Raw genomic sequence first — 103,384 nt, 5'->3', positions numbered from 1 at the left:
AGAGTGCTTGGTGAGACCCCGGAGAGCGTTAGCTCGAGGAGGCTCACTGCGCTCCCACGGAAAGCGAGTGATTTCCCGGAGCTCTAAACGCTGTCAATCATAACGGAAACAGCCCGAATATCTCGAATCTGAGTCTTCAACTAAAGGGAGCGTTAGTTTATCGAATTCAATTTTACATTTTAAAAGGCTCGGTCGATAGACGACCGAGCCTTTTGTGATTGTCATGCAAAAGCTTTTACACATTATAAAGAAATTCACTATACAAATTGTTAGTTTTGCGGAACCTGTGTAGTATAAGAGGAGCCTTTCTTAACGCATTTGGAACACAAAAAACGTGGTGACAAAATAACCCACTATAATCAAAATCGAAGGCAGCGAATAACTCCAGGTCGGCTTCCCTCTCTTTCGAGAAATACTAAAAATGATCAGCATAATAAACACAATGGAAACGCCGCCGGTAATCAAGTTGGATGGTCCCGATTCACTTAACAATCCCCCTCGCAAGTAAATGATATCTGTGATTGCTAAAACCATTAGGTTAAAGGCATTACTTCCAAGAAGAGAGCTGACGCCCAGGTTGAATTGACGGAGCTTTAAAGCCGTCCCTACACTGACAGCATCAGGCAATGAGGTACTTATCGCCACGAGAAACGCTCCGACAAATGACGTACCAAGACCGGTAATGGTAGCGATTCTTTCAGCAGTAATAGTCAACACACTACCGATGATCATAATACCTACCGCTGCAGCAGCAAAGTAGGTTACGACTTGCTTGTACGTATACTCTTTATACCGTTTAATCTCGCGTTTGATTTTTCTTCCTTTATATTCTGTTCGATCATTAATCCATTTAGAACCGATAAAATATAATAAAACGACTGCAATCGTTGAATAACTTATATGAAAAATATGAGTTGGCAGACTTAAGCTCAACCCTAAAAGTACGATAAGCGTTAATAGAATAACGAGCCACCCATATAACTTACTTTCAACCGTCGCATGGGTCATCACTTGATGACGTCGATAAACTAAATCGAAAATTGCCAGCCCCATGATATTGAAAAGATTACTTCCTATCAAATTCCCTACTGCCAGATCGGGAGCGTCAATAGCAATAGCGGTAACACTGGACGTTAATTCCGGTAAAGAAATAGCAACTCCAATTAGAATCCCCATAAATGAGGAAGATGCCTTTGTCTTCTCTTTCACCGCATCTCCGAACATGGTCAGCCTTGAAGCTACAAAAAAAGTAGCCACTGCGGCTAATATAAACAATCCAAATACTAAAACATTACTCATAAATTGATCTCCTTAAAATTATCTCTTATCGCATACCGATACGTTTCCCCAATTAGTAACACACAAAACTGCAAAAAAAGACGCTGACTTTGAGAGTAGGAGGTAGTTTCAGCACTGTAAAGAAAATATTAATAAACAGCTTAGTTATCACACTAAAACAAATTATAGAATGTAACTAAAGCTCCCTTTAGTGGCAGACTCAATTTCGAGACATAACGAGAATCTAGGGGCTCCGGGAAACGGATCGCTTTCTGGGGGTCGGGCGCTGAGCCTCCAGGAGTCTCACCGTTTCCCTCCGCCCCTTTACATATAAGGATCTCGAAACCGCTTCAAGAAAAAGCAAACATTTGCTGATTATTATAACAAGTATCCTATGTTAAAAACCTTCATTTAAAGCGCTATCTTCTCACGCGACAGGCATATAGAAGACCCTCTTTCTTGATAGAAGGGTTCGTTTCTAACTTTCATCGAATGGGTTGGTTGAAAATCTGCTAGACTCCCTTTGTTAAATCGGAAGCGCTTTGGTCAGCGGCGTATGGACTGGACGGAGCTGGCGGAGATAAAGGAAACACGAAGAACGAAGGGACTCGATGTTGACTTATCGTACAGAAGTGAAGGAAGTCCCAGTAGCCGCTAAGCGCTGGAGCTGGAGATATGGCCTGATTCACGCTCTATACTATTCAAGTGTAAGAGGTGGGAGAAGGATGTAGGCGAGATCCCTCAGGGCGGCAAGCCCGAGGAAGCTCGCCACTTCCCCCACAGGAAAGCGAGTAGCTTCCCAACCACCCCTGACCCTCATTACGGCAACGAACCCCGGGTTGTCTCGAAATACAGTCTTCAAGTATCCTGCCAGTTTGTTTAAGACTTATCCTTTAGAACCTTTATGATTGTGTGTTAAAAAAGCAGACCAAGTCCTAAACGGATTGGTCTGCTCTTTATTAGCCTATTTAATATACGTCTCAGAAGGACCAAAGCTGCTAACTCTACGAGGGCGGCTTCATGACGTTATGTTACTTTTTCAGTAGAATTTTCTTTGATTAAATCTGCCGTTAATTGACCTGAAAGAGTCACCATCGGCACCCCGCCACCTGGATGTGTTGAACCTCCTACAAAGTACAGGTTCTCATACACCTGGCTCTTCGAAGGCACCTTGAATCCGCCATTCGTTTTCTTGTCAGAGGCTATGCCGTAAATCGATCCTCCATTTGGCCCATATAAACTTTCCAAGTCTTCTGGAGTAAAACGGTACTCATACTCAACCGACTCTCTTACGCCTTCCATTCCCATACGTTCCAGCTTATCAAGAACTGTTTCTCGGTAAGCATCCCAATCAATTGGTTTGCGTTTGCCATTCTTCAAAGGAGGAACGTGGGTGAGTACGAAAAGATTATCTTTACCGGCAGGAGCTTGAGTCTCATCGGATCGAGCGGAAATGCCGATATAAATGGTTGGATCGTCAGCCGGTACACCTTTGTCAAAAATCTGCTTGAATTCTTTTTCCGGATCTTCTGAGAAGAAGAAGTTGTGATGCTTAAGGTTTTCAAACTTTTTATCCGTTCCCAAAAGCAGCACTAGACCAGAAACTGTCGGCTGGAATTTTTTCTCGAGCGCTTTTGTTTCTTTTTTCACTTTTGAAGAATTCGGAGCCAGTCTACGATAGGATGGGATTGCCTCCAGGTTCGAGACGACGACGTCTGCCGTGTGAACCGTTCCATCTTCCGTTTCCACCCCTACGACTTTCTCCCCTTCAACGACGAGCTGTTGAACAGGCGTGTTCAACTGGACATCTACACGCAGTTCATCCATCAATTTACCCATTCCTTCAGCGATTTGATACATACCGCCCTTCACATAATGAATGCCTAAACCAAGCTGAACATAGACGAGCTGATTCAGAATCGCTGGAGCCGAGTAAGGGTTGGATCCGACATACATGACAAAATAGTTGAATATCTGCTCTAAATATTTGTTGTCGAATTGCTTGTGAGTGGATTTAGCGATAGTAGTCATCGGATCCATTTTTAACAGATCACTTAATTTATGATGGCTTTTTAAATCCTTCAAATCCTGAATACTATATTTATAGAAGCTCTTCATACATAGCTCGTACATATCCTGACTATAGGAAAGAAAATCGGTCAGCTTACGATTGGGACGTTCCGTGACTTTTGCCATTTCTTCAAGCATAGTAGGCAGGTCACTTGTCACATCCAATTGTGTCCCATCTTCAAAGAATGTACGCCACTGCGGCTCGACTCTTTCTACCGTTATGTAATCCTCTAAACGGCGATGAACACTACTGAACAGCTGCTCTAATACCCACGGCATCGTTAAAATGGACGGACCGGTATCAAATGTGAAACCTTTGCCTTCCCTTCGATTCAACTTTCCACCCAGGTTGCTGTTTTTCTCAATCACTTTCACATCATAACCGTCTCCACTCAACCTTATAGCTGCCGACATTCCGCCTAATCCTGCCCCTACTACAATCGCTTTTCTTTGTTCCACTCCATCCACCTCCAAAGTTAATAAACAAACGGAATCAACCGGTATCGTGATTTACACCACTCCCGATAAAGGTCTCCGTGCGCTTCTATCAGCATAGCTTCTTCGAGTCGAATTCTGTTTATTAAAGAGAGCCCCACAAGCCCTCCACCTATCACTGCTGTCCAAACATTTCCTACTCCCAGACAAAATCCTACGATTATCAATAACAATCCGGTATATAGGGGGTGCCTTAATTTCCTGTATGGACCAGTACTAACTAAACGATCACCCTTCTTCACGGAAACGTCTCTAGTAAATTGTTCTCTCAGGTGAAGAATTCCATAGTATCTTAGAAATACTCCCACCCCGTACATTAAAAGTCCGATCCACCAAATCAAAGGCAGGTCGATCACTCCGATATGTAACTCCCTCATCCATAAAGTCAAAGGAATTGTCAACCCGACTGCAAGAAGAATCAGGGGAAATGACTTCTTCTCTAATCGACCCTCGTCAGATGAAGACAGCCGGTTGCGGAAAATTAGAAATTCCGCCAGCCAAATTAATGTAATCCCTATAAAGATGTAATCAAACATAGTCATGTATATGACCCCATCTTAGAGCCGATAGATGCATGTCACTCCCCCATTCTTCTAATCAAAGCTGCCACACTTGTCAATTCCCCGAGACGCACAATCATAAACGAAAGAAAACACATTAAACGCTTGTATGCTATTCTTACGTTACGTATGATTTTTAGTAGGAGGTATCGCTATGCACATTCCATCGATTACGAAAGAAAACCTCAAGTAATGGAGATCATCTATTGGAGTTTTATATTAACTGTTGTAGCTCTGACTTTTTTGATCATTTTTAAAAAGCTGGACAGGACTAGCTACATTCTCATTACAATTATAACTCTAGGTTACGCTATACTGTTAGCATTTTCCTTTCTTTATCCATAATAAAAAAGGCAGGTTCACTGCCTTTTTTTATTTTATATTAGATTTTTGCTCCTGCCGCTGCTTATTAACGGCCTCACGAATATGATAAAGTTCGGCGTACATAGCGGCAGCAAATACTGTCAGCACGCTTAGAAACATGGACAGCACAAACACAGAGCCATCTAAACCGAAACCTAACACAGAACTAAATCCGATGACTGCCCCGATTGTAACTCCTATTCCTAAAAAGATCAGTATTTTTTGTAACGTAACTGAATAAAACAATCCAAATCACCTCTCTGCAATTAACATCTACTACAGCTATACCCAAATATCCCAGGAAGCACACATAGGTTATACTCAAACACGTAAACAAGTTATTTATTTCTAATATAAAGTCATCCTAAGAAAATGATATCGACAAAAGAAATTTTCTCTATACCTTTATAATTCAGCCGCTTGTTTTTGTGAGTTTAATTTGTGCTTAAATACGGTAAGCACACTTTCTTAAGCTCAGAGTTCATTAAATATTTCCACAAAAAAATGGACAAAATCACTTAAGATTTCGTCCATAAAATAGTGTGGCATATTAAATTTTTCTGCCTGGTAACTAATATATCTATTATTGGTTTGACCTTTTCTTGAATACTAACAGTCCGCTAGCTCCAACTAAGGCAAGAATAGAAGCATAGATCCATAGATCCATATTTACATTCGCTGTTCCACCCATACCTGTTTGAGGCATTTCTTCCGGCATTTCACTTGCAGCGAATTGATCAGGGAATTGATCGACAAACCCTGCAGACAAGGCTTTAGAAGCCATGAACATATGTCCATAAGAATCTCTTAAAGTTTCGTAAGCCATATCATAATCTTCCGCTGTATATTGATCAAAAGTGTTGATGAGCAGATCCACGTGTTCTCCGAGGCTTTCAGATAAGACATCTGCGTCCAGACGTCCTTCAGATGCTGTCTCCAGGAAAGAAGAAAAGTCTGCGCGATAGGCATCAAGAGCTTCGACCGCTTCTTCTTGCTTAGCTTCTTCACCTTCAGCTGTTCCTTCCACATACGTTACAAAATCGCCAATGTGACCTTCCCACATTTCTTTGAATTCCATTCCGGCTTCTTCTCCATATACAGAAGCAATAGCATTAGAGAGATCTTCGGTATTATTCGATAAAGCTTCAACAGACGCTTCATAATCTTCTGTTCCTTCTACCCCATTTTGCATGGCCATTGTAGCAAGACCTGCATGTTCACTTAATAAATGGTTCAAGTTAGAACGAAGATCAGCTGCTGGTGTATCAGCCATTGTATCGTTGAATTGATCCGGGAATTGATCAACGATTGCACCGGTCAGTCCTTTACTTACGCCATACATATGATGAATGGCTTCACGTTCCTTCGAATAAGCTTCTTCGTAGTTTCCTTCTACATAACTATCGAAAGCACCAATCAATTGATTGACATGCATTTGAAGTCCTTCTGCCAGCTCATCTGCGTTCAAACGTTCCTCTGTTGCTGATTCCAGAAAAGCAGAAAAGTCTGCACGATAGTCATCCAGTTCTTCTTTTGCCATTTCTTTTGCTTCTTCATCTTCTTCAGCCGTTCCGTTAACGTAATCTACAAAATAACCGATATGCTCAGACCACATTGTTTTAAACTGCATGCCCGCTTCTTCACCATAAACAGATCCGATTGCTGCGGATAGGTCATCTGTGTTTGCTGATAAAGCATTTGCTGAAGCTTCAAAATCCGGTGCGCCTTCTGCACCTTTCCTCATCGTTTCAGCTGCTAGAAAAGCGTGTTCACTTAACAACTTGTCCAGTTCGGCACGAAGTTCTACAGCCTCCGTTTCTACCGTAGGCATACTATGGTCATCTGCGTTGACCACATCCACTGACGTCGGAAGTAACAACGCCGCACTCAGAGGTACTACTAAACATGCTTTTTTGAAATCCATTTTCACATCGCTCCCTTTCGATAATTAATCATTCATATAGCTATCGAAGCAGAAGACAAAATGGATCATTATTTTTCAAAATTCTTTTTAAATATCTTTATTTATTATTTATAAGAGAGATATTCAACAATATGGCAGGATAGTTTAAGAGTTGATTTCGAAATTTTAAATCTGGGTTCTTTGCCAGGTTGACAGGCAGGGGTGGTGGGGAAGCTACTCGCTTTCCTGTGGGGGAAGTGGCGAGCTTCCTCGGGCTTGCAGCCCTGTGGGATCTCGCCTACATCCTTCTCCCACGGGAGTCTCGCAGCTTCCCCACCACCCCAGTCGAAATGGAATGAACGAACCCTTTCTCCAGAAAGAGCGACTTCCACTTATCCTGACACATAGAGATGTTGTCTTCTATAGAAAATTTTTCAGCATGGGACACTTGTTACGAAGCCACAATAGTAAGCTTTTATGGGGGCGTTCCTCAATTTGCAACATAATGCAACGGAAGTTTTCGTTTCGCATATTCATTGCAAAGAGCTCCGAGAAATGGCGAAACTCCTGTGGGAAAAGAGTGCTTGGTGAGACCCCGGAGAGCGTTAGCTCGAGGAGGCTCACCGCGCTCCCACGGAAAGCGAGTCATTTCCCGGAGCTCTACATACTGTCAAACATAACGGAAACAGCTCGTACCTCTCGAAACTGATTCTTCAGGAATAGGAACTTATATAAAACGGCGACGTAGGCTTTATCCGAATCATTTATTTAAAAAAGACAGGCAGCTGTCGAAAGCTGCCTGTCATCTCTTATAATTCTGCACTTAACAATATATTTCCTTGAGGTGTTTCGCTATTAGCATCTGGTTCTTTTGTGATGGCCACAGCGTCCCAGTCTATTCCTTCAGGTAAACCATCCATAGAATAAGCGACAGCCCCGTCCCCGTTTTCATTGGATATAAAGGACCCAGCACGGTGCGGAGTTTCTCCTTCAAGCAGCCAAACCTGGTACACTTCTTCTCCATCAAGTTGTTCCAATTGTTCAGCTTGAAGCGTCAGGATTCCTCCATTGTCTCTATTGATCATAGCCGCTGTTGCAGACGCCGAAGATTCCCCCTGCAACTGAACTCTTTCAGCCACTTGATCGGTTCCTTCGTCTTCTTCAGGAGGCGTCACTTCTTCAGGATCTTCCGGTTGTTCAGCGATATCCTGCTCATTGACTAAAGCATATATATTTCCTGCTAACGACAATAATAGTGCCGCTGCTAATCCGCGCATGACCCATGAACTCCTTTTCGACTTCGAAGCCGTTTGTTTAGACATAGGCACTACTGGAGTTTCTGCAGGTTTTGTCACAGGTGCTTCATCATCGCTTTCCTCTGTACTTTCCGAAAAAACAGATGTCAGCACTCTTTCTTTCATACCTTCAGGCGGGTCTACGGGCTCCGCAGCGAATGGCAAGTCTCCAGTCAACAAACGAAGCTCTTTCAGTTCTTCCTGACAATCTTTACAGTTCTCTAAATGAGCTTCAAAAGCTTTCTTTTCATCTTCGTTTAATTGATCATTAAAATAATCGATGACTACATCACATTCGTTACGCATCGTAAACGCCCCCTTTCCCTGTTGATAAATTCTTCTTAAGGTGTTTTAAAGCCAATCGTATTCGTCCTTTTACAGTGCCCAGCGGTATATCACATTGTTCAGCAATCTCCCGCTGACTTAATCCTTTAAAATAAAATAAGTCCACCATTTCTTTTTGCTCTATTGATAATTGGTTCATTGCTGTACGTATCGTTTCCCCCTGCTCTTTCCACTCAACAAGATCTTCAGTCGTTTGATCCGATTGTTCGGGCAGATCTGTTTCTTCTTCTATAGAAACTGCCAATTTTTTATTTTTCCGGATGAGATCAATGGCCGTATACCTTGTAATCGTAACGATCCATGAAGAAAACTTGCCTTTTGATTCGTCATAGACCGCCTTCTTTGTCCATAGTTTAATAAATACTTCTTGCAGTACTTCTTCTGCTAATGTCTGATCACCAGATAACTTGATAACAAAAGAATAAAGCAATTTTTCATACTTGTCGTATATTGCTTCAAGCGATTGTTTATTACCATCTGCCATCTGGAGATAGAGCTCTAAGTCACGATTTCTCATAGCACTCTCCTTCAGTATTGGATGTAGTTATCATAGCATAATTCAAGTGACATTCTCTTGTTTGAAGGTATGCTGTATAGCTATCGTAATTGGAAGTGAATTGGATCACTTTATTAATCAAAACACGTGATGCAACCCCTTTCACATAAGAGTTATGACCACCTTTGCACCTCTTTTATGGAAGGATCGTTCATAAAAAAACAGAGTAACTTTGTAAGTTACCCTGCCTTATCTCTTTTCTTCAATTCTCTTCGTAAAACTTTACCGCTAATTTGAGTTTTCGGAAGCTCGTCTACTACTTCGATCTCTTTTGGCGCAGCATGAGCAGCGAGTCCGCTGCGGACGAATAATCGAATCTCTTCTAATAACTCGGCACTTTCTTCATACCCCTCGTTCAAAGCGATGAAAGCTTTGACGATTTCTCCTCGAACGGGATCAGGTTTTCCGATGACCCCTACCTCTTTAACAGCTTCATGTTCAATCAACTTACTTTCAACTTCAAAAGGTCCGATTCTTTCTCCAGACGAGTTGATCATATCATCACTGCGTCCCTGGAAGAATACGTAGCCTTCTTCATCAAGGTAGGCGAGATCACCTGCAATATACCACTTTTCGCCGTAAGGGAAATAAGATTTGAACTTCTCTTCATTTTTCCAAACTTCTTTCATTAAAGAAGGCCAGGAGGATTTGATAGCTAAATGGCCGGTTTCTCCTGCCGGTAACTCGTCTCCTTCTTCGTCCAGGACAGTTACCTCAATTCCAGGAATCGGTCTTCCCATGGACCCTGGTTTGATCGTCCTGGTAGGCAGGTTGGCTACGAGCTGAGCACCTGTTTCTGTCATCCACCACGTATCGTGAATGCGCAAATCAAGGGCTTTTTCACCCCAATAAATAACCTCAGGATTAAGCGGCTCTCCTACACTTAAAACGTGGCGAAGAGAAGATAAATCGTATTTTTCCAATGTTTTATCTCCATTTGCCATCAGCATTCGAAAAGCTGTCGGGGCACTGTACCACACAGATACTTGAGCCTGTTCAAGAACCTGATACCATGAGTCTGCTGAAAAACGACTGCCGTGAATAACCGTAGTGACACCATTCAACAGCGGGGCAAATACGCCGTATACTGTACCTGTCACCCATCCAGGGTGAGCCGTACACCAATAGACGTCGTCCTCTTTCAAGTCAAGCACCCACCGGCCCGTCTGATATTGCTGAATCATATTTCGGTGAGCATGAATGATTCCTTTCGGTTTGCCTGTGGATCCGCTTGTATAATGAATATTCAAACCATCGTCCAAATCCACCCAAACGGTTTCTGCTTGATCATCAGCTTCTTTTGCTTCCTTAGTAATCGAAATATCGGAGCCGGAAGCTTCAAGATCTGTCGTAAACACTGTTTTCAGGCTGGGAATCTCAGGTCTATTCACACGATCAAGGAACTTGGAATTCGTTATGAGGAATTCCCCTTCACAATCATTGATTCTATCTTTGACAGCCTCTTCCATAAACGCTTCAAAAAGCGGGCCGACAACGGCTCCGATTTTTATCGCAGCTAACATAGCGATATGACAATGAGGATGTTTAGGTAAGAATACAAAAACGAAATCTCCTTTAGTTACACCATGATCTTTGAGCACGTTGCTCCACCGGTTCACTTCCCGTTGGAGCTCTTCATACGTATACGTCTCTTCTTCATTTTCAGAAAAATAATGGAGGGCGATTTTATCTCCCTTACCTTCATCAACATGTCTGTCTACACATTCATACGACATATTGACCTTACCTGATTCATACCAGGTGAATACTGGATGGACGCGTTCCCAATTAAAGGTTTCCCCCTCCATCCATTCCTCAGCTACATTGTATGATCCCAGCCGGGGCGGAAGAATTTTTGTTGTCATACGATGAGCCTCCTTACTCTTTAGTAAAGTCCAGTTCTTTTAATACGTCTTGCTTCAGCTCTGCCAAGTAAGAGTCCCCGCGCTTCCGCGGCCTCTTTGCTTCCACGGTGATTTGAGATTCAATCCGTCCTGGCTGGCCGCGCATGATGATGACACGATCACAAAGGTATAAAGCTTCATCTATATCGTGGGTCACAAGCAAGGTTGTCGTTTGGTGTTTTTCAAAAATATCCAGCAGCAAATCTTGCAGCTGCATTTTCGTAAACGCATCAAGGGCGCTGAATGGCTCATCGAGAAGCAGAATTTCTGGACGGATAAGAAGAGAACGGGCAATGGCGGCTCGCTGGGCCATTCCTCCTGAGAGATCTTTAGGATAATGATTTTCAAATCCTTCTAACCCTACCGTCTTCATCAGCTCAAAAGCCTCTTGCTTTTTATCTTTTTTCCCTGTGCCGAACACTATGTTTTCCCATACGTTAAGCCAGGGCATCAAGCGTGGTTCCTGGAACATCATGCCAAACGCTTGATTTGGATCATTCGCTTCTGTCTTGATCTCTCCTTCGAAATTTTCATCAAGACCTGAAAGCACTCGAAGCAGGGTGCTTTTTCCACACCCACTTGTGCCTAGAACACCGACAACTTCTCCTTTTTCCAAACTCAAGTTCACATTTTTAAAACCGGCTTTGCCGCCCTGGAATATTCTTGATACTTTCTCGACTGCTAACATGCCACGTCCTCCTCTCTATGAAGCATTTTCCATATTGTCCTGCCATTTCAACGTCCTCGTCTGAATTCGTTTTAGTATCTCATCAGTGATTTTCCCAAAAATAGCGAACAGCAAAATACTGGCAATCACTAATTCTGGAGCAGAAGTGTTTTGGCCGAAGACCATCAAATATCCAAGCCCTTCACTAGCTCCTAATAATTCGGCAGCAACAACGAACATCCAGCCTAAACTCAAACCGCTTCTTAATCCCACAAGAAATGAAGGGAGAGATGCCGGCAAAATAATTCGCTTGATTTGTTGCAGAGCTGTAAAGTGGTACATCCGTCCTACTTCAATTAATTTACGGTCGACTCCTTGAATCCCAGAAGTTAAATTCAAATACACTGGGAAAAATACTCCGACAGCCACAAGAGTGATCTTCGACGTTTCGCCTATTCCTAGCCACAGGATGAATAAGGGAACCCATGCTAGAGAAGGAATAGCGCGCAGAGCCTGAAGCATCGGATCCAATACTCGTTCAACAATTTTAATATAGCCTGTTGCTGCGCCAAGGAGAATCGCCGCTCCTGTTCCTAATAGGAATCCTGCGAATACTCGATACAACGTAATCCAAATATGACCCCAAAGTTCACCTTCCTGAGCCATCGTAATCACTTCTTCGAGTACAGTTGTAGGCGCTGGAAGTAAGTGAGGTTCTACAAATCCTCCCCTGGAAGCCATCTCCCATATGATAATTAAAGTAACGGGAAGGAGACTTCCTACAACGACATTAGATTTCAGTGGATTGATAGTTGTTTTTTCCTTCTTTGTTGTTGGTCTTACCGCAGCTTCTGTTTGACTTGCCATGTAATCGACTCCTTCCCGTAGTTTTTTTATTCAATAACGTTCTCAGCAAAGCTCGGATTAATAAGTTCGTCAGTCAACGCTTCTACGTCACTATCAGCATCGATGACTTCCTCTTCTTGAAGTACTTTACCTGCACCATTAATGGATTCTTTCACATCATCGCCAGGGATAGGCTGGCTGAAGTCATTTCGCTCCATTTGGATTTCAGCTACTTCCCGATCGATATTAGCTTCTTCTGCTAAAATCTGTGCTGCTTCCTCTGGATTTTCTTCTGTCCACTTGCGAGCTTTTTCATAAGCTTCGATTACTTTTTCAACGGCTTCTGGATGCTCTTCTGCAAAATCGCTGCGGACATTCAGTGTTCCGTAAGTGTTGAAGGAGGGCTCACGATAGAACAAATTAGCATCTGAACCTAACTCTTCACGCGCCATATGAGGGTCTAATCCAGCCCAGGCATCCACACTTCCGGAGTTCAAGGCTGAAGCTCCATCAGCGTGCTGAAGATTCACAAGCTCAATATCATCAATAGACATCCCATGTTCTTTCAATGCCCTGACTAGGAAGATATAAGGGTCAGTACCAGTAGTGGCCGCGACTTTTTTACCTTCCAGATCTTCCACAGATTTAATGCCAGAGTCTTTACTTGAGACGAGTGCTGTCCATTCCGGCTGAGAGTACAAATAGACCGATTCGACCGGCGAACCATTGTCTTTCGCCATCAACGCCGCCGCTCCAGCTGTAGATCCGAAATCCACACTGCTTGAGTTCAAGAATTCTAAAGCTTTGTTACTCCCTTGACTCAGTACATACTCAATTTCTGTTCCTTCTTCTTCAAATGCTTCTTCAGCAAAACCTTTTTCTTTTAAAACAAGACTTGTCGGACTGTAGTGTGCATAATCAAGAGTGATCTTATCAGGACCGCTGCCATCTCCGTTCTCTTCAGCGCTGCTTGAGCAGCCGATTAACCCGACGCTTAATAGTAACCCAATGGTTAGAAAAGTAGATTTTAAGTTCATGTCATCCTCCTGGTGTTTAAATTTCACATGCGTACGTGTCGATTGTGCCTCTTAAACGCTGCGCCTCTTTATAAGTACAGCGGTTGTGAACGACTTGAAGGCCGGCATCACTTGCGATTTTAGCTGCTTCTGGGGCAATGACACCTTCCTGGAGCCAGAATACTTCCGGTTTTACTTCTGCAGCTTCTTTAGCAATTTCAACTGCTGCTTCTGGACTGCGGAAAATTTGGGCGACATCAATTTTGAATGGAATCGAGCTTAAATCCGGATAAGCTTTCTCGCCAAGCACTTCATCTTCCCGAGGGTTTACTGGCACGATTTGATAACCTAAGCGCTGCATTTTACGAGCCAGTCGATGACTTGGACGTGACGGTTTACCGCTCAGACCTACGACGGCTAGACGTTTCGGGCGGGTTACCTCTTCGCCGTTCTCTTCTTCCTTCACTTGAGGGGAGCTCAGCGCCCACTTAATGACCCCTTCGTCGTTTTCCGTAATGGTTGAGGTCACTTCACGCCCCGTCGCTTTTCCAATCGCACGATTCAAATCATTGATTAAATCTTTAACTGATTCAATGCCGACAGATAAACGAATCAGTTCTTCTGTAACACCGCTTGCGGCAAGGTCTTCAACAGATAGCTGCTGGTGTGTCGTAGACGCCGGATGGATAATAAGCGACTTAGCGTCCCCGACATTGGCTACGTGAGACCAGAGCGCAATATTGTTAATGACTTGACGTCCTGCTTCACGTCCTCCCTTTATCCCAAAGTTCACGATTGATCCAAAGCCAACATCAAGATATTTTTTGGCTAGTTCATGAGCCGGATGCTCCTGCAAACCAGGGTATGAAACCCATTCCACATCCGGATGTGCTTTTAAATACTCAGCAAGCTCCTGCGCGTTATCATTATGACGTTCGACGCGAAGATGCAGTGTCTCAAGTCCTTGAATCAGCTGAAAAGCATTTTGCGGGCTTAAGCATGCACCCAAATCTCTTAGCAGTTGGACACGAAGCTTAGTGATAAAGGCTAAGGTGCCAAAGTCAGCGGCATAGCGAATGCCGTTATAGCTCGGGTCAGGTTCAGTGAAAACAGGGAATTTCCCGTTACCCCAGTTGAAACGGCCGCCATCAACAACAACGCCTCCGATGGTCGTACCGTGACCGCCAATCCACTTTGTTGCAGAATGAACGACGATATCCGCTCCCCACTCGATAGGTTTGCAGGAATATGGTGTTGCAAATGTATTGTCAACAATTAGCGGAACTCCATTTTCATGAGCAATGGCAGAAACTTTTTCAAAATCCAGAACGTGCAAGCTAGGATTTCCGATGGTTTCAGCGAACACCGCTTTCGTTTTATCTGTAATCGCTTTGCGGAAGTTTTCCGGGTCTTCCGGATCAACGAACACTACTTTAATGCCATATCGCGGCAAAGTATTAGCAAACAAATTATAAGTACCACCGTAAAGATTTGCCGCTGCAACGATCTCATCCCCGGCGCCTGCCAAGTTCAGGATAGAAAGTGAGATGGCTGACATTCCTGAAGCGGTAGCTACGGAAGCCACACCATTTTCAAGTAATGCCATCCTCTTTTCGAAAACATCCACCGTCGGGTTCCCAATACGAGAATAGATATTGCCCGGTTCATCTAAAGCAAATAAGCTTTGCGCATGATCTGTGTCGTGGAAAACGTAGGAAGTCGTCTGGTAAATCGGTACCGCTCGAGAACCTGTCGTCGGGTCAGGTGACTGCCCGCCATGCAGGGATAATGTGTCTAAATCGTAGCTTTCGAATGAGTTTGTCATAAGTGAATCCTCCTTGAGATTATTTGAAAATGGAAAATATTTTAGATATGGAGACGCAAAAAGCCCCTCTTCGATAAGAAGAGGGGCTGTTAATAACATTTTCCTCCTCTTATCTCTCAGATCACATGGATCTGTAGGATTTGGCACCTTTTCAAACCGATGTTTGAAGGTTGCCGGGCATCACAGGGCCTATTCCCTCTGCCGCTCTTGATAAGAGTTTATATTTAGTTGTTTAGGCTATGCTTATGAATTATAAGGATTATTTATTCTAAAGTCAATAATATTTTGAATATTTATTTAATGGAATCGGTTATCGCTTTTTTGAATTGAGCAATAATGTCCTCTGCTTCTTCGATACCGATGGAAAGACGGACTACATAATCATCAATCCCGACTTTATCACGTTCCTCATCCGTTAAAGAACGATGAGATGTACGGATTGGATAAGATACCGTCGTCTCTACCCCAGCCAAAGTCGGTGCTATTTTAATCCAGCCTAACGATTTAAAGAAGCTTTCCAAGTTTACACTCTGATTTAATTTGATCGTTACAATCGCACCCTTGCCGCGATCTGACACTTGTTCAGGGTAATAAACCCGCTCTACCCCCTCGTCTTCTTTTAACGCAGAAGCCAGTTGTTCTGCGTTCGAAGATTGCTGCTTCATACGCAAAGCGAGCGTTTTTGACCCTCTTTGGGTAAGCCAGGCTTCGAATGGACTCAAGTTTGTACCTAGGCCGATCACTTTCTTTTTGGCATTATCAATCAAATCCTCATGACCTACTACTACGCCGGAAGTCACATCACTATGACCGCCGATATATTTTGTAGCACTGTGGGCGACGAGATCCACACCCATAGTGTAGGGCTGGAGAAGGTAAGGCGTGGCAAATGTGTTATCGACCATCGTTTTCAAACCACGTTCCTTCGCCAGTTTAACAAGCCCCTCTATGTCCTCTACTCTTAGAAAAGGATTGGAAATCGACTCGGTATAAATAAGCTTAGTATTCGGCTTAATCGCCTGTTCCACTGCTTCTAAGTCTGAAAAAGATACCATAGTGTACTCGATTCCAAAGCTTGCCAGCTGTTTCGTAATAAGATGATGAGTCCCACCGTATAAATCCTCCGCCGCTACGATATGATCTCCTGACTCCGCTATGGAAAGGATTCCAGCCATGATGGCAGAAATACCGGATGAAGCCGCCACCCCTGCAGGTGCAGCTTCTAAATTCGCCACAGTCCTTCCCAGCTCATCCGTGTTCGGATTGTTTTCTCTCGTGTAAAGATAAGGTGTGTCTCCTGAATAATAACTTTCCAGATGATCCAAGTCTTTGAAAGTAAATGCAGAGGTCTGGTAAATCGGGGTCGCTTTACTGTTCAAGGCTTGATCTTGATTTATTTTATTATGTACGACACGTGTATTAAACGATTTCTCACTCATCAATCTTCTCCCCTTCAGTTACAATTTTAAATAGTATATAACAACAGGTCTGTAAACTGTCAAAAATTACACTTCCCTAGTATTCCATATCGCTTGCACAACGTGCTGATAATAATTGAAATCATGCGGGCAAAAGTGGTGAAGCTCCAAGTCGATCTCATGTTTATTTAAGATTGAATAAGCTGATAGATATTTGCGTTTCTTAGAAATCATGCTTACAAAATCCTCGATATCAATTCTAACCACATCGGTAACTTCATCATTAATAGCAAGCTGCATCGCTTCATCATAAGGGAAAATATAAATATGACAGATTTCTCTGTCGTTCAGTGCCTTCATCTGCAGTTGTTCTTTGTAAAATCCGGAATAACTGATGTTTTCTTCAGACAGTGTAAGGCCTAATTCTTCACGGACCTCTCTTAATCCGCCTTCAATTCGGCTTTCATTAATCTGTATATGACCGGCTGCTGTAATATCATACAAATCAGGAAAATCCTTTTTAATATCCGATCGCCTTTGAAAGTAAATAGAGGTCCGGTTATTTTCATGTCGATAAAACCAGCAGTGGAAGCTTTCGTGCCAGTCTCCGTCCCTATGCACTTCGTCTCTGTCTTTTTCTCCTATAGGAGTAAGCCAGTCACTGAAAATTTTTAAAATTTCTCCCATATGCCCACTCATTTCTCCTAAATAGTCTGTACATTCATCATATCATACTACGACAAAATACGACGATATTCGTTTAGATGCTTCCAAATTGTCTTTGTTCAATTCCATGTTGATATTCATATAAGCTCCCAATTCTTGAAGGCTTGGTTTCGAGACATAGTTAGAGTTTTGGGGCTACAGGAAACGATTCGCTTTCCGTGGGGCGGGCGCTGAGCCTCCTCGAGCTTCGCTCTGTGGGGTCTCACCTGTCCCGCTCATCCCACAGGAGTCTCACCGTTTCCTTCCGCCCTCTGCCTCATAAGTATCTCGAAACCGCTTCAAGAAAAAGCAAGCATGTATGTTAGAGCGCCCCATGTTGAAATGCTTGCTATAGAGCTCTATATTCTCATGGGCCAGAAATGTGAAAACGCTACTTCTTATAAAGGGTGCGTTTCTGACTAACTTTGTATGGGGGTGGGAAGCTTCGAGACTCCCGTGGGAGAAGGAGGTAGGCGAGATCCCACAGGGCTTTAGCCCGAGGAAGCTTGCCCGTTCCCCCACAGGAAAGCGAGTAGCTCCCCTCCTGACTGGCAACCTGGCAATGAATCCCGGTGATCTCGAATCCAAGTCTTCCGCATCCTGCCATATTGCAGAGTAACTGTTTATAAAAAAACAGCAACGACGTTTAATATAAAGCTTTCAGAATAGAAATACTAAGCAGACGAAGGGGGTGATTTTTTGAATGATGACAAAAACAAAAAACATACTATTACTAATGAAGCAGCTGAATTATTATCCCATCCCGTAAAATTCAACCAGGCTTTTATAGATAACAAAGAAGAGGAAAACATTGAAAAAGAGGGAGAAGCGATGTTCAACCACTATGCTGATTAGCCATATAAATATGTGCACGCACGATTACTAAATTCCGATCGTGCGTTTTTTACTTTTTAAAAATCTGCTATGCTTCTATAAAGGGATACCCATTATTTTCAAGAGAGGAAGCGGATAGATGAAAAAGAAAGGAAAATGGATCGGACTAGTATTTCTCCTCGTTATATTCGCTGCAGCCGTCCAGTGGAGTATGAGCGATGAGGACAATGCGACGGAAAAATTAGAAGTTTTTCAAAACCCAACAGCTGAAGAACTCGAACTTCCCCATAATTTGACTAGAGCTGAAAGCAGGGAAACAATTGATAACTTTTATAATATGAAAAGCCCAGGCTATAAAAAAGCCAAGGAGTTGGAAATCACCCAATCCCCGGGACAATCCTTTGACATCCCTGGTCATGAAGGAGAATTGACCATTGATGAGATATGGCACTCTCAATACCAGGTGTTCATGTATTACTCCGTGGACTTGAAAGTTTTCGAGGATAAAGAAAACCTTCAGCACTCCCCTCTATTTGATATTTCAAGCGTCAACGTCCACCCTGAAAAAGGAGATGTGATCAAACAATCGCATTCCACATTCCAATACAGTGACTCCAATGAAGGACTAATGAGTTACGACGGGAAGTTATATGGAATGCTGGTCATGCCGCCGCTTGAACAAAAAGAACCGATGGATATGGAAGGTATGGAAGTTAACGAAACGATTCCCACTTCTTTCCGTATCAGCATGGACAATACGAGCGAAATTACCGATGAAGAACCATTGACCTATACATATGAAAAAGATCAAGAAATCAGACAAACTGCAGATTTTAATGGTGTATATGAAGAAAGCGGCTTAACAATCAAACCAATAGACGTGGATTTAGGGATTACTTCGAATAAAATCACGTTAGAAATCACCCATGATGAGCATGAAGTAAGCAATCTGACAGGCAGCGTGAGAGATGAAAGTACAAGCACTGAAATTTCCTATCTTCATCCTGTCGAAGGACGTCCTGATGTATATGAAGCTCAATTTACTCCGTATGATGAAGACCCAGAATCTTTGGATATTCACCTGGAATCCGTCTCGTTTTTAACAGATGAAGATTTATCTTTTGATGTGGACGTCAGTGATTATGAAGAAGAAGTCGGGGAGGAATGGGAACGAGTAATTGTGGATGTAAACGAAAAAACTGCAGAAAAATTAAATACAGACATTTATTTAGAGCAAAAAGTGTATGATCCTTCCATGGGGATGGAAATCCACCTGGGATTTGAGCCGAAACCAGGTGACCACACTTTCACATTAAGTCCAAATCTTATGCGTACTCCCGCATCTCCCATGCAATACGAACCGTTTACAGCGGTTAATGAGGACGGAGAAGAAATCATGGGGGCGGGAGGCGGTATAAATAATGGCAATACGGTCCTTAACCTGTCCACTTCTTCCCTTAAGGACAGTAATATGATTACTATAGAGGTGCCTCAACTCCAGGCGTCTCAAAAGGTGGATTTCCAAGAAACTGTCGATTTAAAGGAATAAAGGAGTTGTCCAAATGGGGTTCGTAACCTTTTAAAACATTGGGTGGGGAACAACTGAACAACTCGCTTTACTGCGGGAGTCCCGGCGTTTCCGTTATCCTCACAGTCGCAAGAGGCCAGGGGGTTAACCTAGCCTTTCTAAAAAACAGGGCAGGCCATAAAAGTTAAGAAATAAACTTTAGGGTCTGCTCCTTTATTTTTTCATAAACGTCCTATTAAAAAACTCCCTGACTGCCTGGTTGACGACAGGAGCATGAGTGGCAGGGATTTGATGAGAAGCATGGTCCACTACGACAAGAGAGGCTTTGGGCAGCACTCGGTAATACTTTAAATGTTTGTTGATCCATGATGGACGCGTACCATATAAAAGCAGCACAGGCATGACTAATTCATCCAATCGGCTCGCACAATCATAATGATAGGCATTCTTATAAAATTGATGCCATACCATTCGATCTGATTTCATCATATGCTCCTCGACCTCCAGCCTGATCTCCGGCTCTTTAAAATGGGAGGCCGCAATAATTTTTGCGAGGGAGCGCGCTTCTTGTTTTAAACGGCTCATCCCAGCTTTGAATTCAAACTTAAGTATCATAGTGTCGACTTTAGGAAAAGCCCCTGCCAGAATCAGCCCTTTCACCTTCTCTGGATAGCTTAGCGCAAATTGCTGAGCTACAGAACCTCCGGCTGAGTAACCAAACACAAATACTTGGTCTACTTTCAAATAATCCACCAAGTGTCTTATTTCTTCTGCATAATGCTCGATCGTTGGTGAAAGGTTTACGGTGTCTGAGTCCCCATGCCCGCTTAAATCAGGCACTATGATACGAAATTGTTCCGCTAACTCATGCTGCTGTAAAAATGCCTTCCTCCCCATCCCAGGGGGGTGGATAAATAGGATGATGCTCCCTTTACCACAGTCTTCAAAAAATAATCGCTGACCATCTTCATTCATGTAAAAAGGCATAGACATCCCCCTAATTTCTTATCTGGATCCCTAGTGTTTCCTTATCTATCCTCTACATTCGTATATAATGCGAACTTCTAACATAATTTTTGTTGGACCTGGCAAATTGACACCTTACTCAAGACAGTCGTAAACTATATAAAGATATACAGAAATGGAAGGAGCTCATCATGCGTCATAAAAGATTATACATATTTTTCTCACTAATCATAATTACCCTTATTCTGGCAGCCTGCGGTCAAAAAGAATTAGAGGATCCGTTAGAATGGGAAATTGACAACTTGTCCGGTACTACGCAAGCTGGCGAAGACTTTTCTGTCGATGAAATGGAAGGAGAAGTATGGCTCGCCAACTTCATTTTCACTTCTTGCGATACGGTCTGCCCTCCAATTACAAGGAATATGGCGAACTTGCAGGAACAATTGAAAGAAGAGGACATTGAAGTTGAGATCGTTTCCTTCAGCGTAGACCCGGAAGTTGATACTCCGGAAAAACTGGAAGAATTTGCTTCGGCACAGGACGCCGATTTTGATAATTGGTCCTTCATCACTGGATATTCGCAAAAGGAAATCGAAAACTACGGACAGGAAAGCTTCAGAACCATCGTCCAAAAACCCGAAGGAGCTGAGCAAGTTACACACGGATCTTCTTTCTTCCTTATGAATAAAAATAATCAGGTCATGAAAAGTTATAAAGGCGATACCAATGTACCTTTTGAAAAAATTATAGAAGACGCTGAAATTCTGGCTAATCAATAAAAGCGGGCACATGCTGCTCGCTTTTTCCTTATTTTTCCCATTAAAAAAGCAGTACCCTTTTAGTCAGTCAGGTACTACTTCACTATCCTTGAGCCGCTGCCACTTCTCTGATTTCTCCTCCGAGATGGTCGCGGGCCCGTTTCATTCGTGTTTTTAATGTATTCTCGTTCATGTGTAATACGTTAGACATTTGTTTGACCGATAAATCATCGAAATAATAAAGGTGCACAGCCTCATGATAATCAGGCTTCAGATGATCGATGGCTTCATGAATATCAGCAAACTCTTCCTTTTCTAACATAATTTCAAGGGGGTCACGTGCAGCGGATTCTGTCCGCTCCAGCCAATGGTCTTCCCAGGGCGTTACGTTACGATTAGAATAACTGCGCAAATGATCCTTGCAGTGGTTGATCATAATACGATACACCCAAGCTTTTAAATTGCTGCCTCTTTTAAAAGAATCAAACCTTTCATACGCTTTCACTAAAGCTTCCTGCACCATATCCTCTGCGGTCATACTTTCTTTTACGTAACAGCGTGCGGTTCTCAACATCGCACCATAATGTTCCTCTGCGATTTGGCTGAGACCTTCATCCCTATTTATATCTTTCATATTCGGTCCACTCCATTATGAGAAATCATCTTTTCATTTTAATCGTACAATATTCCCACAAAATGCAAATCTTGTTTTTGTACTATTATCGAAGAGGAATTAAGCAATTTTTTTGAAAATTAACGCAATCTGTAACATCATTCATTATTTTTTTACATAATAGCCAATTACGTAATTCTTTAGACCTATTCAAAACAAGACAAATTATGTATGATGGACATATATGGGATAGAAGAGGTGATTGCTTGTGAACATCGGAAAAAGAATTAACATCTACCGTAAAATATATAATATGACGTTGAACGACCTTGCAGGTGATTCGATATCCACTGCTCACCTCAGTAAAATTGAAAATGGGTACCGTAATCCTGGGTCACCGACTCTTCGGAAGATTGCGCAGGTTCTGGATTTACCATTTACTTTCTTTGAACACTATGCAGAAGAAGACCCTGAGGTTCATCATATACTGGTCCAGCTTGAACAGCTGATCATAACAGACATTAAAAAGGCCCAACCTCTTATAGAGACACTGGACGAAAATTATTATGGCTATTTATCGAACGTGAATCAGGAATTATATTATTTGTTGTTAAAGTGCGCTTACTACTGTAAGTGCAAAAACCATAACGAAGCTCAGAGTGTTTATGAGGCTTACATACATCCATTTATCGATGAAGATCAAATGAACGAAGCACCTCTATACGTTAAAAACGCCTACCACTATTGTTTAGGCATCCGATACTACCAGATGGCGGAATACTCAAAGAGCCTTGAGCACTACAAACTTTTCTCTTTCGATAATCAATCGCTTTCTGTCAAAGCTGCTTTAACTTACAATATCGCGGTACTATCGAATGCAGTGGGTGACTACCGTACAGCTGTTACATACAGTCATGAGGCTTTAAGCTATTATGAAAGTCTGCATCAGCCTAATGAACTATCTATGGTGTACAATTTAGTAGGCGTCATTTATTTAAATCAAGAAAAATTCGAGGAAGCTATGGATTACCTGACAGAAGCTGAAAAACGCGCAGAAGATTGGGATGACCGGCGATTACTCACTCAAATCTTCCATAATAAAGGTGTGGTCATGCGTAAAGCTGGATGCAATGAGACAGCTTGCGACTTTCTTGAACGTGCCCTTCAACTCAAAGAAGAACAAAGCCTGACCGCAAGTAAACAAATCACCTATCATTCTTTGTGTAAAGCGTACGTAAGTTTAGGACGGTTACGAGAAGCTGAAGCTTTATACAATCAAGCAAAACAAAAGGTCTGTCATCCTTCCGACCATTATTATCTACTCGAAGCTTTTCTCGATTATTATCTTCAAACCGGTAATGAAGAAATGTACCAGCAAAGTTTAGAAACTTGCATCGGTTTTTTCGAACAAGATGCTGATAAAGAACCTCTAGATCACCTGTATCTAAAGCTTGCGAATCATTTATACGAAACCGGGAAGTACAAACGTGCCGCCGAATCCTACCTTTCTCATATTAAGATAACTGAAAACGCCTCAGGTTCTGCTTAAGCAGAACCTGAGGCGAGTTTATTAATTGAATATAGACCTGAAGAAATCAGCCAGTGCCTTAAAGAAATCCTGTATCGCAGTAGATACTTTATTCCAAAAGCCTTCATCGTTTATGACATCTTGAATTCCGCCAGTCAGTTCGTCCAATTGATCTTTAACGTTATCAAAGTTAATATTCAAATCTCTCATCTGTTCAAACAAATCAATCAGCCTCTGCCGGTCTTCTTCACTCAGCTCGATATTCAAATTATTCATTTGTTCTTCGACGATTTGTTCAATTTCTTCTTTAGTAGCCGGGTTTTGCTCAGCGATCGCTTTCTTGATTTCTGTCAATAGCTCGCTGACCTCTGCCTCGTCTACCCCCTCATCAGCAATCGAAGTGGCGACATCTAATTCCTCACTCGCCACTTCCATACGATCTTCATCTAATTTGACACCTTTGGCATCATAGGCTTTATATATGCCTGTCAAAGCAGAATGACCACTCACTTGCACAGAAGAAGCGACAAAAACTTCGGCATTTTCGACTCCTGCCGTGAGAAGCGCATTGCTGTACATTTCTTTTGTGACTTCCGTAATGTTGTCCGGGGAGACGATATCAATATTCAGTCCTTCCCCGTTATCCTTATGAAGGATTTTTACAGAAGAATACATATTTGAATTGGGATTTCCCCCGATGTAGTTAGCGATGTCCTGGCCTGTTACAGTAAACTCATCCACTTCATCATGCTGTCCAACTTCCAATAGCTCAGTGACTTTTGACTTTTGCTCCTCTGATAATGCATCTCCATATACAACAATAGGCAGCCCCAGCTTTTCATTGATGCTTTCATTACCAGTAGAAGCTTGGACATTATTAGGAATAAGGGCAGCGGACACCAATAAAATCCCTATCAGCGCAACTATAAAACGGTTTTTCATTATATTCGACCCCTTAAAATAGTTTAAAAATTCTTTGAAAATTATGCTAGACTTAAATTTAATTATACTTGTTTATCAGCTTTTAGCATCAACTCTTTGGCTTATTTTTCACACATCCTATATACGCATGGCGACCAAAAAACGTTTCACAAGGGAGTTCTTTTTATGAAGACTTTTAAAATCATGGCTTTGTACCTATTTGCCGCTGGCTTTTTTCTCGCCGGCGTGGCTCATTTTATATACGATACAGGCTTTGCTGCAATGCTTCCTGATTTTGTACCGTTCAAACTGGAAGTTGTTTATGTGACCGCGATTATTGAGTGGATGCTTTCGTTATTCCTCATCTTCCCGCAAACTAGACGTCTTGCGGGAATCGCTACAGCCATATTTCTCTTAGCTGTTCTTCCCGCTAATATTTATGCGGCGATTCATGGGATACCGGCGCCATGGTCTGAGGAAACCAACCTCACCGCTCTCTGGATACGTCCTCTCTTCCAGCCGCTGCTCATCTGGTGGGTACTCGCTGTATCGAAATAGTGTTGTGCATCCATTCTATTTGATACACTGAAGACAGGATAGATAAAGGAGGCAGCTCAATGAGATTACAAAATAAAAAAGTCATTGCTCTCGTCAGTAAAGATTTCGAAGATTTAGAATTATGGTATCCCCTCCTTCGTTTACAAGAAGAAGGTGCAACCGTGGATCTTGTAGGTGAACAAGCTGGAGAAGAATACCCAGGAAAATACGGTGTTCCAGCTACAGCTGATTATTCTTTTGAAGACATTGATCCTGCAGACTATGATGGGATTCTTGTGCCAGGCGGGTGGTCCCCGGATAAACTTCGCCGTTATGACAGCGTCATTCACATGGTTCGTCATATGGACGAAAACAAAAAGCCTATCGGGCAGATCTGTCATGCTGGCTGGGTGCTCATCTCAGCTGATATTCTAAAAGGCCGCCAAGTGACGAGCACACCGGGCATCAAGGATGATATGGTCAATGCTGGAGCGATCTGGCATGATGAGGCAGTCGTTCAGGATGAACATATCGTATCGGCAAGACGCCCGCCTGATCTCCCACCGTACGCCAAAGCTTTTGCTGATTTGCTAGCTGAAAGCTAAATAGTTACTCATAAAAAAATCGCTCTTTTACGTTTTTTGTTAGGTTTATTCACTAACATCATAACGAATGGAGCGATTTTTTTCGTATAAGGCTAAGTTTGTTTCATTAGATAGTTATTTAATTATATGGCAGTTATCTGGAAAACTCGTTATCGAGACATTTTGTTAATGGATCAGGGCGGCAAGGAATAGCTCGCTTTCCGTGGGAGCATTCGAAAAAGCTGAAATACTGTTGTAGTTTCTTTTTCATATATCTTTCCTTGGGTTTCGTTTCTCCCTCCATGGTAATGGGGTCTTGGAAATGGTGAGACTCCTGCGGGAATGGATGGACTGGCTAGATCCCGCAGAGCTTTAGCTCGAGGAGGCTGGCCGTCATCCCCGCGGAAAGCGAGCTATTTCCAAGACCCCATTTCTCCAAGCTCCAAGCAAAAAAACGAAACCATTTCTCAAGATCAGGAAGTTTTAACAAGTTGGTAGTGTCATCCTTTAATGTTTCTTTTTCAGACTTCAATCTTATCATGGCAGATATCTTCATATAAAAAAGCTTAGACATAACACGTCTAAGCTCTCATGCTTGCAGGGCTTTCCCTGCAAGCATTCTTATCACAGCATCGTCCATCGGCGGATTATGGAGACCTGCCCGCACGTCACGATAATATTTCTCGAAAGGCTGGTCCTTAGATAAACCACGTCCTCCAGCAATACGCATAGCCAAATCGACGACTTCGGCAGCAGTATTCGTAACAGCGAGCTTGACGGCGGCGAGCTCAGGTCCCATATTTTCCCGTTGCTCCGGTTCCTCATCCCAGCGTCTTGCCGTGCTGTACATAAAACTGTGCGCCTGCATCAATTTCCATTCCATTTCCCCGATTTTATCCTGTATATGACCCACTTCAGAAATTGTAGTATCTAAACTGTTGGGCTGAAAAGACTTGGCAAATTTAACGGCATCATTACGAGCCGCAAGTGCAATACCAAGGTAGCAAGCTGGAATATGCAGGAGCCAACCTTTTGGCGAAGGTCTTCCTTTGGTTTTCACTTCTACTAAATCATCTGTACTAAGCTCCACGTGATCAAGTACTAAGTCATCACTCTCTGTACCGCGCATGCCGAGGGTGTCCCACGTCTTTTCAACTCGAATCCCTGGTTGGTGGCGATCGATCAAAAACCAGCCGATGTCATCTAAATCCTCTACATAAGCAGATACGATATAATAATCCAAATGATCAGCCATGGAAGTGAAGGTTTTTCGACCATTCACAATATAGGTATCCTCTTGCCGCACAGCTGTTGTTTCAGGAATACCTCCTCTAGTAGGACTTCCTGTGGCAGGCTCTGTAGCTGCCCTGTTTACGACGGCTTGATTCTCCGCCACTTCTTTGGCCAGGCGTTCGAAGTGATGTTTCTTCCAGCTTTTTTCATCGCTCAACTCCATCATAATTCCTAAATGCCAGCCAATGGATAAAGCAGCTGCTCCATCTCCTTCAGCAATTTTCTCTTGTAATAACAAAAACTCATATAAGGAAAGACTTTCTCCCCCGAATTGAACCGGTAAACTTAAGGATGGATATTTTTCTAGTTTCATGACCTTTAAGGTTTCGTTCGAAAACTCCGCATTTTGATCAGTCTTAATTACATGGGAACGAGCTTCCTCAGCTATCACAGACGCTTTAGTATATAAGCGCTCCTGCCTGTCATTTCTTATCCACGAACGAATAAAATCACTCATTTCACTCACTCCATTAAAACAATTTAATTAAATCATACAAAACCTGTATGTATTGTGCGAATCATCCGCTTGCCATTTATTGATCATCTATAGTACTTAGAGTTTTACGCTCTGCAACTTTTCATACTTAAAGATCTTTTTGAGGAGTGTAGAAATGTTTAATTATCATTACTTTCGTACGAGGTGAGCATAGAAATTAGATGTCCGATTAATAATTACAGGAATACGGCAACTCGTCAGAAGTATTTCAGGTCAGTGCCGCCGCTGCGATTCACCGTATTTCCTGCAGCGCCTGCTTCACGGATATATAACTCTTCAGTGACAGCTCTCCTAAATTTACATAAGGAGCACTTTGGAGTGCGAAGTTCGGTTTGACTCCGGTCAGTACGAGGGTTGTACCCATGAGGTCAAGCAGCTGGTTCAGCTGGTAGATTCCGATATGAAGATCTTTATTGAACGTATGCACTGCGGATAAATCAAGGATGAGATAATCTTCCTTCGATTCCTGGACATGATGGCTCACGACATCCAATATTTGCTGCAAGCGATCTTCATCTACCGTTCCGATCAATGGAAGAACTGAAATATTTTCCTCAATAGGGACAATAGGGGTTGAAAGACGTCTCACTTCAGAGGAATAATGGCCCACAAGGTTTTCTGCATCTTTTCTTTTAGTTATATCTTTTTGCACACCAACAAAAAAGTTTTGATCCATATTTTCTATATAGACTGGGAAGATTTGGAGTTCATTCCAAAACGGCGTCCCATCTTTCCTATAATTCAAAAGCTCGACTTGCACGGATTTAGAGTTGGCGAGAGCCTCTCGTATTTTTTCGAGAGAATCTTCTTCTGTATCCTCTCCTTGTAAGAACCGGCAATTATATCCCAGAATTTCATCAGCTTCGTAACCTGACAAGTCCACAAATCCCTTATTCACATAGATAATCGGATTATCCTCCTGCTCAGGATCTGAAATGACTACCCCTGCTCCTACATGGTCAATGGCTGCTTTAATAAATTCATTTTGCTGTATTTCTTCAAGTTTATCTAACGAGTTATAGTTCATTATGTATGATCCTCTCTAGAGAAATGGTTACTATCATAATAAAATGAACACAAAAAAATTACCAACTATACGTGAAAGGTAATCACCACTTCTGTATCTTAAGCTCCGGCCAAAGTCTTTTCCACTTGCTTACCTTTTTTTCGTACACATGCTGTGGAATCATCTTCTTGTTCGGGCGTACAATCAGTTGAAATAGATCATCCAGACCATAAGGGGCATATATTTGGTAGATACCGTTGGTCTTTTTCACTCCGATGGCTGAAGCTGTGGCGGGCCATGTATCAATCGCTTCTTCGACGGATTGATAGGGCGGAATTTTCTTCCCGAATTTCTTCTCGTACCATACGTGCACTCGCGCTTCATTCGTAACATCTATAGGATAACCAGCATGCTCCAGCTTCTTATTACAAACAGCTTCTATCCAGTCTTCTCTTTCACCTGTGTGATCGTGCGCATCGTAGTAAACGATATCAATATCCCCAATACCGTAACCAGCTTCCCTTCCGCACAAATAGTTCCAGACACTTTGAGTAATGCAGCCTGCCCCAATGTAGTAATGATCGAATTCACTTTCCGCCACGTCTAGAACTTCCTGAACAAAATCAGTTTGTTCTACTATTTCAGTCAGCTGATCTTCCAGCATAGTTTCATCCTTTCCACACTTTATATTCTAACAAATTGATAAAGGCTTCAACTTGAGGAAGGGCGCGGACTTCCTTTTTAACACAAGCCCACGTTTTTCTTTGAATCGGAACTCCTTCGTCTAATAAAGGGATATGCGGGAGCTTCTCCAACTCCTTTGTTATAAGGCTTTTTGGTAAGACAGTCATTCCTAATCCTGTGACCATCAATTGTTTTGCCGTCTCAAAATGGTCTACTTTCATCGTCCGGCGGACCTTCCAATCCATTTGTTGATACATCCATTCTTCAACCAGCCTCTGATAATCGGCATCAGTTTTGAATTCTATGAATGTACGGTACTTACCTTTTGCAAAATCTTCAGTATCAAATAAATACAAAGGATCATCAAACAGATGGAAACGTTCATAACCCTGCAGTGCCTCTCCTCGTAAAATTGCCAGGTGATATGCAGAGGCCGTTTGTTTAATTTCTGCACTTACTCCTGTCACTAAATCTATGGTTACTTCAGGGTAGAGCTTCGTGTATTCCTGTAAAAGACCAGGCAGATAATGCTGGCTGACTAACGAAGAGACACCTAGTGATAATGTACCCGACACTTCGTTCTTACTGCTCCTTATTCGGTCATGTAATTTCTCTTCTTTAGCTATCATCTCTTTAGCATGTTGCAAAACTGCTTCCCCTAAAGGTGTCAGAACAAGCTGCCTTGAAGTACGAACGAAAATCTCCACTCCGAAATAATCTTCTATAAATCTCAAACGCTGGGTAATGGCAGGTTGTGAAATCAGCACATGCCTAGCCGTAGACCGTATGGTTTTATAATATTCAAGCTGAATAAGAAGCCTATAATCTTCTACTTTCATAAACTCCCCCCCTGATAACTAATACCTATCAATTACTATTGTAAATCAATATTATTCTTATCGCATGAAGTGACCTATGATAAATGTATCGACACATGGATGAGGTGAAATTGATGGATCAATTAAATACACGAAAATTACTTTCCGGATATTTTTTATATGAATGCGGAAGATCAATGTATTTTGTAATTATAACGTGGTATTTATTTCAGTGGACACAAGATGCTATGTACACAGGACTATTTGTAAGCTTCGGCTTTTTACCAGGACTATTCTCTAACGTCATCTTCGGGGTCCTCGTCGACCGTTACAACCGAAAAAAATTAGCTGTCATAGCAGGAGCGGTCAGTGTGGCCGCCCTCACCATTTTAGGCGTAGCCTTTTTTCTGGAAAGGATCAGCCCGTGGTGGCTGATCCTAACACACATGGTTTTACAAACGACAGGATCGCTTTTCCGTCCCTCCTTACAGGCGCTTGTGGCCGAAGTGTTCCTTCCAGAAGACCTGCCTGGAATCTTCTCGCTATCAAGTTCAGCCACCATTTCAGGAAGTATAGCAGGAGCAGCAATGGGCGGGATTTTTTCAAGTCTATTTGCTGCCCCTGTTTCTATAACTATAGTCGTGATTTTTTATGCTGCTGCTTTTACGGCGGTAGCCAAACTACATTACACTTCTACGATAGAATCACGTAAAACCTGCAGAGAACCCTTTATATCTGAACTGCGATCTGGATTTCGATATTTGAATAACCACAGCTTCCTTTATGGATTATTCATGATGATGATGCTTGGTCAGTTGACGTTCCATACGACACTCGGATTTTTATCGGTCTATACGAGTGACTATTTAGAAAAAAACGCCTTCGTTTACGGAACGCTTGATGTAACCTTTTCTGTTGGAGGTATCGCTGCAGGGGTCTTAGGAGCATGGTGGTGGAATCGAATGAAAAACAATTTAGCTGTGTTTTCTCTTGCGGTCATGGCTTGCGGTTTATTATTGGCGGGGATCACTCAGCATATTGTGCTGGCTTTTCTAGGCATTTGTCTCATCGGTATAGGTACTTCCTTCGTCCGATCCCTGCTCCAATCCGTGCAGCAAATCGCAACGGCAAAGGAATTCCATGGACGGATGGCAAGCTTCCGGATGCTTTGCAACCAGAGTGCGGTTGTCATCACGGGGCCTCTATTCGGATTAACAGCTTCTTCTATCGGAGCTAATTACGTATTCCTGTTCTTATTGATTCCAGTGTCTTTAGGTATCATATGGTCTGCTTATCAAGCGAAGCATCCGCTGTTCGTAGAAATCACCACTTCTAAAACCGCATAAAAACAAGGTATGCTCCGGGCCGGCATACCTTGTTTTTTCATGTATAGAGGATCGTATGTTATCTCGTTTCTTCTTTCGGTGCCTTATATACCTTTTCTACCTCAACTCCCAGTGTCTTTAAGTAATCGACGATCTGGTCTAGGCTTTTCATAATTTCACCTCAGTTTATACAAGATTATGTTATTAATGACTGGTCTACCATCTTTACGATTGACGAATCGGTATAGTTTCATTTTTCTCTAATCTAACCATACCCCAGATTCCATCTCAATATTCCGTTTCCAGCATATTTTACACAGATTTTTCACATTTATTCTTTAAATGGATGCAAGTCTTCCACTAAATCAATAAATACAGATGCATTCTTGGATATTTCCTTCTCATCATTCGGGGTGACGTAGGAAAAGAAACGAGTCGGCACCTTAATGAATGGAAGTGGGAAAATTAAATCCAAAGCATTCGAATGCTCTGCGACCGTCTTAGATATCAGGGATAGTCCGAGGTTCTGTTTCACTCCTTGTATCACTCCATGATTACTTCCGATTGTAATCATTTTTCGGGGTCTGACGTTATAGCTTTCTAATAATGATTCCAGCACGGCCCGTGTACCGGATCCACTTTCTCTAAAAATCCACGTCTGATCCTGGATTTGCTTGAACGTAATCTCATCTTTAGAGCGCAGGGGATGATCGATTGGCACGACAACAACCATTTCGTCTTCCATGAAGGGATGGGAAGATAAATCTTTCTTATTGACCTGCCCTTCCACTAGCCCAATATCCAACTCATGAAGTTGTACACCAGTGTTAATCTCTTCTGTATTTTTAATGGTTACGTTCAAATCCACTTCAGGATATAACTGATCGAAGGCTTTTAGAATACCCGGCAAAATATATTCACCTACCGTGTAACTGGCCCCGATGCGTATTTCCCCGCGGAGCTGATGATGGTATTCGGACACTTCGTTTTGAGCTTTTTCTAAAATTCCGAGTATCTGTTTCGCTCTTTGATAAACGATCTCTCCCGTACTGGTCACCTGGAACCTTTTCGGAGAACGATCGATTAGCGTTGTTTCATAGTGTTCTTCCAATGTCTTGATATGAAAGCTGACTGTTGGCTGAGATAAATTCAATCTCTGCGAAGCTTTTGTAAAACTCTCCAACTCAATAACGGCTATATAAGTTTGTAATGCGTCTATATCCATGGGCACTCCCCCATCATTTAAATTATTGATCGTTAAGATTATAAACTTTTATTTTACTAATGATATGGTCACTCGTATAGTGTTTCATATACAAAATCAGAAGGTAGGATCACTATAATGAACAAAACGCACCGATCGCTACTGCTGGGAATCGCTTTTACTTTCTCAGTAGCCGGGGTTGGATTCTTAATTGCCTTGCTGCCTGGGTTCCGACACATCGGTCCGCTTTCAGCTGCGATTATACTAGCCGTAATCTACCGGCATTTCTTCGGGTTTCCAGAACCATTAAGAAAAGGTATACAATTTTCCGCTAAAAACTTACTGCGTATCGCTATTGTATTATTTGGATTAAAGCTGAATATAAACTTAATTTTACAAGAGGGGGTTCCCTTGATTCTCCGCGACTTGCTCGTCGTTGTTTTCAGTATCGGAGTGATGATGTTATTAGCCAGGTCATTAAAGGCGGATCGATCACTTTCTTTACTATTAGGCATCGGGACAGGGGTATGCGGGGCGTCAGCAATTGCGGCCGTCTCCCCTATTTTAAAATCAAAGGAAGAAGATACAGCATTAAGCGCCGGCATCATCTCTCTTGTAGGCACAGTGTTCGCCATCGTCTATGTCCTACTGCGACCTTTCCTTCCCATGGAAATGGAGGTATATGGCATGTGGGCCGGGTTAAGTTTACATGAAGTTGCCCATGCTGTGCTTGCAGGCGATCCTGCAGGCGAGGAAGGTTTGGCTATGGCTTTACTCGCGAAGCTTGGTCGTGTAGCACTTCTCGTACCTCTATGCATTCTGTTAATCTGGATGATGAAGAAAAAGAATAAAAACACATCGAACCAATCCATTCCCTTTCCATGGTTTTTAGCAGGTTTTTTAATAATGAGTTTACTCGGGAGTTTCGTCCTCGGCGTCTACATCCCGGTTTCAGAAGGGGTAATGGATGGAATCTCCAGCCTTACTTCATTCATTTTGACGATGGCTATGGCTGGTCTCGGACTGAATGTAAGTCTGCGTGATGCGCGCGCTCGGGCGTTCAAGCCTATCATTGCTGTCGTTTTGACTTCTATTTTATTATCGATCGTCACCTCATTTATCGTATAATCTATTAACATAGAGGGGGGATTGCTTCATGATCGTGCCATTGAATCACTATGAAACAAGGATTGCAGAAAAAATCATCAGTATTCAGTGTCCTGCTTACCAAATCGAAGCCGATATGATCGGGAGTGACCGAATTCCTGGACTTTACGATACTGTCGAGGATATCAAAGCATGCTCTGAGTCTTTTATCGGGTGGTACGTTGACGATCAATTGGCCGGCTTTATTTCTTACGTCTGGAATGATGCAACCGTGGATATTCATCGATTAGTCGTCTCCCCTTCACATTTTAGAAAGGGGATAGCGAAAAATTTACTATCCTATATCCTTCAATTCAAAGCTGAACGTATTATCGTCAGCACAGGAGCCAAGAACGTGCCTGCCAGGAAACTGTATGCATCTCTAGGTTTTCGTGAAAGGGAGTACCAGGAGGTCGATGATGGATTGGCGATCATCCATTATGAATATTAATAGAACAATCTAATTCAATATAAGTTCAGCACTTAAATAACAGTGTATTTAACAGACAAAAGCGCTTGGATTTTATTATCCAAGCGCTTTTGTCTGTTTTTTCATAAAAAGTTATTAAGCTATATGGCAGGATAGCGAAAGACTTGATTTCGATATATTTGGTGAGGGGGTCAGGGGTGGTTGGGAAGCTATTCGCTTTCTTGTGGGGAACTGGCGAGCTTCCTCGGGCTGAAACCCAGTAGTATCTCTGCGGTTCCGTCATCGGGATGAGTGGAAGGTGGTTTTAGGAATGGGCTCGCTTTCCGTGGGAGTGCAGTGAGCTTCCTCAGGCTGCCGCCTTCCGGGATCTCACCAATCACTCTCATCCCACCTCTTACACCTTAATAGTCTAGGGCGTGAATCCGTTCATATATCTCAGGGGGGGCTATCCAGCTCCAGCGCTTAGCGGCTACTGAGACTTCCTTCACTTCTGTACGATAAGTCAACATCGAATCACTCCGTTCTTCGTGTTTCCTTTATCTCCGACAGCTCAGTCCAGTCCATACGCCGCTGAACGAAGCGCTTCCGCTTTTACAAAGGGCGTCTCGCAGCTTCCCAACAACCCCATTCGATAGATATGAGAAACGCCCCACATAAGGAGCGACTTCCTTCATTGCTGTTCTGTAGGCAGAAAACGCTATACAGCAAGTCTTTCGATCACTTGCTTAGATTTAGATTGCTGCTTTTCCTTGCAGCGGTTTCGAGACACTTATATGGTAAGGGGCGGAAGGAAACGGTGAGACTCCTGTGGGATGAGCGGGACAGGTGAGACCCCACAGAGCGAAGCTCGAGGAGGCTCAGCGCCCGTCCCACGGAAAGCGAACCGTTTCCTTCCGCCCCTAAAGTCACACTATGTCTCGAAACTAAGTCTTCAAGAAGAGGGAGTTTATATGAATATAAACATTAAAACTTACCAGAGGCTTTAACTTAGAAATTTCCGTTACTAAAAGTAGAGCTTGAACCGGTAATGGATCACTTTCCATGGTCTGACGCCCTGCGAGATCTCACCATGTTCTGCATCCCAAAGGAGCCCGCTGTAACAGACGCTTTTATTTCGTAGTTCCGTACTGATTCTCAGGTTCCGCATATTTATTGAACCTGCGTTGAAACCAGTAAAACAAATGAGTGACGACAACTTTGATGATAGCGTAGGCCGGGATAGCTACAATGATACCAAGCACCCCGAATAAATGGCCCGCCGTTAATAAGACGAATATGATAGTAACGGGATGGACATGCAGTCGTTTCCCCATAATTTGCGGGGATATGAACTTTCCTTCTAACAACTGGACGACTGTCCATACTAAAGTAAGCTTCAAGAGCATGAATGGAGACGTGACAATAGCAATGATCAACGCTGGAATAATCGCAATCATAGGTCCAAGATACGGCACGACACTTGTGACACTTGCTATAGCCGCAAGCAATAACGCATAGTCAAGGCCGATGATGAGAAAACCGATATACATCATCACACCTATACAGAAGCTGACGATGATCTGCCCTTGTATATAAGCACTGAGCTGGTGATCGATCCCTTTAAATACACTGGAAAGCTCCGGACGAACCTTTGGCGGGAAAATTTTTAAAATCATATTCGGGAATTTTTCCCCATCTTTTAAAAGGTAAAATAAAATGAACGGCAGCGTAATTAAGGCAATAATCACGTTTGTCACAGTGGATATAAATGTCGTCAAACCTTCTACTGTATTTCCAGCATAAGTTGAAAAATTCTCAGAAACCTGCCCAAGGGTCCCCTCAAGGTCCCGGAACAAATCGTTGTAGTAGCCTGCAAAAATTGAATTCTTCATCCAACTATGGATGGAATCTGCCAATTCCATTAAATATTGAGGCAATTCCTGAGCCAGACTCAAGAACTGTCTTTCCAGAAAAGGAATGATCAAAAATACAATCAATGTGATCACACCAGCCACAATAGCTAAAGTAATCAGTATCCCCCAAATCCGCTTAAGACCGAAACGCTCTAACAGTCTTATGAAAGGACTCAATAAATAATAGACAACCACTGTAAATATGACGGGCAAAGCGGCTGTTTCAATGAAAATGACGATTGGATGGAAAATGAAAGAAACTTGTGTATATACTAAAACATTGATTCCGACGAACAGGATAACTGCCAGTATGTAAAGTAGATTCCTGCCCCCGAAAAAACGTATCATAGGTGTAGATTCCCATCTATCCATATAAATCTCCTCCTTCCCGCATATGGCTTAATGATAATACATTCCGCCTTAAATTTCTTTTATATTATCCTATAAAAAAAACGTGCCTCGTCCGGCACGTTTTCCTTCCTTACTTTTTTACCTGCGTTTCCGCATGAACTTTCTAATTAATGGATATATCATTGGACCATATTTAATCGCACGTTTAAGCAATCTCCCCATGTTGATAACCTCCTACCCGATTTGGTTTCTTATTGGTTATGTTTCCCTGTTATTGCTAAACTAAAACACGCTTTCTGTTCACCCTACGACCTTATGGTACAGACGACGGGCTTCGGTCACATCTTTTGTACCATGAATCAGAACTCGTCCATCTTTGAAAAAAACCATGCGGTAATCATTCGTTTGAAAAGATAGCAAAAATGGATTCTCCTCTACGTTCCCTGCTGGAATTGCCGCTTTCAATTCTTCAAAATTCCTCTCCACTTTTTGTCCAGGACGTATTTGAACCGTATCACGGCCGCAGAGCACTGCCGTTTTCGTTTGATGTTCTAAAGACAAGAAGGGGTAGGACGGGTTTTCACCGCAGGAAGGACAATCTTTATTTTTTGCGCGGCCGACTTTCACTCCAGAATATTGATGGTTCCATAGATCAAAAGTGATCAGTTTATGAAACAGGGCGTCATAGTCACCTACTAACAGCTTTAAAGCTTCTGCCACCTGGTGTGCTGTTACCATATGTACAGCGGGACTGATGATACCCGCCGTGTCACATGTAGCCCCTCCTAAGGGTACAGATTCCAGCAGACAATGCAGGCATGGGGTTTCCCCGGGAACTATTGTGAAACTCATCCCATGACTTCCTACACATCCGCCATAAATCCAGGGTGTAGCATACTTTTGGCAGCAGTCATTAAGCAACATCCGCGTGTCAAAATTATCTGTAGCATCTAACACGATATCCACAGTCGGAATAAGAAATTCCATCTCTTCTCGCTGAACATCCATAATATAGGCTTCGATCGTCACTTCTGAATTGTAAAGCTGCAGCTTTTCTTTGGCGGCAACCGCTTTGGGAGTACGGCTGCGCGCATCTTCCTCTTCAAATAGCTGCTGTCTTTGCAGGTTACTCCATTCCACATAGTCCCGATCCACTATCGTCAGCTTACCGATACCTGATCTGACGAGTTGCTCTGCACTGCTTGTCCCAAGAGCACCAGCTCCAAGAATCAACACATGTTTCGACTTTATTTTGTTTTGTCCTTTTTCACCAATAGGTGTAAAGAGGTGCTGACGTGAATAGCGATCTTGAGCCATACTTGCTCCTCCGTTCATTCATGATAGACTTTGAATTATTTTATCATGAAGTTACCTCATGACGCTTCCTCCAGAAATTTTCATAGACTCTCCTATGATATTTGAAGAAGCGTCTGACAATAAAAAGATAATGGCACGGGACACTTCTCCTGGAGTGCTCAACTGACCGGACGGAATCCCAGCTTCAGCCATCTTTAACTGTTCCTCGTAGCTGCGTCCCTCACGCTCGCCCTTACTTTTGATCGCTTGCTGGCCCATTGCCGTATCAACATAGCCGGGACATACGGCGTTGACCCGGATGTTGTGTTCTATCGCTTCTACAGCAAGAGATTGAGTGAAGCCTGTGACCGCAAATTTTGAGGCACTGTAGGCGATGTTACTATGTGTTCCTCTCAAACCAGACAATGAGGATAAATTCACGATGGCTCCTCTCGGGTTCGATTGTTGTTTCATATGTTTATAAACTTCCTGAGTCAGTAAAACTGTCGAAAAGTAGTTTAATTCCATGACCGATCGAAGATCTTCTTCTGATATCTCGTCTAAAGGACCGCCGCCGATTACTCCAGCAGAATTGACTAGCCCTGTTATTGGTCCCTGTTGTTCAGCCGCTTCAGAAACCAGCCCTTTACGAGCTTCCTGATCATTCATATCAGCAGGGGCAGAGAACACTTTGGCATCGCTGTCCACATTCATGCATGCTTCCTCTAAAGCTTTAAGTTTCTCTTCGTCTCTTCCTGTAATCGTGACAGCAGCTCCGGCTTTTACCGCTTCGACTGCTGTTTCGTAACCGATACCTCCGGTCGCCCCGGTAATAAGTATATGGTGCCCTGATAATGCTTCGTTTGAGAATACGTTCATGATGAAGCCTCCTTTTATGATAAAGATTACACTTTTTTAGAGACTTCAAACTTTTATCCACAAAAAAAATCAACGCCCTAACTTATTTTCTGTTAAGACGTTGATTCCAGGGAACAGCTTTCGGCCAATCCCTCGTTATTTGTTTGTTATATTTTCTCATAGCTACCGTCACCACTTCTTAGTCATTATTTCCGCTTGTTTTTACGGAATGGCATTAGAAGCTTGCCGCTTTTTGTGCGCTCCACTTTTGTGGAAGCTGTCTTTTGAGATTCCTTAGCTTCTTCACTATTCTTATAATCTTGATCGAATAGTTCACGAGCTTTGGAATAAAGCATGGTCATTTTGATTACCTCCCTTACGTTAGTATATTAATATAATTCCCAGATTCATTCACACTAAAACTAAAGAATTTAAGAAAATTCTACTCCCTATAAGGGGGGTAACGCAATAGTTTTTTTTACAAATTTTTTGACATATTACGGTGATTTTTTTACCATGGCATAATAAAGAGGATGCAGATGATTAGAAAGTTGCCATGACGGCCTTTATAATAGGATTATGCAATGTATATCTAGGAGGATTTATTATGATAAAAGTAGCGGCTCTTGTCGGAAGTCTTCGTAAAGATTCTTATAACATGAAATTGACTAATTTTATGAAAGAAAGATACAAAGGTCGTTTAGATATCCATGTTGTCCCTATTCGCGATTTAGCTTTTTATGATCAGGATGTCGAGAATGAAACTCCCCCTTCTGTGCAGCGCTTTAAAGCAGAAGTCGCTGATGCCGATGCTTTTCTAATCGTAACGCCTGAATTCAATCATTCAATCCCCGGTGTGCTTAAAAATGCACTGGACTGGCTGTCCCGCGGGGAACGTGAAATGGCGAATAAAGCCACCTTCATAGCAGGTGCCACGATGGGTGTTCTTGGAACCGTACGAGCTCAAATGCAGCTCCGTCAAATCTTGAACTCTCCTGGAATGGGCGCGAATGTGCTGCCTGGTAATGAGATTCTAATCGGAAAGATCCAAGATAAGATGGACACCGATGGACATCTGCACGACAAACAGACGGTCGACTTTCTTGATAACGTTATCGAACAATTTATTCCTTTTGCAGAAGCACAAAAAGAAGAAGCTTATCACTAAATAATGGAAACATTGAGACTAGCCTTTAATCGTTAGCCGATTGAGGGCTTTATTTATGTTTACCCTCTTTAGTATAGGGAATTTATTCAGCATTAGCATAGCAGCTTACTAAAGAGATTTACAAAAAGGATGATGAAGACATGCAGAAGAAACTACAGCATTGGAATGAAGTCGTTGAAGGCACGGTCCTTGGCCCCCTTGCTCAATATGCTTCTACAGTAGAGTACGATTCGAGAGAGACGACTGAAGACTCCATATTTGTATGTATACCTGGAGAAAACTACGATGGACATCAGTTCATTGAGCAAGCCATTAAGAATGGAGCAAAAACCGTAGCGGGTACGGACGCACATCTACTTTCTACATATTCTTCCACTTTTCCTTCTATTACTTTCATCCATGTAGCCGATGCCCGAATAGCACTTTCACACCTATCTTCTCACGTATTCGGAAATCCTTCTGAATCATTATCTACGATCGGTGTCACAGGTACGAATGGTAAAACTACGGTTACTTCTTTCATTTACTCCATTTTGAATGCCCTTTCGCTTCGCACAGGATCTATCGGTACGGCGGGAATTTGGGACGACGCACAGAAAACAAGTTTCAGGCAGACTGTTCCTACTACTCCGGAAGCCCCTGATATTCATAGGGTGCTCGACCATTTTAACCAAAAAGGGATGAAAGCAGCTGTCATAGAATCTACTTCTATCGCCATTGAACAAAAGAGGCTGGCAACTATTGATTTTAATGTAGCTGTCCATACAAATTTAACACCGGAGCATTTAGAGTTTCATGGCAGTATGGAAAATTATAAACAAGCTAAATTAAAGTTGTTTGAACAGGCTGAACGAGCCGTGGTCAACATTGATGATACAGTCATGGCAGGAGATATCCTGGAATTTTTCAACGGACCTCTCTTAACTTACGGAAAAAATGAGCGAGCCGACCTTCGAATGCGGGACATCCGTACTACGTTAGATGGCACATCCTTTACACTCCAAACACACGAAGGTCTATTTGAAGTTCATGCACCAGTTTACGGAGAATATAACGTCAGTAATCTATTGGCAGCCATTGGAGCCTGCAAACAGTCCGGATACTCTATGCCAGAAATCCTCTCTGTTATATCTATGGTGAAATGCCCGGAAGGACGCTATCAGATTGTAAAGAATGATGCCCCTTACCAAATTGTATTGGATTATGCTCATACACCTGATGCTTTATCAAACATTTTACAAGCGGTTCGATCCATTCCTTACCACAAACTAATCGTCATGATTACAGGGGTTGGATTAAGAGACCCAAACAAACGCCCATTAATGGCGAAAACGGTGGAAGGAATGGCTGATGAAATCATAGTGAGTGTCGACCAGCCTGGGTTTGCGGATCGTCAGGAAGTGGTGAATGATGTCCTTAAAGGATTCAGAAACCCGTTAGAACATAACATCCATACTAAATTATACAGAGAAGAAGCCATTCACCATGCTTTTGATTTAGCAGCCTCGGGAGACCTTGTTCTTTTAACAGGCATCGGTTTTGGAGGTTACCAGGTCATAGGCAATGAAAAAGTTCCTTACTCCGAGCTCGAAGTAATAGATGATTATTTCAATAAGTGTCCTTCTTATAAAGATTGCGTAATGTTTTAGAGAAAACCTTTCTATATTAAAACACCGAAGCGGACGAAGCTATATGAAGTTTCGTCCACCAAAGGTTGTGGAATGACAACTTTCTGCAGTCAGCCTTTTATCATTTGGCTATGTTAACACGGGACTTTAACAAAGCCTATCATTTAGGCACAGGTCCTGCCTCCATCAACAAATCTACTAAATGCATCGCCTCCATTTTCTTTTCAAGTCCAGTTCGTTCAATTCCTACTCTCATTTGAATCAGGCAGCCGGGATTAGTTGTGATGACAGCATCTGGCCGCTTTTCTTTGACATCATCCATCTTCACATCGAGGATTTTCATAGATTCATCATAATTCACTAAATTATAGATCCCTGCCGACCCGCAGCAGAAATCAGGACGTTTTAATGGTCTGAGCTTCAACCCCCTTACTTGATTCAATAGAAGGAGAGGCGGCTCGCTTACGCGTTGCACATGGGTCATGTGGCAGGAAGGCTGATAAGTTATCGTCAGCTCTACAGGCTCAGTGAATTCTAATCCATCCAATTCCACAAGAACTTCAGAAATGTCACGAACCTTCTCGGAAAAATCCTTTGCCTGCTCATGCCAATATGTTCCTCGCTCGAACAAGTGAGGATACTCAGTCATTTTTGCTCCACACCCACCCGCATTGTTGACGATATAATCTATTTCTTCGAGATCAAAAGCCTCCATGTTTCTGATGGCCAGCTCTTCTGCCGAAGACGACTTACCTGCGTGTGAATGCAAGGCTCCACAACAGGTCTGATTCCTTGGCACTACCACCTCTGCTCCAGAAAGCCGCAAGAGTTCCATAGTGTTTTGGTTGGTATCAAAAAACACACCATCCATGACGCATCCGGTAAAAAAAGCTACTGTCATTCTTAATTTATAATCAGGGCGTACACGATGTTTACGGAGGGATCTTTCTAATGGACCTGGCTGATCAGGTACAGCTTTCTCGAAACGGCTCACATTTAATGGGCTGGCCGAAGTCAAATACGTTACTTGCGCAAGCTTACGCATTCCTGATTTTTGATAAAGCCATGCCGCATTTCCCAATGTCCCCATCCAACGAGAAGAGGGAAAGACTCTATCAAACAAGAATTGTTCTGTCTTTCTTTGAAAGCCTGACTTAACTTCATGCTGCTCAATCGCTTCCTTCGCACCTTCTAAAATCCGACCATACTGGACGTTGGTAGGACAAATCGTTGTACAAGCCATGCATCCCAAACATTTCTCAATCGGCTCCTTCAAATCAGCTATCTTAATTTTCCCTTCGCCAGCCATTTTCACTAAATTAATCCGCCCTCTCGGAGAATGGGTTTCGCGTTTCATTGTTTCATATGTAGGACAGACAGGTAAGCAATAGCCACATTGGACGCAATCAAAGGTTTGATCGTAGTTTACTTGTTTCCTCAATGCTTCCAGATCACTCATTACGCAGCACTAACCTTTGACCCTGTTCAGTGAAAATTTTACCAGGATTTAAAATATTGTTCGGGTCCCAGCTTTCTTTCATACGTTTCATCATGTCGAGCCCCACCTTCCCAAGTTCAACTTCCATAAATGGCGCTTTCATTGTGCCAATTCCGTGTTCCCCGCTCAGCGTCCCGCCTAATTTAATAGCAGCCAGAAAAATTTCCTCTACCGCTGATTCGACTCTCGCCATTTCCTCCTGGTCTCGTTTATCACATAAAATATTAGGATGAAGGTTTCCGTCTCCGGCATGACCGAACACGACAATTTCGACTTTGTATTTTTCCTTAATCGCTTGCAGACGTTCCATCATTTCAGGAATTTTACTGCGGGGAACGGTAGCGTCCTCCGACACTTTCGTAGGTTTAATTTGAGCTATGGCAGGGGATACTTGCTTTCTTGCATGCCAGATCCGCGCAGCTTCTTCAGGATTACCTGGAACAATCGTTTCAGAAGCACCTAGTTCCATCATTATTTTTTCAACTACCTCTAGTTCAGCGGCTATCGCGTCAGGGTGTCCGTCCAGCTCTATGATGAGAATCGCTTCTGCATCAATCGGCAAACCTGATGGTTGAAAATTTTCTACGGCTCGGATGCATGCCTGATCCATAAACTCCATCTTAGAAGGAAGTATGCCTGAAGTGAGCGTTTTCGAAACGGCCTGTCCAGCCGACCTTATGTCTTTAAAAGAAACCATCAGGGTTTGGACTGCTGGAGGCTTTGGGAGAAGTTTCAGCGTGGCTTCCGTAATTACCGCAAGCGTTCCTTCAGACCCGACAATCAGTTTTGTCAGGTCAAATCCTGTAACGTTTTTGATGGTTTGTCCGCCTGTCCGGGTAATTTCTCCTTCAGGGGTGACAATTTCCAGTCCTAAAACAAAATCTTTTGTCACCCCGTACTTTAATCCTCTTGGTCCTCCAGAATTCTCTGCAAGGTTTCCGCCGATTGTTGCGACATGAGCACTACTCGGGTCAGGAGCATACATCAGCCCATATTCCTCAGCAGCTTGATTGATATTCGCTGGTAATGCACTCGGAGAGACTACCACCGTCAAATCCTCCGGGCGCACATCGATTTGTTCCGGCCACTGGGAAAGGTCCAGCACAGCTCCTCCATGAACCGGCAAAGGACCTCCACTTAAACATGTCCCCTTCCCCCTTGGATAGACAGGAAAATGAAATTCATTCGCAGCTTTCAGGACCGACGCCACTTCATACTTATTCTTCACCTGGACGACTGCCTCTGGTAAGTACTCCCCGAAAGAAGCGTCAAAACTATAACTGTGACGATCCGCTAACTCAGTTAATACCTGCTTTGGAGTAAGCACTCGCTTTAATTCATCGATCCAGTTTTTCATAGAATGGCCCCTTTCAAACATGATCTTTATAACTACTTCTGGTATAACACTTAAAATCCTTCAAGCAATTATTGTAAGCGCTATCATGGAAGTGTATAATAAATAGAAAATTAAGGAAGTGATGAACCTGTTAACAGAAAGCACACTAACTTCGGCTCACACTCGTCCATACTCAAGTTCTCATATCGGCAGAACTAAAAAGCTGCCATCTTACCGGATGGATTTACGAAGCTTTTCTGAAAAAGAATACAATAAATTCGTGACGTTACACACAGTAAAAGATTGGTCACAGTTGAAGTGGAAAGATATCGGACGTCCTTATGAAGTGAAAGCTGACTCTAAAGAGAAAACCGATTGGGAAAGCAGACATCAAAAGGCAATGGACCCGCACACTTCTTGGACTTACTTTAATAAAGCTTTTCACGAATGGTTCGTAAAAGACGTGCCTGGCGAATTGGCATCCTCCAAGCACGATTTTTTTAAGGAATTGAAATCCTTCAGACCAGGAGAAGTCAAACACACAATCGGCAGCATGGTGCAATTACATTTATGGAATTATGTTCACAGAATTCAGGATGGCATTTGGGATCCGAGAGGTAAACGAGCTCTCTTTGAAGGAATCGACATTAAAAAGCCAAGGATATTATTTCTCGGGGCTGCAGAAGGGTACGAAGCCATGCAGCTCGGCGCCATGTACCCTGGAGCAGAAATAGTGATGGTAGACTATGATGAATACTGCAAGACGACAAGGTTCGCTGAATTCCCGGAAGCCTACCCCTTCTTAGGTGAAAATCCGCAAACTGGACAGTCAAAAGTTTATTATAAAGATGATTTATCTATTGAATATATCGTAAATGATATTAGGAGCCTCGACTATGGACAAGAATTTGATATCGTCCTATCCGTCGGTTTATTGGAGCATTTTCCTGACGAATATAAGCACGAGGTTGCCGATTGGCACCGCCGCTTCCTTAAACCGGGCGGGTATGCGATCCTCACGACTCCAAGGAACCAAGTTCGCTCTAAAGTGTATTACCGCATTATGGCTGATGTCATGAACCATACGTACCGGGAGCTGATGACTGTGGAACAGATGGGCTTGTATATGTATGAAAGCGGGTTTAATATTTTGCGGCATGGCTATATCAAAGTACACAATGGGCTCGTATGCCAGCCCAGATAAAAAAACAGCCTTTCCCTTGTCAGGAAAGGCTGAGTCAGTTTAAGTTCTTTGATCACAGTACACGTGCATCGCTTTACTTACAAACGCTGCATACCCTTGTTTAACTTTATCGATATTCTTAGTAAACCTCGGATCGTTTACATACATATCAGCCAGTCCTCTGAAGATCTCGATAGAGCATGGATAGAAATATTTTGTGATATGCTGTCGTTTAGCATCTATACACTTTTGCACTTCTTCATCTGCAGGGTCCCGGTCCATCAACTGCACCAGACGTTTGTCTATTTCCTCGTTTTCCTCGTGGATTTTTTTCCAGTCATCCTTTGAGTAAGCCGAAGTTCTCTCAGCTGACTCTTTATAGGCATCCGTGTCCCCCCATCGTTGTTCCGCTTCTTTTGCATACTTCTTACGGTGCTCTTCAACCTTTTGCATATCAAACGGTTCAAACCTTTCTTTCGGTGTCATTGTTTCTCCCCCTCTAAAAGACGCTATCGATTGATCGACAGATTTGATCACCCTCTCCAATCTCGCCTTCTTCTCTAACAGAATTTTCTTGTGTTGCTGTAAAGCGCTCTGCTCGTCAAAATCGGGACTTTGTAAAATTTCTTTGATTTTTTGTAATGAAAAATCCAATTCCTTAAAAAATAGAATTTGTTGCAGTATAATGAAATCATTATCATCATAGTATCGGTACCCATTTCCCCCTTTTTTTGGAGTCAAGAGACCCATTCGATCATAATGGTGCAGTGTGCGCACACTAACACCCGCTAATTCAGCAGCTTCTTTCACTTTGTACACGGTGATCACCTCCTCTTGATCATAATTTATGACGTTACGTCATAGTCAATAGTATTTCCCGGGGAATATTGTCGTTTTTATAGAGATTTTCACATGTCGAAAGGTATTTCCCAAGTTATGAAGAATATATCATTAACAATTTTTATAAATGAGGGTATATCAAATGAATAAATACTGCGACAGCGCGTTCCATCAATTAGAAATAGTGATAGCATCTCTTTCAGAAATTCTTGGCCAGTTAAAAGATGAAGATTTAGATTTCAGGCCTACCAAAGGTAAGTTCTCTATCGGGGAACTTCTTGAGCATTTAGCTACAATTCCTGCGGCAGATGGAAGAGTTGCCGAAGGGGCTACTGAATCTGATATACAGGCATTTTACGAATCGATTTCCTTAAAAACTACGGAAGAAATATCTGCAACTCTATATGAACATTTTGCTCAACTGAAGTTTCAATATGAAAGCTATACGGAAGAACACTTATTTACTGAGATCACTTCATGGTGGGATGTTACATATACGCGTTTTGAATGGCTTTTAGAAATCATCGCCCATATGTACCACCACAGAGGCCAGCTTCATGCGATGCTCGTTCACACGTACGAGAAAGACCCTGAAATTATGCTGTTTGAATAATTGTTTAAACCACGACTTTTGAAGTCGTGGTTTATTTAGTTCTTATCATTTTGAAAAGTCATATGAAAGAATCGATTCCCAGTCGTCCTACTGTTCCGTCATCACAATAAGTGGATGGTGGTTTTAGGAAAGGCTCGATTCCTAAAGCCACCATCTTCTCATACAAAAGTCTCGAAACGTAAGGTTCAAGATAAGGAAACTTTAACGAAAGAAAAAAGCCTCCTTTAGAGGAGGCTTTTACTTGCGATTTTTCTTTTTACCTAAGCTTGTATTAAGGTCTTCTTTATAAGCGTAAGAGAAAAGTAACGAAACTAGAATTCCTCCGCCGATCAAGTTACCGATACTGGCAGGAATCAAGTTAAACCAAATATATTCATACCAAGCGTATTTGTCAGAGGCTAAAACTCCCATACTGAAATACCCCATATTGGCAGCACTGTGCTGGAAGTTACCAGCAACAAATAAAATAACCGGCAAAGTCGTACCTAATATTTTCCCTGTAATATCTCGCGCGGCCGTTGTCAGGAAAGCGGCCATGCCGATCAGCCAGTTAGCCAATATACCTGAAACAAGTACTTCAAACCACCCTTTTACTCCATGATCCATAAACTTCATTTTTTTATCTAAATAAGAAGATAGCTCTGAATAAAATTCTGGTGAGAGCGACCCGGATAATTCGATCAGGACGGCGACCATGACGGCACCGAGAATGTTACCGATATAAGTGGCTCCCCAGAATTTATATATATTGACCTTCATTAAATTTGATTTATTGAATAGGTAAGATGGCAGCAGTACATTGATTTCTGTAAACAGGATAGCGCCTGAAATGAAAACCATTGCGTAACCAGCTGCAAATCCAAAACCCGAAAGTAAATGGAAAAGACCCTGGGTTTCTACCCCTTCAGCAATAAGGATGGAAAATATTGCACCGAAAGTCATAAATGAGCCTGCAGTCAGAGCTAGAAGCATCATTCCGCCGAAAGGCTGCCCTAAGTGATCACGGCCTTTCTCTCCAAATTCATCAACGATTTGTGATGGAATATAAAATTGTCTGCGCGGACGCTCTGTTTTTTCTTGAATATTATTTTCAGTTTCTTTTTCTTGATATTCTTTCTGATTGTCATTCTCGCTCATTTCATCCCCTCCAATTTTCAACATATTCCCCTTTTTCCGAAACATTAATCCAATCCAAGCCTTTCATGCATATTCGGTGTAATTCTGGAAAAATTACTAAGTACTCAGGGTGAGAAGGAGGGATCATATGGGAAGCAGAGACCAAGTGTGTCTTGCTTGTGACGGCCGCGGCCTTTTAATGGATGATGAAGAGTGGCGTTACACGTGTAAAATTTGTGACGGAGACGGCTTTATGCCCCAGCAAACGAGTGTGGCGAATCGACAGCTAGCAGATGTGGATGAAATGAATCGGATTTTGGATTAAAAAAAGTGCTGGCACTATGTCCAGCACTTTTCTATCATCTCTGTATGGAAGGCTGAGGGACTCGGGCATGCTCTTTCCCTAACTTCCGAGTAAGCTCTGCTGTCGAAGCACCTAGTCCATTCAATCGGAACTCAATGTCTTCATCAGTGATTATACCGTTAGTGAAATGCCCATTATGTACGTATACTCCGCCAGGAACGACATGCGCTCTAAAATAATTTGCCAATGGATTAAGTTGATGATCGATGACTAAATAATGATGGTACGTCCCGCCGGTAGCTACAAATCCAACTGCTTTGCCACGAAGAGCGTCATTTGGAATCAAATCAAAAACGTTTTTCAAGGCACCCGTCAACGACGCACGATAAACAGGAGTCCCAATAATTAACGCATCAGCTTCTTCAATTAAATCAATGATTTTTTTCGTTTCTCCTTCGTAATCTGCAGGATTTCTGCCGTCACATAGAACTGTATCGAAATCTCCTAGATGGACGACCTCGGTTTCTAGTTCAGGATCAGCTTGTGCAGCTGCCTCTACGGCTTTATTCACTGCCGCCCATGTTTTAGAGCTTAGTGTCACACTGCCTGATATACCTAATAATTTCATGTCAAAACACCTTCCGTTTTTAATTTTTCTTCTTTTTCTTTTACTAATGGAATAACTTCTTTTCCAAACCGCTCCAAATCTTCTTCATAATGAAAATGGGCCGTTAAAACAATCGAAACCCCTATTCTCTTTAGTTCAATGATCCGGTCAGCTACTTGTTCAGGGGTTCCAATCAAGCCTGTTTTAAATCCGTCATTATATTGAACTAAGTCTTCATAAGAGGAATCTGCCCACATTCCTTCCTTATTTTCAGTCGATTGCCCCGCTTCTTTTACAGCTTCCTGAAATCCTTCTACTGCATCATCGTCAGCTGCATGTACAATATCCTGCAGTTGTTGGCGGGCTTCTTCTTCTGTATTGCGGACAATCGCAAATCCATGGGCAGCGAACTTCACTTCTCGGCCTTCTTTGGCAGCCAGCTCACTTACTTGATCGATTTGCTTTTTGAACCCCTCCAGTGTATTTCCGTTCATAAAGTAATAATCAGAAACTCGAGAAGCCATCTCTTTTGCATCATTTGAGTTTCCACCCTGGAAAATCGGTAAATTTCCACCTTGAACTGGTTTAGGCTTATGGGGTGCTTCATTTATTTCGTAATAGTCTCCTTTAAAAGAAGCCTGCTCTTTAGTCCAAAGCTCACGAAGTACTCGTATGAACTCTTCGGAGCGCTTGTAACGTTCTGCATGATCGAGCCATGGCTCTCCAAATCCGGTAAATTCCTGCTTGAACCACCCGCTGACAATGTTAACAGCTGCCCTCCCATTACTTATCTGATCCAATGTCGATAGCATTTTCGCATAAACAGCAGGGTGCCATAATCCGGGGTGGACCGCTGAAATCAATTTCAATTTTTTGGTGCTTGCCGCTAAGGCAGAGGCAAGTGTAATAGCCTCCAGTTGGTTTTCTGCTCCATAACTTGCAAAAAAACGAGTTTGCAAAAGGGCAAAATCATAGTTGGATTCCTCGGCGGTTTTGGCATAACGCTGATTAGATTCGAAATCCCACCCTGTTTTTTGTGGAAGCTTGGACACGACCAGTCCTCCGCTTACATTTGGAACCCAGTACGCAAATTGCAAATCACTCATTGTTCATCGTCTCCTTCTATTTTGTTTTATGGATACAAATCTCCCAATTCTCCTCGCGGTCTGCAGCACATCCGGTTAATCAAATCTGGACTTAAAACGAAAAAAGCCCTTTCTCACTTCACGAAGTAAGAAAGGGCGTTCTTTACGAATTTAAAATCCGAGCACGTCCTTCTCATCTTCGGAAGCTTACAGCATCCTCTGAATTTGGCACCGGGCTTTCGCTGGTTGCCGAGATTTCGCAGGGTCAGTCCCTCCATCTCTCTTGATAAGAAGTTAAAAAGTATTTAATTAAATGTTAAAGCTTATCTTAAGGGGTAATCCCTACCTTGTCAATCGGCATTCGCAATTTTCTCATAATTCATTCGTTTTTTTTAAAAAGTTATGCTAAATTTCGTTGTTGATTTTCATAAAAAGTTATTCAGCAATATGGCAGGATAGCGGAAGACTGGACTTCGAGGTGATCGGGGTTCGTTGCCTTTTTAAGAGTCAGGGGTGGTTGGGAAGCTACTCGCTTTCCTGTGGGGGAAGTGGCGAGCTTCCTCGGGCTTGCAGCCCTGTGGGATCTCGCCTACATCCTTCTCCCACCTTTTACACTTAAATTAGTGTAGGGCGTGAATCAGCCCATAAACCATATGGGGCCTATCCAGCTCCAGCGCTTAGCGGCTACTGAGACTTCCTTCACTTCTGTACGATAAGTCAACATCGAATCACTCCGTTCTTCGTGTTTCCTTTATCTCCGCCAGCTCAGTCCAGTCCATACGCCGCTGACCAAAGCGCTTCCGCTTTTACAAAAGGAGTCTCGCAGCTTCCCAACAACCCCATTCGATGAAGGTGAGAGACGAACCCTCAAATAAAGAAGCGCGCCCATGGGTGGAGGCCCCCACCACTAGCCATGTTCTGATCAAATACTTCATAATTAAATCATTCAGTGTTATTAGGTGCTGAAGTCCTGTCATAAGAGTTTCCGTGCTATTAATCATCATAAAGAGCTTCGGGAAATCGCGAGACTCCTGTGGGAAGAGAGTGCTCACCGCGCTCCCACGGAAAGGGAGTGATCTCCCGGAGCTCTTCCCGCTGTTAAACATAACGGAAACAGCCCACACATCTCAAACTGAGTCGAGTCCTCCACTAAAGTGAGTTTGTATTAATTAGCCTTTTTCTAAAGAAAAAAGCACGAGCCAAAACGGCTCGTACTTCCTGTTCTAATAACTCTCATTCGTTTCTTGTTCAACGACCGGCTGCTTCGGCTTTCTAACCAGGGCTACAATACCAGCAACAAGATAAGCCACCCCTCCGAACAAGCCTAAACCAAAAGTACCGAAAGTCAAAAGCACACCCGATACAATGAGGATAATCCCTGCAGCTTTCGGTTTCTTATTACCTTTAAGGAAAACAATCGATAGAATTCCTAAGACAATAGCCAGTATAGCTGCGGCTATAACGATCCAGGCTCCCGTAGCCACTCCATTGATCAACTGATCCACAGAGATCTGGTTAGGGTCTACGTTAGGATCCTGAGCCAGTATACTTTCTAATTCTGCTCTCGTTTGGGGATTGGAATCCAGATTCACGAATAATGCTCCAATTCCTATGGCTAATCCATAAAAGACAGCACCAATGATTGTAAATATTATTTCAACTGTTCGTTTCACACGTCCCACTTCCTTTCTACTAAGAATTTGTTACGTCACGTTTTGTAAAAAACAGCCATGATAATCCAAGAAATAAAATCAAGTATACAGCTAGAACACTAACTGAAAAACCGAGGGTAAGGTCAGGGATCATAGGTGTCCCAGTAAAGAACTGATTTAAATTCGTATTTGCAAATAAAATATATTTTGCCCATTCCTTATCCATAAAGAAAGCTACAATTGAATTTCCTGACAGCATGAGAAAGATAGCTACACCGATTGCTAAAGCACTATTTCTGAATACTGCCGAAATCATGAAAGCAAAAGTCGCCATCATGAATAGATTAACAGAACTCAATAAATATTGAGAGGCAGTATGTTGAAAAATAGGGGCTTCCTGCACTTCTCCATCCTTCATGAACAGGAAAGGCTCGTTAAAGTTATTTGTTCCAAATAAAGCCGCCCCAGTCAGGATGGATAAGACATATAGCAGCAACAGCATAGTTGCAGCATAGACTAACACCGACGTATATTTCGCCGCTAGTATTTTCGAACGTGAAATAGGTCGGATCAACAATAACTTTATTGTACCCCATTTAAATTCGTTTGCAATAATACTGGCAGCCACTATGATCGTCAGTAAGCTGATGATGGACACGTTCGTTCGATTTTCCTGCACGAAGTTCCATACGTTATACCCGCTCGGAGCAATGTCATTGTCTAGACGATATTGGTTCTTTGCTAATGTTTCCTCATTCATTGGAGCAAATCCAGAACCTTCTTCCATTTCACTCTCGATTTGCTCATTTTCTGCTTGTAATGCTTCTCGCCACTCATTACCAGCAGGCGCTTCTTGCTGCGTCATTCCTCCATCGACTTTTAGAATAATTCCAAATCCTATCACGAGCACAGCTAATATGATCAGCATCACCCATGTGGAAATTTGCGCATACATTTTCATCTGCTCATTTTTTACTAATTGGATAAAATTACTCAATAGCTCCCTCTCCAATCAAATCCAGGAATTTATCTTCTAAAGTAGATCGTGTGACGGTGACACTATAGACATCGATTTCCCGAGACACTAAACGAGCAATAATGCCTGGTATCTCTTCTCGTGTCACCGTAAAGGTCAATGCATCTTTGTTTTGCTGCACATCCCCTTCAATGACTTCATTCAATATTGTTTGCGCCTCTGCCATCGGCTCGGCTTCAAGGCTGACTTCTTTTTTCTCAGACTGCTGCAGCGCGTCATTGACAGACTGTATGGAGATAAGCTCTCCATTTTTAATGATTCCGATGCGATCACACATCATTTCCATTTCAGATAATATGTGACTGGAAACGATGACTGCCACGCCTTCTTCTGCTGCCAGCCGTCTTATATACGCACGGATTTCCCTGATACCGGAAGGATCAAGGCCGTTTGTCGGTTCATCCAGTATTAAGATAGATGGTTTATGTAGTAACGCCTGAGCAATTCCTAACCTCTGCCTCATGCCAAGGGAATACTTCGATACCTTATCGTTCACCCTTTTTTCTAACCCGACGAGTTTGATGACTTCTTCAATCCGTTCTTTTGTCACTCCAGGGACCATCCGTGAATAATGTATCAGGTTTTTTCTCCCGCTCATAAACGGATACATTTCAGGGTTTTCAACAATCCCTCCTACGTGCTGGACAGCTTTCTTATAATCATTCTTAACACTATGTCCTTTAATGATCACATCACCGTCTGTCATACTCATCAGACCAACCATCATACGGATCGTAGTGGTCTTTCCAGCTCCGTTCGGACCAAGGAAACCGAATACTTCTCCACTATTGATTTCGAAGTCCAGTCCCTTGATGATCGGTTTATTTTTAATAGTTTTCTTTAAGTTTTTCAACTGCATTACAGCTTTCGACATTTTCTAAAGTCCCTCCTTTTTTATCAATTCACCTTACTATCTACGAATCAGCTGCGGATGAGTTTCATTTTCTTTATTAATTCCAATCTTTTAGAGTCCTCCACAGCTGTTTCATCTTTCTTCCCACCGGATTGTGCTTCTGCTGCTTCTGCCATTCGTTGTAGCTGGCCACACCAATCAGCAGGAATCCAGCAACAAGCAAGTACGCCCACCACGGCATATTTCCCCAGTAAGGCCTCGTCTGATAAATGACATTAAAGATAAGGACTCCCATTCCCACAAAAAAGTATGCTTTTATCCTCAGCTGCATCCCGATAATCATCGATACTAAAGATAATCCACCAATCATCCATGCATCCCAAATCGTATGACTGCGTATGGCATCAACTACTAGATAGGCAGCAATAAAAAGCAAAAGAGCAAGCTGGATTTGGTTCATAATCCTGTTATGGTGCTTCCATGTATACTTACGTATGATAGCTAAAACTCCGATCAACGGCAGCACCTGCAGCTCCGCATAAACGAGGTCTGGTATCTGTTGTCTGTAATCGTTCACGATCAACAGGTATGCAGCATAGAAACTAAGTATGCCAAGTGTCTCAAACACACGTGTCATGTAATTTTCCTGCACCCTGTTCCGGTTCAGGAGGAACCATAGACCAAGCAGGACAGGAGGAACAATTTTCAACCAGATGATACTTTCCCACTGTAAGAAGGTCGTCAGATAAGGAATGTAGATAAAAGCCGTCCAAGAATAGCTATCCATCACTAATGATTGGTTATTTACGGGTATTAATCGTTTGAACCTGCGATGACCTATAGCCAGCAGCAGCGAAAAAGACATCACAAGAATCAACATCATCCAACCAGCACTTAATATTCCTCTGTACTGTTCCCAAAGAGCCAAAGAAAGAGCGAGAGGAACGAGGCTGAATACCGACCACTCCCTGCGTTCTATAAATAAACAAATAAGAACAATGTAAAAAAGAATAGGAACCATTTCATAAAGCAGAAGATTTCCATGATGAATCAGACTGAGTAAACCTATGATTGAAAAAGGGATAATAAACCAATCAGCCCTCCGCTTCCATCCCCACGGAATGAACACCCAGGCAGCCGTAAACATAATGCTTGCCGACAGCCATGCGTAAGCAGCAGGAACACCGGGCAGCCAATTGTAGAAACCAGGTACAGTCGCTGTCAAAGCGAACACGACCCCCATTGCAGCATATAAAAATGTCTTCACCTGCCACTCTTTATGCCGACTGAGAGTGCTGAACGCATATAACATCAACGGTATAATAAGAAGCATGGGGTGCAGACTTTTTTGTAAAGTTTGGTCTAATAGGACGACAGCGGTCAAAGGTATAAGTACAGCATGAGCCAACCAGAAAAAGTAAGGTTTCAACTCAGTCCACCTTTTTGATGCATACTCGCTGATCATCATAAGCCATAAGGGTGCAAACATCAGGAAATTGACCGCGCTTGAGAATTCTTCGAACGGAAAAATAAGAAGGAGAGAACTATACCATGACAGTACGAGCAAAGCGGGTAAAATCCACAGATGATTTATACCTGTGTAAAGGACGAGCCATGTTAGTACTCCTATGCCTATAAATAAAATCAGAGTAAGACCGATATCGGACCCGGCACCTCCATAGAGGATAAGAATCAGCGCAAGGATAAAGCTTGATTGTCCTACATAAAAAGAAGAACGTGAAAACTCGATTCGCTTCAACTTTCTATAGATTTCGCTGATCCCAAGCAGCGCAGCCCCGCTCAAAGCAAAATGGGGAGACTCCTTATAGAAGTCCGGTAAGTTTGCTACATATTCGTTCATATACAAAAAAAGCATTAGGGAGGACAATAACCAGCTTACAGGGTGGACCCATATAGCCGTTTCCCGTATTTCCTTCGTCCGTGTTTGTCTTGCGATCACAAAGGAAAGAAGGCCTACGACGAACAAAATAACAGCCGCTTCCCCGAATCTATTATTCAATACACTAAAATATAGACTTACCCCGATCACGGCTGCAGCAGTATTAAAGCTGCTGTCTTTTACCGGTTGAAGCAGCCTATGAACGGCAAACAGCCCAGGATATATGAGTATAAGCACCCCTATAATAAACATGAACATCTCCAGATGCAGAGAGAGCGGATCTCCCAGCAGCCAGATTTGCCAGGCAGCAGCAAATACAAAAACAGGGGCTAAATATTGAAAAACCAGCTGCTTTACAAGATACGCAAGTGCACCGTAATTGATGGCCATAATGAGATAAGCAAGAAACAACAGAACGCTGCCATCCTCTGCATGTAACGTGATACCTTCGTAACTAATGTAAAGAAAAGCTAAAAAGGACACTACACCACTCGTATAGAGAAAAGCGGTTCTCATGAAATGGTGCTTTCGACTTGCATACGCGAACCCTACATAGAATAATCCTGCGCAGGCGTACACAATGGTGTCGACGGCAGCCATTCCAGTGTTCTCCACAAGCTGATAAAGACCATAGGCGAGTAAAGCAGAAAATACAAATTGATATTCTTTCGTCTGATATACAAAAACCATAGCCAAATATAACCCTGCCGTCAGGAATAGATTAAAGCTGTAAAAGACTTCACTCTCGAATAAAACGAGCATGAGTAAAGTGGATAAGATAATATTCGCCTGAACATAGATAGGCAGCTCTTTTGTAAACAGTACGAAACGATCAATATGTTTAACCTTCTGATACAAAAAGATCAGACCAGCATTAAACAACATAACAAGTAAATAAAAAGCATCTACACGAACCTGTAAAGCTCCAAAACCAAATCCCGCGGATAACGATAGAAAAATTAAAGCGATCCAAACGAAGAGTCTGGATTGGTGCTGAAAAGCATTTCTAACATAAAGAGGCAGGGGGATGAGAGCACCAAGCAGCCCAAGTATGTACCTGCCTTCCCCATCGAATGATAGATAGCTTCCCCATAACTCAAAATATCCGATCGCTAATACGGCGATAGGAATCAGTAAACTGCCTAACGTTAAAAAAGCAAAAGCCGTCTGTTCAATTTTCAAATATTTTCTGCATAGAAAGCTTAACCCTAAAAAGAATAAGGAGACAAAGAAAATGGAAAAGACTTTTAAACCAGAGCCCATCTGTTCCCATTGGCTTGTGGCAACTACGAGCCCGCTGATCAGCAGCAGGATGACCCCTAAAATAAGAGACCACGTGATGTTACGCTCTCTCAGTTGTTCTTTGCTCAGCTTTTTCTTCGGTTTCTTCTCCGGTTTTTCCGGCTCTGCCGACGTATCCTTTTTAAAGATTCGATCCTCTTTTTCCACGAAATCACTGCCTGCCTCATACTCTGCGGCTGAAGCCTGAGCTTCCAAATAGTTATCGTGAGCGTTTATTATGTTTTTATATTCATTCTCCGTTATGTAATAGCCATCTCTAAGGTGACGTAATTCCTCATGAAACACATCTTTTTTCTCATGATTAGATTGACCACTCATATAGTACCCCCGCCCCTCATGACCTACTACCTACTTTAAATGTAACACTACATATAATTTAGTTTGAATTCAACCTATATTTTACCAATTACCGGCATAATGGAAGTCAGAAGATTATTTTGATAAAATTATAATTAAAACCAGAAGTCAGGGAGGAACTACACATGAAAATTACGTCGATAGAACCGACACCGAGTCCTCACTCTATGAAAATAAATGTGAACGAAGAACTCCCAAGTGGAGAAAGCAGAAATTATAAACAAGGAGACAAGCTGGACGAAGCACCTGAGTTTGTCACCGACCTTTTTAAAATAGAAGGGGTGAAAGGCCTTTACCATGTAGCCGATTTTATTGCTTTAGAACGGAAAGCTAAGGTACCATGGGAAGAGATCCTTCCTGCAGTACGTGAAGTGTTTGGATCAGAAGAAGCTGAGGCCCAACCCGGATCTGAAGGAAAATCCGAGGAAAACGAAGCATTTGGTGAAGTGAAAGTGTTTATTCAAATGTTCAAAAACATACCGATGCAGGTGAAGCTTGAAGAAGGTGAGGAAGAGAAGCGTGTCGGCTTGCCTGAACGTTTCACGGAAGCCGCTATGAAAGCTGCTCCTGCTTCCCCTAATATGATTATGGAACGAAAATGGGTGGAGCAGAGTCCGCGGTATGGAGATGTCAATGACATCGGTGAACAGGTAAAAGAAGAACTTTCCGCTAGTTATGAGCCTTCAAGATTAGATCAGCTTGTTGAACAAGCGTTTGATCAAGAGAATAAAGCACAGGAAGAACCCAGCGCTCCCAAGGTTTCTCTAGAAACCTTGGATGATCCGGATTGGAAAGTGAGATATGCTGCGCTTGATCGTATGGACCCAACCCCTGAGGATTTACCGGTCCTTGATAAAGCGCTAAGTGACGATAAAGCATCGATCCGCCGATTAGCTACGGCGTACCTGGGCATGATTGAAGAGCCGGAGGTTTTGCCATACTTGTACAAAGCCCTCGATGATAAAACGGTCACTGTCCGCAGAACAGCGGGTGATTGTTTGTCCGATCTTGGATTCAAAGAGGCGATGCCTCACGTAATTGAGACGTTAAAAGATCCGAACCGTCTCGTTCGCTGGAGAGCAGCTATGTTTCTTTATGAACTAGGAGATGAAACAGCACTCTCCGCTTTAAAAGAGGCCAGCAATGATCCCGAATTTGAAGTACGCCTGCAAATCAATATGGCAATTGAACGAATTGAAGGCGGCGAAGAAGCGAAAGGTTCCGTCTGGCATCAGATGACCCAGGCAGCCAAACAAAAATAACAGGAGGTTTTATCCATGAACCCATATGAAGCCTATATGAAAGAAGTTTCACAGCCCATGCGTGAAGAATTGACAAAGGCAGGATTCAACGAATTGACGACACCAGAGGAAGTCGATGAATTTATCGGCTCAACAGAAGGTACGGCTTTAGTCGTAGTGAACTCTGTGTGCGGATGTGCAGCAGGTTTAGCCCGTCCTTCCGCAAGAGAATCACTGGCTTTCGAGAAAAAACCTGATCAGCTCGTTACCGTATTCGCCGGCCAGGATCGTGAAGCGACAAGCCGCATGAGAGATTATTTTGAAGGCTATGAACCTTCTTCTCCATCTATGGCTTTACTAAAGAATGGGCAAGTTGTCCATTTCATACCTCGTGAAGAAATTGAAGATCATGACGTAGAAGAAATCGTAGAAAACTTGACCAATGCTTATCAGCAATACTGCTGATTCACTCACTAATCCGTTCTCTTAATTAAAGAGAGCGGATTTTTTAGTGCCCAAGCACTCTATTTCCCTGCTTACTTTTTTAGAGCCACCCCTTCACCCTTTTTACCAAAAGTGAAATCGAAAGTACTTCCCCGGCGGAAGAAGTCTTGCGGTACTCTCACCCAATTTCTCCTTATTTAAATTTGATTTTTAATCTTGAATTCATTGGAACCATTACTTTTTAATCATTTTTTAAAAATTCAGAACTTTACCCTTTATATGATTGCGCTTACATTTATTTGATGTATACTTGTAATCGAAACGTTTCACTAATTCAAAAGCTATATTAAATCTATGTGTTGATTTTTCAAAATCCTATTCTGAAATACCGTCTTCATTGCTGGCGCTAAGAGTGGATGGGTGCTTCTCTCTACCCAATTAGACATAGTGAGTTGTTCATCTTCGCCCTTTCCTTCTCTTAAATTAGGGGGATGAAAAATCAACAACAGCATTTAACTTAGCTCATTTAAAAAAGGAGTGTTATTTTGAAGAAAGCTTTTTACTTTATACTTGTCTTTGCTTTTCTGCTCAGCTCTGCATTTCCATCCACTTCCCTGGCCCACCCTTCTGATAAAGGCAAAAAGGTGGCACTTTCCAAACAGTTAGAAGCCATCTCCAAGAAAACCTATACTTATTTTGAAGATTTCACCGATCAAGATACAGGATTGACATATGATGCGGTAAGAACAGATGGTGGAGATATTGACCCGCAGAAACATACGTCCCCGACTAATATTGGGATGTACTTCATGAGTACAATCGCAGCTGAAGAATCAGGTACCCTTTCTGAAGATGAGGCGATATCTAAAATACAAACAACCTTACATACATTAGAAGATATGGAAAAATGGAATGGCCTTTACTATAACTGGTATTACACAGATGACGGCTCTCTTATGACTGATTGGGGCCAATTCATATCCACAGTCGATAACGGATGGTTATCCGCCGGCCTTATAGTTGCTGGACAAGCGTACCCGCAACTTAACGAGCAAACGAGTGAACTGGTCGATGCTATGGACTACTCTACCCTGTACGATCCAGAAGTCGGACAGATGTACGGAGGATATGATGTCGAAGTGGAGAGTGTGACCGACCACCACTACGGTGCTCTTTACACGGAACCACGTGTCGCGAGCTACTTGTCCATCGGTAAAGGTGATGTTCCGAAAACTCACTGGTGGGAAATGGAACGTACTATGCCGCCTGAATGGGACTGGCAATCTCAAATACCTGAGGGCTACACAGAAACTTATGATGGCATCGAAGTGTTTGAAGGTCATTATACGTACAATGACCAGAAATTCGTTCCAAGCTGGGGCGGCAGTATGTTTGAAGCCCTCATGCCCCAGCTCGTTATGAAAGAAAAAGAACTCGGGCAAGATGCGCTTGGTTTAAACAACCAGCGCCATGTTGATATACAAATTGAATATGCAGAAGAACAGGGGTACGAGGCGTGGGGGATGTCTCCAGCTGCTACACCGGATGACTACAAAGAATTTGGTGCAACTCCACTTGGACATGAAGGTTACGAGTCAGACGGGACCGTGACCCCGCACGCTACTTTCTTAGCATTGGAATATGCACCGATGGAAGTGTTTGAAAACATTCAAACATTAAAAAGCTATGATGCCTATGGAAAATACGGTTTTCTGGACTCTGTGAACGTGGAAACCGGTGAGGTGACAGAAGCCTATCTCGCTTTGGATCAAGGGATGTCTATAGTAGCCATTGCGAACTATCTCCATGATGGAGTGATCAGAGATTATTTCCACCAGGATAAAATTGGAGAAATCCCTGAAGATTTATTAGAACGCGAAGAATTTTCCATCAAATAAGGTTTAGCTTGCAGAGAACTTCACTTCTCTGCAGGCTTTTTTTACTAACGTTACTTTAGTCCTATTTTATTTCTAATCCACTGGATTATAATAATAACATTCTATAGGACAGCCGGTGATGTTGTTGAAGAAACGTTTCGTCCATTTGAGTCCACCTCAATCTTTAATTCTCGTGTTTGCTGTAGCTATCTTTTTTGGAACGCTCTTTTTATTACTGCCAGTGGCAACCGAAGAAGATATCTCTTTTATCGATGCATTATTCACGGCTACATCCGCCATGACTGTAACAGGACTGGTAGTGGTAGATACCGGATCCGTTTACACCACCTTTGGAGAAAGTATCATCATGGTATTGATTCAAGTGGGCGGCTTAGGGATTATGACTTTTGCCGTTCTCATTTATATGGTATTAGGTAAGAAGATTGGTATTAAAGAGCGGTTACTTATTAAACAAGCTATGAATCAGACCTCGATCGGCGGGTTGATTTTCTTAATAAAAAGATTGCTGATTTTCTCTCTTTCTGTTGAACTCATTGCTATCGTTTTTCTTTCCCTCAGGTGGGTGCCGGAAATGGGTTGGAGGGATGGCATCTACACCAGTGTCTTTCATGCTGTCTCTGCTTTCAACAATGCGGGATTCTCTATATGGTCTGACAGCTTATCTGGTTACGTAACTGACCCTGTAGTAAATATTGTCATTTCTTTTTTGTTTATCATCGGAGGAATTGGTTTCACTGTAGTATTCGACCTTTGGAATAAAAAACAATTCCAACACCTTTCGTTGCACACTAAGATCATGCTTGTCGGCACATTTTCTATAAATGTGTTCAGCTTGATTATAATTTTCGTACTTGAATACAATAATCCTGACACGCTGGCTGACATGTCTTCAAGTGGAAAATGGCTGGCATCCTATTTCCAGGCCGTAACTCCCCGTACCGCTGGTTTCAACTCGATCGATATCGGCCAAATGGAGGAGTCTTCCCTCTTTTATATCATCACGCTCATGTTCATAGGAGGAGGGAGTGCTTCGACCGCAGGAGGAGTAAAACTGTCCACTGCCCTTATTATCCTGTTAGCGACGTTCGCCGTCTTTAAGGAAAAAGACAATGTCGTGCTTTACCATAGGAGCATCAGGCCTTTCCTCGTCATGCGCGCACTAGCTCTTACGATCGGAAGTATAGGCGTTATTATCGTATCCGTTTTTGTACTGAATCTGACCGAAGATGCTTCTTTTCTAACTATTCTTTTTGAGTGTGTATCCGCATTCGGGACGGTAGGGTTATCGATGGGGTTGACGGGAGACTTAACGTTAATTGGGAAAGTTGTGCTCATTATGACGATGCTTATCGGAAAATTAGGGCCGCTCACTTTTGCTTTTGCTTTCGCGAAAAGTACGCCGGATCCTGTTAAATACCCGCACGAAGATGTAATGACCGGATGACTTTCAGCCGTCAGTTGACCACTGGCGGTTTTTCTTTTTATATGGCTTTGTTAAAGTTCCGTGTTGATATTCTTATAAGCTCCCTTTAGTGGAAGACTCAGTTTCGAGATATCAGGGCTGTTTCCGTTATGTTTGATAGTGTGTAGAGCTCCGGGAAATCACTCGCTTTCCGTGGGAGCGCGGTGAGCCTCCTCGAGCTGACGCTCTGTGGGGTCTCACCAAGCACTCTTTTCCCACAGGAGTCTCGCAATTTCCCGGAGCTCTTTGCGATGATTAAGTGTAACGAAAACTTCCGTTGCAGCATGTCAGCTCATGAGGTTATAAGGCACATTAAGAAAAAAGCAATCGCGTTTTTTATGTTGCTGATTCTCGTAACAAGTGTCCCGCTGAAAGGTCTTCTATAGAACGCAACATTTCCATGTGTCAGAATATGGGGCAGTCGCTCCTTCTGGAAAAGGGGTTCGTTCATTCCATTTTGACTGGGGTGGTTGGGAAGCTGCGAGACTCCCTTGGTAAAAGCGGAAGCGCTTTGGTCAACGGCGTATGGACTGGACTGAGCTGTCGGAGATATAGGAAACACGAAGAACGGCGTGATTAGATGTTGACTTATCGTACAGAAATAATGGAAGTATCGTTAACCCGCTAAGCGTCGAAGCTCGAACACGCGGGTGAGATGAGATCGGGGCAGTCGCTTCATAATGAAAGGGTGGGTAGGGAACGTTGGTACCAGAGAGTTTTTGCTTCTCATGTCTTAGTTCCGTCAAGAATATACGTTAGGTGGTTTTAGGAATGGGCGAGACTCCTGTGGGAAGAGAGTGATTGGTGAGATCCCGGAAGGCGGCAGCCTGAGGAAGCTCACCGCACTCCCACGGAAAGCGAGTCCATTCCTAAAACCACCTTCCACTCATCATGATGACGGAACAGCAAAGATCCCACAGTGCTGCAACCCCGAGGAACCTCGCCACTTCCCCCACAGGAAAGCGAGTAGCTTCACAACAACCCCTGACTCTCAATACGGCAACGAACCCAGACTATCTTGAAAACGAGTCTTCCACTATCCTGCCATATTGTTGAATAACTCACTTATCAATTCAACATCCACCTTTAACATAGCCATTTATATAAATTCAACTTATCATTTGTGATCATTATTCGGTATTCTTCTTATCACACCACCTCACGTATAATAAAAGTACCTCATCAAAATGAAAGCAGGTGCGTATAATGTCTGACTCTATTAAACGTAAGGTTCAGGAAACCTTCTCAAAAAATAAAGAGTCTTATTTTACGAGCGCTACACATAATAACCAAACTGATCTGGATTTGATTACTGAGTGGCTGAAACCGAAATCCGAATGGAATGTCCTTGATATCGCTACCGGGGGCGGGCACGTTGCCAGGCAGCTCAGTCCTGCTGTGCAAACCGTCTTCGCTACAGACCTTACAAAAGAAATGCTTGCAAACACAGCCAGTCACTTAAAGGGATTTCCAAATATTCATTATGTCGCAGCGGACGCAGAAGAATTGCCTTTTATTGAAGAAACTTTCGATGCCGTAACATGTCGCATCGCCCCTCACCACTTCCCCGAACCTGCTCTATTTATTAAGGAAGTCTAAAGAGTTCTAAAGACGGGCGGCCAGTTCTTAATGATTGATAATGTAGCTGCGGAAGATAGAGAACTTGACCGCTTTTACAATACATTTGAAAAAATGCGTGACCCAAGTCACTGTCGAGCTTTACAAATCTCTGAATGGAAGACGTTATTGAACAAGCATAAACTTTCCTTAATCAATGATCTTTCAAGGAAGAAAAAGCTGCCTTTTCCTGAGTGGGCCCGCCGCACCACGGACGAGAAAGGCGTACGGGCTGTACAAGATTATTTTCTGAAAGCCTCTGAATCCCATAGAGAACATTTTAATATACAAAGAGATGGAGATCAGATTACTGAATTCACCATTGATGAATGGATGGTTCTTTGCCAAAAATAATCATCACCTGCAGCTTCGTAGACTGCAGGTTTTTTTATGTTTATTTTCATTTCATTTAGGACAGGATGATTCTAGATATATTTGTGAAACAGAAACTATGAGGTGACGTAATGGATATTGTAGTCATGTCTCGAGTCTTGTTCGGGTCGTCAATGGGTTTTCACATCATCTATGCAACAATTGGTGTCGGCCTCCCCATTATGATCATACTCGCTGAGATCATGTATTGGATCAAGAAGGATAAAGATTATGCTTTAATGGCCAGACGATGGACGAAAGGTTTTGCCATACTGTTAGCTGTGTCGATTGCATCAGGTACCATTGTAGCCGTGCTGCTATCCTTGCTTTTTCCGAATTTCATGGAAATTGTCGGGCAGGTCATATCCCTTCCCTTTCAGTTAGAAATATTCGCTTTCTTGATTGAAGCCGTTTTTATGTCGATTTATTTGTATGCTGCTGATCGTCTCCCTCAAGGTCTTCGTGTATTAAGTATCTTCTTTGTTGCGATGGGGGCAACCGCTTCTGCGATCTTAATTACCGATGTCCATGCCTGGATGAACACCCCGGCTGGCTTTGAAATGACTGAATCGGGAGCCATTATAAATGTGAATGTAATGGAAGCTTTTTTCAACCCAAGCTTCGTCGTGACAGCTATACACGTCACACTGTCAGCTTACATGACCGTGGCGTTTCTTGTGGCTTCTATTGCAGCCATACGATTAATGAAACGTCATATATCAAATGAAGAACGGGCCTACCATAAGAAAGCTCTTATGATTTCCTTATATTTAGGAGCCGCCATGTCATTAGGCACAGCGATCAACGGACACGAAACCGCACAAATGCTGCACGAACAAAACCCTAGAAAGTTAGCAGCCGCGGAAGGATTGTTTGAAACGACGACATACGCACCACTATCTGTCGGAGGTTACACCTCTTTGGAAGATGGAAGAGTGAAATATGCCATTGAAATACCGTACGCTCTAAGTTTTCTTGCAGGAGACAGATTCGATACGGAAGTAATCGGTTTGAATGAATTCCCTGAAGAACTATGGCCGCCGCTATATGTCCACATTTTGTTCAATGTGATGGTCGGCATAGGTACATTATTAATCGCCCTATCTTTTCTAGCTCTTTTTTGGAAGGTTGTATTAAAAAAAGATTTTCCTGGCTGGATGCTTGGCCTTCTCGTTGTGGGCGGGCCGTTATCCGTCATTGCCATAGAAGCTGGGTGGTGCTTCAGCTGCATTGGGCGTCAGCCTTGGACGATTACGGACGTCCTGCCTACAGCCGATGCTGCTACTAAATCAAGCAGTGTCAGCATATTGCTTTTCACTTTTTTGACTTTATATGTCGTTTTATTATTCGTCACCGGGTTTGTAATGAGGTACTACTTCAAAAGAAACCCTGTCGAGAAGGACCTGGCTGCACAATGACATCTGCCCAATACTTATCACTCTCACCTATAAGTAAGATGCAGTTTCAGGGATAACAATCTCATCAGAAAGGAGGAGGCTGAATTTGGAAGCATCTACGCTCGCTATTACAATTTTATGGAGCCTTTTATTCATTTATGCCATGCTTGGCTCTTTAGATTTCGGCGCAGGATTCTGGGGGATGATCTACGGAAAAGATGACCGTACCAACGCAGGACAGATTGCGAACCGTTTCCTATCACCTACGTGGGAAGTGACAAACGTGTTTTTTGTTATTTTCGTCGTAGCACTTGTCAGTTTTTTCCCATTCGCTACGACGATGCTAAGCAGTTTGCTGCTCGTTCCTGTAGGGCTGGGTCTGTTGCTATTGACCATTCGTACGACGTTTATGGTCTTCGCCAATCACGCCAATAGATATCAAAATATCCTAAGAATAACTTCAGGTATCACAGGCCTGATCATTCCCGCTCTTTTAGTCAGTATGCTTCCCATTACGCTCGGGGGGTTTGTCGAATTCGTCGATGATTACCCTCAGCTGCTTTACGGAAAATTGCTGGCGCACCCTACCTTGTACATGCACATCGCGTTCGGATTGACTACAGAACTGTTCATCTCCGCTGTCTTTCTTATGGATTATTCTAAGGAAGCAGAGGATTGGTCTGCTTATCATACGTACCGCAAGCATGCTTTATGGCTGGGTCCCATTTCAATAGCTATTGCGATGCTGACAATTGGAACGATGCCTGAAGAAGCTTCCTGGATCGTAGACAATATAGAAGCCAATCCTGTCTGGTTCGGTTTGTCTGTTGCATTCTTCATTCTGGGCTACGCTTCGCTGTATATTAAATCAAAGCATGGCCGTAAGGGACTTGCCCGTCTTGCCATGACTTTCATCATTATTCAATATGGAATCGCCATATATGCTTACGGGTTGGCTCATCTCCCTTATTTGATCTATCCTGATTTAACAATAGCAGACAGTTTTACAGACCCATCGATTTTTTATAAATTGTTGGTCGTATATGCGGCTGGTTTTGCAATCCTGGTGCCTGCCTTCATTTTGTTCTGGAGGTTATTTTTAAAAGACCAAAGGTACTTAAAACAACAATAGGAAAGGATGAGGCGAAAAAGCCTTATCCTTTTTTTACTATCTACTTTAAGCTTGTTCTGTGTCCAAGCGGACATCAGCAAGTTTACGTGTCTCCAGATTCAGGGTACATAAAACTACTACATTTCGAAGGAGAACTTTTATGACTAAGCTAAGTACACAATATCTTGAAGAAGCTATAGAGGATAGCAGACCATTTGCTGCAAACGGATCAGTCAACGCGGCCTTGCCCACATTTGATGATACGATGAAAGAATTGCTTGGGGTCACGATTATTACCCCTGATTTCAAAATATACCGCGCGGGTGATTACAATCAATATGTACCTATGCAAAGCACGTCGAAAATCATCGGGCTCATGCTGGCTCTCGAGGACTTTGGAAAAGAACGAGTGTTTCAAACGGTTGGGATGGAACCTATGGGGGATTTTTTCAACTCGATTTCCACTTTGGAAGCTCCAGGTTCCGATAAGCCGTTCAATCCGATGATCAATGCAGGTGCCATTTCCATTGCTTCGCTCATTAAAGGTCAAAACGTTGAAAATAGATTTGATCGGTATTTAACGTTTTTAAGAGATATCACAGAAAATGACGAGCTTCAAATGGACGAAACGGTGTACAAGTCGGAAATCGCTAATGGAGCGAGAAACCGGTCATTAGCTTACTTTATGCAAAGCACCGGCACCATCGTAACCGATGTGGAAGAAGCTCTCGACCTTTATTTCCGTATGAATTCCGTCATGATGTGTGCAGAAGATCTAGCCAGAGTCGGTTTGTTTTTAGCGCGCGGCGGGATCGACCCAGATGGCAACACCCTTATTCCAGCGCATCACCTTCGCACAGTGAAAGCGATCATGCTGACGTCCGGAATGTATAATGCTTCAGGACATTACGCTGTTGAAGTTGGCTTTCCATGTAAAAGTGGAGTGTCCGGCACAATCATAGGCTCTGTCCCTGGTGTGATGGGCATAGGCGTTGTAGCTCCAGCGATTGATGATAAAGGAAATAGTACGGCTGGCGGAGCATTAATCAAGAAGCTTTCGAAGGACTTGAACTTAAATATGTTTGGCATAGAAAACACGAGGTAAAAGGAGGGCAGACGAATGGCTTTTGATTACTCGATGGACTTTAAAAACATTGATTTCAGAAAAAACCCTGAGAAATACCGTGTCGGCCGCGGCGAACAAGGGGTACTTATGGTGGAACCGTATAAAAGTGAAATCCTGGAACATTGGAGATTCAAAACCCCAAAGATCGCTGAACAATCTTCACAAAAAATTTATGACATGTTTCTTGAATATAAAAAAGCTGATGATTTTGTTGGAATGGATATGGCCAGGAAATTTCTTCAGATGGGGTATACCCGCTCTCGCCGTTATGCCAATTATAAAGGTGGGAAAAAATATAATAAGCACGGCGAGGTTAACGAAAGGGACATCGATGAAGAAAAAGCCGAATCCGCTAAAATTTTCGAAGAGAAATGGATAAAGGCTCGAGAAGATGAAGAGTACCTCAATAGAAAAAAGGAACATCAAAAAAATTATAGATAACAAAAAAACCGCCTGCCTGGGCGGTTTTTAATTTTACTTTACGAATGTTTATAGATCACGGTACTATACACCTGTGATTTAGCTTTAGGATCGATATGTTTTTTTGCCCCGTTGACTGCCGTCATAGCCTCAGAAAAGCCCGAGCCGATAAGCATCGTTTTGTGAGGATAAACGACAGCGTCACCAGCGGCATATATCCCCTTAATATTTGTACTCATATCACTCTCTACAGGGATACGTCCTTTATCTGTAGAAAGCCCCCATTGGTCATATAAACTCTTATCAATTTTCAACCCTTCATATACGAGAATATCATCCACTTCAATTTCTTGACCGTCGTTCAAAATCAAGCCCTTTAATTCAGTTGAGGACCCTGTGAGTTCTGTTACTTTCGAGTTTCTGTGGATATATACCGAGGATTGTTCCAGCTTCTCAACATCCTGTTCATAAACTGATTTGAAATCACTGCCATGATTAATGATGTGAACTTCTGAAGCCACTTTCTCTAGAGCTAACGCCCAATCAATTCCTACCCTGCTGTCGGATACGACGGCTGTTTTTTTCCCAGCGTACTGATTCAATTGCTGAATCGTATAATGAATATGCTTGCCTTCATAGGCATCACTGCCTTTCACTTGCAAAGGCTGCATATCAAAGGAACCTAAACCTGAAGCCACTATAATTGATTTCGAATAATGTTTTTCACCGTTCGTGGAGGTTAGGGCAAAGGTCTCGTCCTCAAGCTTCTCAATCGATTCAATCTTCTCCCCTGTTACAATAGCAGGCTGCACACTCAGCGCTTGTTCCTCTACATTCCCCACCAAATCTTCTCCTGTCACACCAGGAAAGCCACCTACGTCATAAAGCTTTTTTTCTGGATAAAAGAAAGAAACTTTACCGCCTAGGTGCGGCTGGTACTCAATCACTTTTGTTTTCATATCACGCATCCCACAATAAAATGCGGTATAAAGCCCTGTCGTTCCTCCGCCAATGACAATTACATCAAATGTTTCACTCATACAAACCTCTCCTTAAGCTGTTTTCATTAATAAATAGATGAAATAAGGTGTGCTAACTATGGTTACGACAACCCCCACCGGAATCTCTGCAGGTGCAATGATATTACTTCCAATAGTATCTGCTGCCAGTAAAATAGCAGCTCCAAGCAATGTGGATACAGGCAGCATCACCTGATGTTTAGGTCCGACAATACGGCGCGCAATATGAGGAGCGACCAGCCCGAGAAATGCGATCCCTCCTGCTGCTGCAACTGACAAGCCGGCAAGTCCGACAGCAATCACTAGTAAAATCAATCTTTCTTTTTCTACAGGAGCTCCGAGCCCCATGGCTAAGTCATCACCCAAATTCAAAACATTAAGAGCCGAGGATTTAAATAAAGCGTAAATGATCAATAAAATGATGCCCGGTACTACAGCAGAAACGAAGTGCCAGTTGGTGCTCCATATATCTCCAGAAAGCCACACCATAGCCTGCATGAAATCTTGAGGATTCATTTGTACTTGGAATAAAATCAACCCAGCTCCAAACCCTGCATTAACGCCAATACCAACCAAAATAAGCCGTATCGGCTCCACACCTTTTTTCCAAGCCAGCGCATAGATGATAGCAGCCGCTATAAATGCCCCTAATAACGCAGATACTGGCAGGAGATAAATCCCCCATCCGCTCAAAGAACTCATCGATGATTGAAAAAAGAAAATATACAGCACGACGACCAGTCCTGCTCCCGAGTTTATACCTAGAATACCTGGGTCAGCCAAACCATTTTTTGTGACACCTTGTAAAATAGCTCCCGAAAGACTGAGCGCCATCCCAACGAATATGGCAATTACAATCCCAGGCAGTCTAAAATTGAACAAAACCAGTTCTTCTCTAGCACTGCCTTCGCCAATAAATGTTTGAAAAACGTCACCTGGGCTGATTTGGACGGGACCCATATTCAAGCTAATCAATAAAATCCCTATAATAAGTAACAGCAAACCTGTCATCCAGGCTGTAAAACGATAACGATCTTGCCCCATCACATATTCCCCCTATTCCCACGCGCTAAATAAAGGAAGAAAGGTACTCCAATAAATGCTGTAATTGCACCCACCGGTGTTTCGTATGGAGCGTTAACGAGACGAGCACCAGTATCAGCCGCTACTAGGAGCCACCCTCCCAGAACTGCAGAGACCGGGATAATCAGGCGATAATCCGCCCCTACCAAAAAACGTGAAATATGAGGAATGACGAGCCCGATAAACCCCACAGTTCCCGCAACCGACACTGCGGCTCCAGATAATAAAAAGACAACAACGACACCAAGAGATTTAACGAGAATCGTATTCTGTCCTAACCCCTTGGAAACATCTTCTCCGAGACTGAGTACGGTCATCGCCTTGGAAATAGCGACGGCGATCACCAAACCAATACCGCCCGCCACGAGAAGAATCTGAACCGAAGTCCAGCCTGTATTTGCTAATCCGCCAGCATACCAGAAGCTCATCTGCTTAGCCACTTGGAAATGCAAAGAGATTGCCGTCGACAAAGAACTGAGCATTCCACCAATAGCCACCCCCGCTAAAGCAAGTTTGACAGGCGTAAGTCCTCCACTTGAAAAAGAACCGACCGCAAAAACTAATAGAACAGCCAGCCCAGCTCCTATAAATGAGGCAAACGTCAGCCCTATATTGGATAAAGACGGGAAAAATACCAGAGACACAATCAAAGCAAAAGCCGCCCCATGGGTTACCCCCATGACTGAAGGTGAAGCTAAAGGATTTCTCGTTAACCCTTGCATGACTGCCCCGGAAACAGCAAGAAAGCTTCCTACTAAAGCAGCCCCCACCGCTCGGGGCAGACGTAATTCCTGAATCACTTGATGATTCGTTTGTGCTGGGTCGAAGGCAACAACCGCCTGCCACACCGTAGACAATTCAATATCTGAAACACCGAAAGCCACTGACGCTCCCAGCGAGAAAACTAGGCCTATACAAGAAATAATAAATATAAAAGTAGCTCTCCCTATTCGCTTAGGCAGCTGTTCTGTTTTTAATTCATCTGACTGAGCCACTTTTATTCAACCCTCTCTGAAAGCTTATCAACCATTGTATACATTATATATTGAGAATCATTATCATTAATCAAGTATATGGCAGATGCTTGAATTGTTCAAGCAAACGGGGTAGATATATTATTATATAATATATCGTGGAAGACTTGATTTTGAGATTACTGGGTTCGTTGCCTTATTAACAGTCAGGGGCGGTTGGGAAGCTACTCGCTTTCCTGTGGGGGACCTGGCGAGCTTCCTCGGGCTTGCAGCCCTGTGGGATCTCGCCTACATCCTTCTCCCACGGGAGTCTTGCAGCCTCTCCACCACACCAATCGATATAAGATGAACGCCCCCCCTTATACCGTTCATTATCTTTATTTCCGCCAGCTCAGTCCAGTTCATACGCCGCTAAACGAAGCGCTTCCGCTTTCAAAGGTAGGAGTCTCGCACATTCCTAAAACCACCTAACTTATATTACGGGACGGGGCGGGACGGAACTAAGAAATGAGAAGCAGAAACTCTCTTGTACCAACGTTTGCAGAATAATTAAACCGGTTGTTTTAGAAAAACTAACTATCCAATAGGCTTTTCATTTCCGTGAAAATAAGCTAGAAATGAACCCGTTTTGCAAGAAGGAGCGTCTTCTTTATCCCTGTCCAGTGAGAATATTGCGCTCCACATCAAGGTGTTGGGCCGCATGGTTATAACAATCAGCATCCGACATCCGAAATATACCATCTAATTATGGCAAAGAGCTCCGGGAAATCGCGAGACTCCTGTGGGAAAAGAGTGCTTGGTGAGACCCCGGAGAGCGTTAGCTCGAGGAGGCTCACTGCGCTCCCACGGAAAGCGAGTGATTTCCCGGAGCTCTATACGCTGTCAATCATAACGGAAACAGGCAGAATGTCTCGAAACTATGAACATCACAAGGAAATTTAACAGTGTAATTTATAAGTAAATCTTGACTCTTTCAGTGAAAATGATTATCATTATCGTCAGAAGGTCCTACTACGAATTAAACAGGAGGAGCGTCACGATGAAAAAAAGTATTTTATCCATAATCAGTGTTTTGTTTATCCTTGCACTGTTCGCTTGCAGCAGTAACGAGGAAGAGGCAGAGGAATCCAATGAATCAGAGGATACCAACGCTTCGGAAGAAAACACGGAAGAAGAACGTACCCTGGAACATGCATCTGGAGAAGTAACAATTCCAGCCAACCCTGAACGCATCCTTGCCCCTTACTTAGAAGATTCTTTAGTAGCTCTAGGGGAAGAGCCTGTTGCTCAATGGGCTATCGGCGAAAGTAAACTCGACTACTTGCAGGACGATTTAGAAGACGTCCCTACTATTGAGTGGGACTTGCCTTTAGAAGAGACTCTTAACCAGGAACCTGATCTGATCATTTTCAACTCTCCTTCTTCTTTGCAAAATGGAACGTATGAAGAATATGAACAGATTGCACCTACCTATGTATATGAAGACGAAGTCAACTCTAACTGGCGTGATCAGCTCACTCAAATGGGTGAAATCTTAAATAAGCAGGACGAAGCGGAAGAGGTTTTATCAAGCTTTGATGATAAAGTGGAAGAAGTAAAAGCGAATACGGCGGAAGCGATCGGTGATGAGTCCGTTGCTTTTGTCTGGACACTCGGAGAAGAATTCTATTTATTTGAATCAACTCGCTATGGAGCAGAAGTGCTATATGATGAGGTAGGGTTGACGCAGCCTGAGCTCGTCGAAGGATTGGAACAGGAAGAACAATGGAACCCTATCTCTCTAGAGAAACTCGGGGAGCTTGATGCAGAACACGTATTTCTCATAGGGGAAGAAACAGAAGCTGGTTTTGAAATCCTTGATGACAGTTCAGTCTGGCAGAGTATTCCTGCCGTTGAAAATGATCAAGTATATGAGATGAATCAGCCCAGCCACTGGACAATCGATGGCGCTATCGCCCATGAAATGACATTAGATGCAGTAAATGAAGCTTTAACAGAATAAAGAAATGTTAAGAATACGTAAACTTTCTATAAGTTTACGTATTTTTTATTGTACTTTAATAAACATTATCGTATCATGATATCGGATTTCGAAATAAGGAGGCAGATGTGATGCTCAGGGACTTTTTTCTCGGCTCGATTAAAATCCATATATTGTACCATGCAAACGAGGAACCTATTTACGGAGCTTTTCTTATAGAAGAACTGGCTTCCCACGGGTATGATATCAGTCCGGGTACACTATACCCTGCCTTAAAGTCACTTCACGATAACAAACTGCTTGATAAGTATGAACAAAACGTCAACGGTAAGATTCGCAAGTATTACACCATTACAGAGAAAGGCAGACGTGTACTTGAAGAAGGAAAACAACAAGTTCGCGAGCTTGCTGAAGAAGTATTAGATGACGACTGGAAGAGGAGGAATGAATGTTGAAGAAACATAAAGGATCATTAAAAGAGATCTTATTTGCATCTACTAAACTGGGACTCACTTCGTTTGGCGGGCCTGTCGCTCACCTTGCGTACTTTAAGGACGAATATGTCGATCGTAAAAAATGGCTGGATGATAAGACTTACGCTGACATCATAGCTTTATGTCAGTTCCTGCCTGGCCCTGCCAGCAGTCAGGTGGGCATCGCCATCGGCATGCTGCGGGGAGGACTTTTAGGCGGGATCGTTTCTTTTCTTGGATTTACGGTCCCCTCCATTCTTGTACTGGTTTTCTTTGCACTTCTGTACCAGTCCTACGACCTTGGCGACGCGGGCTTCATTCAGAGCCTTAAAGTCGTTGCGGCAGCTGTAGTATTGCATGCATTAATCGGTTTAGGTAAAAAATTAACTCCTGATACGAGCAGAATAGCTATAGCTATTGCTGCTGCCTCTATCATGCTGCTTTTCCCTTCGGCCTGGATGCAAATCGCCATTATATTAGGAGCAGGAATAATAGGCTTGAAATTGTTTGCCCGAATAGCGAACACGAAAGCAGAACCTTTTCCTGTCACGTTTTCCAAAAAAGCTGGAGCGATTTCGCTTACTATTCTTGCAGGACTTTTAGCTATCCTGCCTATCTTGTCGCGCGCTACCGACAATATGCTGCTCCAACTTTTTGATACGTTCTTTCGGGTTGGATCACTTGTATTTGGCGGAGGACACGTAGTTCTGCCGATGATTGAACGCGAAGTAGTGCCTACTGGATGGATCAATTCAGGAGATTTCCTTGCGGGGTATGGCATGGCTCAAGCTGTACCAGGACCCTTGTTCACGTTCGCAAGTTATTTAGGAACAATGATCGAAGGAATATCAGGAGCTGTTGTAGCAACGATCGCTATCTTTCTTCCTTCATTTTTATTTTTGATTGCTGCCCTGCCTTTCTTGAATGAACTGAGAAAGCGTGCCAAATTCCAAGGTTTACTCATGGGTGTGAATGCAAGTGTGGTGGGAATTCTTTTGGCTGCTTTTTATGATCCGGTTTTCACAAGTGCCATCACTTCAAATTCTGATTTTGCGCTGGCCGCTGTTTTGTTTGTAAGTCTTCACTTCTTTAAAGTTCCTGCCTGGGCTGTAGTATTATTAGGAATAGGTGCAGGGTTTGTCATTAATTTGATATAATTGTAATAGATTGTGAGTATAGAAGATCAAATGAATTCTTTCTATACTCACATTTTGTTTATTCTTGCCGATACAATAGATACATACTTCACTTAAAAAGTGAAAGGGGTTCGTTATTTTTCAAGCATTATGGTTATGGAGGAATAAATATGTCCAATGAACAGACGAGATACTCCCGACTAGCTCAAATCACAAAATTAATCAATACGAACTTAGAATTAAGAGAAGTTTTGGAGCATGTAGTCACAGCCATATCGGAAGAAATCGTCCGCTGTGATTCAGTCGGCATATACCTGCCTCAAGAAGATGGCACATACCGTGGATTTGTCGGTAAACCTGAGCTGATCAATGGCATGACATTAGATATGCACGTTGTCGATACAGCACATGACCATCTTGCAAAAGAAGTAATAGAAACAAAGCAAGCCATTTATATTCCGGACACATCAAAAGATTCCAGGCCAGATCCACGAGCTGTTAAAGGATTCGGAATCAAATCTCTGCTCGTTCTTCCTATGGATTACGAAGAGGAATTATTCGGTCTTGTATTCTTATTTGATTATGGCATTCCCATGAATCTGACAGATTCCGAGATTGAGTCTATTAAAGCTTACGTTAATATGGCTGCTGTAGCTGTGCGAAACTCTAATGACTTAACTAAAAAAGAATCGCTTATCGCAGATAAACAACTGTTATTGAACGTGACCCGGGATCTATCATTATGCTCTTCCCTTAAGGAAGTCATGGATAAGAGTTTTAAATATCTCGGCGAAGTCCTTAAAAACCCTAATATCGGAGCCCACCTCCTGGATCCTGTCGCCCATCGCCACATCAATCCTACAAGCCTGAGTAAGGATAGTGAATGGTCAGAAGAAGCATGGAAAAGAACTCACCGCCACCTTGCAGTCGATTTCAAGAAGGATTTAGTCTTTCAAGAAGTTCTTCGAACTAAAAAACCTATATTCATAGGTGACACCCTGAACGACCCACGTCCCAATCACGAAGCCTGCCGGCGATTCGGTATCAAAGGAATGTACATGATCCCTATGATTGCTGCCGGCAATGTTCTTGGCACAATCGCCATCGTGAATCTAAAAGAAAAAGGTCACGTTTATCCTAAATCCGCTATGCAATTGGCTGAATCCATTGTAGACGCGACCGCACCCGTCCTATCCTACCTTTTATATATTGAGAAGCAAGAACTGATTATCTCAGAAAGAACATCGGAATTAACAGAAAAGAATAGAGAACTTCAGCAGGTAATTAGTGAAGTGAAGCAGATCGGCAGAGAAAAGGAACTGATCCTTAATTCCGCAGGAGAAGGTATATTTGGCCTTGATTTGACGGGCAAGATCACTTTCTGTAACCCATCCGCAACTAAAAATCTGGGATACGAAGAAGAAAGTGAGCTGATTGGCCAGCCTTGCCATAATATATTGGAAGGATGTAGAGACGAGCAGACTGGTATGTTCTCTCCCAAACTTCAAAAGGAAGCTGATCAAGACAGAGCAGAGGAATATTTCTTTAAAAAAGATCGCAGCCGCTTCCCTGTGGAATTTGTCATCACTCCTCAAATTGAAAAAAATGAAACGGTCGGGTATGTGGTGACTTTCAAAGACATAACGAGCCGCAAGCAAATGGAAGAGAAAATTAAATATCATGCCTACTATGACAGTGTCACGAACCTGCCTAACCGTGTATTATTCCAGGACAGACTCCATCAGGCTTTGAATTACGCTGAATCGTCCGGCAGATCATTAGGTGTTCTATTTTTAGACGTAGACCGCTTTAAAAAAATCAACGATACATTCGGCCACACCTTCGGAGATCGTGTTTTAAAGAAAATAGCTGATCGGCTGCTCCACCGTCTTCCTAAAGAAGCTACGGTGTCCAGACAAGGAGGAGACGAGTTTATCATTCTCGTCCCTAACTTGGAAAATAAAACAGGGGTGAAGGACTACGCTCGTGAAGTGCTGTGTGTTTTCTCCGATCCTTTTCACATCAATGGACAAGAAGTTTCCGTGAAAACGAGTATCGGAATCAGCATGTTCCCCGAAAATGGAACCAGCTCTGAACAGCTGATCAAATATGCTGATGTCGCCATGTATAAGGCGAAGAAGCTGTCAGGAAATCAATTCCAACTGTATGATCCTAACCTAGAAGACCGCAGCTTGGGAAGTGTAGAGCTTGAAAATGACTTGTACAAAGCTTTACAAAATGATGAGCTGACCGTTGTTTATCAACCAAAGTATGATGCTATGAAAAGTCGAATGTTTGGTGTGGAAGCTCTCCTTCGCTGGCATCGCCCTCAGAAAGGAATAATGAAGCCAAAGGATTTCATCCCGCTGGCTGAGGAAACAGGATTAATTATTCCTATGGGAGAATGGATTTTAAAGAAAGCTTGTGAACAAGGGAAAGAATGGCATAATCAAGGGCTAGATCACCTTTCCGTTTCCGTGAACTTGTCACCTCAACAATTCAACCAGGAAGACTTAGTGGCCAATGTTAAAACAATACTAGAAGAAACCGACTTGCCAGCTCCTTGTCTAGAGCTTGAGCTGACCGAAAACTTAATTATCCACAACACAGAAAAGACTTTAAGAATCATCCACGACCTCAAGGACTTAGGTGTAAAAATATCCATCGATGATTTTGGAACAGGCTATTCATCCTTAGGATATTTGAAAGACTTCCCAGTCGATACGTTAAAAATCGATAAAACATTCATTGATGAACTTCCTGATAATCCAAATAACGCTGCAATAACCAACACGATCATCACACTCGGGAACAGTCTAAAGCTCAATGTGCTAGCCGAAGGTGTTGAAAAGAAAGAACAGCTCGATTATTTGACGGACAATGGGTGTTACCTTATACAAGGCTATTATTTTAGTCGCCCCTTAAAAGCCGAAGATGTTATTCATCAGATTTACATTCGATAACTATCCAATTTAAAGCGAGGAGATCCGTAATGAAATCAGCTAAAGCGGTAGTGGATTACTTGAAGAGTGGAGATGTTTCTTATATTTTCGGGATTCCTGCTGGTTCAGTCAACGCATTTTTTGATGAATTGTACGAAACCCCTGAAATTACACCGATCGTGACAAAACATGAAGGTGCAGCTTCTTATATGGCAGCAGCCTACGCCAAATATTCCAAAGAGCTAGCCGTATGCATCGGCAGCAGCGGTCCTGGTGGCACAAACCTGGTGACTGGTGCAGCTAATGCGATGCGAGAGCATTTACCGATCCTTTTTATAACTGGATCTGTACCTGTAAGTACTGTGGGATTAAACGCTTCTCAAGAGCTTGATGCCCATCCGATCTTTGAACCGGTGACAAAGTATAGTAAACGAGTAGACAATGCCGACGAATTACTTGAAGAAGTCCATAAAGCTGTAGAAATCGCTTTATCCGGAGTCCCCGGCCCTGTCCATATCGCTATGCCGATTGACGTGCAGCTACAAACCATGGAGCCTGTTCCTTTGCCTCCATTTCCGAAAAGAACGCCGATTCTACCAGATCACAAAACTATAGAAAAAGCTGTCCAACAATTAGCTTCCAGTAGAAAAGGCTATATCTTTGCCGGCCAGGGCATTCGCAGTGCAGTGCCCCAGCTCATTGAATTAGCAGAAATACTGAATTGGCCGATCGTCACCTCACCTCAAGCAAAGGGACTTATTCCTGACGATCATCCTTTACGAAAAGGGATCTTCGGTTTTGCAGGTCATGAACAAGCTTCCGACCTTATCAATCAAGGCGATTTCGATACTGTGCTCATTGCAGGGTCCAGCCTTGGAGAAACAGCCACAAATAATTACAATCCAAATATCACAAAAGATAAAACGTTGATCCAAATAGATTTTGACCAAGAAGTATTCAATAGAAAATATCCCGTCGATCTACCTGTGCTCGGGGATATTGACATCGCTCTTTCGGCTATTAATGAAGAACTTCACCTTTTAGGATATGAGCGTACCACTCCTTCCCACGTCCGGAGGGATTTTGAGACGATAACAGACGAGTTCAGTACGAAGAATGCTCTGCTGAGATTGCAAGATTTACTGCCTGTAGATACGCGGTATACGATAGATATCGGAGAATTCATGGCATATGTCATCCACCACATGAACGTTTTGGAAAAGGATTGCTTTGATATCAATGTTCATTTTGGAGCTATGGGGAGCGGAATTGGCAGTGGAATCGGAGCCAAACTAGCAGACCCTGGGCGGCCGACTGTCAGTATAACCGGGGATGGATGCTTTTTCATGCATGGAATGGAACTACTCACAGCCAAGGAGTATAATATTCCTGTCTTATTTGTTGTGATGAACAACGCCCGATTAGGAATGGTGCATCATGGGCACTCTCTCCAGTATCAAAGAGCCCACGAACGCTTCGCACAAGAGCCTGTGGATATTTCTGCTTTAGCGCGCACTATGGGAATTCCGAGTATCCGCGTAGATAAGATGGAAGATTTGGAACAGGAATCTATCGAAAAGTTACTCTATCAAAATGGACCCGCCATATTGGAAATCGCACTAGTGGATGATCGTGTCCCGCCAATGGGGGACCGGGTGAAGTTTTTATCTTCGTTTGGCAAATAAGCCCGTGAATTCACTTCTCGTTTCATAGGTCCAAACTACCTTGTACTTTCTCCTCGTTCCAACTATGATAGAGGAGATTTATATAATAGGAGGAAGATCTTATTGAAAATAAAGTTTTTTATCGTTGTTAGTTTGTTACTGTCCACCTTTTTAGCGGGATGTGCTGAAGGTAAGGATGAGTCCGCGGCTGACCATGAGGGTCATACCTATGAAACTACTGAAAATGGAGATATACGTGAAGAAACTTCAAGTCTAGACGTCCAGCCAGCTTTCTTAGGAGAAAAACCCGAGGAAGTCCAGGACATTTACTTTGCTGCTTCTAAAAACAAAGATTTACTGGAACAAATGCCATGCTATTGCGGCTGTGGAGAAACGGCAGGACATCGTGATAATTATGATTGCTTCATTTCTGAAAATCATGAGGATGGATCGCTTGTATGGGATGATCATGGAACAAAATGCGGAGTATGTTTAGAGATTGCAGCTCAAGCTATCGTGGATCACCAGGACGGCAAATCTGTGGAAGACATTCGTGAAGATATAGATGAGAAGTATGAAAAAGGGTATGCAGACCCTACACCTACTCCAGAAGTATAATGGTAAGTGACCAACCCTCCAGTCTCAACTCGAGACTGGAGGGTTTTTTATGTTAAACGCAGCTGATTTTTTATAAAAGAGTTATCCAATGATATTCCAGTTATAAGGAAGACTCGACTATTAGACTTTCTACTGTTCCGTCATTGTGATGAGTAAAAGGTGGTTTTAGGAAGGGCTCGCTTTCCGTGGGAGTGCAGTGAGCTTCCTAAGGCTTCTCCTTCCGGGATCTCACCATTCATTCTCTTCCCGCAGGAGTCTCCCCCCTTCCTAAAACCACCTAACTATAATGTTGAGGGACGGAATTAGAAATGAAAGAATAAAGCTCTCATGTGACAAATTTTTTCTAGCATGGTTAAAATGGCTGTTTAGAAGAAAATAACCGAAGGACTAAACAGTGTTCCGAGCAGCAGGTACTGAACCTTTTCTAAAAAAGCTCAAAACCCTGTTGCGACTCTTTAGTAGCTTCGTACGCCCATGGAAAGCGAGTGATTTCCCGGTCTTTCAACCTCCATTCTTAGGAACGGAAACCGTCTCAAACCTGTTATTTAGGTAAGTTACTGTTAGGCAGGCGATAAAATTCACGAATAAAGCTGTAATTTCCAGCCATTCTTCCCACAGGCGACAGTTTATAAGGGTCGACTTTTTCCCCTGGAATGAGTAAGTCATCTTTAATATGATAACAAACGACTTTTCCTAAGATGAGGTCACTGGAACCCACTTCGATGATTTTATCCAACTTACACTCAAAACTTATGGGAGCGTTGGCAGCTCGAGGGGCAGTCACTTTCACACTTTCTTCACCCCTGGTCCCCGCTTTAAAAAATTCGTCTTCTTCCCGCCCGTAGGATTTGCTGCTTATATGCATTTGGTTAGCCAACGATTCTGAGACAATGTTGATGACAAAATCACCGGTATCACGAATGTTCACGAGTGTATCTTTTTCTCTTTCCACTCTGCCGATAGAAATACATAGTGTAATAGGATCCATAGAAGCGACAGTGAAAAAGCTGAAAGGGGCAAGATTGCGAATGCCATCCCTACTCACTGTAGAGACCCAGGCAATCGGCCTCGGCACTACAGCTCCTTTGACCAGTTTACTCATATCATGATCCTTGAACCATTCCTCTTCGATTATCATAGAAACTCTCCTTCTGCTCAACTCTATAGTGAAATCATACCCTAAAACCAGTTTTGTAGACACGATCCACCTCCATATTTGTTTAAATTATGAAAATTAGGGAATATTCTGCATAATTAACAAAGGAGAGGTGATTACACTTTGGAAGCACTTGAGAGTTTCATAGCGGATATATCTAATTTTTTGTGGACTTATCCCCTTGCTATCATTTTAATTTTGGGTGGTATTTTTCTAACAATCCGTATTAAATTTTTCCAATTTCGCTTTTTTGGGCATGTGCTGCACCAAACCGTAGGTCAAATCTTTAAAAAGACAGAAAAAACCGGTACGATTACCCCTTTTCAAGCTTTCACTTCAGCTTTAGCTTCCACCGCAGGTGCTACTAACATAGTCGGCGTACCTGTAGCGATCTCCCTTGGAGGACCTGGTGCATTATTTTGGATGTGGATGGTAGCTCTTATCGGAATGGCCACTAAATACTCTGAAATCTTATTAGGTTTGAAATATCGTGAGAAAAACGAAAAAAATGAATGGGTCGGAGGGCCGCAATATTACATAAGAAAAGCCCTGGGATGGAAATGGGTTGCCTCTGCGTTCGCTTTCTTCCTCATGATTGAATTGATTCCAAGTACTATGGTCCAATCCAATTCGATAGCGACGCAGACGGAAGGAGCTTTCGGATGGCCTGTTGAAATCACTGGACTGGTCATGTGTGCAGTGATTGCTGTCGTAGTGTTCGGTGGAATTAAACGAATTGGTAAGGTAACGGACAAAATGGTGCCAGCTATGGTACTTACTTATGTAGGTGTGTGTCTGTATATCATCTTCGTCAACATCGATCAAATCCCGAGTGTATTCGGTCTGATTTTCACTCATGCTTTCACTCCTATTTCCGCCGCAGGAGGTTTTGCAGGGGCTGGAATTGCACAAGCACTCCGCTGGGGGATCGCTCGAGGGCTTTATTCTAACGAAGCCGGGCTGGGGACAGCCCCTATCGCTCACTCTGCTGCAAAGACCGATCACCCTTCCCGCCAGGCCTTATGGGGAATATTTTCCGTTTTTGTAGACACGATTGTCATTTGTTCTATGTCTGGTCTTGTTGTACTCGTAACTGGAGCCTGGACGGAAGTCGGAACGGCTGATGCTTCGAATATGATCAATGTAGCCATCGCCACTGAATTTGGTGATGTATTTGGAGGAGCCTTTATTACGGTCTTCCTAATTTTCTTTGTCATTACAACCCTTGGTATATTAATATTTTATGGAGAAAAACAGGCTGAATTTTTATTCAATTTAAAAGCCGCACGTTTGATGAGGATCGTTTATATAGCTGCTGTATTTTTTGGAGCTGTAGGCGGGTTACAATTCGTCTGGCAATTCCTTGATTTACTCCTGGCTTTTGTATTGCTGGCTAATATTATCCCTCTTCTCTTCCTGCACAAGGAAATTGCAGCACTGACAGACGATTACGTCATTCGAGTGTATAAGAAGAAAACTAAAAAGAGAACGGTCACGCTTTTCGTTGAAGATGAAATGGATGACGACGAAAAGCGTCGCGCCGCTCGCTAAATTCATTCTTTTCTTAATGAACCTCTGCTTATTCCTACCAGATAAGCAGGGGTTTTATATTTCCCCTTTTCTTCATGGTATACTTCTGGTTGGATGACACCTTAGACAAAGTTGGTGAACAAATGTTAGATACACACGCTAGAAAATTTGTACAGCCCCCGATTAACCATACAGCTCATTGGCTGTTAAAAAAGGGGTTCACGGCTGATCAAATAACGATCACTGCTTTATTTATCGGTCTTGGAACCAGCATTCTATATGTCATGGGATTCCCCGTTTTAGCAGTAGTTTTTTTATGGTTATCAGGGTTTCTTGATGCGGTGGACGGAACGATGGCTCGCCATACAAAAACCTCGCCGTTTGGAACGGTTATGGACATTACGTTCGATCGTATCGTAGAAGTCTCTATGATTATTGCAATTGCTTACGTACATCCTGAAGTGATGTGGCCGCTGCTATTACTGAGTGTTTCTATAGTTATCTCAATGACTATTTTTTTAGTAGTCGGTTCGGTATCGGAGAAGTCAGGAGTTAAATCATTCTATTATCAAGCCGGGCTGGCTGAACGTACGGAAGGTTTTGTGCTGTTCAGTATTATGCTGCTTTTTCCAAGCTTATTGTATTGGTCTACCCTTCTCTTTTTTGCTGTAGAATTATTTACAGGTGTCCAGCGCTTTATGGAAGCACGCAGAATACTGAAGTAGGTAAACCTGTTGAATTATTTTTTATTGCAGAAGATACGCTAATAAAAGTAAAATGATGGTACATTATTTTGAAAGGGGAATATCATGGAACGTTCTGTCGGTTTTTGGAAAAGATTAGGCGCAAGTGTACTGGACGGCCTTATTATCTTTTTCCCTTTATTTATACTATTTGATTTGACCCTGGGCTGGGGTGACAACCATCCTGTCCCAAACATCATTCAATATCTCGTTATGCTGATTCTTCCAGTATTATGGTATGGCTACACCGTTGGAAAGAAATTAATGGGCATCCGGATCGTTAAGGTAGATGGTCAGGATGTAGGTATTGGAACTATGCTTATGAGGTTTTTGCTGGCTAATATACTTTACGGTTTGACACTGGGTATCGGTGTGCTCGTCAGTGCTTTTATGGTGGGTATAAGAGATGATCACAGATCCATACATGATTTTATTGCCGGTACATATGTTACAGAAGCAAAACCTGGAGAACTGTCATGATTTATAAAGACTTGAGCTTTTAAGAGCTCAAGTCTTTTTTAGTTTCCTTGTTTAATATGTGCCTAATTATGTGAAGACTATTAAGTGCGGGGAATATTAATCTTTTGTGGTCGAAAGAATATAAATAAAAACACTTATTATCTTGACTTCAAAATAAATTCATTGTATAGTTACTTACATAAAGTAACTCGTTTTTATTTTATAACTTATTTACAGGAGGAATTATTAATGACAACTCTAACTCTAGACAAGGTGCACAGTGCTATTGACTTTCAAATCAAGCACATGATGGTTTCCAAAGCTAAAGGAGAATTCGAAGATTTTGAAGTAGAATTCAACGGGGATCTATCAAATGTTGAAAATGCAAGTGTGAAAGTGACCATCCCAGTCGCTTCTATCAATACAGGTAATGAGGATCGTGACAACCACCTGCGCACGGGAGATTTTTTCGAAGCAGAAAAGTATCCGAATATGGTGTTTGAAAGCAAGTCGATTAAAAAAATTTCTGACGAAGAATACGAAGTAACAGGCGACTTTACGATTAAAGGAGTTACGAACGAAGAAACATTTACTGTCGAATACAATGGTACTTCTAAGAGTCCAATGGACGGCAGTACAGTTGCAGGATTTGATGTATCCGGTAAAGTGAACCGCGAAGCTTACGGTATGACGTATAACGCCGCACTGGAAACCGGCGGAATGCTGCTAGGAAAAGACGTGAAATTCGAAGGTAACTTCGAGTTTATCGCAGCAGAATAATGACGTTAAAAACGCCGCGGGATTCCGCGGCGTTTTTTATAGCTGTACACTTCCCCCACTTACACGCTTCACTCCTCGAATTGATGAAATATCCTCTACCAGCTTCAATAAAGCTCGATCTTTCTCTTTGGCTTCTATCATACAATCGACATCCTGATTTAAAGATTTCAGCTCGTTAAGAAGCGGTTTAATGAACTCTACATCTACAAAATCGGAATGACTGCGATAAGCTGATTCGGACTTTGGAGATGAAAGGTGAATTTTTGGAGGCATCCTCTGCCAGGTTTCAAAGAATCTTGGAAGCAAATTGCTCACCGTTTCGTGCGAATCATGGTTAGCCATATAATGGTGATAATCGAACATCATGGGAATACCCTCTTTTTCGCAAACCGTGAGTGTTTCTTCTGTAGTATAAGTTTTATCATCATTTTCTAGTGTCATCTGCTTTTTGACAGACTCGGGAAGCTGTTTTAAATTTTCATGGAAGCGGGAAATTGACTTTTCTTTATCACCGTACGCTCCTCCCACATGAATGTTGATAAGCCCTTCTTTCTCCAGTCCCATAGCTTGAAGCAATTTGTAATGGTACTCCATGTCCTTTACAGCGTTTTCTGTAACATGAGGCTTATCACTTGTGAAAAGCGTGAACTGATTAGGATGGAAGCTCGTACGCAAGCCATGCTCTTTAACCAGTCGTCCAATTTTTTTGTATTCTTCCTTAAAAGGCGTAATGTAATCAAAATCCACTTCATCGTGTGTAGCTAACGGCACTATAGATGAGGAAAACCGGTAGAGGGGAATTTGATGAGCAATGTTATAATACAGAGCTCTTTGTGTATTCTTTATATTCGTTCTTATAATTCTCTCCAATTGTTCGTCACGCTCGTTTTTTGAAAGCTTTTGGTATCTTGAAAATGTCATTGTTTTTGCGGGTGTAGATTCATATAAACTCAAAGCATTTGCCACATAACCAAACCGTATTATCATTAGGCAATCTCCTTTTCAAACAGTTCATTGGTTTGTATGTTTCCCTTTCCCCATTCGTTTTAAAAGCTCATAAGCACGTTGAAGAGGTTGTTTGTAAAATAACTGCTAGAAAACAAGGCAGGCTCTTGCTCTTCGTCCTGTAAAATACTACTAATCTTAAGTCCACGGCATTAAATAAGGGCGCACAAGGCGCCCTGCCATTTATCTATTTACAGTCAAAGCTTCTCTATCCGTTTTTCCTGGTCACTGGAGTACCTTCTCAGCTAACAACTTCCAAGTTGTCATATGATGCCACCTCAGGCGATTTTTTGATTTCGACGAAATGAGCTGTTGCGAAGTACACTTTTCTCCAGACGGTTCGCCAGCACTCCTGCTAAAATTGCTAAAACGATATCTTTCGGAAGTGGTACAGCCATCCATGCCCATACGAGTGAATAAGTCAGTCCTTCAGGTGCCTCGAACCAAAATACATAGGCAGCGTACATCCAATTGGTCCCAACGATATAATTGATCGCCATCGCCACTAATGCAGCAATAATGTATGTAGGCAGGGTGCGTTTACGCTCGACCATTTTACCAGCTATGTAAGCAATGAGAATATAGGATAGTATAAAGCCGAACGTAGGCATGATCGCTATCCCAAGCCCTCCTTTAAATTGAGCGAAAACTGGTGCTCCTGCCAAACCTAACAATAAGTAAGTAAACATCGATAAAGCGCCTATCCGGCTGCCAAGAATAAGACCGGCTAATATAGCAAAAAATGTTTGCAGCGTAATCGGGACGCCTCCTACTACCATGAAGGGTGCAATAGTCGTAATATTGGCACCGACGGCCATCATCGCTACAAATAGGCTCCCCATCGTTAATTCAAATGCACTGTATCTCGTTTTTTGTCCCATAATCAACCTCTTCTCCTCTACATTTTATAAAACTAGCATAGAAGAAAATGCTTCCATATGTCAACTTAATTTTTAAAAGGTTAACGAACAAATATAAAGAAAAGGACGACCTTTAGCGTCCCTCTCAAAATTTCTTATAAGCTCTCTTCAATTTCAGCAACCATTGCTGCTACAGACTGGAGTCCTCCACCTGATAAATACCAATACTCTGGATCAAGATAGATGATTTGGTCTTCCTTATAAGCAGTTGTATTTTGAACGATTTCATTTTCTACGACTTGTTCCGCAGAAGATTCTCCTCCAACGACAGCTCCACGATCCACTACGAACAAGTAATCTGGATTTTGTTCTGAAATATATTCAAAAGATATACTCTGTCCGTGAGTGGAAGATTCAATAGATTCATCTGCAGCTGGAACTCCGAATACATCATGAATCAATCCAAAACGAGATCCTTCTCCATATGCACTCACCTTACCATCGTTTGCTAATGTGATTAATCCTTCACCTTCCATTGATTCTGATTTTTCATTAACTCCCTCTATATCTGATTGAATATCAGCTAATTCAGATTCCACTTCATCTTCTTTCTCAAAAATCTCACCTAATGTTTTCATATTTTCTTTAAATGAATCCATGTATCTCGTCGTGTCTACGCCTAAATGAATGGTAGGTGCGATTTCTGAAAGCTCATCATATACTTCAGACTGGCGGCCAGAAATAAAGATCACATCAGGATCCATTTGACTGATAGACTCGAAGTCAGGCTCTTTTAAACTGCCGATATTCTCGTATTCGTCTCCCTCATATTGACTTAAATAGGTTGGCAGTGAATCTTTTGCTACTCCCTGGATTTCCACACCTAGTTCGTCTAAACTATCCACAGTGCCAAAATCAAAAACGACGACATTTTCCGGTTTTTTTGTTACTTCCGTTTCTCCTAATTCATGTTCGATGGTTACTTTCTCTTCCTTTTCCTCAGCACCATCGGATTCCGCTTCTGTATCCCCTCCACAAGCTGCTAACAGAAGACTTAGTAACAATACGCTTAAAATTAAATACCACTTTTTCATATAAATCACCTCATAATTTTTTATTGGAAATACACACAGATTTTTTGATTGTTAATTGTATGGATATCGATATCCATATCATAAATAGAGTTCAAAACCTCAGGTTCTATCATTTTTTCTGTAGATCCTTCTTCTACTATCCGCCCTTCTTTCATGGCGACTATATAGTCTGAATAACAGGACGCGAAATTAATATCATGAACGACCAGGACGACGGTTTTTCCGAGTTCCCTTACAAGCCGGCTCAACGTCTTCATAACTTGAACCGAATGATTCATATCCAGGTTATTCAATGGTTCATCCAGCAAAACATATTCTGTATCCTGGGCAATAACCATGGCGATATAAGCACGCTGACGCTGACCGCCACTCAATTGATCTAAGTACTTATCCTGCATATCCTGTAAAGCTACAAACTCCAATGCTTGCTCTATTTTATCCTCATCTTCTTCTGTCAGCCGTCCTCTTGAGTACGGAAACCTTCCAAAAGAGATCAGTTCTCGGACAGTCAGCCGCAGATGAATATGGTTGCTTTGCTTTAGAATTGATATTTTTTTTGAAAGTTCTTCTGTTTTCCAATGACCGATTTCTTGATTTTCTATCCTCACCTCCCCATCGTCCTTAGTAATCAACCTGCTGATCATAGAAAGCAGTGTACTTTTCCCTGCGCCGTTTGGACCGATGAACGTCGTGATTTTCCCTTTGGGAATAGATATAGATACGTCATCAACCACTGGTTTAGTTCCATAATGTTTCCATACATTCATCACGTTTACCATGCTTTATTCTCCTTTAACAGCAGATAGATAAAATAGATTCCACCTACGAAATTAATCAAGACACTGATGGTCGTTGAAAAAGTGAAGACTCGCTCTACGATCAATTGGCTCCCTGCTAACGCGATGACACTAAATAAAATCGATACCACAATTAAATAATTGTGTCTGAACGTTTTTATAAACTCATGAGCCAAGTTGACAACGAGCAGTCCAAGAAAAGTAACAGGACCTACCAATGCTGTAGCGACAGCGATCAGAATAGCTACTATGACCAATAAACGTTGAACGATCTTTTCATAAGGTACGCCAAGGTTCACAGCATGATCTTTTCCTAAAGAGATGACATCCATATACTTGTGGTTAGGAAAGTAAATCAGAAAGGCTACTCCCATAATAATGATTGAAACCCACAATAACTCCGTGTTCACATTATTAAAGCTGGCGAACATCCGGTCCTGGACGATGAGAAATTCGTTCGGGTCAATTAGAATTTGCATGAATGAAGACATACTTGAAAAAAAGGTTCCAAGAATCAATCCGACGAGCAACAATAAATATACATTCTCCCCTCTTCTGAATAGCCATTTGAACAAAAGAAAAGAAAAAACGATCATTGCACCTACAGAAACTAAATAATTCACATGACTATTCATCATTGCAATCGACCCTGACCCCAACCAAAAGACGACACCCGTTTGTACTAGGAGATACATACTATCTAGCCCGAGAATACTCGGAGTCAATATTCTGTTGGTAGTAATTGTCTGGAAAATCACCGTTGAAAAAGCTATCGCCGCTCCCGTTACAATAATGGCAACCATCTTAACGGCTCTTCTCGGAAGTATGTAATCCCAATTGCTGCTTATACCCGTGAATAGAAAGACAGCGACCAATACGATGACGAGAACGAGAAGGAGGTCAATCTTTCGTTTAAATAGCATAACTGCGCCTCCTTCTCATCAATAAGTAAATGAAAATCCCGCTCCCGATGACTCCCATCGTAAGACTGATCGAAATTTCATAAGGAAAAATGATGACACGGCCGATGATGTCGCAAATCAATACAAATCCCGCGCCGAAAATGGCTGTCTGAACTAAACTCTTCTTCAAATGATCTCCATAATAATAAGTTACGATATTCGGCACAATCAGCCCGAGAAATGGAATCATACCGACTGTCAACACGACCGAAGCTGTAATCATTGCCACAATAGCCAGACCTATGTTCACAACTTGCGTGTAATTCAGACCTAAGTTCTTGGCAAAGTCTTCACCCATGCCTGCGAGAGTAAACTGATTGGCATAAAAGAAAGCTAAAGCCAGCAGAGGAATTGATAGATAAAGCATTTCAAAACGGCCTTCCATAATCATCGAAAAGTCCCCATGCAGCCAGGACGACATGTTCTGTACCAGATCATATTTCAAAGCGAAAAAAGTAGAAATAGAGCTTATAATATTGCCGAACATCAGCCCGACGAGCGGGATGAAGATCGTGTCCTTAAACTGGATACGCTCAAGGATCTGCATGAACAAAAAAGTTCCAAGTAAAGCGAAAATAAAAGCTACGCCGATTTTCACAAGCGGACTGGCTGACGTAAAAACCAAAAGAGAGATCAAGACTCCCAGACGCGCCGAGTCGAAGGTTCCTGCCGTTGTAGGTGACACGAACTTATTTCTAGTCAGCTGCTGCATAATCAGCCCGCAAATACTGATGCTTGCTCCAGCAATTAAAATACTAGTCAGTCTAGGCAGGCGGCTGATGACCAGTATCTCTTTTTGTTCAGGAGTAAGTCGAAACAAATCAGGGACTGATAACTCTGAAACTCCGACAAATAAGGACAAAAAGGATAAAAGCGTAAGAGCTAATAATGTATATCTAGTTTTCATGAAGATCACCCTTACCTCTTTCCATCAAACTTGTTATAATTGTGAAAATGAAACTCATTATCAATTAGAATCATAATTCACACCGCCAAAGAAGGTCAATAAGAAATAGAGATAATAAACATTATTAATAAAAATGTTGCAGAAGGTGGTTTTATCGTTGGAGGAAAGAAATGATCCGCGCGTGTTACGCAGTCAGAAATGGATAAAAGAAGCGTTTCTCAAATTACTAAGCGAGAAACATTTAGATGACATAACCGTTCAGGATATTATGAACGAAGCTCAAATGAACCGAGCTACCTTCTATAGACATTTCCATGATAAAGAAATGCTATTGGAAGTCATTAGTGATGAACTATTAGAGAATTGGAGAAAAAGGATGGAGTCATGTGATCCTCATTACGATTTTGTTTCTGCTAAGCTCCCACACCCCAGATTTGTGACGCTGCTCGAATTCATCCATCAAGAAAAAAAGGTGTTTTCGACCTTACTTTATAAGCAGAACCTTCCTGCTTTTCGACTGAAATTTGATCATTTTATTAAAAAGTCGACACACACCACTTTATCGATAGCCTTTGCTTACAATCACACCGTTAAATTCTCGCGGGATATTACTCAAACATTCATAGCTTCAAGCATTACCGGAACAATCCTATGGTGGATCGAAGAGAATTTTCCCTGGACATCCTACGAGTTGGCAGCATATGTAACAGAGATGATCGATTATGGCATTTTTGACTAAAAAAGACTATATTTTCAGTGAAAAAATCAACAACGACGTTTAACATAGCTAATAAAAAAAAGACGCCAAAATTGGCGTCCTTTTCTCATTATCTATGGTTCATTTCACTTGGTTCGGGGCCTTTACGTTCGCCGCGATCCAGTTCATGAATCTGTGCCATATCTTCTTCAGTCAGTTCAAAGTCAAATACATCAAAATTTTCTTCAATTCGTGAAGGTGTCACAGACTTAGGAATAACTACTGTATCGTTTTGAAGATGCCAGCGGATAATGACCTGAGCCGGTGTTTTCCCATGCTTCTTGGCAATCGTTTGGACAGCGTCGTTCTTAAGAACTTCTCCACCTTGCATCAACGGGCTCCATGCCTCAAGAAGAATACCATTCTCGCGGCAGAATTCTTTCAGCTCATTCTGCGCTAGGAACGGGTGGCATTCCACCTGGTTGATTGCAGGCTTAACGTCACATTCGTCCAACAGACGCTGAAGGTGATCGATGTTGAAGTTACACACACCAATCGCTTTCGTTTTCCCGTCTTTCTGGAGCTGTTCCAACGCTTTATACGTTTCCACATATTCATCAAAATCCGGAGTCGGCCAGTGGATTAAATACAAGTCCACATAATCCAACCCTAATTTTTCTAAGCTTTCATCCATAGCTTTTATCGTATTTTCATAACCTTGATCAGCATTCCAAACCTTTGTCGTAATGAAAAGATCTTCACGAGGGACATCACTCTTCGCAATCGCTTCGCCGACCTGACGCTCATTCTTATAGATCGCAGCCGTATCAATCGAACGGTAGCCTGTCTCAATCGCTTTAGTAACAGCAGGTACTGCGTCTTTCTCTTCTACTTGCCATACACCAAATCCCAGCTGGGGCATGTCGATTTTGTCATGCAGTTTTACTGTGTTCATAATTGAATCTCTTCCTTTCTTTGTAAAAGGTTACAGAGGTAGTGTAGCACAGGGTTGAGGGGTCTGGCTCTCATTCTGCTTGCCCTGGTCTATTATGAGGAGCGATTTCAAGGCGTAAGACTGTGAAGAATATTTAAAGCTTTACAGATTTACCAAAAAATCACCTATGGAGTAGAATGAAAAACTTTGTTCAGCGTTGTTAATGTTTTTTCATAAGAGAGCAACGATGCTACTCTGACTCAAATCTCTTTCTTTATAGAAAGTAAATGAAAAATTAATGCAAATAAAATAACCCCCGTTTCTCCGACGAGAGTTTACTCGAACACATTTCGATAGGATTGTGTTTTTTCTATAATATCAATGACTCGCTCAGCCATCTGCGTCATGTCCGCTACATCTGCGCCTTCGTCACAATCCGACCATTCAAAAACACGCTGGCCCCCATTGATCGTTACAGTCATAGAATAATCAGGACTTTGGCTGCATCGCGCGCTTAAATCTTTCTCTTCCATATAATTTTCTAACACTAGTAATTTATAAATTTGGTTCAGCTGGGCTTCGGTAAATTGAAATCCGTTTTGTGTGATGATATTTTCATCTGACTGGACAGTTAACGATTGTTTCTGCGTGCTTATGTTTACGCGGTTTCCGTTATCATAAGAGAAATCTATTTCGAAGGAGTCCTGACGATTGGCATCATAATCAATAGTAAGCAGATCAATAGGCGAAGTGTTTTTCCCACAGCTCACTTCATAAACCGTCTCTTTCGTACGGTCTATTCTATTGATTTCTTTACACTTCTTTTTTGAAACTTTATCGGCGCCAAATTGATCCTGGGTCGTATCAAGTTTGTATTCAATCTCTTCCCCATTAAAGTTCAAATCTTTAAAAACAGGATCCCCTTCTGAGGTGTAACTGACAATTCTCACCTCAGCGTCTTCCCCTTTATCCACACTTCGAATGAATTCATCTAAATACTGCGGATTGTCTATCTGCCCGTGACTTTCGATTACATTATGATCCTGCTGATTATACCCTTTAAACTCGTCTGAGATACCCGCAATTTGGACCGAACAGCCTGCTGCCAGGAAAATTAGAAGGCTCACCAAATAAAACCTCATAGCATTCACCTCAACCTATTTGTCGAGACAGACAAATGGATTTTTTATGACTGCTCAATTCAATCATCTCTTTTCCGAAAAATTACGACCCAATTGGAGCCTGTCCTTATTCCATAAGCCTTGGCAAAGGAGCCCTGGTTAATCGCTACAGCCATATTATCTAAAGAATTAATATAAACAAGGGGCTCTCCTTTGTGAGTGTCTGCAAAAGAACGTCCAAACGTCATGACGTTTTGATAAATCGTGCGGCCACCATGCTGAATTTCGACCTCAATTGTCCCACCATACGGAATTACAAGCTTTTTGAACAGCTCACGGCTGATGTTTGTCCATAAATTCCCGAAGCGAATATCAAGTATATCGATCATACCTTCCACGAGATTTCCCTCGAGCTGAGCATCTTTGACTGGAAGCCTCACGATGCTTTCGACAGGCACTTGCGGTCCTGTTCCTTCAAAAGAAATGACGTCTGAAGCCAATCTTGCGCCTGTATAGGCATAAATATCGCGTCCATGAAAAGTGTAGGATTCTCCCGATTTAGGCAGTCGGTTAATTTCTTCGTCAATTTCCCGGGCGGCCACTATTCCTTCCGTACGGGCAATATGTGTAAGCGATCCATTATCAGGCGTGACCACATAATGGCCCGATCCGGTCTTAACAGCAATACTTCTTCTAGTAGAACCGACTCCTGGATCGACTACTGATACAAATACCGTTCCTTCAGCCCAATAGGTAATCGTCTGCCATAAGCGATAGGAAGCTTCCCAAATATCATAAGGGGGGATGTCATGGGTGAGATCAAAAATTTTCAGGTCGTGGTCTACAGAGTTCGCTACACCGTGCATTGCACTAACAGCGCCGTCACTGATTCCAAAATCTGATTGTAAAACTAAAGCTTTTTTCATGATGTAACCTCCAACTGGACTGCGTCAATTTGAACTTATAGTTAAAGTAATAATACAGAATTTTCTAACAAAACTCAATGACAATCGTTCGACCCTATGCTCTAATTTTGAGGAATTCTGCCTGTTTGCCAAATTAGTTAACCAGGTTTACTATTAATGTAGTTATATTTATTTGGGGAGAGGCTGATTTATGTCCAATCAAGAGAAAATGAGTTTAATTACTGAGCTTGAAAGCACGATGCGCAGTTTTATTAGAGAGTATAGACGCGAGTTTAACGAGCTTTTGGGTGAAGGGTTTACAGGCAGTGAATTCGCCTTTTTACGTGCCATTCATGAAAACAGTGAACAAAACGTCTCTCGTCTCGCAGCAGCTTTGAATGTATCTAACAGCCATGCTACAACGATTATGGACCGCTTGGCTGATAAAGGGCTGATTACACGTACACGTTCAGAACACGACCGTCGTGTAGTGATATTTGAGCTTACTGAGCATGGAGAAGAATTATTCTTTGTTCTTAATGAAAAAAGAACACAATATATGCAGGAGCGATTCGAGAAACTCTCGATTTCAGAAATCGAAGAACTTATAAGGATATTTAATATCTTATAAAATAAAAGGATGAACAATGTATGGAGCATCTAGAACAAAGACAAAAAGTAACCATCATGATCGCTATCATGGCGGCTATGCTGTTTGCTGCTTTGAACCAAACCATCATCGGCACGGCACTTCCGATCATCGTTGCTGATATTGGCGGGATGAAATATTTCAATTGGGTTTTTACTATATACATGCTGGCTTCAAGTATAACCGCCATACTCGTCGGGAAATTATCTGATACATATGGACGGAAGGTCTTTATTCTTACAGGCATCGGAGTTTTTATCGTCGCCTCCTTACTATGCGGCCTATCTGCCAATATCTATCAACTCATTATCTTCCGCGCGATTCAGGGGCTTGGCGGCGGAATGATCATTTCCACTTCATTCACAGCGATCGGTGACCTTTTTCCGCCACGCGAACGAGGGAGATGGCAAGGGATGATGGGGTCTGTATTTGGATTGGCCAGCGTATTCGGACCTACGTTCGGCGGTTATATAGTCGATACGTGGCAATGGAATTGGGTGTTCTGGGTTTTCCTACCCTTTGGATTTGTAGCCTTTATCATGATATGGAAGATGTTCCCTAATCCTGAACAAAACGAGAAACAGTCGGTTGATTTCCTTGGGGCGATCCTTCTTACTTTAACGATCATCCCTTTATTATTAGCTTTCTCCTGGGCGGGACAAAACTTTGCCTGGAGCTCACCTATTATTATAGGGCTGTTTACGTGGTCGATAATCGGTCTCGCAGCTTTCATAGTAGTTGAACGAAGAGTAGAAAACCCAGTCATCCCTCTCCACCTTTTTAAAAATAGTATCTTTTCCATATCTAATATGGCCGGGCTATTGATGGGGATGGGAATGTTCGGAGCTATTATGTACATGCCATTCTTTATTCAAGGAGTCCTCGGCATCTCAGCTACACAAACAGGATTCATCATGATGTCGATGATGCTGAGTATGGTTTTAACGAGTACGATCGGCGGCCAACTCATTACAAGGACCGGTCGGTATAAAATTTTTGCGATAGCTGGGTTGTTGATTATGGCAGGAGGTATGTATTCTATGTCTCTCATGTCCGTCGACACTACTGTGACAGGAGTCGTGCGAAACTTGGTTTTTGTGGGTCTTGGCCTTGGATTGACTTTTCCGGTACTGACTTTGACGGTGCAAAATGCGGTCGAACATCAGTATCTTGGGGTTTCAACATCAGCTTCTCAGTTTTTTCGTCAAGCCGGTGGAACGATGGGTGTGTCCATTATGGGTTCGATCATGAACATGATTATGGGAAGGAAAATGGCTAATGTAAGTGCAGCGAATGATTTCGAAGAGACGTCAGAGTTACAGGATCCACAAGTGTTGATGGATCCAAATCAGATCAGTTCATTAGCAGAAACCTCAAAAGTACCGAGTGCTCAATTCGAACAAATGATTTTTTCTATGCGTGAGGTATTAAGTCAATCGCTCAACGGCTCCTTTTTATTCGGGACGTTCATTTTACTGGGTGCCTGGGTATTAATATTATTTTTAAAAGAAATACCATTGCGTATGACGAACCAGCCTGCAAAAAAAGAAGAAAAAATAAGCTCTTAAGATAGGTAGGTGTAATTTAACATTAAAAAATCAAAGTAAAGTTTATGAAGAATTTTTCTTAAACTAACTGGCAGGATATGCGAAGACTTGGTTTCGAGACATTGTGTGAGTGGTGAGGGCGGCGGGGAATGGCTCGCTTTCCGTGGGAGCGCGGTGAGCTTCCTCGGACCTCCCGTCCTGCGGGATCTCACCAAGCACTCTCTTCCCACAGGAGTCTCCCCATTCCCCGCCGCCCCTCACTATATATGCGATTCTAGAAATCCACTTAATAAGAAAATTTTTAATTAAAGAGGGAGAATAACACTCCAGTGCACCGGTTAAAATGTTTTATTTTAAAACTCCACAATTTTAATTTAGTTTACTTGCCTTCCTATGCAAGTTTGATAAGAAAATTGAGACATTCCAATCCTTTCTCAACTCAACACACAGCGACGAGGAGACTTCCTTCACTTCTGTGCGGTAAGGAATCATCGAAATCCCTCCGTTCTTCTTGTTTCCTTTATCTCCCCCAGCACAGTCCATTCCATACGCCGCTGACCAAAAGTGCTTCCGCTTTTACAAAAGGAGTCTCGCAGCTTCCCAATCAACCATAAGAAATAAAATGAATGGACCCCTTTATCAAAAAAGAGGGGCCCCTGTATGCCTGTCCGGTGAGAGGTTAGCTCTTTACATCAAGATTTTTAACATAGGACACTTGTTATGAAAATCAGCAAGTGTTTGCTTTTTCATGAAGCGGTTTCGAGATACTTATTTGGCAGAGGGGTGGAAGGAAACGGTGAGACTCCTGTGGGATGAGCGGGACAGGTGAGACCCCACAGAGCGAAGCTCGAGGAGGCTCAGCGCCCGCCCCACGGAAAGCGATCCGTTTCCTGTAGCCCCTAAAACTTCCACTTTGTCTCGAAACTGAATGTTCAAGGTAATGAAGCTTTAGTAAAATAAGAAAATTCAACATACAAAAACGCTTGGAATTCAATATCCAAGCGCTTTGTTTGTTAATTAAGCCGTTTTTCTATATTTATTCAGCATAAAATGCCAATTCCTCTTCTATTTTAGTCCGGATTTTCCCTAGAGCTTCCTCTGAAGTATTGGCAAAAACCCGGGTACCATTGACCATTGCGTATGGCTTTAAGGCACACAACCCGCAAAAGGAAAGGCACTCATTCATAAGCACGGCTACGTCCGGATACTCAGATTCAATAATTGATTCAACATCAATCTCGTTAATCAAATTCCCGTCACAAATTTCCACGACGACTACCCCATACGGTCATTCTCCTTTACTCTGCTGCTAGTCCCAAAATCTCGCGTGCCTGCTGTTCATCCTGCTGCATATGTTCCACAAGTGCATCCAGCCCATTGAAATTTTCTTCTCCGCGCATGAACCGCAAATATTTTACAGTCACCTTTTTCCCATACAAATCACCTGAAAAATTGAGAAGGTATGCTTCGACTTTATAAGTTTGGCCATTGACAGTAGGTCGATATCCTGCACTGATCAAAGAATAATATTGTGCAGATGCCTGTTCATCATGCACCTCGACAACTCCAAGGTAAACGCCTGGCTTAGGCTCCACATACTCTTCGATTTCACCTAAGTTCAGTGTAGGAAATCCAAGCTGACGTCCAAGCTGTTCCCCTTTTTCCACAACGCCTGTCGTTTCAAATGGACGTCCCAGGAGCGCCTGCACGGCCTCCATCTGCCCGCCGGCTACTAGTTGTCGAACCTTAGTGCTGCTGACCTTCTCATGGTTGAAGCTTACATGTGGAAGGACGGTTACAGGTATGCGGTGCTCTTTGCAAAGCTCCGTTAACCCTTCTGCATCTGCATTTCTGCCTTTTCCAAATTTAAATCCTTCCCCTATAATGATCCGGCTGATGTTCAGCTGGGTTAATTGTTCATTCACAAATTGTTCCGGTGTAATTTGCGCATATTCTTTAGTAAAATAGATATTATAATAACGATCAACCCCTGCACGTTTCAGCATCTGCAGCTTATCTTTAAAGGAAGATAGAGATTTTTCATAGGCGGGATCACCCTTCAGCACCCATAATGGATGGTCGGAAAATCCGAAAACGGCTACGTCTTCACCATTTTCCCGGTAAGCATTCGCTTGATCCAGGAGCTGCTGGTGTCCAATGTGAAGTCCATCAAATTTACCTATCAATAAAATGGTCGGTTTTTCATTAGCTGGTGGTAAAGCGGTCACTTCGATCGTTTCCATATCTCTATACTCCCCTTTTTACGTTCGTACATACTCTATTTTCTATAGTATAACCATCCTGACTGACACTCAACTAATCTGCATATACGCATATGAAAGGAGTACGATTTCATGTTGAAAAAAGCTGAAGCTTTTGCTGTTAAAGCACATCAAGGGCAGAAAAGAAAGAGTTCCAATGAAGATTATATCGTCCACCCCATCAGAGTCGCAGAAACCTTGAAGCAAGCAGGCAGCAGCGAAGAACTGGTTTGTGCGGGTTACCTCCATGATGTAGTTGAAGACACGCCTTATGAACTTGAAGATATTGAAAAAGAATTCGGCTCCCGCGTTCGCAGTCTCGTCGCTGCCCACACCGAAGATAAAACCAAGGCCTGGTATGAGAGAAAAGCCCACACAATTGAAACGGTAAGAATCAGCAGCATAGATGTAAAATCTCTCATTATTGCGGATAAGCTGGATAATCTCCGTTCCATCGAAGAACACTACAACATCGTTGGAGAAGCGGTATGGTCATATTTCAACGCTGGCTACGATTTGCAAAAGTGGTACTACCAATCAGTCGAAAACAATATGTACGCAGGCCTCGAAGAAAAAGCTCCCTCGTTCTTCAAAAGCTACTCGGATGCTGTGCAAAGATTTTTCTCGAACAAATAAAGCCAGAAGCTCTAATTAAGCAGCTTCCGGCTTCTTTTTTTATGAGGATTGTAAATAATGCGCTTCAATGATAGCTTCATCTGAATGGGGGATTTCTTTCCCTTTAATGATTTGAGCATTATTGATACACCCGCTTGTCAGCAGGATAATATCGTCAGCTTGTCCCAGGTGAAGAGATTTCCTTACTCCCTCTTCTCTCGTTAACGCTGTATGGATATTGTGAGCATCAGGGTTCTTAAATCCAGTCATCACCTGATCGACAATGATTTGAGGATCATGAAATCCAGGATGATCTACGGTAACGATGATTTCATCGGCTTTTCCTTCAATTATTGCTGCCATCTTCGGCATTTTTTTAAAATCACGTATGCCGATTCCGGCAATCATAACGATGAGCTTATTGTATTTTAATTTTTTCACTTCTTCGACCAGTCTAGTTAAAGCCACAGGTGTGTGGGCGTAATCTAAAATGACTTTCGGATGATTATCTGCTTGAATCACTTGAAACCTTCCTTCAGGGCTTTTCAATTGCGGGAGAACTTCAACAATCTCTTTTATTGAATACCCGAAATGCAAAGCAGCCCCGATAGCAGAAAGTACGTTTGAGATATTATAAGTCCCATATACAGGGGCAAAAGCCTGACAAGTCTCCCCTTTATAATCCAACTTGAAATAGGATCCTTTTTCCCCAACCTCTAAATGAGAGGCTTTCAAATCAGCATTTGATTCCTCAAGTAAGCTGTATATGATTTTCGGCCCCTCAAATAATTCGAGGACTTCTTTCCCCATACCTTCGTCATCTGCATTCACCACGGCACACCTCGCCTGCGCAAACAATTTCAGCTTACATGCTTTATAGTGATCGATCGTTTTATGATATTCTAAATGTTCTTCAGAGAAATTTGTGTGAATGGCTACATCAAACGTAATTCCTTCCACACGCTTTTGGTCAAGCGCAATCGAGGAAACCTCCATGGAAGCAGCCACATCTCCCTGCTGATCTAACAGAGAAAAAATGTGATGAAGATCAATCGCTTCCGGAGTAGTAGGCGTACTTTTCTTATATTTGAATTTCTCCTTGGAGCTCCAAATCCCTGTCGTTCCGACCAGACCTGTCGGCTTTTCTAATAGATTCAATAAAGAGCGGACATAAGCTGACACAGTAGTCTTCCCGTTCGTGCCTGTTACTCCGATGGTTAACAGTTTCTCATCTGGCCGACCGTAGAAATGCTTGGACATATAGGCCATGGCTTTCCTTACATCTTCCACTAACACAAATGAACACTCAGGATAACTGCGGCTTAATGATTCCAGATGTTCGTCATGATCCCCTACAACCGCAACAGCACCGTTCGCAATCGCTTCGTCGATAAACTCATGACCATCCTGGTTTTCTCCTCGAATACTGAAAAATACCGAGCCTTCCTTTACATGTTTTGAGTGGAACATCAGGTTTGAGATGGTTTGTGTACTAGGACCATAAATAGACCTAAGGCCGATATGGTATACTTGATTGAATTCAATTTTCATCATTTTCTTCCCCACTTATGTGTTTATTAGCTTAAGCAGTCATCACTTGGCAAGTACCAGCATGGGCAGAATTTCATCTATTTATATTATGGGCATACTATATGTTTTTAAAAAGCCCATTATTTACCTATATTCTGCATGAATCAATATGATCATTTTCACTTAAAATTAACGTAGCCACTTTATATTCTGATAAGATAGCTTTTGAACAAAATTTACTTTACTCTACCTAAGAAAAAAGGTGTGAACATACATTAATGAAATTAAACCAACTCCTAGAGAATATACCCTTTGAAAACGAAAAACCTATTGTTGATCCAGAAATCAAGGGTTTGACAGACTCTTCATCAGAAGTGGAGCCTGGCTACATTTTCATTGCCATTACAGGTTATCAATCAGATGGTCACAGTTACATTACAGACGCTATTAAAAAAGGAGCCTCCGCAATAATAGGAGAGAAAGACGCTCTTGAGTGCCCGATTCCTTATATCAAAGTTCAAAATAGTAAAAAAGCGCTGGGAACAGTCTCAGCGATTTACTATCAGAATCCTTCACACCGAAAGAAAATGATTGGGATAACAGGGACAAATGGCAAGACTACAACCAGCTATATGGTCAAGCACGTACTTGAAGATATAGGCTATTCTTGTTCACTTATCGGTACAATTCAAAACATTGTAAATGGCGAAAAATTCGAGACGAACAATACGACACCAAATGCTTTGCGAGTAAATGAATTGCTTGCTGACAGTACGGATGATGTCGTCATTATGGAAGCTTCCTCGCAAGGATTGGCCGAGTATCGTTTAGAAGGAATAGAATTTGATTTATGCCTGTTCACTAATCTTTCCCATGAACACCTTAATTATCATGGCAGTCTGGACAATTACTTCGAAGCAAAAAAACAGCTTTTTTATAAACTGAAGCATAATGGTACAGCTATTATCAATGTCGATGACTTCTATGGAGAAAAATTAGCAGAAGAGCTTCACCAAAAAGGCATGAACATTTATACGTTCGGAGAGTCGAGAAATGCCGACCTCCAAATGAACGAGCTGAACCTTACTCACCCATACTCTGTACATTTAAAAGAGAATGGAGAAAAGTTCCCGGTAGTCTCTCCTATACCAGGCTATCATAACTTGTATAATACCACGATTACTTATGCTGCTGCTAAAGCTTTTTTTGGAGAACGCCAATCCATTATTGATTCTCTTGAAAAATTCCCTGGAGTAGAAGGCCGTTTTAATATTTATCGACTTCCTAACGGAGTTACTACAGTAATTGACCATGCCCATACAGCCGACGCCGTTTTGAATTGTTTACAAACCGCTTCTGATTCCAAGACAGGGCGGCTCGTGCATGTTTTTGGATTCAAGGGACAAAAGGATATGGATAAGAGAAAAGAAATGATCAAAATCAGCACAGAAATAAGCGATCAGTATATCCTTACACTGGATGATTTAAATAATGTTCCTGAAAATGAAATGATTGAGCATCTTTATGAACTGCAGAACGAGTACGGTAATGATAAGGGAAAAATTATGAAAGACCGTACTTTAGCCATTGAAGAGGCGATCCGCCTATCCGAAGAAGGTGATTGGGTCGCCATTACTGGAAAAGGCCATCAATCCTACCAGCAAGCCTATGCGTATTCCGTACAATCGGACAAGGAATGCCTTCAGCTTTTCCTATCCAAGGATACTGAATGATAAGTTATACGTTTGATATTTTTAAATCGAGGGAAATAGAGGACAGTGAAACCAAACCTATCTCAGGAGGGTAATTTCAATGTCTAAAAAAGTATTAATGGTCGTTACAAACCACGAAAAAATTAATGAAGATACGCCGACAGGCATTTGGCTGTCTGAATTCGGTGAAGCTTATAACGAATTTAAACAACACGGCTATGAAATCACTGTAGCCAGCCCTAAAGGCGGGCAGTCCCCTGTTGACCCGAACAGTGTGAGCGAGGATGAACCAACTGAAATCCTGGACACAAAAACGTATTTAGAAGATACGCTGCCTCTTGATTCAGTTTCTGCTAGTTCATTCGATGCCATCTTCCTGCCAGGCGGGCACGGTACGATGTTTGATTTTCCAGATAACGAAAAACTTCAACAACTGCTTCGTGATTTTTATGAATCCGACAAGGTAGTTGCTGCTGTATGTCACGGACCATCAGCTCTGACAGGAGCTACGTTATCTAACGGGGAGCCGCTCGTAAAAGGTAAACGCGTCAACGCATTTACAGATGCGGAAGAGGTCGATACGACGCTCGATCAGCATATGCCTTTCTTACTTGAAAGCAAGCTGAGGGAACTGGGAGCTACCTTCCAATCCGCCCCTAATTGGTCTGAACATGTTGAAGTCGATGGTAACCTCATCACTGGGCAGAATCCTCAGTCAACTGTTGCTGTTTCCAAAGAGTTTATCAAAGTATTAGGTCAATAAGGAAAGCAGAGCTAATGTGTCTATCACATTAGCTTTTTTTTGTTAGATTTACTTTTTGATATTCATATAAGCTCCCTATAGTGGAAGACTCAATTTCGAGATGTTTGCACTGTTTCCGCCTCAAAAATAGTGCTTGAAGGTCCGGGAAATCACTCGCTTTCCATGGGCGTACGGTGAGCTTCCTCGAGCTAACGCCCTCCGGGATCTCACCATGTACTGTTCTCCCATAGGAGTCTCGCAATTTCCCGGACCTTCTTGCTTTAGTGAGGAGGCGGAAACAATTGATACGGCTTCACTTAAAAAATAACTGCTCTTGAGTGATAACCAGCGGGACTTCTTTATGAAAGAAAACGCTTGGAACTACCTCAAAGTGCAGGAAGTTTTAAAACTAAAATGCTATAACCAGAGAGCTGGAGTTTAATGCTCCCACTATTACATAAAAATGTTCTTTTCAAGCGACTTCGAGAAGTACATATATAGTGAAGGGCGGCGGGGAATGGGGAGACTCCTGTGGGAAGAGAGTGCTTGGTGAGATCCCGCAGGACGGGACGTCCGAGGAAGCTCACCGCGCTCCCACGGAAAGCGAG

General features: G+C 42.5%; 93 protein-coding genes and 2 riboswitches. Of the genes, 40 read left to right on the top strand and 53 right to left on the bottom strand.

Annotated features, from left to right (window positions below):
* Positions 1–309 precede the first annotated feature (309 nt).
* The 14 genes from O2Q26_RS16365 to O2Q26_RS16300 form a co-directional block, all read right to left on the bottom strand.
* Positions 310–1,299 (bottom strand): sodium:calcium antiporter, encoded by a 990-nt coding sequence (locus O2Q26_RS16365; RefSeq protein ID WP_289216915.1) that lies wholly within the window; start codon positions 1,297–1,299, stop codon positions 310–312.
* A 1,005-nt stretch (positions 1,300–2,304) separates the two neighbouring features.
* Positions 2,305–3,807 (bottom strand): phytoene desaturase family protein, encoded by a 1,503-nt coding sequence (locus O2Q26_RS16360; RefSeq protein ID WP_289216914.1) that lies wholly within the window; start codon positions 3,805–3,807, stop codon positions 2,305–2,307.
* Between the two features lie 17 nt (positions 3,808–3,824).
* Positions 3,825–4,385, bottom strand: coding sequence for a methyltransferase family protein (locus O2Q26_RS16355; protein ID WP_289216913.1), 561 nt, complete (start codon positions 4,383–4,385; stop codon positions 3,825–3,827).
* Between the two features lie 390 nt (positions 4,386–4,775).
* Positions 4,776–5,012, bottom strand: coding sequence for a hypothetical protein (locus O2Q26_RS16350; RefSeq protein ID WP_253935820.1), 237 nt, complete (start codon positions 5,010–5,012; stop codon positions 4,776–4,778).
* A 337-nt stretch (positions 5,013–5,349) separates the two neighbouring features.
* Positions 5,350–6,690, bottom strand: coding sequence for a copper amine oxidase (locus O2Q26_RS16345; protein ID WP_289216912.1), 1,341 nt, complete (start codon positions 6,688–6,690; stop codon positions 5,350–5,352).
* Positions 6,691–7,478: 788 nt separating this feature from the next.
* Positions 7,479–8,270, bottom strand: a complete 792-nt coding sequence (locus tag O2Q26_RS16340) for an anti-sigma factor (protein WP_289216911.1) — start codon at positions 8,268–8,270, stop codon at positions 7,479–7,481.
* Positions 8,263–8,826 carry an RNA polymerase sigma factor gene (locus tag O2Q26_RS16335; protein ID WP_289216910.1) on the bottom strand — a complete coding sequence of 188 codons (564 nt, stop codon included), beginning with the start codon at positions 8,824–8,826 and terminating at the stop codon, positions 8,263–8,265. The genes O2Q26_RS16340 and O2Q26_RS16335 overlap by 8 nt, the downstream gene beginning before the upstream one ends.
* A 218-nt stretch (positions 8,827–9,044) precedes the next feature.
* The gene (gene acsA, locus O2Q26_RS16330; RefSeq protein WP_289216909.1) at positions 9,045–10,730 is read right to left on the bottom strand and encodes an acetate--CoA ligase; all 1,686 of its coding nucleotides are present in this window, start codon (positions 10,728–10,730) and stop codon (positions 9,045–9,047) included.
* Between the two features lie 13 nt (positions 10,731–10,743).
* A complete protein-coding gene (locus O2Q26_RS16325; RefSeq protein WP_289216908.1) occupies positions 10,744–11,457 on the bottom strand; it encodes an ABC transporter ATP-binding protein in 714 nt (237 codons plus the stop codon).
* Positions 11,458–11,472: 15 nt separating this feature from the next.
* Positions 11,473–12,303 (bottom strand): ABC transporter permease, encoded by an 831-nt coding sequence (locus O2Q26_RS16320; protein ID WP_289216907.1) that lies wholly within the window; start codon positions 12,301–12,303, stop codon positions 11,473–11,475.
* Between the two features lie 26 nt (positions 12,304–12,329).
* Entirely contained in the window at positions 12,330–13,319 is a 990-nt protein-coding gene (locus O2Q26_RS16315; RefSeq protein WP_289216906.1) for an aliphatic sulfonate ABC transporter substrate-binding protein, read from the bottom strand.
* 16 nt (positions 13,320–13,335) lie between these two features.
* On the bottom strand, positions 13,336–15,123 hold the full coding sequence (locus O2Q26_RS16310) for a PLP-dependent aspartate aminotransferase family protein (protein WP_289216905.1): 1,788 nt from the start codon (positions 15,121–15,123) through the stop codon (positions 13,336–13,338).
* 106 nt (positions 15,124–15,229) lie between these two features.
* Positions 15,230–15,340, bottom strand: a riboswitch (SAM riboswitch).
* 76 nt (positions 15,341–15,416) lie between these two features.
* Positions 15,417–16,562 carry a trans-sulfuration enzyme family protein gene (locus O2Q26_RS16305; protein WP_289216904.1) on the bottom strand — a complete coding sequence of 382 codons (1,146 nt, stop codon included), beginning with the start codon at positions 16,560–16,562 and terminating at the stop codon, positions 15,417–15,419.
* Between the two features lie 66 nt (positions 16,563–16,628).
* A complete protein-coding gene (locus O2Q26_RS16300; protein WP_289216903.1) occupies positions 16,629–17,240 on the bottom strand; it encodes an NUDIX hydrolase in 612 nt (203 codons plus the stop codon).
* Positions 17,241–17,945: 705 nt separating this feature from the next.
* Here O2Q26_RS16300 and O2Q26_RS16295 point away from each other — a divergent pair.
* Entirely contained in the window at positions 17,946–18,101 is a 156-nt protein-coding gene (locus O2Q26_RS16295) for a hypothetical protein (RefSeq protein WP_289216902.1), read from the top strand.
* A 118-nt stretch (positions 18,102–18,219) separates the two neighbouring features.
* Positions 18,220–19,629, top strand: coding sequence for a hypothetical protein (locus O2Q26_RS16290; RefSeq protein ID WP_289216901.1), 1,410 nt, complete (start codon positions 18,220–18,222; stop codon positions 19,627–19,629).
* Between the two features lie 192 nt (positions 19,630–19,821).
* Here O2Q26_RS16290 and O2Q26_RS16285 read toward each other — a convergent pair whose 3' ends face one another.
* Entirely contained in the window at positions 19,822–20,595 is a 774-nt protein-coding gene (locus O2Q26_RS16285) for an alpha/beta fold hydrolase (protein ID WP_289216900.1), read from the bottom strand.
* Between the two features lie 170 nt (positions 20,596–20,765).
* Here O2Q26_RS16285 and O2Q26_RS16280 point away from each other — a divergent pair, with 170 nt between their 5' ends.
* Positions 20,766–21,353, top strand: coding sequence for an SCO family protein (locus O2Q26_RS16280; RefSeq protein ID WP_289216899.1), 588 nt, complete (start codon positions 20,766–20,768; stop codon positions 21,351–21,353).
* Positions 21,354–21,435: 82 nt separating this feature from the next.
* On the opposite strand, the gene O2Q26_RS16275 is transcribed toward O2Q26_RS16280, so the two are convergent.
* Positions 21,436–21,966 (bottom strand): sigma-70 family RNA polymerase sigma factor, encoded by a 531-nt coding sequence (locus tag O2Q26_RS16275; protein WP_289216898.1) that lies wholly within the window; start codon positions 21,964–21,966, stop codon positions 21,436–21,438.
* 247 nt (positions 21,967–22,213) lie between these two features.
* Here O2Q26_RS16275 and O2Q26_RS16270 point away from each other — a divergent pair, with 247 nt between their 5' ends.
* Positions 22,214–23,494 (top strand): helix-turn-helix domain-containing protein, encoded by a 1,281-nt coding sequence (locus tag O2Q26_RS16270; RefSeq protein ID WP_289216897.1) that lies wholly within the window; start codon positions 22,214–22,216, stop codon positions 23,492–23,494.
* A 21-nt stretch (positions 23,495–23,515) separates the two neighbouring features.
* Here O2Q26_RS16270 and O2Q26_RS16265 read toward each other — a convergent pair whose 3' ends face one another.
* Positions 23,516–24,415, bottom strand: a complete 900-nt coding sequence (locus O2Q26_RS16265) for a DUF1002 domain-containing protein (protein ID WP_289216896.1) — start codon at positions 24,413–24,415, stop codon at positions 23,516–23,518.
* Between the two features lie 165 nt (positions 24,416–24,580).
* On the opposite strand from O2Q26_RS16265, the gene O2Q26_RS16260 reads away from it, so the two are divergent.
* Both O2Q26_RS16260 and O2Q26_RS16255 read left to right on the top strand, forming a co-directional pair.
* A complete protein-coding gene (locus O2Q26_RS16260) occupies positions 24,581–24,952 on the top strand; it encodes a DoxX family protein (protein ID WP_253935801.1) in 372 nt (123 codons plus the stop codon).
* A 59-nt stretch (positions 24,953–25,011) separates the two neighbouring features.
* Positions 25,012–25,536 carry a type 1 glutamine amidotransferase domain-containing protein gene (locus tag O2Q26_RS16255; protein ID WP_289216895.1) on the top strand — a complete coding sequence of 175 codons (525 nt, stop codon included), beginning with the start codon at positions 25,012–25,014 and terminating at the stop codon, positions 25,534–25,536.
* Between the two features lie 568 nt (positions 25,537–26,104).
* On the opposite strand, the gene O2Q26_RS16250 is transcribed toward O2Q26_RS16255, so the two are convergent.
* From O2Q26_RS16250 to O2Q26_RS16235, 4 genes are all read right to left on the bottom strand, one after another.
* Complete coding sequence (locus tag O2Q26_RS16250; protein ID WP_289216894.1) at positions 26,105–27,265, bottom strand: acyl-CoA dehydrogenase family protein; 1,161 nt, start codon at positions 27,263–27,265, stop codon at positions 26,105–26,107.
* 271 nt (positions 27,266–27,536) lie between these two features.
* Positions 27,537–28,331 carry a YtvA family blue-light photoreceptor gene (gene ytvA / locus O2Q26_RS16245; RefSeq protein WP_289216893.1) on the bottom strand — a complete coding sequence of 265 codons (795 nt, stop codon included), beginning with the start codon at positions 28,329–28,331 and terminating at the stop codon, positions 27,537–27,539.
* 82 nt (positions 28,332–28,413) lie between these two features.
* Complete coding sequence (locus tag O2Q26_RS16240; protein WP_289216892.1) at positions 28,414–28,974, bottom strand: nucleotidyltransferase family protein; 561 nt, start codon at positions 28,972–28,974, stop codon at positions 28,414–28,416.
* 4 nt (positions 28,975–28,978) lie between these two features.
* On the bottom strand, positions 28,979–29,833 hold the full coding sequence (locus O2Q26_RS16235) for a LysR family transcriptional regulator (protein ID WP_289216891.1): 855 nt from the start codon (positions 29,831–29,833) through the stop codon (positions 28,979–28,981).
* 113 nt (positions 29,834–29,946) lie between these two features.
* Here O2Q26_RS16235 and O2Q26_RS16230 point away from each other — a divergent pair, with 113 nt between their 5' ends.
* Complete coding sequence (locus O2Q26_RS16230; RefSeq protein WP_289216890.1) at positions 29,947–31,158, top strand: MFS transporter; 1,212 nt, start codon at positions 29,947–29,949, stop codon at positions 31,156–31,158.
* Between the two features lie 310 nt (positions 31,159–31,468).
* Here the strand turns inward: O2Q26_RS16230 and O2Q26_RS16225 are convergent, their stop codons facing one another.
* Positions 31,469–32,362 (bottom strand): LysR family transcriptional regulator, encoded by an 894-nt coding sequence (locus O2Q26_RS16225; RefSeq protein ID WP_289216889.1) that lies wholly within the window; start codon positions 32,360–32,362, stop codon positions 31,469–31,471.
* 117 nt (positions 32,363–32,479) lie between these two features.
* Between O2Q26_RS16225 and O2Q26_RS16220 the strand changes: the two genes are divergently transcribed.
* A complete protein-coding gene (locus O2Q26_RS16220; RefSeq protein ID WP_289216888.1) occupies positions 32,480–33,469 on the top strand; it encodes a YeiH family protein in 990 nt (329 codons plus the stop codon).
* Between the two features lie 28 nt (positions 33,470–33,497).
* Positions 33,498–33,938 (top strand): GNAT family N-acetyltransferase, encoded by a 441-nt coding sequence (locus O2Q26_RS16215; protein ID WP_289216887.1) that lies wholly within the window; start codon positions 33,498–33,500, stop codon positions 33,936–33,938.
* A gap of 1,088 nt (positions 33,939–35,026) precedes the next feature.
* On the opposite strand, the gene O2Q26_RS16210 is transcribed toward O2Q26_RS16215, so the two are convergent.
* The 5 genes from O2Q26_RS16210 to O2Q26_RS16195 all read right to left on the bottom strand — a co-directional run bounded on the left by O2Q26_RS16210 (position 35,027) and on the right by O2Q26_RS16195 (position 38,676).
* Positions 35,027–36,181, bottom strand: a complete 1,155-nt coding sequence (locus O2Q26_RS16210; RefSeq protein ID WP_289216886.1) for an AI-2E family transporter — start codon at positions 36,179–36,181, stop codon at positions 35,027–35,029.
* Positions 36,182–36,298: 117 nt separating this feature from the next.
* Positions 36,299–36,382, bottom strand: coding sequence for a hypothetical protein (locus O2Q26_RS19175; RefSeq protein WP_491624965.1), 84 nt, complete (start codon positions 36,380–36,382; stop codon positions 36,299–36,301).
* A 78-nt stretch (positions 36,383–36,460) separates the two neighbouring features.
* The gene (locus O2Q26_RS16205) at positions 36,461–37,477 is read right to left on the bottom strand and encodes a thiazole biosynthesis adenylyltransferase ThiF (protein WP_289216885.1); all 1,017 of its coding nucleotides are present in this window, start codon (positions 37,475–37,477) and stop codon (positions 36,461–36,463) included.
* Between the two features lie 51 nt (positions 37,478–37,528).
* Positions 37,529–38,335: an SDR family NAD(P)-dependent oxidoreductase gene (locus O2Q26_RS16200; RefSeq protein ID WP_289216884.1), complete on the bottom strand. Its 807-nt coding sequence runs from the start codon at positions 38,333–38,335 to the stop codon at positions 37,529–37,531.
* 185 nt (positions 38,336–38,520) lie between these two features.
* A complete protein-coding gene (locus O2Q26_RS16195; RefSeq protein WP_289216883.1) occupies positions 38,521–38,676 on the bottom strand; it encodes a hypothetical protein in 156 nt (51 codons plus the stop codon).
* A 245-nt stretch (positions 38,677–38,921) separates the two neighbouring features.
* Between O2Q26_RS16195 and O2Q26_RS16190 the strand changes: the two genes are divergently transcribed.
* Entirely contained in the window at positions 38,922–39,482 is a 561-nt protein-coding gene (locus O2Q26_RS16190; RefSeq protein ID WP_289216882.1) for an NADPH-dependent FMN reductase, read from the top strand.
* A 140-nt stretch (positions 39,483–39,622) separates the two neighbouring features.
* Complete coding sequence (locus tag O2Q26_RS16185) at positions 39,623–41,131, top strand: UDP-N-acetylmuramoyl-L-alanyl-D-glutamate--2,6-diaminopimelate ligase (protein WP_289216881.1); 1,509 nt, start codon at positions 39,623–39,625, stop codon at positions 41,129–41,131.
* A gap of 139 nt (positions 41,132–41,270) precedes the next feature.
* On the opposite strand, the gene O2Q26_RS16180 is transcribed toward O2Q26_RS16185, so the two are convergent.
* Positions 41,271–42,569, bottom strand: coding sequence for a (Fe-S)-binding protein (locus O2Q26_RS16180; RefSeq protein WP_289216880.1), 1,299 nt, complete (start codon positions 42,567–42,569; stop codon positions 41,271–41,273).
* Positions 42,562–43,965 carry an FAD-binding oxidoreductase gene (locus tag O2Q26_RS16175; protein WP_289216879.1) on the bottom strand — a complete coding sequence of 468 codons (1,404 nt, stop codon included), beginning with the start codon at positions 43,963–43,965 and terminating at the stop codon, positions 42,562–42,564. The genes O2Q26_RS16180 and O2Q26_RS16175 overlap by 8 nt, the downstream gene beginning before the upstream one ends.
* 121 nt (positions 43,966–44,086) lie before the next feature.
* Here O2Q26_RS16175 and O2Q26_RS16170 point away from each other — a divergent pair, with 121 nt between their 5' ends.
* Positions 44,087–45,148 (top strand): class I SAM-dependent methyltransferase, encoded by a 1,062-nt coding sequence (locus tag O2Q26_RS16170; protein ID WP_289216878.1) that lies wholly within the window; start codon positions 44,087–44,089, stop codon positions 45,146–45,148.
* 39 nt (positions 45,149–45,187) lie between these two features.
* On the opposite strand, the gene O2Q26_RS16165 is transcribed toward O2Q26_RS16170, so the two are convergent.
* The gene (locus O2Q26_RS16165; RefSeq protein ID WP_289216877.1) at positions 45,188–45,946 is read right to left on the bottom strand and encodes a MerR family transcriptional regulator; all 759 of its coding nucleotides are present in this window, start codon (positions 45,944–45,946) and stop codon (positions 45,188–45,190) included.
* A 163-nt stretch (positions 45,947–46,109) separates the two neighbouring features.
* On the opposite strand from O2Q26_RS16165, the gene O2Q26_RS16160 reads away from it, so the two are divergent.
* Positions 46,110–46,580, top strand: a complete 471-nt coding sequence (locus O2Q26_RS16160; RefSeq protein ID WP_289216876.1) for a DinB family protein — start codon at positions 46,110–46,112, stop codon at positions 46,578–46,580.
* Between the two features lie 237 nt (positions 46,581–46,817).
* Here the strand turns inward: O2Q26_RS16160 and O2Q26_RS16155 are convergent, their stop codons facing one another.
* On the bottom strand, positions 46,818–47,717 hold the full coding sequence (locus O2Q26_RS16155) for a formate/nitrite transporter family protein (protein ID WP_289216875.1): 900 nt from the start codon (positions 47,715–47,717) through the stop codon (positions 46,818–46,820).
* Between the two features lie 127 nt (positions 47,718–47,844).
* Between O2Q26_RS16155 and O2Q26_RS16150 the strand changes: the two genes are divergently transcribed.
* The gene (locus O2Q26_RS16150) at positions 47,845–48,021 is read left to right on the top strand and encodes a hypothetical protein (RefSeq protein ID WP_253935778.1); all 177 of its coding nucleotides are present in this window, start codon (positions 47,845–47,847) and stop codon (positions 48,019–48,021) included.
* A 34-nt stretch (positions 48,022–48,055) separates the two neighbouring features.
* Here O2Q26_RS16150 and O2Q26_RS16145 read toward each other — a convergent pair whose 3' ends face one another.
* The 6 genes from O2Q26_RS16145 to O2Q26_RS16120 form a co-directional block, all read right to left on the bottom strand.
* The gene (locus O2Q26_RS16145; protein WP_289216874.1) at positions 48,056–48,628 is read right to left on the bottom strand and encodes an NADPH-dependent FMN reductase; all 573 of its coding nucleotides are present in this window, start codon (positions 48,626–48,628) and stop codon (positions 48,056–48,058) included.
* Positions 48,625–49,713 (bottom strand): dimethylsulfone monooxygenase SfnG, encoded by a 1,089-nt coding sequence (gene sfnG / locus O2Q26_RS16140; protein WP_289216873.1) that lies wholly within the window; start codon positions 49,711–49,713, stop codon positions 48,625–48,627. The genes O2Q26_RS16145 and sfnG overlap by 4 nt, the downstream gene beginning before the upstream one ends.
* A 169-nt stretch (positions 49,714–49,882) precedes the next feature.
* Positions 49,883–49,985, bottom strand: a riboswitch (SAM riboswitch).
* A gap of 930 nt (positions 49,986–50,915) precedes the next feature.
* On the bottom strand, positions 50,916–51,365 hold the full coding sequence (locus tag O2Q26_RS16135; protein ID WP_289216872.1) for a DUF4064 domain-containing protein: 450 nt from the start codon (positions 51,363–51,365) through the stop codon (positions 50,916–50,918).
* Positions 51,366–51,384: 19 nt separating this feature from the next.
* The gene (locus tag O2Q26_RS16130; RefSeq protein ID WP_289216871.1) at positions 51,385–52,341 is read right to left on the bottom strand and encodes an ABC transporter permease; all 957 of its coding nucleotides are present in this window, start codon (positions 52,339–52,341) and stop codon (positions 51,385–51,387) included.
* Positions 52,334–53,254 carry an ABC transporter ATP-binding protein gene (locus O2Q26_RS16125; protein ID WP_289216870.1) on the bottom strand — a complete coding sequence of 307 codons (921 nt, stop codon included), beginning with the start codon at positions 53,252–53,254 and terminating at the stop codon, positions 52,334–52,336. The genes O2Q26_RS16130 and O2Q26_RS16125 overlap by 8 nt, the downstream gene beginning before the upstream one ends.
* Before the next feature lie 76 nt (positions 53,255–53,330).
* Positions 53,331–56,753, bottom strand: a complete 3,423-nt coding sequence (locus O2Q26_RS16120) for an SCO7613 C-terminal domain-containing membrane protein (protein ID WP_289216869.1) — start codon at positions 56,751–56,753, stop codon at positions 53,331–53,333.
* 164 nt (positions 56,754–56,917) lie between these two features.
* On the opposite strand from O2Q26_RS16120, the gene O2Q26_RS16115 reads away from it, so the two are divergent.
* From O2Q26_RS16115 to O2Q26_RS16075, 10 genes are all read left to right on the top strand, one after another.
* The gene (locus O2Q26_RS16115) at positions 56,918–58,054 is read left to right on the top strand and encodes a conserved virulence factor C family protein (RefSeq protein WP_289216868.1); all 1,137 of its coding nucleotides are present in this window, start codon (positions 56,918–56,920) and stop codon (positions 58,052–58,054) included.
* A 15-nt stretch (positions 58,055–58,069) separates the two neighbouring features.
* Positions 58,070–58,498 carry a BrxA/BrxB family bacilliredoxin gene (locus O2Q26_RS16110; protein WP_253935770.1) on the top strand — a complete coding sequence of 143 codons (429 nt, stop codon included), beginning with the start codon at positions 58,070–58,072 and terminating at the stop codon, positions 58,496–58,498.
* A 524-nt stretch (positions 58,499–59,022) separates the two neighbouring features.
* A complete protein-coding gene (locus O2Q26_RS16105; RefSeq protein WP_289216867.1) occupies positions 59,023–60,375 on the top strand; it encodes a glucoamylase family protein in 1,353 nt (450 codons plus the stop codon).
* A gap of 124 nt (positions 60,376–60,499) precedes the next feature.
* Positions 60,500–61,819: a TrkH family potassium uptake protein gene (locus tag O2Q26_RS16100; protein ID WP_289216918.1), complete on the top strand. Its 1,320-nt coding sequence runs from the start codon at positions 60,500–60,502 to the stop codon at positions 61,817–61,819.
* A 1,224-nt stretch (positions 61,820–63,043) separates the two neighbouring features.
* Entirely contained in the window at positions 63,044–63,436 is a 393-nt protein-coding gene (locus tag O2Q26_RS19105; protein WP_352232261.1) for a class I SAM-dependent methyltransferase, read from the top strand.
* A 30-nt stretch (positions 63,437–63,466) separates the two neighbouring features.
* On the top strand, positions 63,467–63,808 hold the full coding sequence (locus O2Q26_RS19100; protein ID WP_352232260.1) for a hypothetical protein: 342 nt from the start codon (positions 63,467–63,469) through the stop codon (positions 63,806–63,808).
* Positions 63,809–63,918: 110 nt separating this feature from the next.
* On the top strand, positions 63,919–65,244 hold the full coding sequence (locus O2Q26_RS16090; protein ID WP_289216866.1) for a cytochrome ubiquinol oxidase subunit I: 1,326 nt from the start codon (positions 63,919–63,921) through the stop codon (positions 65,242–65,244).
* Between the two features lie 85 nt (positions 65,245–65,329).
* Positions 65,330–66,355 carry a cytochrome d ubiquinol oxidase subunit II gene (locus O2Q26_RS16085; protein ID WP_289216865.1) on the top strand — a complete coding sequence of 342 codons (1,026 nt, stop codon included), beginning with the start codon at positions 65,330–65,332 and terminating at the stop codon, positions 66,353–66,355.
* Between the two features lie 139 nt (positions 66,356–66,494).
* Positions 66,495–67,439, top strand: coding sequence for a glutaminase A (glsA, locus tag O2Q26_RS16080; protein ID WP_289216864.1), 945 nt, complete (start codon positions 66,495–66,497; stop codon positions 67,437–67,439).
* A 15-nt stretch (positions 67,440–67,454) separates the two neighbouring features.
* Positions 67,455–67,901, top strand: coding sequence for a DUF4385 domain-containing protein (locus tag O2Q26_RS16075; RefSeq protein ID WP_289216863.1), 447 nt, complete (start codon positions 67,455–67,457; stop codon positions 67,899–67,901).
* Positions 67,902–67,939: 38 nt separating this feature from the next.
* On the opposite strand, the gene O2Q26_RS16070 is transcribed toward O2Q26_RS16075, so the two are convergent.
* From O2Q26_RS16070 to O2Q26_RS16060, 3 genes are read right to left on the bottom strand one after another with little or no spacing between them, the layout of a single operon-like run.
* Entirely contained in the window at positions 67,940–68,920 is a 981-nt protein-coding gene (locus O2Q26_RS16070; protein ID WP_289216862.1) for an NAD(P)/FAD-dependent oxidoreductase, read from the bottom strand.
* Between the two features lie 12 nt (positions 68,921–68,932).
* Positions 68,933–69,943 (bottom strand): FecCD family ABC transporter permease, encoded by a 1,011-nt coding sequence (locus tag O2Q26_RS16065; protein WP_289216861.1) that lies wholly within the window; start codon positions 69,941–69,943, stop codon positions 68,933–68,935.
* Positions 69,943–70,944 carry a FecCD family ABC transporter permease gene (locus O2Q26_RS16060; RefSeq protein WP_390216750.1) on the bottom strand — a complete coding sequence of 334 codons (1,002 nt, stop codon included), beginning with the start codon at positions 70,942–70,944 and terminating at the stop codon, positions 69,943–69,945. The genes O2Q26_RS16065 and O2Q26_RS16060 overlap by 1 nt, the downstream gene beginning before the upstream one ends.
* A gap of 1,051 nt (positions 70,945–71,995) precedes the next feature.
* On the opposite strand from O2Q26_RS16060, the gene O2Q26_RS16055 reads away from it, so the two are divergent.
* The 6 genes from O2Q26_RS16055 to O2Q26_RS16030 all read left to right on the top strand — a co-directional run bounded on the left by O2Q26_RS16055 (position 71,996) and on the right by O2Q26_RS16030 (position 79,770).
* On the top strand, positions 71,996–72,958 hold the full coding sequence (locus tag O2Q26_RS16055; RefSeq protein WP_289216860.1) for an iron-hydroxamate ABC transporter substrate-binding protein: 963 nt from the start codon (positions 71,996–71,998) through the stop codon (positions 72,956–72,958).
* Between the two features lie 110 nt (positions 72,959–73,068).
* A complete protein-coding gene (locus O2Q26_RS16050; RefSeq protein WP_289216859.1) occupies positions 73,069–73,392 on the top strand; it encodes a PadR family transcriptional regulator in 324 nt (107 codons plus the stop codon).
* A complete protein-coding gene (gene chrA, locus O2Q26_RS16045) occupies positions 73,386–74,567 on the top strand; it encodes a chromate efflux transporter (protein ID WP_289216858.1) in 1,182 nt (393 codons plus the stop codon). Before O2Q26_RS16050 ends, chrA begins: the two co-directional genes overlap by 7 nt.
* 149 nt (positions 74,568–74,716) lie before the next feature.
* Entirely contained in the window at positions 74,717–77,509 is a 2,793-nt protein-coding gene (locus O2Q26_RS16040; protein ID WP_289216857.1) for an EAL domain-containing protein, read from the top strand.
* A 29-nt stretch (positions 77,510–77,538) separates the two neighbouring features.
* On the top strand, positions 77,539–79,173 hold the full coding sequence (locus O2Q26_RS16035; protein ID WP_289216856.1) for a thiamine pyrophosphate-binding protein: 1,635 nt from the start codon (positions 77,539–77,541) through the stop codon (positions 79,171–79,173).
* Positions 79,174–79,281: 108 nt separating this feature from the next.
* Positions 79,282–79,770: a PCYCGC motif-containing (lipo)protein gene (locus O2Q26_RS16030; RefSeq protein ID WP_390216749.1), complete on the top strand. Its 489-nt coding sequence runs from the start codon at positions 79,282–79,284 to the stop codon at positions 79,768–79,770.
* 541 nt (positions 79,771–80,311) lie between these two features.
* On the opposite strand, the gene O2Q26_RS16025 is transcribed toward O2Q26_RS16030, so the two are convergent.
* Positions 80,312–80,971 (bottom strand): flavin reductase family protein, encoded by a 660-nt coding sequence (locus O2Q26_RS16025; RefSeq protein WP_289216854.1) that lies wholly within the window; start codon positions 80,969–80,971, stop codon positions 80,312–80,314.
* Positions 80,972–81,049: 78 nt separating this feature from the next.
* Here O2Q26_RS16025 and O2Q26_RS16020 point away from each other — a divergent pair, with 78 nt between their 5' ends.
* From O2Q26_RS16020 to O2Q26_RS16005, 4 genes are all read left to right on the top strand, one after another.
* Positions 81,050–82,477 carry an alanine/glycine:cation symporter family protein gene (locus O2Q26_RS16020; protein WP_289216853.1) on the top strand — a complete coding sequence of 476 codons (1,428 nt, stop codon included), beginning with the start codon at positions 81,050–81,052 and terminating at the stop codon, positions 82,475–82,477.
* 122 nt (positions 82,478–82,599) lie between these two features.
* The gene (locus O2Q26_RS16015) at positions 82,600–83,181 is read left to right on the top strand and encodes a CDP-alcohol phosphatidyltransferase family protein (RefSeq protein WP_289216852.1); all 582 of its coding nucleotides are present in this window, start codon (positions 82,600–82,602) and stop codon (positions 83,179–83,181) included.
* Positions 83,182–83,265: 84 nt separating this feature from the next.
* Entirely contained in the window at positions 83,266–83,679 is a 414-nt protein-coding gene (locus O2Q26_RS16010; protein WP_253935750.1) for an RDD family protein, read from the top strand.
* A 228-nt stretch (positions 83,680–83,907) separates the two neighbouring features.
* A complete protein-coding gene (locus O2Q26_RS16005; protein WP_289216851.1) occupies positions 83,908–84,438 on the top strand; it encodes a YceI family protein in 531 nt (176 codons plus the stop codon).
* 36 nt (positions 84,439–84,474) lie between these two features.
* Here the strand turns inward: O2Q26_RS16005 and uvsE are convergent, their stop codons facing one another.
* The 6 genes from uvsE to O2Q26_RS15975 form a co-directional block, all read right to left on the bottom strand.
* Complete coding sequence (uvsE, locus tag O2Q26_RS16000; RefSeq protein WP_289216850.1) at positions 84,475–85,425, bottom strand: UV DNA damage repair endonuclease UvsE; 951 nt, start codon at positions 85,423–85,425, stop codon at positions 84,475–84,477.
* 296 nt (positions 85,426–85,721) lie between these two features.
* Positions 85,722–86,324 carry a biotin transporter BioY gene (locus O2Q26_RS15995; RefSeq protein WP_289216849.1) on the bottom strand — a complete coding sequence of 201 codons (603 nt, stop codon included), beginning with the start codon at positions 86,322–86,324 and terminating at the stop codon, positions 85,722–85,724.
* Positions 86,325–86,458: 134 nt separating this feature from the next.
* Positions 86,459–87,397: a siderophore ABC transporter substrate-binding protein gene (locus O2Q26_RS15990; protein WP_289216848.1), complete on the bottom strand. Its 939-nt coding sequence runs from the start codon at positions 87,395–87,397 to the stop codon at positions 86,459–86,461.
* Between the two features lie 20 nt (positions 87,398–87,417).
* Entirely contained in the window at positions 87,418–88,176 is a 759-nt protein-coding gene (locus O2Q26_RS15985) for an iron ABC transporter ATP-binding protein (protein ID WP_289216847.1), read from the bottom strand.
* On the bottom strand, positions 88,170–89,117 hold the full coding sequence (locus O2Q26_RS15980; RefSeq protein ID WP_289216846.1) for an iron chelate uptake ABC transporter family permease subunit: 948 nt from the start codon (positions 89,115–89,117) through the stop codon (positions 88,170–88,172). Before O2Q26_RS15980 ends, O2Q26_RS15985 begins: the two co-directional genes overlap by 7 nt.
* Positions 89,107–90,063, bottom strand: a complete 957-nt coding sequence (locus tag O2Q26_RS15975) for an ABC transporter permease (protein WP_289216845.1) — start codon at positions 90,061–90,063, stop codon at positions 89,107–89,109. The genes O2Q26_RS15980 and O2Q26_RS15975 overlap by 11 nt, the downstream gene beginning before the upstream one ends.
* Before the next feature lie 157 nt (positions 90,064–90,220).
* Here O2Q26_RS15975 and O2Q26_RS15970 point away from each other — a divergent pair, with 157 nt between their 5' ends.
* Positions 90,221–90,802, top strand: a complete 582-nt coding sequence (locus tag O2Q26_RS15970) for a TetR/AcrR family transcriptional regulator (RefSeq protein WP_289216844.1) — start codon at positions 90,221–90,223, stop codon at positions 90,800–90,802.
* 88 nt (positions 90,803–90,890) lie between these two features.
* Here the strand turns inward: O2Q26_RS15970 and O2Q26_RS15965 are convergent, their stop codons facing one another.
* From O2Q26_RS15965 to O2Q26_RS15955, 3 genes are all read right to left on the bottom strand, one after another.
* Positions 90,891–91,715 carry an aldo/keto reductase gene (locus O2Q26_RS15965; RefSeq protein WP_289216843.1) on the bottom strand — a complete coding sequence of 275 codons (825 nt, stop codon included), beginning with the start codon at positions 91,713–91,715 and terminating at the stop codon, positions 90,891–90,893.
* Positions 91,716–92,029: 314 nt separating this feature from the next.
* The gene (locus O2Q26_RS15960) at positions 92,030–92,821 is read right to left on the bottom strand and encodes a DUF4362 domain-containing protein (RefSeq protein ID WP_289216842.1); all 792 of its coding nucleotides are present in this window, start codon (positions 92,819–92,821) and stop codon (positions 92,030–92,032) included.
* Between the two features lie 74 nt (positions 92,822–92,895).
* The gene (locus tag O2Q26_RS15955; RefSeq protein ID WP_289216841.1) at positions 92,896–93,741 is read right to left on the bottom strand and encodes an SAM hydrolase/SAM-dependent halogenase family protein; all 846 of its coding nucleotides are present in this window, start codon (positions 93,739–93,741) and stop codon (positions 92,896–92,898) included.
* A 190-nt stretch (positions 93,742–93,931) separates the two neighbouring features.
* Here O2Q26_RS15955 and O2Q26_RS15950 point away from each other — a divergent pair, with 190 nt between their 5' ends.
* Positions 93,932–94,351, top strand: coding sequence for a MarR family winged helix-turn-helix transcriptional regulator (locus tag O2Q26_RS15950; RefSeq protein ID WP_289216840.1), 420 nt, complete (start codon positions 93,932–93,934; stop codon positions 94,349–94,351).
* Positions 94,352–94,371: 20 nt separating this feature from the next.
* On the top strand, positions 94,372–95,937 hold the full coding sequence (locus tag O2Q26_RS15945) for an MDR family MFS transporter (protein ID WP_289216839.1): 1,566 nt from the start codon (positions 94,372–94,374) through the stop codon (positions 95,935–95,937).
* Between the two features lie 1,015 nt (positions 95,938–96,952).
* Here O2Q26_RS15945 and O2Q26_RS15940 read toward each other — a convergent pair.
* Together O2Q26_RS15940 and O2Q26_RS15935 are read right to left on the bottom strand one after the other, a co-directional pair.
* The gene (locus tag O2Q26_RS15940; protein ID WP_289216838.1) at positions 96,953–97,186 is read right to left on the bottom strand and encodes a YuzB family protein; all 234 of its coding nucleotides are present in this window, start codon (positions 97,184–97,186) and stop codon (positions 96,953–96,955) included.
* 28 nt (positions 97,187–97,214) lie between these two features.
* Complete coding sequence (locus O2Q26_RS15935) at positions 97,215–98,159, bottom strand: bifunctional riboflavin kinase/FAD synthetase (protein ID WP_289216837.1); 945 nt, start codon at positions 98,157–98,159, stop codon at positions 97,215–97,217.
* Positions 98,160–98,270: 111 nt separating this feature from the next.
* Here O2Q26_RS15935 and O2Q26_RS15930 point away from each other — a divergent pair, with 111 nt between their 5' ends.
* Positions 98,271–98,813: an HD domain-containing protein gene (locus tag O2Q26_RS15930; protein ID WP_289216836.1), complete on the top strand. Its 543-nt coding sequence runs from the start codon at positions 98,271–98,273 to the stop codon at positions 98,811–98,813.
* Positions 98,814–98,852: 39 nt separating this feature from the next.
* Here the strand turns inward: O2Q26_RS15930 and O2Q26_RS15925 are convergent, their stop codons facing one another.
* Positions 98,853–100,343, bottom strand: a complete 1,491-nt coding sequence (locus O2Q26_RS15925) for a UDP-N-acetylmuramoyl-L-alanyl-D-glutamate--2,6-diaminopimelate ligase (RefSeq protein ID WP_289216916.1) — start codon at positions 100,341–100,343, stop codon at positions 98,853–98,855.
* Positions 100,344–100,600: 257 nt separating this feature from the next.
* Between O2Q26_RS15925 and O2Q26_RS15920 the strand changes: the two genes are divergently transcribed.
* Positions 100,601–102,055 carry a UDP-N-acetylmuramoyl-L-alanyl-D-glutamate--2,6-diaminopimelate ligase gene (locus O2Q26_RS15920; protein WP_289216835.1) on the top strand — a complete coding sequence of 485 codons (1,455 nt, stop codon included), beginning with the start codon at positions 100,601–100,603 and terminating at the stop codon, positions 102,053–102,055.
* A 79-nt stretch (positions 102,056–102,134) separates the two neighbouring features.
* Positions 102,135–102,797: a type 1 glutamine amidotransferase domain-containing protein gene (locus tag O2Q26_RS15915; protein WP_289216834.1), complete on the top strand. Its 663-nt coding sequence runs from the start codon at positions 102,135–102,137 to the stop codon at positions 102,795–102,797.
* The last annotated feature ends 587 nt before the right edge of the window (positions 102,798–103,384 follow it).

Source organism: Halobacillus campisalis, assembly GCF_030345335.1.
Lineage (GTDB): Bacteria > Bacillota > Bacilli > Bacillales > Halobacillaceae > Halobacillus_A > Halobacillus_A campisalis.
Note: the sequence above shows the minus strand (reverse complement) of the source record. Positions and strands in the feature narration are given on the sequence as shown.

What these genes read in the sequence shown, in the direction of transcription:
- O2Q26_RS15945 (WP_289216839.1), top strand. Translation starts at nt 94,372, where the DNA reads ATGGAGCATCTAGAACAAAGACAAAAAGTAACCATCATGATCGCTATC.
- O2Q26_RS16170 (WP_289216878.1), top strand. Translation starts at nt 44,087, where the DNA reads ATGAACCTGTTAACAGAAAGCACACTAACTTCGGCTCACACTCGTCCA.
- O2Q26_RS16240 (WP_289216892.1), bottom strand. Translation starts at nt 28,974, where the DNA reads ATGCTGGAAGATCAGCTGACTGAAATAGTAGAACAAACTGATTTTGTT.
- O2Q26_RS16310 (WP_289216905.1), bottom strand. Translation starts at nt 15,123, where the DNA reads ATGACAAACTCATTCGAAAGCTACGATTTAGACACATTATCCCTGCAT.
- O2Q26_RS16265 (WP_289216896.1), bottom strand. Translation starts at nt 24,415, where the DNA reads ATGAAAAACCGTTTTATAGTTGCGCTGATAGGGATTTTATTGGTGTCC.
- O2Q26_RS16300 (WP_289216903.1), bottom strand. Translation starts at nt 17,240, where the DNA reads ATGAGTGGGCATATGGGAGAAATTTTAAAAATTTTCAGTGACTGGCTT.
- O2Q26_RS16260 (WP_253935801.1), top strand. Translation starts at nt 24,581, where the DNA reads ATGAAGACTTTTAAAATCATGGCTTTGTACCTATTTGCCGCTGGCTTT.
- O2Q26_RS16160 (WP_289216876.1), top strand. Translation starts at nt 46,110, where the DNA reads ATGAATAAATACTGCGACAGCGCGTTCCATCAATTAGAAATAGTGATA.
- O2Q26_RS16110 (WP_253935770.1), top strand. Translation starts at nt 58,070, where the DNA reads ATGAACCCATATGAAGCCTATATGAAAGAAGTTTCACAGCCCATGCGT.
- O2Q26_RS16005 (WP_289216851.1), top strand. Translation starts at nt 83,908, where the DNA reads ATGACAACTCTAACTCTAGACAAGGTGCACAGTGCTATTGACTTTCAA.
- O2Q26_RS19105 (WP_352232261.1), top strand. Translation starts at nt 63,044, where the DNA reads ATGTCTGACTCTATTAAACGTAAGGTTCAGGAAACCTTCTCAAAAAAT.
- O2Q26_RS16225 (WP_289216889.1), bottom strand. Translation starts at nt 32,362, where the DNA reads ATGGATATAGACGCATTACAAACTTATATAGCCGTTATTGAGTTGGAG.
- O2Q26_RS16115 (WP_289216868.1), top strand. Translation starts at nt 56,918, where the DNA reads ATGAAAATTACGTCGATAGAACCGACACCGAGTCCTCACTCTATGAAA.
- O2Q26_RS15995 (WP_289216849.1), bottom strand. Translation starts at nt 86,324, where the DNA reads ATGGGACAAAAAACGAGATACAGTGCATTTGAATTAACGATGGGGAGC.
- O2Q26_RS16345 (WP_289216912.1), bottom strand. Translation starts at nt 6,690, where the DNA reads ATGGATTTCAAAAAAGCATGTTTAGTAGTACCTCTGAGTGCGGCGTTG.
- O2Q26_RS16150 (WP_253935778.1), top strand. Translation starts at nt 47,845, where the DNA reads ATGGGAAGCAGAGACCAAGTGTGTCTTGCTTGTGACGGCCGCGGCCTT.
- O2Q26_RS15935 (WP_289216837.1), bottom strand. Translation starts at nt 98,159, where the DNA reads ATGGAAACGATCGAAGTGACCGCTTTACCACCAGCTAATGAAAAACCG.
- O2Q26_RS15980 (WP_289216846.1), bottom strand. Translation starts at nt 89,117, where the DNA reads ATGCTATTTAAACGAAAGATTGACCTCCTTCTCGTTCTCGTCATCGTA.
- O2Q26_RS15950 (WP_289216840.1), top strand. Translation starts at nt 93,932, where the DNA reads ATGTCCAATCAAGAGAAAATGAGTTTAATTACTGAGCTTGAAAGCACG.
- O2Q26_RS16335 (WP_289216910.1), bottom strand. Translation starts at nt 8,826, where the DNA reads ATGAGAAATCGTGACTTAGAGCTCTATCTCCAGATGGCAGATGGTAAT.
- O2Q26_RS16230 (WP_289216890.1), top strand. Translation starts at nt 29,947, where the DNA reads ATGGATCAATTAAATACACGAAAATTACTTTCCGGATATTTTTTATAT.
- uvsE (WP_289216850.1), bottom strand. Translation starts at nt 85,425, where the DNA reads ATGATAATACGGTTTGGTTATGTGGCAAATGCTTTGAGTTTATATGAA.
- O2Q26_RS16255 (WP_289216895.1), top strand. Translation starts at nt 25,012, where the DNA reads ATGAGATTACAAAATAAAAAAGTCATTGCTCTCGTCAGTAAAGATTTC.
- O2Q26_RS16145 (WP_289216874.1), bottom strand. Translation starts at nt 48,628, where the DNA reads ATGAAATTATTAGGTATATCAGGCAGTGTGACACTAAGCTCTAAAACA.
- O2Q26_RS16315 (WP_289216906.1), bottom strand. Translation starts at nt 13,319, where the DNA reads ATGAACTTAAAATCTACTTTTCTAACCATTGGGTTACTATTAAGCGTC.
- O2Q26_RS15955 (WP_289216841.1), bottom strand. Translation starts at nt 93,741, where the DNA reads ATGAAAAAAGCTTTAGTTTTACAATCAGATTTTGGAATCAGTGACGGC.
- O2Q26_RS15925 (WP_289216916.1), bottom strand. Translation starts at nt 100,343, where the DNA reads ATGAAAATTGAATTCAATCAAGTATACCATATCGGCCTTAGGTCTATT.
- O2Q26_RS16155 (WP_289216875.1), bottom strand. Translation starts at nt 47,717, where the DNA reads ATGAGCGAGAATGACAATCAGAAAGAATATCAAGAAAAAGAAACTGAA.
- sfnG (WP_289216873.1), bottom strand. Translation starts at nt 49,713, where the DNA reads ATGAGTGATTTGCAATTTGCGTACTGGGTTCCAAATGTAAGCGGAGGA.
- O2Q26_RS16055 (WP_289216860.1), top strand. Translation starts at nt 71,996, where the DNA reads ATGAAAAAAAGTATTTTATCCATAATCAGTGTTTTGTTTATCCTTGCA.
- O2Q26_RS16195 (WP_289216883.1), bottom strand. Translation starts at nt 38,676, where the DNA reads ATGACCATGCTTTATTCCAAAGCTCGTGAACTATTCGATCAAGATTAT.
- O2Q26_RS16175 (WP_289216879.1), bottom strand. Translation starts at nt 43,965, where the DNA reads ATGAAAAACTGGATCGATGAATTAAAGCGAGTGCTTACTCCAAAGCAG.
- O2Q26_RS16120 (WP_289216869.1), bottom strand. Translation starts at nt 56,753, where the DNA reads ATGAGTGGTCAATCTAATCATGAGAAAAAAGATGTGTTTCATGAGGAA.
- O2Q26_RS16185 (WP_289216881.1), top strand. Translation starts at nt 39,623, where the DNA reads ATGCAGAAGAAACTACAGCATTGGAATGAAGTCGTTGAAGGCACGGTC.
- O2Q26_RS16285 (WP_289216900.1), bottom strand. Translation starts at nt 20,595, where the DNA reads ATGCCTTTTTACATGAATGAAGATGGTCAGCGATTATTTTTTGAAGAC.
- O2Q26_RS16015 (WP_289216852.1), top strand. Translation starts at nt 82,600, where the DNA reads ATGTTAGATACACACGCTAGAAAATTTGTACAGCCCCCGATTAACCAT.
- O2Q26_RS16180 (WP_289216880.1), bottom strand. Translation starts at nt 42,569, where the DNA reads ATGAGTGATCTGGAAGCATTGAGGAAACAAGTAAACTACGATCAAACC.
- O2Q26_RS16290 (WP_289216901.1), top strand. Translation starts at nt 18,220, where the DNA reads ATGAAAAAGAAAGGAAAATGGATCGGACTAGTATTTCTCCTCGTTATA.
- O2Q26_RS19100 (WP_352232260.1), top strand. Translation starts at nt 63,467, where the DNA reads ATGATTGATAATGTAGCTGCGGAAGATAGAGAACTTGACCGCTTTTAC.
- O2Q26_RS16125 (WP_289216870.1), bottom strand. Translation starts at nt 53,254, where the DNA reads ATGTCGAAAGCTGTAATGCAGTTGAAAAACTTAAAGAAAACTATTAAA.
- O2Q26_RS19175 (WP_491624965.1), bottom strand. Translation starts at nt 36,382, where the DNA reads ATGGGGAGATTGCTTAAACGTGCGATTAAATATGGTCCAATGATATAT.
- O2Q26_RS16355 (WP_289216913.1), bottom strand. Translation starts at nt 4,385, where the DNA reads ATGACTATGTTTGATTACATCTTTATAGGGATTACATTAATTTGGCTG.
- chrA (WP_289216858.1), top strand. Translation starts at nt 73,386, where the DNA reads ATGTTGAAGAAACATAAAGGATCATTAAAAGAGATCTTATTTGCATCT.
- O2Q26_RS16050 (WP_289216859.1), top strand. Translation starts at nt 73,069, where the DNA reads ATGCTCAGGGACTTTTTTCTCGGCTCGATTAAAATCCATATATTGTAC.
- O2Q26_RS16305 (WP_289216904.1), bottom strand. Translation starts at nt 16,562, where the DNA reads ATGAGTGAGAAATCGTTTAATACACGTGTCGTACATAATAAAATAAAT.
- O2Q26_RS16090 (WP_289216866.1), top strand. Translation starts at nt 63,919, where the DNA reads ATGGATATTGTAGTCATGTCTCGAGTCTTGTTCGGGTCGTCAATGGGT.
- O2Q26_RS16040 (WP_289216857.1), top strand. Translation starts at nt 74,717, where the DNA reads ATGTCCAATGAACAGACGAGATACTCCCGACTAGCTCAAATCACAAAA.
- O2Q26_RS15975 (WP_289216845.1), bottom strand. Translation starts at nt 90,063, where the DNA reads ATGAAAACTAGATATACATTATTAGCTCTTACGCTTTTATCCTTTTTG.
- O2Q26_RS16210 (WP_289216886.1), bottom strand. Translation starts at nt 36,181, where the DNA reads ATGGATAGATGGGAATCTACACCTATGATACGTTTTTTCGGGGGCAGG.
- O2Q26_RS16200 (WP_289216884.1), bottom strand. Translation starts at nt 38,335, where the DNA reads ATGAACGTATTCTCAAACGAAGCATTATCAGGGCACCATATACTTATT.
- O2Q26_RS16325 (WP_289216908.1), bottom strand. Translation starts at nt 11,457, where the DNA reads ATGTTAGCAGTCGAGAAAGTATCAAGAATATTCCAGGGCGGCAAAGCC.
- O2Q26_RS16365 (WP_289216915.1), bottom strand. Translation starts at nt 1,299, where the DNA reads ATGAGTAATGTTTTAGTATTTGGATTGTTTATATTAGCCGCAGTGGCT.
- O2Q26_RS16235 (WP_289216891.1), bottom strand. Translation starts at nt 29,833, where the DNA reads ATGAAAGTAGAAGATTATAGGCTTCTTATTCAGCTTGAATATTATAAA.
- O2Q26_RS16010 (WP_253935750.1), top strand. Translation starts at nt 83,266, where the DNA reads ATGGAACGTTCTGTCGGTTTTTGGAAAAGATTAGGCGCAAGTGTACTG.
- glsA (WP_289216864.1), top strand. Translation starts at nt 66,495, where the DNA reads ATGACTAAGCTAAGTACACAATATCTTGAAGAAGCTATAGAGGATAGC.
- O2Q26_RS15915 (WP_289216834.1), top strand. Translation starts at nt 102,135, where the DNA reads ATGTCTAAAAAAGTATTAATGGTCGTTACAAACCACGAAAAAATTAAT.
- O2Q26_RS15990 (WP_289216848.1), bottom strand. Translation starts at nt 87,397, where the DNA reads ATGAAAAAGTGGTATTTAATTTTAAGCGTATTGTTACTAAGTCTTCTG.
- O2Q26_RS15930 (WP_289216836.1), top strand. Translation starts at nt 98,271, where the DNA reads ATGTTGAAAAAAGCTGAAGCTTTTGCTGTTAAAGCACATCAAGGGCAG.
- O2Q26_RS16070 (WP_289216862.1), bottom strand. Translation starts at nt 68,920, where the DNA reads ATGAGTGAAACATTTGATGTAATTGTCATTGGCGGAGGAACGACAGGG.
- O2Q26_RS16215 (WP_289216887.1), top strand. Translation starts at nt 33,498, where the DNA reads ATGATCGTGCCATTGAATCACTATGAAACAAGGATTGCAGAAAAAATC.
- O2Q26_RS16340 (WP_289216911.1), bottom strand. Translation starts at nt 8,270, where the DNA reads ATGCGTAACGAATGTGATGTAGTCATCGATTATTTTAATGATCAATTA.
- O2Q26_RS16250 (WP_289216894.1), bottom strand. Translation starts at nt 27,265, where the DNA reads ATGAGTGATTTTATTCGTTCGTGGATAAGAAATGACAGGCAGGAGCGC.
- O2Q26_RS16280 (WP_289216899.1), top strand. Translation starts at nt 20,766, where the DNA reads ATGCGTCATAAAAGATTATACATATTTTTCTCACTAATCATAATTACC.
- O2Q26_RS16065 (WP_289216861.1), bottom strand. Translation starts at nt 69,943, where the DNA reads ATGGGGCAAGATCGTTATCGTTTTACAGCCTGGATGACAGGTTTGCTG.
- O2Q26_RS16320 (WP_289216907.1), bottom strand. Translation starts at nt 12,303, where the DNA reads ATGGCAAGTCAAACAGAAGCTGCGGTAAGACCAACAACAAAGAAGGAA.
- O2Q26_RS16275 (WP_289216898.1), bottom strand. Translation starts at nt 21,966, where the DNA reads ATGAAAGATATAAATAGGGATGAAGGTCTCAGCCAAATCGCAGAGGAA.
- O2Q26_RS16220 (WP_289216888.1), top strand. Translation starts at nt 32,480, where the DNA reads ATGAACAAAACGCACCGATCGCTACTGCTGGGAATCGCTTTTACTTTC.
- O2Q26_RS15985 (WP_289216847.1), bottom strand. Translation starts at nt 88,176, where the DNA reads ATGGTAAACGTGATGAATGTATGGAAACATTATGGAACTAAACCAGTG.
- acsA (WP_289216909.1), bottom strand. Translation starts at nt 10,730, where the DNA reads ATGACAACAAAAATTCTTCCGCCCCGGCTGGGATCATACAATGTAGCT.
- O2Q26_RS16190 (WP_289216882.1), top strand. Translation starts at nt 38,922, where the DNA reads ATGATAAAAGTAGCGGCTCTTGTCGGAAGTCTTCGTAAAGATTCTTAT.
- O2Q26_RS15920 (WP_289216835.1), top strand. Translation starts at nt 100,601, where the DNA reads ATGAAATTAAACCAACTCCTAGAGAATATACCCTTTGAAAACGAAAAA.
- O2Q26_RS15965 (WP_289216843.1), bottom strand. Translation starts at nt 91,715, where the DNA reads ATGAACACAGTAAAACTGCATGACAAAATCGACATGCCCCAGCTGGGA.
- O2Q26_RS16205 (WP_289216885.1), bottom strand. Translation starts at nt 37,477, where the DNA reads ATGGCTCAAGATCGCTATTCACGTCAGCACCTCTTTACACCTATTGGT.
- ytvA (WP_289216893.1), bottom strand. Translation starts at nt 28,331, where the DNA reads ATGAACTATAACTCGTTAGATAAACTTGAAGAAATACAGCAAAATGAA.
- O2Q26_RS16035 (WP_289216856.1), top strand. Translation starts at nt 77,539, where the DNA reads ATGAAATCAGCTAAAGCGGTAGTGGATTACTTGAAGAGTGGAGATGTT.
- O2Q26_RS16075 (WP_289216863.1), top strand. Translation starts at nt 67,455, where the DNA reads ATGGCTTTTGATTACTCGATGGACTTTAAAAACATTGATTTCAGAAAA.